Annotated in this window: 90 protein-coding genes, 1 tRNA gene and 1 riboswitch (1 of these 92 only partly in view); of the genes, 49 read left to right on the top strand and 42 right to left on the bottom strand. The window is 45.0% G+C overall.

Annotated elements, in window-relative coordinates:
- Positions 1–40: 40 nt before the first annotated feature.
- From ptsI to cysZ, 4 genes are all read right to left on the bottom strand, one after another.
- Complete coding sequence (gene ptsI, locus AACV12_RS08425) at positions 41–1,765, bottom strand: phosphoenolpyruvate-protein phosphotransferase PtsI (RefSeq protein WP_013857325.1); 1,725 nt, start codon at positions 1,763–1,765, stop codon at positions 41–43.
- A gap of 138 nt (positions 1,766–1,903) precedes the next feature.
- Positions 1,904–2,161, bottom strand: a complete 258-nt coding sequence (locus AACV12_RS08420; RefSeq protein ID WP_026027491.1) for an HPr family phosphocarrier protein — start codon at positions 2,159–2,161, stop codon at positions 1,904–1,906.
- A gap of 298 nt (positions 2,162–2,459) precedes the next feature.
- Positions 2,460–3,428, bottom strand: a complete 969-nt coding sequence (gene cysK, locus AACV12_RS08415; RefSeq protein WP_013857323.1) for a cysteine synthase A — start codon at positions 3,426–3,428, stop codon at positions 2,460–2,462.
- A gap of 157 nt (positions 3,429–3,585) precedes the next feature.
- Complete coding sequence (cysZ, locus tag AACV12_RS08410; protein ID WP_013857322.1) at positions 3,586–4,338, bottom strand: sulfate transporter CysZ; 753 nt, start codon at positions 4,336–4,338, stop codon at positions 3,586–3,588.
- 230 nt (positions 4,339–4,568) lie between these two features.
- Between cysZ and zipA the strand changes: the two genes are divergently transcribed.
- The 5 genes from zipA to cueR all read left to right on the top strand — a co-directional run bounded on the left by zipA (position 4,569) and on the right by cueR (position 10,465).
- Positions 4,569–5,393 (top strand): cell division protein ZipA, encoded by an 825-nt coding sequence (zipA, locus tag AACV12_RS08405; RefSeq protein WP_013857321.1) that lies wholly within the window; start codon positions 4,569–4,571, stop codon positions 5,391–5,393.
- A gap of 60 nt (positions 5,394–5,453) precedes the next feature.
- On the top strand, positions 5,454–7,469 hold the full coding sequence (ligA, locus tag AACV12_RS08400; protein ID WP_013857320.1) for an NAD-dependent DNA ligase LigA: 2,016 nt from the start codon (positions 5,454–5,456) through the stop codon (positions 7,467–7,469).
- Between the two features lie 503 nt (positions 7,470–7,972).
- The gene (locus AACV12_RS08395) at positions 7,973–9,085 is read left to right on the top strand and encodes a porin (protein ID WP_013857319.1); all 1,113 of its coding nucleotides are present in this window, start codon (positions 7,973–7,975) and stop codon (positions 9,083–9,085) included.
- 62 nt (positions 9,086–9,147) lie between these two features.
- Positions 9,148–9,933 carry a YccT family protein gene (locus AACV12_RS08390; protein ID WP_170900167.1) on the top strand — a complete coding sequence of 262 codons (786 nt, stop codon included), beginning with the start codon at positions 9,148–9,150 and terminating at the stop codon, positions 9,931–9,933.
- 112 nt (positions 9,934–10,045) lie between these two features.
- On the top strand, positions 10,046–10,465 hold the full coding sequence (gene cueR, locus AACV12_RS08385; RefSeq protein ID WP_019280864.1) for a Cu(I)-responsive transcriptional regulator: 420 nt from the start codon (positions 10,046–10,048) through the stop codon (positions 10,463–10,465).
- 130 nt (positions 10,466–10,595) lie between these two features.
- On the opposite strand, the gene AACV12_RS08380 is transcribed toward cueR, so the two are convergent.
- From AACV12_RS08380 to AACV12_RS08365, 4 genes are all read right to left on the bottom strand, one after another.
- Positions 10,596–11,054 carry an NfeD family protein gene (locus AACV12_RS08380; protein ID WP_017049492.1) on the bottom strand — a complete coding sequence of 153 codons (459 nt, stop codon included), beginning with the start codon at positions 11,052–11,054 and terminating at the stop codon, positions 10,596–10,598.
- A 7-nt stretch (positions 11,055–11,061) separates the two neighbouring features.
- Positions 11,062–11,985: an SPFH domain-containing protein gene (locus AACV12_RS08375; protein WP_013857314.1), complete on the bottom strand. Its 924-nt coding sequence runs from the start codon at positions 11,983–11,985 to the stop codon at positions 11,062–11,064.
- A gap of 308 nt (positions 11,986–12,293) precedes the next feature.
- A complete protein-coding gene (locus AACV12_RS08370) occupies positions 12,294–13,148 on the bottom strand; it encodes a thioredoxin family protein (RefSeq protein ID WP_170900166.1) in 855 nt (284 codons plus the stop codon).
- A 399-nt stretch (positions 13,149–13,547) separates the two neighbouring features.
- Positions 13,548–14,462, bottom strand: a complete 915-nt coding sequence (locus AACV12_RS08365) for a TIGR01777 family oxidoreductase (protein WP_013857312.1) — start codon at positions 14,460–14,462, stop codon at positions 13,548–13,550.
- 228 nt (positions 14,463–14,690) lie between these two features.
- Here AACV12_RS08365 and yfcE point away from each other — a divergent pair, with 228 nt between their 5' ends.
- A complete protein-coding gene (gene yfcE / locus AACV12_RS08360; RefSeq protein WP_026027494.1) occupies positions 14,691–15,248 on the top strand; it encodes a phosphodiesterase in 558 nt (185 codons plus the stop codon).
- A 17-nt stretch (positions 15,249–15,265) separates the two neighbouring features.
- On the opposite strand, the gene AACV12_RS08355 is transcribed toward yfcE, so the two are convergent.
- From AACV12_RS08355 to AACV12_RS08345, 3 genes are all read right to left on the bottom strand, one after another.
- Positions 15,266–15,544: a SelT/SelW/SelH family protein gene (locus AACV12_RS08355; protein ID WP_017045494.1), complete on the bottom strand. Its 279-nt coding sequence runs from the start codon at positions 15,542–15,544 to the stop codon at positions 15,266–15,268.
- A gap of 84 nt (positions 15,545–15,628) precedes the next feature.
- On the bottom strand, positions 15,629–16,144 hold the full coding sequence (locus AACV12_RS08350) for a regulatory protein ToxS (RefSeq protein WP_170900165.1): 516 nt from the start codon (positions 16,142–16,144) through the stop codon (positions 15,629–15,631).
- A gap of 10 nt (positions 16,145–16,154) precedes the next feature.
- Entirely contained in the window at positions 16,155–17,021 is an 867-nt protein-coding gene (locus AACV12_RS08345) for a winged helix-turn-helix domain-containing protein (RefSeq protein WP_017045495.1), read from the bottom strand.
- Between the two features lie 258 nt (positions 17,022–17,279).
- Here AACV12_RS08345 and htpG point away from each other — a divergent pair, with 258 nt between their 5' ends.
- The 3 genes from htpG to hemH all read left to right on the top strand — a co-directional run bounded on the left by htpG (position 17,280) and on the right by hemH (position 21,231).
- Positions 17,280–19,187, top strand: coding sequence for a molecular chaperone HtpG (gene htpG / locus AACV12_RS08340; RefSeq protein ID WP_013857307.1), 1,908 nt, complete (start codon positions 17,280–17,282; stop codon positions 19,185–19,187).
- A gap of 318 nt (positions 19,188–19,505) precedes the next feature.
- Entirely contained in the window at positions 19,506–20,150 is a 645-nt protein-coding gene (gene adk / locus AACV12_RS08335; RefSeq protein WP_013857306.1) for an adenylate kinase, read from the top strand.
- 115 nt (positions 20,151–20,265) lie between these two features.
- A complete protein-coding gene (gene hemH, locus AACV12_RS08330) occupies positions 20,266–21,231 on the top strand; it encodes a ferrochelatase (RefSeq protein ID WP_170894818.1) in 966 nt (321 codons plus the stop codon).
- Positions 21,232–21,322: 91 nt separating this feature from the next.
- Here hemH and AACV12_RS08325 read toward each other — a convergent pair whose 3' ends face one another.
- The gene (locus AACV12_RS08325) at positions 21,323–22,711 is read right to left on the bottom strand and encodes a peptide MFS transporter (RefSeq protein ID WP_026028125.1); all 1,389 of its coding nucleotides are present in this window, start codon (positions 22,709–22,711) and stop codon (positions 21,323–21,325) included.
- Between the two features lie 307 nt (positions 22,712–23,018).
- Between AACV12_RS08325 and rfaH the strand changes: the two genes are divergently transcribed.
- Positions 23,019–23,519: a transcription/translation regulatory transformer protein RfaH gene (rfaH, locus tag AACV12_RS08320; RefSeq protein ID WP_013857303.1), complete on the top strand. Its 501-nt coding sequence runs from the start codon at positions 23,019–23,021 to the stop codon at positions 23,517–23,519.
- Positions 23,520–23,600: 81 nt separating this feature from the next.
- Here rfaH and asnB read toward each other — a convergent pair whose 3' ends face one another.
- The 4 genes from asnB to nagA form a co-directional block, all read right to left on the bottom strand.
- The gene (asnB, locus tag AACV12_RS08315) at positions 23,601–25,265 is read right to left on the bottom strand and encodes an asparagine synthase B (RefSeq protein ID WP_017045499.1); all 1,665 of its coding nucleotides are present in this window, start codon (positions 25,263–25,265) and stop codon (positions 23,601–23,603) included.
- A gap of 272 nt (positions 25,266–25,537) precedes the next feature.
- A complete protein-coding gene (locus tag AACV12_RS08310) occupies positions 25,538–27,124 on the bottom strand; it encodes a cation:proton antiporter family protein (protein WP_017045500.1) in 1,587 nt (528 codons plus the stop codon).
- Between the two features lie 99 nt (positions 27,125–27,223).
- A complete protein-coding gene (gene nagC, locus AACV12_RS08305) occupies positions 27,224–28,438 on the bottom strand; it encodes a DNA-binding transcriptional regulator NagC (protein ID WP_026028126.1) in 1,215 nt (404 codons plus the stop codon).
- A gap of 2 nt (positions 28,439–28,440) precedes the next feature.
- Positions 28,441–29,577: an N-acetylglucosamine-6-phosphate deacetylase gene (gene nagA, locus AACV12_RS08300; RefSeq protein WP_170900164.1), complete on the bottom strand. Its 1,137-nt coding sequence runs from the start codon at positions 29,575–29,577 to the stop codon at positions 28,441–28,443.
- A gap of 489 nt (positions 29,578–30,066) precedes the next feature.
- On the opposite strand from nagA, the gene nagE reads away from it, so the two are divergent.
- From nagE to purF, 9 genes are all read left to right on the top strand, one after another.
- Positions 30,067–31,554 carry an N-acetylglucosamine-specific PTS transporter subunit IIBC gene (gene nagE, locus AACV12_RS08295; protein ID WP_013857296.1) on the top strand — a complete coding sequence of 496 codons (1,488 nt, stop codon included), beginning with the start codon at positions 30,067–30,069 and terminating at the stop codon, positions 31,552–31,554.
- Positions 31,555–31,882: 328 nt separating this feature from the next.
- Positions 31,883–33,553, top strand: a complete 1,671-nt coding sequence (gene glnS, locus AACV12_RS08290) for a glutamine--tRNA ligase (RefSeq protein ID WP_170900163.1) — start codon at positions 31,883–31,885, stop codon at positions 33,551–33,553.
- Positions 33,554–33,779: 226 nt separating this feature from the next.
- The gene (locus AACV12_RS08285; protein WP_170900162.1) at positions 33,780–38,549 is read left to right on the top strand and encodes a FimV/HubP family polar landmark protein; all 4,770 of its coding nucleotides are present in this window, start codon (positions 33,780–33,782) and stop codon (positions 38,547–38,549) included.
- A 171-nt stretch (positions 38,550–38,720) separates the two neighbouring features.
- Complete coding sequence (gene truA / locus AACV12_RS08280; protein WP_026027499.1) at positions 38,721–39,515, top strand: tRNA pseudouridine(38-40) synthase TruA; 795 nt, start codon at positions 38,721–38,723, stop codon at positions 39,513–39,515.
- 175 nt (positions 39,516–39,690) lie between these two features.
- On the top strand, positions 39,691–40,617 hold the full coding sequence (gene accD, locus AACV12_RS08275) for an acetyl-CoA carboxylase, carboxyltransferase subunit beta (protein ID WP_170900161.1): 927 nt from the start codon (positions 39,691–39,693) through the stop codon (positions 40,615–40,617).
- A 44-nt stretch (positions 40,618–40,661) separates the two neighbouring features.
- Positions 40,662–41,927, top strand: a complete 1,266-nt coding sequence (folC, locus tag AACV12_RS08270) for a bifunctional tetrahydrofolate synthase/dihydrofolate synthase (protein ID WP_017048029.1) — start codon at positions 40,662–40,664, stop codon at positions 41,925–41,927.
- Complete coding sequence (locus AACV12_RS08265) at positions 41,928–42,473, top strand: SPOR domain-containing protein (RefSeq protein WP_013857291.1); 546 nt, start codon at positions 41,928–41,930, stop codon at positions 42,471–42,473.
- A gap of 61 nt (positions 42,474–42,534) precedes the next feature.
- Positions 42,535–43,026, top strand: a complete 492-nt coding sequence (locus AACV12_RS08260; RefSeq protein ID WP_013857290.1) for a CvpA family protein — start codon at positions 42,535–42,537, stop codon at positions 43,024–43,026.
- 33 nt (positions 43,027–43,059) lie between these two features.
- On the top strand, positions 43,060–44,574 hold the full coding sequence (gene purF / locus AACV12_RS08255; RefSeq protein ID WP_013857289.1) for an amidophosphoribosyltransferase: 1,515 nt from the start codon (positions 43,060–43,062) through the stop codon (positions 44,572–44,574).
- 82 nt (positions 44,575–44,656) lie between these two features.
- Here purF and AACV12_RS08250 read toward each other — a convergent pair whose 3' ends face one another.
- Positions 44,657–45,982 (bottom strand): Na+/H+ antiporter family protein, encoded by a 1,326-nt coding sequence (locus AACV12_RS08250; RefSeq protein ID WP_010318473.1) that lies wholly within the window; start codon positions 45,980–45,982, stop codon positions 44,657–44,659.
- A gap of 21 nt (positions 45,983–46,003) precedes the next feature.
- Positions 46,004–46,663, bottom strand: coding sequence for a ribonuclease T (gene rnt, locus AACV12_RS08245; protein ID WP_010318472.1), 660 nt, complete (start codon positions 46,661–46,663; stop codon positions 46,004–46,006).
- A gap of 202 nt (positions 46,664–46,865) precedes the next feature.
- On the opposite strand from rnt, the gene motY reads away from it, so the two are divergent.
- The gene (gene motY / locus AACV12_RS08240; RefSeq protein WP_013857286.1) at positions 46,866–47,747 is read left to right on the top strand and encodes a flagellar protein MotY; all 882 of its coding nucleotides are present in this window, start codon (positions 46,866–46,868) and stop codon (positions 47,745–47,747) included.
- A gap of 107 nt (positions 47,748–47,854) precedes the next feature.
- Here motY and gloA read toward each other — a convergent pair whose 3' ends face one another.
- The 10 genes from gloA to fvtA all read right to left on the bottom strand — a co-directional run bounded on the left by gloA (position 47,855) and on the right by fvtA (position 58,070).
- On the bottom strand, positions 47,855–48,271 hold the full coding sequence (gene gloA, locus AACV12_RS08235) for a lactoylglutathione lyase (protein ID WP_013857285.1): 417 nt from the start codon (positions 48,269–48,271) through the stop codon (positions 47,855–47,857).
- Positions 48,272–48,439: 168 nt separating this feature from the next.
- On the bottom strand, positions 48,440–49,075 hold the full coding sequence (nth, locus tag AACV12_RS08230) for an endonuclease III (protein ID WP_170900160.1): 636 nt from the start codon (positions 49,073–49,075) through the stop codon (positions 48,440–48,442).
- A gap of 27 nt (positions 49,076–49,102) precedes the next feature.
- Positions 49,103–49,795 (bottom strand): electron transport complex subunit E, encoded by a 693-nt coding sequence (locus tag AACV12_RS08225; protein ID WP_010318468.1) that lies wholly within the window; start codon positions 49,793–49,795, stop codon positions 49,103–49,105.
- The gene (gene rsxG, locus AACV12_RS08220) at positions 49,788–50,426 is read right to left on the bottom strand and encodes an electron transport complex subunit RsxG (RefSeq protein ID WP_013857283.1); all 639 of its coding nucleotides are present in this window, start codon (positions 50,424–50,426) and stop codon (positions 49,788–49,790) included. The genes AACV12_RS08225 and rsxG overlap by 8 nt, the downstream gene beginning before the upstream one ends.
- An 8-nt stretch (positions 50,427–50,434) precedes the next feature.
- Positions 50,435–51,481 (bottom strand): electron transport complex subunit RsxD, encoded by a 1,047-nt coding sequence (gene rsxD, locus AACV12_RS08215; protein WP_013857282.1) that lies wholly within the window; start codon positions 51,479–51,481, stop codon positions 50,435–50,437.
- On the bottom strand, positions 51,481–53,811 hold the full coding sequence (gene rsxC / locus AACV12_RS08210) for an electron transport complex subunit RsxC (RefSeq protein ID WP_170900159.1): 2,331 nt from the start codon (positions 53,809–53,811) through the stop codon (positions 51,481–51,483). The genes rsxD and rsxC overlap by 1 nt, the downstream gene beginning before the upstream one ends.
- A gap of 8 nt (positions 53,812–53,819) precedes the next feature.
- Positions 53,820–54,407: an electron transport complex subunit RsxB gene (rsxB, locus tag AACV12_RS08205; protein WP_013857280.1), complete on the bottom strand. Its 588-nt coding sequence runs from the start codon at positions 54,405–54,407 to the stop codon at positions 53,820–53,822.
- Between the two features lies 1 nt (position 54,408).
- A complete protein-coding gene (gene rsxA / locus AACV12_RS08200; RefSeq protein ID WP_010318463.1) occupies positions 54,409–54,990 on the bottom strand; it encodes an electron transport complex subunit RsxA in 582 nt (193 codons plus the stop codon).
- Between the two features lie 157 nt (positions 54,991–55,147).
- Positions 55,148–55,855, bottom strand: a complete 708-nt coding sequence (locus AACV12_RS08195; RefSeq protein WP_094147108.1) for a 4'-phosphopantetheinyl transferase family protein — start codon at positions 55,853–55,855, stop codon at positions 55,148–55,150.
- Positions 55,856–55,994: 139 nt separating this feature from the next.
- Positions 55,995–58,070: a TonB-dependent siderophore vanchrobactin receptor FvtA gene (gene fvtA, locus AACV12_RS08190; protein ID WP_094124255.1), complete on the bottom strand. Its 2,076-nt coding sequence runs from the start codon at positions 58,068–58,070 to the stop codon at positions 55,995–55,997.
- Positions 58,071–58,234: 164 nt separating this feature from the next.
- On the opposite strand from fvtA, the gene vabH reads away from it, so the two are divergent.
- The 5 genes from vabH (at position 58,235) to AACV12_RS08165 (ending at position 70,967) form a co-directional block, all read left to right on the top strand.
- Positions 58,235–59,575 carry a vanchrobactin esterase VabH gene (gene vabH, locus AACV12_RS08185; RefSeq protein ID WP_170900158.1) on the top strand — a complete coding sequence of 447 codons (1,341 nt, stop codon included), beginning with the start codon at positions 58,235–58,237 and terminating at the stop codon, positions 59,573–59,575.
- Positions 59,576–59,596: 21 nt separating this feature from the next.
- Entirely contained in the window at positions 59,597–59,791 is a 195-nt protein-coding gene (locus tag AACV12_RS08180) for an MbtH family protein (RefSeq protein WP_013857274.1), read from the top strand.
- Between the two features lie 105 nt (positions 59,792–59,896).
- A complete protein-coding gene (gene vabF, locus AACV12_RS08175) occupies positions 59,897–68,380 on the top strand; it encodes a vanchrobactin non-ribosomal peptide synthetase VabF (RefSeq protein ID WP_170900210.1) in 8,484 nt (2,827 codons plus the stop codon).
- Positions 68,381–68,482: 102 nt separating this feature from the next.
- The gene (vabS, locus tag AACV12_RS08170) at positions 68,483–69,796 is read left to right on the top strand and encodes a vanchrobactin export MFS transporter VabS (protein ID WP_064624830.1); all 1,314 of its coding nucleotides are present in this window, start codon (positions 68,483–68,485) and stop codon (positions 69,794–69,796) included.
- A gap of 247 nt (positions 69,797–70,043) precedes the next feature.
- Complete coding sequence (locus tag AACV12_RS08165; RefSeq protein WP_094124597.1) at positions 70,044–70,967, top strand: isochorismatase family protein; 924 nt, start codon at positions 70,044–70,046, stop codon at positions 70,965–70,967.
- A 111-nt stretch (positions 70,968–71,078) separates the two neighbouring features.
- On the opposite strand, the gene vabE is transcribed toward AACV12_RS08165, so the two are convergent.
- Together vabE and AACV12_RS08155 are read right to left on the bottom strand one after the other, a co-directional pair.
- Positions 71,079–72,710 (bottom strand): 2,3-dihydroxybenzoate-AMP ligase VabE, encoded by a 1,632-nt coding sequence (gene vabE / locus AACV12_RS08160; protein ID WP_170900157.1) that lies wholly within the window; start codon positions 72,708–72,710, stop codon positions 71,079–71,081.
- A 3-nt stretch (positions 72,711–72,713) separates the two neighbouring features.
- Entirely contained in the window at positions 72,714–73,901 is a 1,188-nt protein-coding gene (locus AACV12_RS08155; protein ID WP_094129639.1) for an isochorismate synthase, read from the bottom strand.
- A gap of 176 nt (positions 73,902–74,077) precedes the next feature.
- Between AACV12_RS08155 and AACV12_RS08150 the strand changes: the two genes are divergently transcribed.
- Complete coding sequence (locus tag AACV12_RS08150) at positions 74,078–74,854, top strand: 2,3-dihydro-2,3-dihydroxybenzoate dehydrogenase (RefSeq protein ID WP_170900156.1); 777 nt, start codon at positions 74,078–74,080, stop codon at positions 74,852–74,854.
- A gap of 59 nt (positions 74,855–74,913) precedes the next feature.
- On the opposite strand, the gene AACV12_RS08145 is transcribed toward AACV12_RS08150, so the two are convergent.
- Positions 74,914–75,987: a 3-deoxy-7-phosphoheptulonate synthase gene (locus tag AACV12_RS08145; protein WP_170900155.1), complete on the bottom strand. Its 1,074-nt coding sequence runs from the start codon at positions 75,985–75,987 to the stop codon at positions 74,914–74,916.
- 585 nt (positions 75,988–76,572) lie between these two features.
- Between AACV12_RS08145 and AACV12_RS08140 the strand changes: the two genes are divergently transcribed.
- Positions 76,573–78,858 carry a glycoside hydrolase family 9 protein gene (locus AACV12_RS08140; protein WP_170900154.1) on the top strand — a complete coding sequence of 762 codons (2,286 nt, stop codon included), beginning with the start codon at positions 76,573–76,575 and terminating at the stop codon, positions 78,856–78,858.
- Between the two features lie 151 nt (positions 78,859–79,009).
- Here AACV12_RS08140 and AACV12_RS08135 read toward each other — a convergent pair.
- Positions 79,010–79,085 (bottom strand) — tRNA-Asn (locus AACV12_RS08135).
- Positions 79,086–79,631: 546 nt separating this feature from the next.
- Between AACV12_RS08135 and uvrB the strand changes: the two genes are divergently transcribed.
- The 3 genes from uvrB to luxU all read left to right on the top strand — a co-directional run bounded on the left by uvrB (position 79,632) and on the right by luxU (position 83,653).
- Complete coding sequence (uvrB, locus tag AACV12_RS08130; protein ID WP_170900153.1) at positions 79,632–81,662, top strand: excinuclease ABC subunit UvrB; 2,031 nt, start codon at positions 79,632–79,634, stop codon at positions 81,660–81,662.
- Between the two features lie 241 nt (positions 81,663–81,903).
- Positions 81,904–83,310 carry a quorum-sensing sigma-54 dependent transcriptional regulator LuxO gene (luxO, locus tag AACV12_RS08125; protein WP_026028983.1) on the top strand — a complete coding sequence of 469 codons (1,407 nt, stop codon included), beginning with the start codon at positions 81,904–81,906 and terminating at the stop codon, positions 83,308–83,310.
- A gap of 4 nt (positions 83,311–83,314) precedes the next feature.
- Entirely contained in the window at positions 83,315–83,653 is a 339-nt protein-coding gene (gene luxU, locus AACV12_RS08120; protein ID WP_013857261.1) for a quorum-sensing phosphorelay protein LuxU, read from the top strand.
- Here the strand turns inward: luxU and AACV12_RS08115 are convergent.
- Positions 83,650–84,540, bottom strand: coding sequence for a YvcK family protein (locus AACV12_RS08115; protein ID WP_013857260.1), 891 nt, complete (start codon positions 84,538–84,540; stop codon positions 83,650–83,652). The genes luxU and AACV12_RS08115 overlap by 4 nt on opposite strands.
- A 179-nt stretch (positions 84,541–84,719) precedes the next feature.
- Positions 84,720–84,863, top strand: a riboswitch (molybdenum cofactor riboswitch).
- On the opposite strand from AACV12_RS08115, the gene moaA reads away from it, so the two are divergent.
- From moaA to moaE, 5 genes are all read left to right on the top strand, one after another.
- Complete coding sequence (moaA, locus tag AACV12_RS08110) at positions 84,852–85,841, top strand: GTP 3',8-cyclase MoaA (protein ID WP_026028246.1); 990 nt, start codon at positions 84,852–84,854, stop codon at positions 85,839–85,841. (Overlaps the previous riboswitch by 12 nt.)
- A 67-nt stretch (positions 85,842–85,908) precedes the next feature.
- Positions 85,909–86,421, top strand: coding sequence for a molybdenum cofactor biosynthesis protein B (gene moaB, locus AACV12_RS08105; protein WP_010320682.1), 513 nt, complete (start codon positions 85,909–85,911; stop codon positions 86,419–86,421).
- 10 nt (positions 86,422–86,431) lie between these two features.
- A complete protein-coding gene (gene moaC / locus AACV12_RS08100) occupies positions 86,432–86,932 on the top strand; it encodes a cyclic pyranopterin monophosphate synthase MoaC (protein WP_170900152.1) in 501 nt (166 codons plus the stop codon).
- Positions 86,925–87,170, top strand: a complete 246-nt coding sequence (gene moaD, locus AACV12_RS08095) for a molybdopterin synthase sulfur carrier subunit (RefSeq protein WP_010320680.1) — start codon at positions 86,925–86,927, stop codon at positions 87,168–87,170. The genes moaC and moaD overlap by 8 nt, the downstream gene beginning before the upstream one ends.
- Before the next feature lie 2 nt (positions 87,171–87,172).
- Positions 87,173–87,643: a molybdopterin synthase catalytic subunit MoaE gene (gene moaE, locus AACV12_RS08090; protein WP_170900151.1), complete on the top strand. Its 471-nt coding sequence runs from the start codon at positions 87,173–87,175 to the stop codon at positions 87,641–87,643.
- On the opposite strand, the gene AACV12_RS08085 is transcribed toward moaE, so the two are convergent.
- Positions 87,640–88,605 (bottom strand): sensor domain-containing diguanylate cyclase, encoded by a 966-nt coding sequence (locus AACV12_RS08085; protein WP_013857257.1) that lies wholly within the window; start codon positions 88,603–88,605, stop codon positions 87,640–87,642. The two genes, moaE and AACV12_RS08085, sit on opposite strands and share 4 nt — an antisense overlap.
- Positions 88,606–88,879: 274 nt before the next feature.
- Between AACV12_RS08085 and AACV12_RS08080 the strand changes: the two genes are divergently transcribed.
- From AACV12_RS08080 to udp, 3 genes are all read left to right on the top strand, one after another.
- Positions 88,880–89,296 (top strand): CBS domain-containing protein, encoded by a 417-nt coding sequence (locus AACV12_RS08080; protein ID WP_013857256.1) that lies wholly within the window; start codon positions 88,880–88,882, stop codon positions 89,294–89,296.
- A gap of 286 nt (positions 89,297–89,582) precedes the next feature.
- Positions 89,583–91,877, top strand: coding sequence for a zinc/cadmium/mercury/lead-transporting ATPase (locus AACV12_RS08075; protein WP_170900150.1), 2,295 nt, complete (start codon positions 89,583–89,585; stop codon positions 91,875–91,877).
- A gap of 334 nt (positions 91,878–92,211) precedes the next feature.
- Positions 92,212–92,970, top strand: coding sequence for a uridine phosphorylase (gene udp / locus AACV12_RS08070; protein WP_010320675.1), 759 nt, complete (start codon positions 92,212–92,214; stop codon positions 92,968–92,970).
- Positions 92,971–93,097: 127 nt separating this feature from the next.
- On the opposite strand, the gene AACV12_RS08065 is transcribed toward udp, so the two are convergent.
- On the bottom strand, positions 93,098–93,910 hold the full coding sequence (locus AACV12_RS08065) for a hypothetical protein (RefSeq protein WP_013857254.1): 813 nt from the start codon (positions 93,908–93,910) through the stop codon (positions 93,098–93,100).
- A gap of 216 nt (positions 93,911–94,126) precedes the next feature.
- Positions 94,127–96,193, bottom strand: coding sequence for a methionine--tRNA ligase (gene metG / locus AACV12_RS08060; protein WP_170900149.1), 2,067 nt, complete (start codon positions 96,191–96,193; stop codon positions 94,127–94,129).
- A gap of 155 nt (positions 96,194–96,348) precedes the next feature.
- On the opposite strand from metG, the gene apbC reads away from it, so the two are divergent.
- The 3 genes from apbC to AACV12_RS08045 all read left to right on the top strand — a co-directional run bounded on the left by apbC (position 96,349) and on the right by AACV12_RS08045 (position 100,467).
- Positions 96,349–97,425 (top strand): iron-sulfur cluster carrier protein ApbC, encoded by a 1,077-nt coding sequence (apbC, locus tag AACV12_RS08055; protein ID WP_170900148.1) that lies wholly within the window; start codon positions 96,349–96,351, stop codon positions 97,423–97,425.
- A 192-nt stretch (positions 97,426–97,617) separates the two neighbouring features.
- Positions 97,618–98,259 (top strand): uridine kinase, encoded by a 642-nt coding sequence (udk, locus tag AACV12_RS08050; protein ID WP_010320672.1) that lies wholly within the window; start codon positions 97,618–97,620, stop codon positions 98,257–98,259.
- An 81-nt stretch (positions 98,260–98,340) separates the two neighbouring features.
- On the top strand, positions 98,341–100,467 hold the full coding sequence (locus AACV12_RS08045; protein ID WP_170900147.1) for an AsmA family protein: 2,127 nt from the start codon (positions 98,341–98,343) through the stop codon (positions 100,465–100,467).
- 61 nt (positions 100,468–100,528) lie between these two features.
- Here AACV12_RS08045 and cobO read toward each other — a convergent pair whose 3' ends face one another.
- From cobO to AACV12_RS08020, 5 genes are all read right to left on the bottom strand, one after another.
- Entirely contained in the window at positions 100,529–101,134 is a 606-nt protein-coding gene (cobO, locus tag AACV12_RS08040; protein ID WP_010320670.1) for a cob(I)yrinic acid a,c-diamide adenosyltransferase, read from the bottom strand.
- 129 nt (positions 101,135–101,263) lie between these two features.
- On the bottom strand, positions 101,264–102,538 hold the full coding sequence (locus AACV12_RS08035) for an outer membrane protein transport protein (protein WP_170900146.1): 1,275 nt from the start codon (positions 102,536–102,538) through the stop codon (positions 101,264–101,266).
- Between the two features lie 301 nt (positions 102,539–102,839).
- On the bottom strand, positions 102,840–104,111 hold the full coding sequence (locus tag AACV12_RS08030; protein WP_164996762.1) for an outer membrane protein transport protein: 1,272 nt from the start codon (positions 104,109–104,111) through the stop codon (positions 102,840–102,842).
- A gap of 245 nt (positions 104,112–104,356) precedes the next feature.
- The gene (locus AACV12_RS08025) at positions 104,357–105,082 is read right to left on the bottom strand and encodes a DUF3379 domain-containing protein (protein ID WP_017044335.1); all 726 of its coding nucleotides are present in this window, start codon (positions 105,080–105,082) and stop codon (positions 104,357–104,359) included.
- On the bottom strand, positions 105,075–105,623 hold the full coding sequence (locus tag AACV12_RS08020; protein ID WP_088717986.1) for a sigma-70 family RNA polymerase sigma factor: 549 nt from the start codon (positions 105,621–105,623) through the stop codon (positions 105,075–105,077). The genes AACV12_RS08025 and AACV12_RS08020 overlap by 8 nt, the downstream gene beginning before the upstream one ends.
- 674 nt (positions 105,624–106,297) lie before the next feature.
- Between AACV12_RS08020 and fadI the strand changes: the two genes are divergently transcribed.
- The 3 genes from fadI (at position 106,298) to AACV12_RS08005 (ending at position 110,428) form a co-directional block, all read left to right on the top strand.
- Complete coding sequence (fadI, locus tag AACV12_RS08015; protein WP_013857245.1) at positions 106,298–107,605, top strand: acetyl-CoA C-acyltransferase FadI; 1,308 nt, start codon at positions 106,298–106,300, stop codon at positions 107,603–107,605.
- Complete coding sequence (gene fadJ / locus AACV12_RS08010) at positions 107,605–109,728, top strand: fatty acid oxidation complex subunit alpha FadJ (RefSeq protein WP_170900145.1); 2,124 nt, start codon at positions 107,605–107,607, stop codon at positions 109,726–109,728. The genes fadI and fadJ overlap by 1 nt, the downstream gene beginning before the upstream one ends.
- 151 nt (positions 109,729–109,879) lie before the next feature.
- Entirely contained in the window at positions 109,880–110,428 is a 549-nt protein-coding gene (locus tag AACV12_RS08005) for an NAD(P)H nitroreductase (RefSeq protein ID WP_013857243.1), read from the top strand.
- 61 nt (positions 110,429–110,489) lie between these two features.
- Here AACV12_RS08005 and AACV12_RS08000 read toward each other — a convergent pair whose 3' ends face one another.
- Positions 110,490–111,365 carry a LysR family transcriptional regulator gene (locus tag AACV12_RS08000; RefSeq protein WP_026027659.1) on the bottom strand — a complete coding sequence of 292 codons (876 nt, stop codon included), beginning with the start codon at positions 111,363–111,365 and terminating at the stop codon, positions 110,490–110,492.
- A 256-nt stretch (positions 111,366–111,621) separates the two neighbouring features.
- Here AACV12_RS08000 and AACV12_RS07995 point away from each other — a divergent pair, with 256 nt between their 5' ends.
- From AACV12_RS07995 to dnaX, 5 genes are all read left to right on the top strand, one after another.
- Complete coding sequence (locus AACV12_RS07995) at positions 111,622–112,740, top strand: response regulator (protein ID WP_013857241.1); 1,119 nt, start codon at positions 111,622–111,624, stop codon at positions 112,738–112,740.
- A 147-nt stretch (positions 112,741–112,887) separates the two neighbouring features.
- Positions 112,888–113,019 carry a hypothetical protein gene (locus tag AACV12_RS07990; protein WP_010318659.1) on the top strand — a complete coding sequence of 44 codons (132 nt, stop codon included), beginning with the start codon at positions 112,888–112,890 and terminating at the stop codon, positions 113,017–113,019.
- 53 nt (positions 113,020–113,072) lie between these two features.
- Positions 113,073–113,438: a YbaN family protein gene (locus tag AACV12_RS07985; protein WP_017044101.1), complete on the top strand. Its 366-nt coding sequence runs from the start codon at positions 113,073–113,075 to the stop codon at positions 113,436–113,438.
- 157 nt (positions 113,439–113,595) lie between these two features.
- Complete coding sequence (gene apt / locus AACV12_RS07980; protein WP_013857239.1) at positions 113,596–114,141, top strand: adenine phosphoribosyltransferase; 546 nt, start codon at positions 113,596–113,598, stop codon at positions 114,139–114,141.
- A 21-nt stretch (positions 114,142–114,162) separates the two neighbouring features.
- A protein-coding gene (dnaX, locus tag AACV12_RS07975) for a DNA polymerase III subunit gamma/tau (protein WP_170900144.1) crosses the window boundary here: on the top strand, positions 114,163–115,343 show its 5' portion. It continues 964 nt past the right edge of the window; the window shows 1,181 of its 2,145 coding nt (coding positions 1–1,181); it begins with the start codon at positions 114,163–114,165; the stop codon falls past the right edge of the window.

The following is a 115,343-nucleotide window of genomic DNA, read 5'->3' as shown; positions in this document are numbered from 1 at the left end:
CGACCTATTTTTAGTCGTCTATCTCATTGGTATTAGCGAATTATTGCGTTTTCTCTGCGATGAATTTTTCCACACAAGCTTCGATTTCAGCTGCGGTTGGGAAAGAGAGTGCTTCTTCTGCCATCGCTTTAACTTCGGCGAAGTTTGAGTTACGGATCACTTTCTTCACTTTAGGGATAGAGATACCACTCATAGAGAATTCATCGAGTCCCATACCAAGTAGAAGTAGCGTTGCACGTTCATCACCCGCTAACTCGCCACACATACCCGTCCATTTACCTTCAGCGTGTGAAGCATCAATCACTTGCTTAATCACGGTTAAAACCGCTGGAGAAAGTGGGTTATACAGGTGTGAAATCATTTCGTTACCACGGTCAACCGCAAGAGTGTATTGGGTTAAATCATTGGTACCGATAGAGAAGAATGACACTTCTTTTGCCAAGTGGTGCGCAATTGCCGCTGCCGCAGGTGTTTCAACCATAACGCCGATTTCGATATTTTCATCGAACGCTAAGCCTTCCGTGCGAAGTTCTTCTTTGTATTCTTCAATGGCGTTTTTAAGCTCACGAATTTCTTCTACAGAGATGATCATCGGGAACATGATACGCAGTTTACCATGCGCAGATGCACGCAGAATGCCACGAAGCTGATCTCGTAAGATGTCACGACGGTCTAAGCTGATGCGAATCGCGCGCCAGCCCAAAAATGGGTTCATCTCTTTTGGTAGATCCATGTACGGGAGATCTTTATCACCACCGATATCCATGGTACGGATAATCACCGCTTCACCACTCATCGCTTCTGCAACTTCTTTATAAGCTTGGTATTGCTCATCTTCAGTTGGTAGCGCGCTGCGGTCCATGAATAAAAACTCAGTACGATATAAGCCAACGCCTTCACCACCGTTGCGTAAAATACCATCGCAGTCTTTTACTGTGCCGATGTTACCGCATACTTCAACTTGGTGGCCATCGAGTGTGATAGCAGGTAGGTCTTTTAGTTTTGCGAGCTCTTCTTTTTCCGCAGCAAAATCATCACGAATTTTTTTCGCTTCTTCAAGCTGTGCTTCTGAAGGATTAATGATGATTTTGTTGTTCATAGCGTCAAGAATAAGCATGTCGCCATTCTTTACTTTCTTCGTGATGTCGTTAGTACCAACAATCGCTGGAAGCTCAAGTGAACGTGCCATGATTGAAGTATGAGATGTACGACCACCGATATCACAAGCAAAACCCAGCACGTAATCAAGATTGATTTGTGCAGTTTCAGAAGGCGTTAAATCGTAAGCAACAAGAATCACCCGTTCGTTAATATCACTCAGTGAAACGATATTGATGCCGAGTGCATTTTTAACAAAGCGCGTACCGATATCGCGGATGTCTGTCGCGCGTTCTTTTAGATATTCATCATCAAGAGATTCTAGGGCAGCAGCCTGCTCTTCGATCACGGTATAGATCGCGTTGTCTGCATGCATTTTGTCATTTTTGATGAGTGCTAAAATTTCCTCTTCTAGCTCTTCATCTTCAAGCAACATGATGTGGCCTTCAAAGATGGCTTCTTTTTCTTCACCAAATGTTTCAAGTGCTTTTTGTTTGATCACTTCTAGCTGAGCAGAAGATTTGTTACGAGCGTCATAAAAACACTGAACTTCTGCTTCTACTTGGTCATCTGAAATAGAGTGAGTATTTAGGACAATTTCATCTTCTTGAAGTAGCAGTGCTTTACCAAAAGCAATGCCTGGAGATGCTAGGATGCCTGAAATCATAGCGTTACCTTAAATTGGTCAACTGTAAACGGGAGAATGTGGACTATTGCGCTAACGGTAATTAGTAGCTCAAAATGTAGACTATTTCCAACAAAGCCATTTTGTTTTCACAAAATGGCTTTGAAATAGTGGACCGGATTAATGTAGTTGGTCCATGAGAGCAACTAGGTGATCTACCGCTTGCTTAGCTTGAGGGCCTTCAGCAGAAATAGTCACAACGGTACCTTTTACTAGGCCAAGAGTTTGAAGTTTGAATAGGCTCTTAGCACTTGCGCTTTTGCCGTTAGAAGTCACTGTGATGTCTGCATCGAATACTTTTGCTTCTTTAACGAACTGCGCAGCAGGACGAGTGTGAAGGCCGTTTTCTGCAGTGATTTCTACTTGCTTCTCGTACATGTTATATACCCCAATTGATTTATTTTTTGTTAGTTTCTTCACCAGAACAGCTTAACTGCTAATCAACGGTTCTGCTAGCAGAGTAACGCTGTTTTAGTGTCATAGCTGATACTGATTTAAATTTCATAATCACGATTTCAATCTATGTTGTCATTCGTCATTATAGTTAATACGTTTCTGACTTCTTTATTTCGAAGCTTAAAATAAAACGAGGTGATATTACCAAAGGTGAGGCAAGGATCAACAAAAAAGCCCCTGTATGGGGCTTTTTTAAACGAAAATTTGATTTAACCACCTATTACTGTTGGTTCTCTTTCTCGGTAAATAGGCCAGAAAATAGTGCGGTGCTCAGATAACGCTCACCTGAGCTTGGTAGTACCGCTACAATTGTTTTTCCTTCAAATTCAGGTAGTTCTGCTAATCTATTCGCTGCTACAATCGCTGCGCCTGATGAAATTCCAGCCAAAATTCCTTCCTCTTCCATGAGGCGCCTTGCCATTTCAATCGCTTCTTCTGAAGTGACGGCTTCAACACGGTCAATGAGGGATAAATCGAGGTTGCCAGGAATAAATCCCGCTCCTATACCTTGGATTTTGTGTGGTGCAGGTTTGATTTCATCTCCAGCAAGTGCTTGAGCAATGACTGGCGACTCCGCAGGTTCAACCGCAACTGAGATGATAGCCTTGCCTTTTTGGCCCTTAATGTAGCGGCTTGTGCCCGTTAAAGTACCACCGGTTCCGACACCTGCAACGAACACGTCAATCTCACCATCAGTTGCATCCCAGATTTCCGGCCCTGTTGTTTTTTCGTGGATTTGTGGGTTGGCTGGGTTATTGAATTGCTGCAGCAACAAGTATTTTTCAGGGTTGCTGGCAACAATTTCTTCTGCTTTAGCAATTGCGCCTTTCATGCCTTTCGCCGCTTCGGTGAGTTCAAGGTTGGCTCCTAAAGCTTTAAGCAGTTTACGGCGCTCTAAACTCATTGATTCAGGCATAGTAAGTGTCAACTTATAACCACGAGCAGCTGCAACAAATGCAAGAGCAACACCGGTGTTACCGCTGGTTGGCTCTACAAGTTCAACGCCAGGTTTCAGTGTGCCAGCTTTTTCTGCTTCCCAAATCATGTTGGCACCGATACGGCACTTCACGCTAAAGCTTGGGTTGCGCGCTTCAATTTTCGCCAGTACCTTACCTTTGCTGACTTTGTTTAAGCGAACAAGAGGAGTGTTACCAATAGTCAGAGAGTTGTCTTCGTAAATTTTGCTCATTGCGATATTCCTTTATTACACACGTTATATGTGCCTGGCGGTCTGATAAGACACGTGAGTGGATACAGATGCAGAATAGGTGTTAACCTTAAAACGTAAAAGGATTAAAAAGTTATAACTTATAGAGGGATATGCAGGTTGAATCTCCCTCGCACCATCACTGCAGTTTGTTTTTAAATTCACCAACCCACATGGCTGTTGCCCCGCATACAGCAACCGGCATGACGATTAAGTTAACAATGGGTATGGTGGTAAAAATCGACACTAAAACACCAAAGCTATACGCCTTGGTCTGTTTTTGTTTCAAATTGTGTCTCATCTGGTTAAAGCTCACTTTGTGGTTGTCAAATGGGTAGTCACAGTATTGGATGGCTAACATCCATGCAGTGAAAATGAACCACAGCAAAGGGCCTAAGGTTTGTCCTAAGGCAGGAATTAGGAGCAATAAGAACAAACCGATTGCTTTGGGTAAGGTATAGATTAATTTTCGCCACTCTCTTGCGAGGATACGTGGGATATCTTTGACCATAGACCAGATGCCATCGCTGTTGATTGGAGCGCCAATTAATCTTTCTTCCACTTTTTCTGCGAGTAGCCCATTAAATGGTGCAGCGACGAAGTTAGCCAGCGTACTGAAGAAATAGGAGAACGTGGCTAAGATAGTGATCGCGAGCAATGGCCATAAAACGTAACTTAGCCAAGATAAAAAATCAGGGATTTGACCAATAAACTGTTCTATCCACGTATTGAGATGATTGAATAAGTAAAAAAGAGCGCTGCCGACGAGAATGATGTTGATGAGTAATGGCAGAATCACAAAGCGTCGAATGCCGGGGGTCAGTGCTAGCTCTAGACCAAAAAAGAAGTATCCAAAACCTGAACGTTGCTTAAGTGTCATACCGTTATCCATGTGAATATCTGTTAATCAATGCTAAAAAGCTATTCTACTCAACCTGCCGAAGAAGAAAAGCGTGGTGAAAATCACATCATGTATTGAACTTCTCACATTAAGTTGTTCTAAATCGGTACAAACTTTTGGTAAAGTACCCCGATAGACCGATATAACCCACGTTGGTGACACGTTCAATTCAAGCTGGTAAAGCTGAGAATAACCATGCATCGAGAAACTGAGAGTGAAACATGCAGGAATTGCGATTCGTACTCATAATTGTTGGCGCGCTAGCGATAGCCGCGTTGCTATTTCATGGTCTTTGGACCAGTAAGAAAGAAGGGAAGTCCAAGTTTGAGGATAAGCCTCTTGGTAAAATTGATGTTGATCACGATGATACACAATCTGCGACCCAGCGTTCATTTGCTCCGGAAGATGATTTCGAAATTATTCGCAAAGTACGTAAAGAGCCAGATTTTAGTGAAGCGGTTGACCCTCTCATTGACGGTTATTCACCAAGCTTTGAACCTGAAAATGTGCTTGATGAACTCGATGATGTGCCCTCAATATCGATGAAAACCGAATCCCCAAGTCTCAGTGAACAAGATGATGTCATTGCTGACGATAATCAAAAATCCGACGTTCAAGAAGCCGAAATGGAAGTTATTGTGCTGAATGTGCATTGTGCGGGAAATGATCCCTTTGTCGGCACTAAGCTTTTTGACAGTATGCAGCAAAACGGCCTTCTTTATGGTGAGATGGATATTTTCCACCGGCATGCCGATCTGTCAGGTACAGGGAAAGTGCTGTTTAGTGTTGCCAACATGATGCAACCCGGTACATTGGCACATCATGATCCTGCGGAGTTTACTACTCGCGGTATCTCATTCTTCATGACACTGCCTTGCTACGGCGAGCCTGATCAAAATTTCAAATTAATGCTTAAAACCGCTCAGCAAATCGCCGATGATTTAGGTGGTAATGTATTGGATGATGCGCGTAATTTAATGACGCCAGATCGATTGGCTGCCTACCGACGCCAAATCCAAGAGTTTAAAAGCGCACGCAACGCGTAGAATAAACATCGACCATTAAGGGCTCCTAGTCGGAGCCTTTTTTCATGATCCGAGAGAATTATGATGCAAACAATAGAACACAAATTAAGCCAACTTCGTGAGACGCTGCATTATCATGCTGTACGTTATTATGTAGAAGATAACCCTGAAATTCCTGACGCTGAGTATGATCGTTTGATGCGTGAGCTGCTTGAGTTGGAATCGCAGTATCCGGAGTTAGTCACAGCGGATTCACCCAGCTTGCGTGTTGGAGGTAAGCCTTTAGAGGGTTTTGCCCAGGTGACTCATGAAATTCCAATGCTCTCTTTAGATAATGTGTTTGATGAGAATGAGCTTGATGCCTTTCACAAGCGGATGCAAGACCGGATACCGAGTGCCCACTTTAACGCTTTTTGCTGCGAACCTAAGCTTGATGGTTTAGCCGTGAGTTTGCTTTACGAAAATGGTGTGTTAGTACAAGCCGCCACGCGTGGGGATGGCGCGGTCGGTGAAAACATTACGGAAAACGTGCGAACGATCAGTGCTATTCCACTGAAGTTACAGGGAAAAGGGTGGCCCGTTCGTTTAGAAGTTCGTGGTGAAGTGTTCATGCCTAAAGCCGGTTTTGAGCGATTGAACCAACAAGCACTCAAAAAAGGTGAAAAAACCTTTGTTAACCCAAGAAATGCAGCCGCAGGGAGCTTGAGACAGCTCGACTCAAAAATCACAGCTCAAAGGCCGTTGAATTTTTATGCTTACAGTGTTGGTGTGATTGAAGGCGCTGAGTTAGCAAGCAGTCATTATCAGCGCTTTTTGCAGTTAAAAGGGTGGGGGCTGCCGATGTGCCCTGAAACACGTCTAGTCTCTTCAATGGATGAAGTGAAAGAGTACTACCAAAGTATCTTAACTCGTCGCGCCCAACTAGCGTATGAGATTGATGGTGTGGTAATTAAAGTTGATGATATTGAACTGCAACAAAAGCTCGGTTTTGTCGCGCGGGCGCCTCGCTGGGCGATTGCTTATAAATTTCCTGCCCAAGAAGAAATAACGCTCCTGAACGATGTTGAATTTCAAGTGGGCCGTACCGGGGCCATTACACCTGTTGCGAAGTTAGAACCTGTATTTGTGGGGGGAGTCACCGTCAGCAATGCGACATTACACAACGCTGATGAAATTGAGCGCCTAGGCGTGAAAATTGGTGATAGCGTTATTATTCGTCGAGCAGGCGATGTTATCCCACAGATTGTTTCTGTGTTGTTAGACAGACGCTCTGATACAGTGGTCGATATTGTTTTCCCGCAGTACTGCCCTGTGTGCAACTCTGACATTGAGCGTGTTGAAGGTGAAGCTGTCGCCCGTTGTACCGGGGGGTTAGTGTGTCAAGCTCAGCGCAAAGAAGCATTAAAGCACTTTGTCTCTCGCAAAGCGTTAGACGTGGATGGTTTAGGCGAAAAAGTGATTGAGCAGCTTGTTGATAAAGAGATGGTGAGCACGCCCGCGGACCTCTTCCGTCTAAAAGCAGGGCAGCTAACGGTGTTAGAGCGTATGGGACCAAAATCAGCACAAAATATCGTTAATGCACTGAATGCCGCCAAAATGACCACATTACCCCGTTTTTTGTATTCATTGGGCATACGTGAAGTCGGGGAAGCGACGGCGGCGAATCTTGCGCTCCATTTCGGGTCATTAGACAAAATTCGCCAAGCGACCCATGAAGAACTACTTGAAGTTCAAGATGTTGGAGTTATCGTTGCGAGTCATATCACATCTTTTTTTGAGCAAGATAAAAACCAACGGGTGATTAATGAATTGATCGAACTCGGTATCCAGTGGCCTAATATCGAAAAGCCGAGCCAAGATGCGATTCTCCCTTTACTTGGTAAAGTGGTGGTTTTGACGGGGAGCTTGTCGAAACTCTCTAGAAGTGATGCGAAAGCGGCGCTACAAGAGCTTGGCGCAAAAGTAACGGGAAGCGTCTCTAAAAACACCGATATACTATTTGCCGGAGAAGCGGCCGGTTCAAAATTAGTAAAAGCGCAAGAACTAGGGATCGAAATTCGCAGCGAACAAGATTTGCTTGAGTTAATGAAAAGCTAATTTTTTAAGCATCCCTTCCTTAATAAAGCCTCAAAATTAATTTTGAGGCTTTATTTTTATCTCAAACCTCCACATTAAAATGTCCAGTAATTAGAAAAAAAGCCCTCATTTGCTTCGATGCCAATCAAGAAGAACTTTACTCTCTTTCAATTTATTATTGCGATGCACTTCAAGCTATTAGTGTAATTGTTTTCGTATCATTTTGAAAATTAATGAGTTTTTTGTTTTTATATTTTGTTTTATGACTTATTAGATCTCGATCACTTACTTGGTCAAAGTTTGCCGTAGCTCATATTTTTTTAGATAAAAATTAAGTTCTCATTGATGTTTTCTGTTGCGAAGTTAGTCTAGTGAACATGGATACACGATGTGTATGCAGGAAAAGAGAAAATCAGAAAATTAATGACTAATTTAGGTTTTCAACATAGGAAATGATTTCTCCCTTCGGCGGCCAACTTAAGGGGGAAATAAAAACAGCTATATCTATTTTTAGGAGTTTTTCCATGGACAAAATGTTTAAACGTACTCTTTTAGGCGCTGCAGTTGCTATGGCTGCAGTTGGTGTTCAAGCTGCTCAACTAACGGACAATGTCCAGTTGTACGGTCAAGCTGCTGGTAACCTTTACTTTGAAAGTAAAGGTGATAGCGCGAAAGATGATACTGTTGGTGTGGAAATTGAATCACGTGTCGGGCTTCGTGGCACTCAATCATTCAATAATTTTGGCCCTGATTTTGTGTGGCAAATTGAAACATCTAACGCATTTAATGGTGATACTGGTGGTCAATTTGGTGGTCGTGATACCTATCTTGGTTTAGCATTTGATGATGTAGGTACAGTCAAAGTCGGGCGTCAACTTGTTTCTATCTACGATTATGTAGACTGGCCACACTCAAACCCAGGTTTAGGTAATGTATTTGACTGGCACAATGCAATTGGTGCAGGTTACCAAGACCGTGCAGACCACGTGATCCGTTTTGACTCTGTAGACTACAGTGGTTTCAAATACTCTCTATCTGCCAGCAAAATGGAAAGCTCTACTGATAACGCAGTAGTGAGCTTTGCGTTAGCTTATAACGCAGAACGTTTTGGTATCCACGGTGGTGCTTATCTTGGTTCGAAAGAGAAAACTGTAACTGCAGCTAAAGATGGCTACTATGAATTTGACAGTTCTAACGGTGAGAAAAAATGGGTTGATGCAACGGCTGCTAAGACAGATGAAGCCCAAGCTGCTTATTACTTAGTTGGTGGTAACGTATCTATTACTGACAAGTTGAGCTTGACAGCTGCTTGGAAACATATGACTAACGAAGTAAATAATGTTGAGAAAAAACAGGATGCTTACTCTGCAACACTAGCTTACTGGGCAACATCTGAGTGGTTATTTAAAGCAGGTTATTCTGCTACGACTAAAGCGAAATTTGGTGGTGAAACACAAGCAGAAAGTAGCAGTCGTGCAATTACAGCACGCGCATTGTATGTACTTGACCCATCTGCAGTACTCTACTTTGACGTGCGTAATTACGATATGATGACCCCTGCTGACGGTGATGGCAAAGGCAATGCTGATGCCAATGACCAAACTCGTTTCTTGATGGGTGTAGAATACTACTTCTAATCATATAGATTAAAAGTGTAAATCGAGGCGAGCGATAGCTCGCCTTTTAACTGGAGGTAATAATGAACAAACTTATGATTAGCGCGTTATTAGGAATGGTTATTTCTGCTAGCTCCTACGCTGATGTGGTGGTGAATATAGATCGAAACCTCCAGATTCTAGCCGTGAATGGCGTTGAACCTGAAATATCGTTTGGCCATACCAATGAAATTACTCTACCTGATGGCGCAAACCAGCTTTTGGTACGTTTTGACAAAGTAATTCACTTTGGTGGTAATCAAAATAAATATAAATCACCGGCGATCGTGGTGAGTTTTAATCAAAGCAATAGTAAGGTGCTGCTTAAACCGGCATCGATGGTCAAAGATGAAACCACTGCCAAAGCATTTGATAAGAACCCTGCGGTTGTCTTGACTAATGCAGCTAAGCAGTCAGTGGAGTTTCAACAAGACGTTTTAGTTACACAAGGTTTTTCACTGATCCGAGATTATGAAAAAGAGCTCTATCAATATAATTCGCAAGCGAAAGTCGCCTCAATCAGTGCACTGAATCAGGTCGGATTTAATCAAAAACGTGGTCAAGCAGCTCCAATGCCTGCTCAAGCTAGTGAGACAGAGCCGGTAACGACTGCCGTGCCAACTAGTTTCACAATGGTGCAGTATCTCTATGGCGAAGCAACTAGCGCGGAGCAACAAGAATTTGCCAATTGGGCCTTTGCTAACCGTGCCGCTGTTAATCAGCCGCTAGTGAGCGAAAATAAGCTAGTGACCATGATGGCCGATTGGTACCAGAAAACTGACAAAGCCGATAAAGCAGCGATTCTAGCGTGGCTGATTAGCCAAGAGTAAAGGCTATTTTTCTTGCATAAATGGCATTTCATTGTATTTTTAGCACTAACAAGGCATGGTTAACTCCCATGCCTTTTGTGTTTTTGTCTTTGTATTTCTCAATGGTTAGCCTATGAATATTAGCCAAGTTTCTCAGTTAACAGCACTTACCGCTAAGTCCATTCGTCTTTATGAAGAGAAGGGGCTGATATCGGCGCCCCTTCGTTCAGAGAATGGTTACCGTCATTATCAACAAGCACATATTGATGATCTTTTACTTATTGCGCGATGCAAGCGCGTTGGTTTTAGTTTAGAGGAATGTAAATCTTTACTCGCCCTTGCCAACGATCCGTCCCGGACCAGTTTTGCAGTCAAAGAGAAAGCGCAAGAGAAGTTGAAACAAGTATCACAGAAGCTGGCAGAGCTTTCATTGATTAAGTTGCAACTAGAAGAGTGGATTACCGAATGTCCAGGCGACGGTGGTAGTGAATGCCCAATCATAGATAATTTGAAGGGGCAGTGTTGCCATAACGACTTGAACAAGTCAGTGTGAAAATGAGCTCATTAGCTAATGAGCTGTGGAGGCACACACTACAATTGGGCTGCCCATAAATGAAAAAACCAAAAGCAATTCATCACTTTTGGTTTTTATGTACTTTCTTACTGATGTTTACTCAATGAAGCTAGCTCTCTTTAGGCTCAACAATCAACACTATTCCTTCGACATCTACGACTTTAACCACAACATCGGCTTCTAGGTTTTGCTGGCATTTTGCTGTCCACGTCGTATCGCCGAGCTGCAATCGAAAAGTTGCCCCTTCTTGAACGCTCTCTTTAAGACGAGCTGTTTGTCCGATCAGCTGTTTCTGTTTCTGGTTCAGATCACGAGTCTCGTCACCATCGTGGTCTGATTTAAATTGTTTACGCCACCATAACCAAGTCGTGACGAGTGATAAACTTGCAAAAGCCATCCACTGCAGTTGCCAACTGATGGGGAGCATCGCAAAGATAAGGCCAACGATGAGTGCGGAAATACCTAACCAAAGAAAATACCCAGCAGTTCCAAGCAGTTCCAATGCAACAAGCACTAAGCCTAATGCGAGCCAGTGCCAATAATTCATTTGTTGTATTAGCTCTATCACGTTAGGCCTACTTATCTTGTGAGGATTTTAGGTTGAACATTTCAGCAATGCCAGCAACCGAACCCATCAACCCAGTTGCTTCTAATGGCAGCATGATGATTTTGCTGTTTTCTGCTTGACCAATGGCTTTAAGTGCTTCGGTATATCCTTGAGCGATAAAGTAGTTAACCGCTTGCATGTCACCTTGCGCAATCGCATTCGAAACCATCTCCGTCGCTTTAGCTTCCGCTTCGGCAGCGCGTTCACGTGCTTCTGCTTGAAGAATAGCCGCCTGCTTTTCACCTTCAGCTTTAAGTATTTCAGACTGCTTTTGGCCTTCGGCGCGTAAAATTTGTGCTTGACGTACGCCTTCGGCTTCTAACACTTCAGCACGTTTATTTCTCTCCGCTTTCATTTGCGCGTTCATCGCCGCGGTTAAATCCGCTGGTGGTTGTACATCTTTAATTTCGATGCGAGTGACTTTTACACCCCAAGGGTTAGTCGCCTGATCGACTATCGATAACAATTTAGTGTTGATCATGTCACGCTGGCTGAGCATTTCATCCAGTTCCATCGAGCCCAGTACGGTACGCATATTGGTTAGAGTTAAGTTGCGAATGGCGTGTTGTAGTTCGCTAACTTCATAGGCGGCTTTCGCAGCATCAATCACTTGCACGAAGCAAACTGCGTCGATAACAACATTGGCGTTATCTTTGGATATCACTTCTTGTGCTGGGATATCAAGCACCTGTTCCATCATATTAATTTTTTGTCCGACGCGATCAATGAATGGAATAATGATATTTAAACCGGGGCGTAGGGTGTGTGTGTAACGTCCAAAACGCTCTACTGTCCAATTGCTCCCTTGTGAAACGGTTTTCACTGCAGAAAAGATAAATGAAATAACGACGAATACAAATATGCCAACGGCGACGAGTGAATCAATAGCCATAACGGTTCCTTTTAAGTATTAAATAATCCTAATGTTGATGTTCCTTTCTCTATTGAAACGGCCGCTGTGTTAGCTAAGTTCGTTCACCCCAATCATAGAGCTTATTGTGCTCATGGGGATGAACTCACTTGCCGACTGCCGGTATCTCCAAGTCATTTGGATATAGGAGCGATTCTCATCAACGTTTGAGCTTTGCTACTGATCATTCTCTATCAGTTATCGATATGGAACAAATGAAATAATGAGATTTGATACTGGTTTTTTAAACAATCAAAGCAGAACGTTTCCAGTTTAATTGCTTGATATTATTAATATAATAGTGAATACAGCTTTCTGCGATAGAGATTTGCCACACTATTTCCTTGTCCAAGAGCACTTAAGATGTCCATAAACACTTTTTTGAGCCCGCCATCGAGGCAATTGAGGTCGCTTTGTAAAAATGACCATAACAGCTCGAGAGCTTCTTCATTACGGTTAACTTGATGATATTGAAGCGCTAACTCACTTGCTATGTGAGCGTTGTTTGGCTCAGCGGAAAAAATCTCTTCTAATGATTGAATCTCTGGGCTGTCAGCGGCTTGCTTGTGCAGCTCCAGTTTGGCGATTAAGCCTTTGTAGTAACCATCTTGATACTCTAGTGGGATGCGTTCCAGTTCTGTTTCTGCCGCTTCATACTGCTGAGTTTCCAGAAACACATCAGCGAGGGCCAGTTTGACCTCTGCTTTTGCTTTCATATCGTCAGGTAGACTTAGTAGCAAGGGTAGTGCTTGCGAATGTTGTGTTTGCTCTATCAGCGTTAAGGCTTGCTGTAGCGAAACTTCATCGTGGCTTGGCAAATGTTTATTTAACATTGTATTCACTGTTTCTATGGTCTGAGCACCTGCTAAACCGTCGACCGCTTGACCATTAATAAACAGAGCGATTGTTGGCAGGGCTTGAACACCAAATTGTGCTGCCACTTGCTGTTCTTGTTGGCAGTTGAGAATAGCCAAGGTGAATGCGCCACTGTGTTGTTGCGCTACGCTTTGTAATTCAGGAATGAGTTGTACGCTCTCTTGATTCATGGGTGCCCAAAAATAAAAGAGAATAGGAGTCTCAACTGAGCGTTCGAACACCTCTCGAAAGTTGTGCTGATTGACCTCAACGATGTAAGGTGATTGCATGATATTTTCCTTGCGATAATCAAGTTTATAGTCTTAGAAATAGGGGTGAAAATTGGAATATCAAGGGCAAATGAAAAACGCTACCGTTAAAGTAGCGTTTTTTATCTCTCAAAGAGAGGGCAAGCAAAGGTGTCTATAATATTAAAAATAGTGTCAGCGCAACACCGACACTGAGCCAATTTAATTGGTGTAATGTCATATTCGTCGTACCACATGTAACGCTTTATATTGGATTAACTGGGATATCCAGAGTTGTATCATGTCACATGAATGTTACGAATTAATGACAATTAAGTTGGTTGTGCTACTTTATGCAACCGTCGGTTTATCCACTGATAAGTATCGCTTTTGTCATTATCGTATACCTTGCTATTCACAAAAAATATAGGCCAGTTTTGGTTAAGCACGATGTTGTAATATATTTTTCAACGCAGGTTCTAGGTGTGAAAACTGGAAGTGAAATCCTAGCTCGGTTAGCTTTTTAGGTTTTGCTCTAATACTGTCAAACAGTAAAACAGCCGCTTCACCCATTGCAAGGTTTAGAACCCATTTGGGAGTGAATAGTATGTGTGGTCGACGTAATGTTTTCGCCAATAGCTGGCTAAAATGCTTATTAGGTACGGGATGTGGAGCACAGAGGTTAAAAGCACCTTGTGCATGTGGCGTGTCTAATAAATAGGCTATCGCTCGTGCCATATCTAATAAGTGGATCCATGGCATATACTGCTCACCCTTACCAAGAGGGCCGCCCAAGCCTAAACGGTAAGGTGGCAGCATTTTCTTTAAAGCACCACCATCGCTAGCGAGCACGATCCCCGTACGCAATAGGCACACTCTAGTTTTTTCTGATTGCGCTTGGAGGGCGATGCGCTCCCATTTTTCGCAAACGTGATGAGGAAAACTTTGTTGGTGCACATGTAATGTTTCATCAAACGGATGAGACTGTTGGTCACCATAATAGCCGACGGCCGAGCCACTGATGAAAACGGAGGGTGGTTCAGTACTGGCATGGATGAGTTCAACTAACCGCTCTGTTATTTCCCATCGACTAGCGCAAATGATCGCTTTTTGCTGTTTGCTCCAACGTTTGTCGGCGATCGGTTCTCCTGCAAGATTGATAATGGCGTCAAATTGATTCGCGTCTTTTAAACTCGCTAGGGAGGTCAGGTAGGTGATACTACCTTTGTCTACATGGGCGAGCTGCTGCTTAGCTCGCTCTATATCGCGCGTGAGGAGGTAGATATTGTGCGTGAAAATCTGTTTCATCAGCTCTTTACCGATAAAGCCAGTCCCTCCCGTTAATAGTATTTTCATGTTTCTACCTCATTGGTCTGTGCGATATCACCTAAATGGTGGTGATGAGAACGATAGCCATGTTGGTTAAGTGGCGATGCTTGTTTGCCATCTAACCTAATATAGGAAACTTATTTAGCATACGTGAATTGTTCGTGGTGATAAATGACAATGTTTATCCATAACTAAAGATGACGAAGTGTGCTGAAATTCGTACAATCTGTAGCTCCAAAATACGGAGATAAAAGTATGAAGTTGTTTTTTGCTTCGGATTTACACGGTTCACTGCCTGCTACTGAAAAAGTACTCAGTCTATTTGAACAGTCAGGTGCAGACACTTTAGTACTGCTAGGAGACCTTTTAAATCATGGTCCGCGTAATCCTATACCTGATGGGTATAATCCGACCGCAGTGGCGGAGTGCTTGAATCGATGGGCGCCGCATATTGTGGCGGTCAGAGGCAATTGTGATAGCGAAGTCGACCAAATGCTGCTCGACTTTCCGATGATGATGGATTTTTGTTGGGTAGTTTTGGAGTCAGGAACTCGTTTTTTCTTAACGCATGGCCATCAATATAATGCTCAAAATAGGCCACCATTAAAAAAAGGTGATGTTTTGATCCATGGCCACTCGCACATCCCTATGGCGCAAGGTCAAGATGATGTCATTATTGTCAACCCGGGATCCGCGACCTTTCCACGTAATGAATTTCCCCCAAGCTACGCTATTTATACGGATGGATTATTTCAAGTAATGGGGCTAGAGGGGCAAGGACTAGCGCAATATCGTTTAGCGACTAGCTCTTAAACCCGTCGCTATCTGATTTACCTGTTGTCTGAATGACCCAGATCTCGCTCCGGGTCAATGATATCTCGGACTCGTTGCTTAAGAACTTTTGCTTCAGGGAAACCACCATCATGTTTACGTTCCCAAATACGTTGTCCATTGCACATGATTTCAAATCGTCCCCCTGTATCAGGGTAGAGACGCACAGATTCAATTTCTTCACTAAAAGTATGCAGTAACTCTTGGCTTAGCCAAGTGGCTCGAAGCATCCAATTACACTGGCGGCAATAGTAGATCTCAATATTGGCTTTTTCCATGGTATACCTTTTGTGAAGAAGTAAGGGCCATACGCAACAAAGGATCTTTTCGACCCTTCATTGAAGTTACAGATTACTCGATGGCTAATTGATAAACAGCACTGTCGAACCATGGCTTAGGCTGGTGAGCAATAATGTTTTTTCATTGACGACATCAATACGTCGACTTTGTTGAGCATCCATCTTGAAAAATTGAGTAATCAGTTCTAGTTGCTCAGGGGTAAAGTCCTTACTTTGACTAGAACTAATGTTTTTAAATTCGCTAGGCGATATCAATAAGTAGCTATCACTGATATCCCAGGCGCCGGTTTCTGAGATATTAATGAAACTTTCACTTTCACCACCCACGGCGAATAACTTCACATTTGACATTCTAATATAAGTACCGTTAGGTAAATATTTCACATTTGAATTGACATCAACCCGACGGATTGGCCCAACAGAATCATTCTGTTGACTGCGTTTTACCACAGTGACCATTTTAGATTGCCATTCTTGCGCCGTTAGGATTTGTTCTATTTTTAAATCACTGCCCCAGTATAACCAACTACTGAATAGTGCAGAGATAGCTAAGATGAGGGTTGCCACTTTTGGATTCATATTTATGCCCTTATTTACACACGTTGGCCAAATCATCTTGGTTAGCTAAAATTCGTAAAGTGACATTTTCACCCGAGAACTCAGAACTATGGATGTAATTCAATACGAGCTGATTATTTTGACCACCAGTCGCAATCACCTGCTTAGGTGCCAGTTCTCCAGTATGTGATTCATTGTATTTTTTTACGCATTTTTCAATAGAAGGTAACCATTTGTTTAGGTCTGGATGATTGATGGGCGTATTCACAACTATGTTGTTATAAACCGCAATCTGTTTAAATTTTGATTGTGCAGGGCTAGTTAATAGGAGAGCCAGAATAGGTAAGAAAAGAGCCACAACCAACATCAATTTGCTTTGCAGTGTTAACTTTTCTTTCCCTATTTTTACTTTCGCGAGTGGATCTGTCGTCACGGTTTGGGATGTTGTCTCTTCGGGTTGCGAAGTGGTGTCCGCGTCAATGTCTTGGATAGACTCACTGGCCAGTAACGGTTCCTCTTCAGGCTCGTTGGTGGTGTTTTTTTGTGAGTAGGGGGTTGCTCGAGTCACCGAGGCGATCATTTGATAACCTCGTTTCGGCACGGTTTTGACGAATTCTGGTGATTTGGTTTGATCTTTCAACATCTTACGAAGTGTTGAAATCGCTTGAGTTAAGCTTGAGTCATCAACTTCAAAACCTTGTTCACGCCACACAAACTCATGCAGTTCATGGCGTGTAATGACTTCATTTGGGCGTTCACAAAGTAGAAGTAAAATTCGACTTTCGTTACTACCAAGGCGAACAGCCTCTTGTTCGTTTTCTTGTTCAAGCAAAGAGTTACTATTGGGATCAAACGTGAATCGGTTAGCAAGGATGAATTTTGTGCCTATGTTACTCATGATAATCTTCTTATTGTTGGCATGTTTAACCGTCCATCAACCTAGCCTGCTTGGGGAAGCAATTGATGAAACATTATGCTAGTTTTTATTTTCTTTGATAAAAATTACGGCAAGCATAATCAAAATAAATGAAAAAAACAGTGTTTTTATGATTATTGACCTTGAATTTACAATTGCCAGCCTCATCTTACTAGCAAATCATCCTTGGTTGCACACTCTGTGTGTGAATGAAAATAACTCAGATGTTATGGAGCTAGTATGAGCGAAACGGCTACTACCAATAAAGAAACTCGTGGTTTTCAATCTGAAGTCAAACAGTTACTTCATCTTATGATTCACTCTCTTTATTCCAATAAAGAGATCTTCCTTCGCGAATTAATTTCAAATGCCTCTGATGCTGCGGATAAACTTCGTTTTCAAGCGTTGTCTAATGCCGATTTATATCAAGGTGATGCCAACTTAGGCGTTAAATTATCGTTTGATACCCAAGCGAATACGCTGACCATTTCAGATAACGGTATTGGTATGAGCCGCGAAGATGTCATTGAACATCTCGGTACGATTGCAAAATCCGGCACAGCGGAGTTTTTCTCTAAACTATCCCAAGATCAATCTAAAGACTCTCAGCTTATCGGTCAGTTTGGGGTGGGTTTTTACTCGGCCTTCATCGTCGCTGATGCGGTCACTGTAAGAACTCGCGCTGCGGGTTTACCTGCTAACGAAGCGGTTCAATGGTATTCACAAGGTGAAGGTGAATATACAGTAGAAAGCATTAATAAAGAGTCTCGTGGAACCGATATCATTTTGCACATGCGAGAGGAAGGCAAAGAGTTCCTTTCTGAATGGCGTCTGCGTGATGTGATTTCTAAATATTCAGACCACATTGGAATTCCAGTTTCTATCCAAACCAAGGTTCGTGATGACGAAGGTAACGAGACTGAAGAGACCCAATGGGAACAAATCAACAAAGCACAGGCGTTGTGGACGCGTTCTAAGTCAGAAATCAGTGATGAAGAGTATCAAGAGTTCTATAAGCACGTTTCCCATGATTATGCTGACCCACTGGTGTGGAGCCATAACCGTGTAGAAGGTAAAAACGATTATACCAGCCTACTTTATATTCCAGCGAAAGCACCTTGGGATATGATGAATCGCGATCATAAATCAGGCTTGAAACTTTATGTTCAGCGTGTATTTATCATGGATGATGCTGCGCAATTTATGCCGTCCTACTTGCGCTTTGTGCGTGGTTTAATCGACTCAAACGATTTACCGCTTAATGTGTCACGCGAGATTTTACAAGATAACAAGGTGACTCAATCATTGCGTAATGCTTGTACCAAGCGTGTATTGACCATGCTTGAACGTATGGCGAGCAATGATGCTGATAAATATCAAACCTTCTGGAAAGAGTTTGGTTTGGTACTCAAAGAGGGGCCTGCGGAAGATTTTGCTAATAAAGAGAAGATCGCCAGCCTATTGCGCTTCGCCTCGACCGAGGTTGACTCAGCAGAGCAAACGGTTAGTTTAGCGGCTTATGTTGAACGGATGAAAGAGGGGCAGGATAAAATCTACTACCTCACCGCCGATAGCTATGCAGCGGCCAAAAATAGCCCACACCTAGAGCAGTTTAAAGCCAAAGGTATCGAAGTTATTTTAATGTTTGATCGCATTGATGAGTGGTTGATGAACTACCTCACTGAGTTTGATGGAAAAATGTTCCAATCCATCACCAAAGCAGGGCTAGATCTGAGCCAGTTCGAAGATGAAGCGGAAAAAGAGAAGCATAAAGAGACTGAAGAAGAGTTTAAATCGGTGGTTGAACGTACGAAGCAGTACCTTGGCGATCGTGTCAAAGAGGTTCGAACTACCTTTAAACTGGCAAGTACTCCAGCGGTTGTTGTGACCGACGATTATGAGATGGGTACGCAGATGGCAAAATTGCTTGCTGCGGCTGGTCAACCGGTACCAGAGGTGAAGTATATTTTGGAACTTAACCCTGAACATGCGTTAGTGAAACGGATGGCCGATGAAGCGGATGAGCAAGTATTTGGTCGCTGGGTTGAAGTTTTACTAGGTCAAGCGACGCTCGCTGAGCGTGGTTCGATGGAAGATCCGTCACAATTCTTAACCGCAATTAATCAGCTTTTGACTAAGGTTGAATAGCTAACTGACTAACAAAAAGCTCGCAACTGCGAGCTTTTTGCTTTGAATAGCGATTCTCTGCTGAGAACGAGCGATATTTTAGGCAAACTTGCAGCGAACATCCGGCCAAGATTATATTCTTTAGTCTTAATCTGGTTAGTCGCTTAAATTTGTATGTTAGAATGCATCGCTTGAATGCGATCGGTAAGCTGTGTATGTTGCTTGCCGAATTATTATTCACTCATCTCATTACCGTTATACCGAAACTTACCGTTGGTTTTAAGTCTCATCTGGTTGTGAGCTTCGGTATAAATCATAATTTTCTAAAGAGGATTAAACATGCGCATCATTCTTCTAGGTGCTCCCGGTGCAGGTAAAGGCACTCAAGCTCAATTCATCATGGAGAAGTACGGTATTCCACAAATCTCTACTGGTGATATGTTACGTGCTGCGATTAAAGCAGGTACTGAACTTGGCAAAAAAGCGAAATCAGTGATTGATGCTGGTCAACTTGTTTCTGATGAAATCATCCTTGGCTTAATCAAAGAACGCATCACCCAAGCTGATTGTGAAAAGGGCTTTTTACTCGATGGTTTTCCTCGCACGATTCCTCAAGCTGATGGCTTAAAAGCAATGGGTATTAATGTTGACTATGTTATTGAGTTTGATGTTGCCGATGACGTTATTGTTGAGCGTATGGCGGGACGTCGTGCTCACTTGGCTTCTGGTCGTACCTACCACGCCATTTACAACCCGCCAAAAGTGGAAGGTAAAGATGACGTAACAGGTGAAGATCTTGTCGTTCGTGATGATGACAAAGAAGAAACCGTTCGTGCTCGTTTAGGTGTTTACCACGAGCAAACAGCGCCACTGATCACTTACTACGGTAAAGAAGCACAAATGGGTAATACGAAATACCTAAAATTTGATGGCACTAAGCCAGTTGCTCAAGTTAGCGCTGATATTGAGAAAGCATTAGCATAATTGGCTCAGTATAGGCTTGTTAACTTTGTTATAGTGAAAGCGACCTAAAGGTCGCTTTTTTTATGAACTTTCCTGCCGCGAATTCGTACTCAATAATTAACAATGAAATGGATGAATGGAAGTAATGCAAAATAATCAAAAACAGGGTGTGCTATTAGTTAACTTGGGAACGCCGAGTGAACCGACGGCATCGGCAGTAAAACGATTTTTAAGCCAATTTTTACATGACCAGCGTGTGGTTGATATGAGTCGTTGGATCTGGTGTCCATTATTACATGGTGTGATTCTTCCGCTGCGAGCTCCCAAGGTTGCTAAGTTATATCAATCTGTCTGGATGGAAGAAGGCTCTCCTTTGATGGTGTACTCTAAACGCCAAGTGCAAGCGTTAGAACAGTATCTCGGTACACCAGTGGAACTTGGTATGACCTATGGTTCACCAAGCCTTTTAGAGGGTATCAACGCATTATTGGAGCGTGGTGTTGAAGAGATTGTAGTGCTGCCTCTGTACCCTCAATATTCTGGTACTACTACGGCTGCCGTGTTTGATGGCCTTGCCAAAGCGATGAAACGTATCCCTGTGACGCCCAATTTACGTTTTATTCGTGATTATCATAATCACCCTGCTTATATACGATCTTTGGCGAGTAAAGTCCGTGACTCTTGGCAACGTAACGGGCAAGGTGACTATTTGCTTTGTTCCTACCACGGTATCCCTAAGCGATACGCCGATAACGGTGATATCTACCCACAGCACTGCCAAAAAACCACAGAACTTTTGGCACAAGAACTTGGTTTGAATGCTGACCAAATCGGCATGACTTATCAGTCTATTTTTGGACGTGAAGAGTGGCTACAGCCTTATACGGATAAAACATTAGAGGCTCTGCCAAGCCGCGGTATTAAAAAGTTGGATATCATCACACCCGCCTTCTCGGTGGATTGTTTAGAAACCCTAGAAGAGATAGCTGAGCAAGGTAAAGAAACTTTTATTCACGCTGGTGGAGAATTGTTTACCTACATTGAGTGCCTAAATGATTCGGCAATGCATATAGAAATGATGGCTTCCTTAGTTAAACGCTGATGAGTTGAGTTCTTTTCTGGTACAAAAACGGTCACTATAGCGTGACCGTTTGTCATTATTATTCTTGAATTACCACTAGGTGTATTTGAAGCTAAACTAACTGAGCTTGTTGCTCCTCAATTTCTTCAGCGTAGCTTGTGGTTCTTTCTGCACCGTGCATCCAACGAACGAGCGTGTTAGAGCACAACAGTAAAATGACGCCGCCAATGGTTGCTGTTACTGCAATACCGCTGAAGATAGCCATCGCACCAAGCTCTCCCACATGAGAACCTACATGGCCTGCTACATAATTCGCGATTGCGTTACAACCGAACCATGCTCCCATCATTAATGAAGCAAGGCGTAGTGGGGCTAGTTTAGTGACAAGCGATAGACCAATTGGTGATAGACACAGTTCACCCAAGGTATGGAAGAAGAAAGCACCGACAAGCCATAGCATTGATGTTTTTACGGTAGTGTCACCACCTTGCTCCATAACCGCACCAACCATACATAGGAAGCCTAGGGCTAAGAAGAACATCGCTAATGCAAACTTCATTGGAGAGTTTGGTTCACGCTTACCTAATTTTACCCATAATACGGCTAATACAGGGGCAAGAGTAATAATGAAAAATGGATTTAACGATTGGAACCAAGCCGCAGGTATCTCAAAACCGCCCATCATACGATCAGTGTATTGCTGCGTGTAAATGTTCATTAAACCACCAGCCTGTTCGAAACCCGCCCAGAAAACAATAGTAAACAAACTCATCACAAGGATAACTTTGATACGATCTACTTCTGCTTTCGTTAGTGGTTCTTTATTTGCTGATTTTTTCAGTTTTAGATCGCGCTTAGCTGCTGGTTCGCGGCCAATATTACCAAGCCATGATTGAGCCATTGCCATTTGCATCACAAGGCTGATCAGCATACCAATACCAGCGGCCACAAAACCGGCTTTCCAACCAAATGAGTTAGTAACTGAACCAGAGATCACACCAGCAAGTAGCGCACCTAAATTGATCCCCATGTAGAAGATGGTGAACGCGCCATCACGACGGTTATCACCCTCATTATATAGGTCACCAACCATTGTTGAGATATTGGGCTTAAATAGACCGTTACCACAGATAAGCAGTGCAAGGCCTAAATAGAAAGTGTGTAGAGAGCCAATGCCTAGCACATCTGCAGGCAGTGCTAGCGTAAATTGGCCAATGGCCATTAACGCTCCACCCAATAAAATGGAACGTCGTTGCCCAAGATAGTTGTCTGCAAGGTAACCACCAATAAGCGGTGTGATGTAGACTAGGCCTGTATAGGTGCCGTAAAGATCGAGTGCATCTTTAGTCGACCAACCTAGACCGCCATTCATCGTTGCGTCTGTAAGATAAAGTACCAAAATGGCGCGCATCGCATAATACGAAAAACGCTCCCATAGCTCTGTGCCAAAAAGTAAAAATAGGCCCCTTGGGTGCCCAAAGTATTGATGTTGGTTTGTCATAAGAATTATTAGTATTTGAGATGAGAAAAATTGTGCTTTAGATATACATGGGCTTTTAGCGTATCGCAATGAGTAAAATCAGTATTTTATTCTGGCATTATTAACTAACTCATTGTTTTTGAAATGCATGTCTATCAATACTCAAAGTTTTGTTGCGTTATGAAAACTTATCTTTCATTACTGATTATTTGAATTTGCCTTGTTCGGACATTAAGGGTTTATTTTTGTGTTCAGTTTATTAGCCGTTTATTGAGGAGGAGGATGGTGTTAGGATTCAAGAAAAAGAAAAGCAGTAGCTAGGAATAAAATGAAACGTTGGTATTTGTTGTATTGTAAACGTGGCGATCAGAGGCGTGCTAAAGCACACCTTGAAAACCAAGGTGTCGAATGTTTCTACCCAGAAATTGAACTAGAGAGAATTCTTCGGGGTAAGCGGCAAGTTGTCAAAGAGCCACTTTTTCCCTCCTATATGTTCATTTACTTTGATTTTGAAATTGGCCCAACCTTTACTAGTGTGCGCTCTACTCGCGGTGTGGTTGATTTCATCCGATTTGGTTCACATCCGAAGGAGTTGGACAGTGATTTGATCGAGGAATTGAAGTTACTCGACCAGTTAAAATTACCGGTAGCATCGTTCAATATTCCAGAAAAAGGGCAGGTAGTTCGACTTAAGGGTGGGCAGTTCTCAGGAATTGATGCCATTTACCAAGAGCCCGATGGTGAGACGCGATCGATTATGCTGGTTAAAATGATCAGCCAAGTGATACCGATGAGCATTGATAATAAGCATTTAGAATTAGATTCGTGATTGACTCTCTACGGTAAGCTCTTTAGACAAATAAAAGGCGCATTTTGCGCCTTTTATCTGTTTTATTAGCCAGCGTTTTGGTTAGTACGCTTCATTATGCACCGCTTTGACAGCTCGGCCTGACGGGTCAATACAATTTTTAAAGGATTCATCCCACTCAATTGCTTTGGCGGAAGAACAAGCTACAGAAGGACCTCCAGGAACGCATTGTGCAGCAGACTCTAACGGGAACAGCTCTTCGAAGATCTCGCGGTAAACATACCCTTCTTTTGTCGCTGGAGTATTATATGGGAAGCGGTATTTTGCTGTTTCCATCTGTTGATCGGTAACTTTTTCTTCAGCAACACTCTTTAGTGTGTCAATCCAGCTATAGCCCACACCATCGGAAAATTGCTCTTTTTGACGCCAAGCAATCGAGGCTGGCAGATAATCTTCAAAGCACTCACGTAGAATGTGTTTTTCCATCTTGCCATTACCACACATTTTGTCAGCAGGGTTAAGCCTCATTGCAACATCAATAAACTCTTTGTCTAGGAAAGGAACGCGTCCTTCCACTCCCCAAGCCGCTAAAGATTTATTAGCGCGAGCACAGTCAAACAAGTTCAACGCCAGCAGTTTACGCACAGTTTCTTCGTGGAATTCTTGCGCGTTCGGTGCTTTGTGGAAGTATAAGTAACCACCGAAGATCTCATCCGCTCCTTCGCCGGAAAGTACCATTTTGATACCCATAGCTTTGATTTTCCGCCCCATCAAATACATCGGAGTAGAGGCTCGAATTGTCGTCACGTCATACGTTTCAATATGGTAAATAACATCACGAATAGCATCTAAACCCTCTTGGATGGTATAAGTCATTTCGTGGTGTACAGTGCCAATTTTTTCAGCCACTTCACGAGCCGCTTTAAGGTCTGGAGCACCGTCTAAACCCACCGCAAAAGAGTGAAGCTGTGGCCACCATGCTTCTGATTGTTCATCATCTTCAATTCGCATTGCGGCGTAACGTTTTGCAATGGCTGACGTAATTGAAGAGTCCAATCCTCCAGAAAGCAAAACACCGTAAGGTACATCTGTCATCAGTTGGCGCTTAACTGCCGCTTCTAATGCTTGTTTTAGCTCTTCTTTACTGCTGCTATTGCCTTGGACTGCCGCATATTCATTCCAATCTCGAATATAGTAGCGCTGTGCGCCTGCCTCTTTCGAGCTGTAGTAACTACCAGGAGGAAATTCACTGATAGTTTTGCAAATGCTTACCAAAGCTTTCATTTCGGATGCAATGTAGTAATTACCGTGTTCGTCGTGGCCTTGGTAAAGAGGAATGATACCAATATGGTCACGCCCGATGAGGTACTCATCTTTTTCTTCATCATAGAGCACAAAGGCAAAGATACCGTTGAGTTCTTCAAGCAGCGCGGCACCCATGTCTGCATAAAGCGCTAATATCACTTCACAGTCAGAGTCGGTTTGAAAATCGTATTTGCCTTGGTAACGAGCACGAATTTCTTTGTGGTTATAAATCTCACCATTGACCGCTAATATGTGCTTTTTATTTGGGCTGTAAAGTGGTTGTGCGCCGCTGTTTAAACCGACAATAGAAAGGCGCTCATGAGCCAAGATTGCTTTTTCTGAAGCATAGATGCCAGACCAATCAGGGCCGCGGTGACGCATTTTTTTAGACATCTCTAGCGCTATTGGGCGTAACGCTGTTGCATCACTTTTAATATCAAGAATGCCAAATATAGAACACATACAACTTCCTTTTGATGATTTTTAATCTGTTGGACCTAATTTGCCATTCTGGTTAAAAAAAGCAACCATATGGTGTCGTTAATATCACATAAGATGCATCTTGGTGAATTTTATTTAAGTAATGGGTGCTTTGTATGGATTTTTTCTATTTGTTTTCTATTTTTGAGCGATGGTGGGTAAATTATGCCCAACTAAGCTCTGGGGCCGTATTGAGTTGGGCATAGAAATGACAATGTTTTACCTAAAAATTGCGATGGCTTACCTAGACATTATTACGGTTTAGTAAAATTAGGTTGGAGTTGTTTACATACGTGACGGGCAAAACCGCTACCCGCTTCGCTATAGATGTTGAATGCTGCATCAACACCACTTTCCAATAGTGATTCCAATTGGTCTGGGTATTCGGCGATGGCTGCGATTTGTCCTTTAAAATTACGGTGTTGTAACTGCGATAGTGCGATTTGGTTACCCTGATGATGCGGCATAGCAAGCAGTACGAGTTTTACATTACCAGTGTCTAGAATACGCTCCCAAAAATCAGGGTCGGTTGCATCACCAGCAATAACATTGCGCCCTTGTGAGCGGTGATCATGAGCAACCTCTTCTCGGACTTCTATGCCTAAACTTATTTTGCCATAACGAGAGCGCAACTCATCATATGCACCGGTACCGATGCGGCCCATCCCTAATATGAGTACCTGGGCATGGCCTGGATTAATTAATTGATCTTTGGTGTTGAGTTTTTCAGCGGCATGTTCTTTGAGCCATTGCCGTGAATGTTGATAGAGTTCATGGCCTTTACGGCTTATTGGGGCTGCGATTACAAATGAAATGGATACCGCAATGGCCAGTGCGACCAATATGTCACCCGACATCCATCCCATTTTGAAAGCAAGCCCCCCCACAATCAGTCCGAATTCACTGAAATTGAATAAAGACAAGGTGGCTAACAATGAGGTTCTCACTCGGAATTTAAAGCGGTTGAGTACCCAAAAATAGAGGATACCTTTGATGGGAAGCAGCAGTAAGAGCAACAATGCGAGCGCAAACCCAGTCATTGTGGGCTGTTCTGATAGTCCAATGTTGAGGAAAAAGCAGACGAGAAACAGCTCTTTTAGATTAAAGAGTGATTTTGACAACTCAGATGCTTTGCGATGGCCTGCTAGCAGCATGCCTAAAATCAGAGCACCAAGATCGGGTTTCATCCCAACCAATTCAAATGATCCTGCTCCGACCACTAAGGCAAAAAATATACCAAACAGAACAAGCATTTCACCGTGACCAACCCAGTCGAGCAGTTTGTAAAATAGTGGTCGCATAAAGGGTAGGATCAATAAAGTGGCAGCGTACCAATGAGGAAGTTTTCCTGTCGAGACGGTTAAAAATATGACAGCAAAGATATCTTGCATCACAAGAATACCGATGGCGATAGTGGCGTATGTCGCGTTCATTTCTCCTTTCTCTTGCAGTGATTTCACCGCAAAAACAGTACTGGAGAATGACAAAGCAAAACCAAGCAGAACTAATTGTTCAATTGACATCGAGGCCAGAGAGCTAACCCCTAAATATTTGAATATCAATAAAGCAATGCTGAAAATCCCTGTCGAAAGGAGGTTATGAACCGTGGCACCAGCCCAAATCTCTCTCGCAAGTAAGGTTTTAATCTCTAGCTTAAGTCCAATTGTGAACAGCAATAAGGTAACCCCTAGATCGGCTAGGGTCAGAATGGTATCGCTGCTGTGGTAGCCAGCGGCATTCAGGCCAAACCCAGCAACTAAAAAGCCAACCAACGGAGGTAAATTGCATTTCAAGGCAATAAACCCTGCGAAAAAAGCCGTTGAAATTAGGATAAGTTCCATAAATTCCTTTAGTAATGCTTTGGTTTAAAAATAATGTTTTGGTTATAAAAAAGGCTGTGTCATGACGACACAGCCTTTTATTATAATTCAATCGGTTGCTTAATCGCCAAGTAATTTTTGAAGTAAAACACCATTTAACATTGCCCGTTTAATCATAGCAAATGCACCTATGGTTGGTTGTTTATCAATCTGCGACGCAACTATGGGTAAATTGGTGTGGAAAGTTTTGAGTGATTGATTCTCTACATTTCGTTGAATCGCGGGGAATACGATCTCTTGAGCGGCTGTAATTTGACCTGCAATTACCACTTTTTGTGGGTTGAACAAGTTGATGGTCATCGCAATGGCTTTACCGAGTTGATTACCCACTCGAATTAAGCTCTGTTTTGCTAGCTCATCACCGAGATTGGCGTGCTCACATACATCATTGATGGTAATGCTCTCTATATTCGCTAGGCTAGATTCATAGCCCTGAGCAATCAGTTTTTTAACACGAGATATAATAGCCGGGTTTGCGGCTACCGTTTCTAAACAGCCGAAATTTCCGCATTGACACTGTTCGCCGAGTGGGTCGATTTGGATATGACCAATTTCACCCACGTTACGGTTATAGCCTAGGAATACTTGACCATTGACGATAATGCCAGCCCCAGTTCCTCGGTGAACGCTGACTAGGATAGAGTCTTGACAGTCTTTGCTGGCACCAAAATAATGTTCGGCAAGCGCCATACCGCGCACGTCGTTGCCAACAAAACATTCAACATGAAAATTATCACGAATGATGTCACCTAAAGCGAGTGCATCAATAGCAATGTTGGGCATGTATTCTACGACACCCGTTTCTGGGTTGACTAAGCCGGGTAGGGCAATACCAATGGCAATGAACTGTTCGATTCGCTCTTGCTGTTGTTTGATAAAGGTATTGAGGTGGAAAAGGAGCCCCTCAATTAATTGTGTTTGGTGAGAATAGTGAAACTCGTGATAGTCCGACGCGAGTTCTTTGCCCCCTAAATTATACAGGCTGAGCTGAATGTAATCTCGGCCTAAACGTACGGCGACAGAGTGAAAAGGGGCGACTTCGGTTGTTAAGGAGATGGCTCTACGTCCGCCAGTAGAGGCTTGTTGTGCGACCTCTTTAATGAGGCCGCGTTCTAGAAGTTGGCGGGTTATTTTTGTAACACTTGCTGGAGCAAGTTGGCTCACATCGGCAACTTGAATACGAGATATCGGACCTTGTAGGTCGATCAATCGGTACACTGCTGCGCTGTTGAGTTGTTTGACTAAATCTACGTTACCTATTTGTCCGCCATTCATTATCAATTGTGCTCGTATTGTCCGTTAACAACCGTCGCCTGAACATTGAAGTCTCTATCAAATGCAGTGAGGTTCGCCACCATGCCTTTTTTAACTCGGCCTAGTTTGTGATCCACACCAATTGCTTTTGCCGGATACAGAGTTGCCATCCGCAGAGCTTCGTCCAATGCGATACCAACGTGCTCAACAGTGTTTTGCACTGCCTCAATCATAGTGAGTGCTGAGCCGCCCAGTGTGCCGTTTTCATCAACACACTTACCATCACGGTAATATACTTTCTTACCGACAAAAATAAAGTAATCCATGTTAGCGCCTGCAGGAGCTGTGGCATCGGTCACTAATACAAGCTTTTCGCCTTTGATTTTGTGAGCAATTCTGATGTTAGCATAATCAACATGAAAGCCATCAGCAATAATGCCAGCATAAACTTCTGGGGTGTCATAAATTGCACCAACGACACCGGGTTCACGTCCAACCATCGGCGTCATGGCATTAAATAAGTGTGTGGCAAAGGTGATGCCTGATTCAAAGCTTTTACGTGCTTCAGTATAAGTTGCGTTAGTGTGACCAATCGATACCACAATGCCAGCTTTCACCAAACGTTCAATGTGTTCTGGATTGTTGTGCTCTGGCGCCAATGTCACTTTAGCAATCACATCGCTATTTTCACACATAGTGGTGATCATGTTGTCATCTGAAGGGCGGATGAAATCCACACTGTGAATGCCCTTTTTCATCACATTAAGATATGGCCCTTCAAGGTGTAAACCCAGTGATTGGTTTTTATATTGAGAGTGATATTCACGTGCGGCAGAAATCGCTTTGTACATGTCTTCGTCTGAAGAGGTGATTAACGTTGGCAAAAAGCTTGTGCATCCTGATTTTAGGTTAGCTTTATGCATAATCTGCATCGTAGTCGCGGTTACTTCATCATTCAGCATCACACCGCCACAACCATTCAATTGCAGGTCGATAAAGCCTGGGCTTAGGTTTGCACCATTTAAATCTTGTGTCGCTATATCTTGTGGTAAATCCGCAATAGGACAGACCGCTTCAATCAACTCGTTGTTGATAATCACAGCATGGTCAACTAGCACATCACTGCCAGTGTAGATTTTACAGTTAGTTAGTGCGTACATAATCATCAAATCCTTATCTATCAATATTTTATAAATTTGGCGAGGCGACGAAATGAAAGGTGGAATGTGCCAGTACGGTGCTTTCTTTTCTTACTTCAATTAGGTCGCGAATTATCTTGCTAGCAAACAGCCAATGCTGGATGACATTAAAATTAAGTGCTCGTTTTGACTGGGTTATTTGATGGTTATAGTTTGCATTTTGTACGAAAAAAGCCAGTCGGGGTTGTTTAGCTTACATGCTATTCGACGATGAAACAGGCAAATATTATCGCCTAATTTCCATTTTTTTTAATTGTAAAATAAGTTTTATGATCTCGCTAGCAAAAACCTTGGTATTTGGCAGATTGTGGTGATTATGATCACAAATGATAAGGTTTTAATTTGCGGAGCAAAATTAATATCATAAACTGAGTTTGACTAAATTGAGCGACTAAAATAAGTGGCTCAACCAAATACAAAAAATCCTAAATCCTATAGGGGGAACTTAAGGTGAATATTCTTGGATACTTTCAAAAAGTAGGCAAGGCGTTGATGGTACCAGTTGCCACATTGCCAGCTGCCGCGATACTAATGGGTATTGGTTATTGGATCGACCCAAATGGGTGGGGTTCAAACAGTGCCTTGGCTGCATTCCTGATTAAAGCAGGTGCTGCAATCATTGATAACATGTCTGTACTGTTTGCTGTTGGTGTGGCTTACGGTATGTCTAAAGATAAAGACGGTGCTGCTGCATTGTCGGGTTTTGTTGGTTTCTTAGTCGTGACGACTTTACTTTCTCCAGGAGCCGTTGCACAGATCCAAGGTATTGATCCAAGCGCAGTTCCTGCTGCTTTTGGTAAAATCAACAACCAGTTTGTTGGTATTTTAGTAGGTATTGTTTCTGCTGAAATCTACAATCGCTTCTCTACTGTAGAACTGCATAAAGCATTAGCCTTCTTCTCTGGCAAACGCCTAGTACCTATTTTGACGTCGTTTGCTGGTATTTTTATCGCCTTCGTTCTGATGTATGTATGGCCGCATGTTTATGGTGGTCTAGTATCGTTTGGTGAATCGATTCAAGGTCTAGGTTCTGCGGGTGCAGGTATCTATGCGTTCTTTAACCGCTTGCTAATCCCTGTTGGTCTTCATCACGCACTGAACTCAGTATTCTGGTTTGACGTTGCGGGTATTAACGACATTCCTAACTTCTTAGGTGGTGCAAAATCTATCGCTGAGGGTACTGGTATCCCAGGTGTAACGGGTATGTACCAAGCAGGCTTCTTCCCTATTATGATGTTCGGTCTACCTGGTGCGGCATTGGCTATTTACCACACATCTACAGCGAAGAATAAAGAGAAAGTTGCTTCTATTATGATTGCAGCTGGTTTTGCTTCATTCTTTACCGGTGTAACTGAACCTCTAGAATTCTCGTTCATGTTCCTTGCTCCTGCACTATATGTACTGCATGCAGCATTGACGGGGCTATCAGTATTCATTGCTGCTTCAATGCAGTGGATTGCGGGTTTCGGTTTCTCTGCAGGCCTTGTGGATATGGTATTGTCATCACGTAACCCACTGGCGGTTAATTGGTACATGCTAATAGTTCAAGGTATTGTGTTCTTTGCTCTCTACTATGTGATTTTCCGTACCGTTATTTTGAAATTTGGCCTTAAAACACCAGGTCGCGAAGATGACGACAGCGATAGCAAAGTATCAGGCGCGAAAGAGTCTTCTGAGCTCGCTAAACAATACCTTAAAGCTCTAGGCGGTCACAGCAACCTATCTAACATCGATGCTTGTATCACTCGCTTACGTTTATCTGTCAATGACATGAGTATTATCGACGAGAAAACATTAAAAGCATTGGGTGCCATGGGTGTGGTGAAACTGGGTACTAATAACCTACAAGTTATCTTAGGCCCTCTTGCTGAAATCGTTGCTGGTGAGATGAAGTCTATCAATGCAAACGAAGATCTTTCTAGCGTGAAACTTCCTTAGTCTTAATCGCAACGGATGATTAGGTTATTTTAAAGCCTCTGCTTCATGCAGAGGTTTTTCTTATTCATCAAATGAGCGCTATTCAAATTTAAGGCTGCCCACAAAGGTAGCTTTTGCCTATTTCTTACGCCCTTTGCCTGAAATTTTGCTTAGCCTAGCCAGACAAAAGGCAATGTCTTGAAATAATCGCAGGAAATGCCCACTTTTTATTGTGCAAGAGCGGATAATTGTGGATCATTAGCGACAAACTTTCTGTTTCTGCAAGCATTACTGCTCTTACATACAGAAAAATCTTCTGACGATACTAAATAATTTTGAGGTGCTATAGATGAGTGAAGCTGAGGCTCGTCCATCGAATTTTATTCGCCAAATCATTGATAAAGATTTAGCGGATGGCAAACACACAAGTGTGCATACTCGTTTTCCGCCCGAGCCAAATGGTTACCTGCACATCGGTCATGCTAAATCTATCTGCTTAAACTTTGGTATTGCTCAGGACTATCAGGGACAGTGTAATTTACGTTTTGACGATACAAACCCTGAAAAAGAAGATATGGAGTACGTTGAGTCAATCAAAGCCGACGTGAAATGGCTCGGCTTCCAATGGTCTGGTGATGTTTGTTATTCGTCAGATTATTTTGACAAACTATACCAATACGCGGTTGAGTTGATCCAAAAAGGTCTGGCTTATGTTGAAGAGCTCAGTCCAGAAGAGATCCGTGAATATCGAGGTACATTGACCCAAGCAGGTAAGCCAAGTCCGTACCGCGATCGCAGCATTGAAGAAAACCTAGCCCTATTTGAGAAAATGCGCGCTGGTGGTTTCGAAGAAGGCAAAGCGTGCCTACGTGCCAAGATTGACATGGCATCATCCTTTATGGTGATGCGCGATCCTGTGCTTTACCGTGTTCGTTTCGCAGAGCATCACCAAACGGGTAACAAATGGTGCATTTATCCAATGTACGATTTTACCCACTGTATCTCGGATGCCTTGGAAGGGATCACGCACTCAATTTGTACCCTAGAGTTTCAAGATAACCGCCGTCTGTACGATTGGGTGTTGGAAAATATCACGATTGATTGTCGACCACATCAGTATGAGTTTAGCCGTTTAAACCTTGAATACACGGTAATGTCTAAGCGTAAACTAAACCAGCTGGTTACGGAAAAATTAGTGGATGGTTGGGATGACCCACGTATGCCGACGATTTCAGGTTTACGCCGCCGTGGATTCACACCAGCATCGATTCGTGAGTTTTGCAAACGCATAGGTGTGACAAAACAGGAAAATATGATCGAATTCAGTTCGTTAGAGTCTTGTATCCGTGAAGACTTAAACGAACATGCGCCTCGCGCCATGGCGGTTCTTGACCCTGTAAAAGTGGTGATAGAAAACTTTGAGGCGGGTAAAGTCGAGACGTTAACGCTGGCAAATCATCCAAACAAGCCTGAAATGGGCGAACGTGAAGTTCCATTTACTCGCGAATTGTGGATTGAACGTGAAGATTTCCGTGAAGAAGGCAACAAGAAATACAAACGTTTAGTCTTAGGCAAAGAAGTTCGCTTACGCGGCGCTTACGTAATAAAAGCAGAGCGCATTGAAAAAGATGCACAAGGCAATATTACGACAATATTCTGCACTTACGATATGGATACTCTGGGTAAAAACCCGGCTGATGGACGCAAAGTGAAAGGTGTTATTCATTGGGTATCCGCCGATAAAGCCTTGCCAGCTGAAATTCGTTTGTATGATCGCCTATTTACCGTTCCCAACCCGGCGGCGGCTGACAACTTTGCCGAAACCATTAACCCAGATTCATTGGTTAAAATTAATGGTTTTGTTGAGCCTAGTTTGTTGTCGGCACACGCGGAGCAAGGTTATCAGTTTGAGCGCATGGGTTATTTCTGTGCTGACTCGAAAGATTCTAAACCAGAAGCGTTGGTTTTTAACCGCACAGTGGGTCTACGTGACACTTGGGCAAAAATAGACGCAGAGTAAGCTTAAGTACTATTTAAAAAGGTCAGCCAATGCTGGCCTTTCTTTTTATTATGGTACTGTTTTTGTCTGAGCAAGCTCACTTAGCGGGGAAAAATGTGTGAGATTCCTGCGATTATCGTAGTCGTGACACATTTTTTACCTTGCGTCCTATAGTTTTGCTAGCGTTATCCGATATATTAAACAGATCATCGTATTTATTTATTCCAAGCACATAGCTGAGCCTTATATGCGTCAAATTTTTCAGCGTCTACTGTTGCCGATAGCAATGGTTGCCGTGACTCAGACTTCTATCGTTAGTGCCGAGAGCATTCGCCTGGTTGGGCCGAATGGTGAGATCCAGTCTTCTCCTCAATTTTCAGAAAATCTCACTCAAACTCGTAATCTTCAGCAGGCTAATAGCCAACCATCGACGTTTTTTGGGCCAACCTTAGACAGCGACACTTTGTGGTCTATTGCCACTCGACTACGCCCATCGAATAACGTCACTGTACAACAAACCCTGCTGGCCATTTATCGGCTAAACCCTCAGGCGTTCGAAAATCAAAATATTCACAGTTTGATTCCGGGTAGCAACTTACGTGTTCCATCATTGGCACAGGTAAATAGTGCGCCCACACAAGAAGCGGTCAATATCATGGCCGCGCATCAAGCCAAATTGAATGCTAATACGGCGCAGCCAACAGCGCCTGTTACTGCTGCTTCTACAGCTTTGCCTGAAAAAACAATTGCCTCTATTGCCGCTCAACCAGTTGTTGAAAAGACGAAGAGTGAACCTGTGCTAAAAGATATTGGCACACAAGTTGCGAAATCTGATACTGAATTACTGGCGCTTGAAGAGAAAAATCATAAGTTACGCTTGATGCTGGCAGATGTTCAATCTGAAGTCGATGCACTCAAAGGAGAACTCGGTGACGAAAACCGCATTCGCTCTGAAGTTGAAAAGCTACTTGATGAAGAACGTCGAAAAGCACTAGAGGCGCAAAAGCTTGCACCAAGTGCACTTGATCAACTGCTTTCCAACTCTTGGTTGGTCGCCGCTCTCGCCCTTATTCCTGGTCTGTTAATTGGTTTACTGGTTGTGATGTTGCTTGGCCGCCGATCCAAGCCAACGGAGCAGCCTGTTGTCACTCAAGGTAATCAAGAGCCTATAACGCCAATGGCTGCTGGCAGCCTTGAAGATATTGACGATGATTTAATGCTGGATGATGACTTGTTTGGTGAGTCTGATGATAGTGAGAAGTTATTTGGTGACGACATCACACTGGATGATGAAATCGATGACAACGCTGAGCAAGAATCGGACATTTTTGCCGATTTAGACGATACAGATTTAGACTTCAACCTCGAAGGTGAAGATGGCGAAGACCCATTTGCGAGTATCGGCGATGATGGTGATCTTGCTGCGGATTTAGAAGATTTGACCGCTAGCAGTAACGGCATCAGTGTTGGTGCTGACGAAAAAGCTGTCGGTCTCGATGAGATGGCGCGAGCTTTAGACGAAGCGTTATTAGATGAAGATGACGGCGAAACAGAATTTGATTTATCCGATGATGATGATTCCATCTCTGAAGACGACATTGACGCGTTATTGGCTGGAGATGATAAAGCTGAAGATCTCGGAAGCGATACTTTAGATCAATCGCTACTTGACGATTTGTTTGCCGCCAATAGTGATGACGATCATCATGATAGTTTTGACTTTGATTCATTATTGGATGAGTCCGAAGATGATTTCAACTTGGATTCAGAAGAGCCTGAGCTAGCAAAAACCGGCGGTAACTTCGATTTAAAAGAAGCAGAGCTAGCGTCGGATAGTGAACTTGATGATCTATTCGCAACGATTGAAGCGCAATCTGACCTCACCTCAATAGAAACTGATTCCTCCACTGAAACAGCGCTGCTGGATGAATTATTAGAAGAGCAAGATGAAGACGTCCTAGCAATTGATAGTGACAGTGTCGAACTGCTCGATGAGCTACTCGGTGATGATGAAGAGAACGAGACAGACTTATCGGAAAGCACCGACTTACTTGAAGAACTTGTGCAGCCCGATAAAGACATCGCTTCGAGCGAAGAAGATATTGATGATGTTGACTTCACTGGTGATCAAACTCTGTATGAGTTATTGGGTGAAGAAACTACGGAATCCGACATTGAAACCGAGCTGGATGAGAATAGTACAGAGCTATTGGACGAACTATTTACTGACAATGGTTCTGAATCACTTGAGTTTGAAAAGGCAGACCAAGAGCAAGAAGGTGCTGAAGATAAGGATAGTCTCGCTGAAGAAGATGGTACGGCATTATTTGAAGAGTTGCTGGAAATCGAGCAGCATGCTCAGAATATCGAAGAGACCGAACAGAAAAATAGCGAGTTGTTGGATAATGAAAACGATAGCGTTGAAGATTCCGAGTTTAACAGCGACATCTTCATTGACGATCTGCTAAGTGCCGCTCCTGAAAAAGATCCTCTACTGGATGATGAACAGATGGGAGTGGTTGATGGCGACATCGATGAAGAATTTATCGACGACTCATTTGATTTTAACCCAGAAATTGAAGGGGCAAGTTATCCGGATCTGAAGCCGAATGAGGAGCAACCTCTAGGCAGCTCGACATCCCCGGAAAAAATAGAACCCGCACAGGTTAGCAAACCAGAAGTCAGCCCTAACGAATTTGGAGTTCCACAAGATGAAGACTGGGACATTGGTGAGCTAGAAGACGAAGAACCAAGCCAAGCTGATGTTGAGCCGCTTCAAACCAATTCAGCAGAATCATCGGCAAAGGACCATGTTGATGATCTCCACGATGACAAGTTAGTGGAGTTCGAAGAAGAAGATCTCCTTGCTTCCTTTAATGAGCCATCGCTAGAAGAACAGTCACAGAGCGAGCTTTCCGAAGTCCAACTGCCAGAGCCGTCAGAAGAAGACGCGCTGGCGGATGCGATAGCCGAGCCTCAAGAAGCGGCGTCAGAGCCTGTTGCTCAAGAAAGTGTTGAAGCGATTGACGAGCAAGCCTTACCTGAATTTAGTGAAGAAGATGCACTTGCTTCAATTAACGAGCCTCCTCTAGAAGAAGAAAAGGAAGACGAGAGCAACCTTACGGATCTTGAGCTGCCAGAGTACACAGAAGAAGACGCGCTGGCGGATGCGATAGCCGAGCCTCAAGAGGCGGCGTCAGAGCCTGTTGCTCAAGAAAGTTTTGAAGCGATTGACGAGCAAGCCTTGCCTGAATTCAGTGAAGAAGATGCACTTGCTTCAATTAACGAGCCTCCTCTAGAAGAAGAAAAGGAAGACGAGAGCGACCTTACGGATCTTGAGCTGCCAGAGTACACAGAAGAAGACGCGCTAGCGGATGCGATAGCTGAGCCTCAAGAAGCGGCGTCAGAGCCTGTTGCTCAAGAAAGTTTTGAAGCGATTGACGAGCAAGCCTTACCTGAATTTAGTGAAGAAGATGCACTTGCTTCAATCAACGAGCCTCCTCTAGAAGAAGAAAAGGAAGACGAGAGCGACCTTACGGATCTTGAGCTGCCAGAGTACACAGAAGAAGACGCGCTGGCGGATGCGATAGCTGAGCCTCAAGAGGCGGCGTCAGAGCCTGTTGCTCAAGAAAGTGTTGAAGCGATTGACGAGCAAGCCTTGCCTGAATTTAGTGAAGAAGATGCACTTGCTTCAATTAACGAGCCTCCTCTAGAAGAAGAAAAGGAAGACGAGAGCGACCTTACGGATCTTGAGCTTCCAGAGTACACAGAAGAAGACGCGCTGGCGGATGCGATAGCCGAGCCTCAAGAAGCGGCGTCAGAGCCTGTTGCTCAAGAAAGTTTTGAAGCGATTGACGAGCAAGCCTTGCCTGAATTTAGTGAAGAAGATGCACTTGCTTCAATCAACGAGCCTTCTCTAGAAGAAAAGGAAGACGAGAGCGACCTTACGGATCTTGAGCTGCCAGAGTATACAGAAGAAGACGCGCTGGCGGATGCGATAGCCGAGCCTCAAGAAGCGGCGTCAGAGCCTGTTGCTCAAGAAAGTTTTAAAGCGATTGACGAGCAAGCCTTACCTGAATTTAGTGAAGAAGATGCACTTGCTTCAATCAACGAGCCTCCTCTAGAAGAAGAAAAGGAAGACGAGAGCGACCTTACGGATCTTGAGCTGCCAGAATATACAGAAGAAGACGCGCTGGCGGATGCGATAGCTGAGCCTCAAGAGGCGGCGTCAGAGCCTGTTGCTCAAGAAAGTTTTGAAGCGATTGACGAGCAAGCCTTACCTGAATTTAGTGAAGAAGATGCACTTGCTTCAATTAACAAACCAGCACTAGAAACAGATCAACAGCCGCTTTTAGAAGATGATGACGCAGACCAATTGCAGAGTGTTTCAAAACAGGAGTTCGATGAGAAAGCCTTAAAAGATTGGCTAGATGAGGAAAGTGTATCTTCTGCGCCATTCTCTTTTGATCGACCATTAGATGCTCGTACCATTGATAGTGCTGGTATGAATATTGATGCAATGTTAGAGGTAGGCGGTGAAGATTGGAACGGTTTTAATTTAACGCCAGATCAACAAGCTTCCATCCCAGATGACGTGCCTGAAGAAGAGCTTGCCGTTTGGAACGATGAGATTCAAACCGACGAGCCTCAAATTCTTGATGAAAACTGGGGAATTCAAGATGAACTCGATGATTTTGAAGCCCAAAAGAGCCAGTACATGACCATTGATGAGCTAATGGCTCAAGTTGAGGGTGAAGAGGGGATCAGCCCTGAAGATGAAGAACTCAAGTTAGATGTTGGTTTAAGTGAATTTCCGGATGTGATTGGTGACATTGGTGATATCGATGTAGACAATAACTCTGAGGCGGCGGGTAAGCTTGACCTCGCCAAAATTTACATCGAGATGAACGATGATAAAGGGGCGATAAAACTGTTAGAGGAAGCGATTGTTGATGGTAGTGATGATATTCGACGAGAAGCGAAATCCTTGATTGACAGCATTAATCGCCGAGCTTAAAAACAAACGAGGCCGTGAATATACGGCCTCGTTGTTATTGAATAGCCTTTTCTGACTTGCAGATGACCTGAACTTCACATTGAAAGTTGTCGGGGGTAGATGGCTTGTCGATTAGAATTTTTTTTTGATTGCGATTATACTGCCCGACCCATTTTCAAAGAGAATCAGATGATGAGAATCGCTTTAGGTATTGAGTACAATGGTTCTCAATACTATGGTTGGCAGCGACAACGTGACGTTAAAAGTGTCCAAGAAGAATTAGAAAAAGCACTCACAGTTGTGGCGAACCATCCGGTTGAAGTATTGTGTGCGGGGCGCACCGATGCAGGGGTTCACGGCACAGGGCAGGTGATACATTTTGATACTACGGCTTGCCGAAAAATGGTCGCTTGGACAATGGGTGTCAATGCTCATTTACCAAAAGATATCGCTGTTCGTTGGGCAACTGAGGTTTCAAGCGATTTTCACGCTCGCTTTTCGGCTACAGCACGCCGTTATCGCTACATCATTTATAATCATGCTTATCGCCCTGGCATATTATCTTCAGGTGTCAGTCATTATCATGGCGATTTAGACGTTGAGAAAATGCAGCAAGCAGGGCAGCTTTTATTGGGCGAAAATGATTTCACCTCTTTTCGCGCTGTGCATTGTCAATCGAATAGTCCTTGGCGAAACGTCATGCATTTGAATGTGACTCGGCATGGCAACTATGTCGTTATCGACATTAAAGCAAATGCTTTTGTCCATCATATGGTGCGAAATATTACCGGTAGCCTCATCGTTGTCGGCCGTGGTGAGCAGCCTCCCGAATGGATAAAATGGTTGCTTGAAGCCAAAGATAGAAAACTGGCGGGTGCAACAGCCAAAGCGGAAGGATTATATTTGGTTGCTGTTGATTATCCAGAAGAATTTTCTTTACCAAAAGAGTCGCTTGGGCCGCTATTTTTAGCTGATAATTTGAACTAATAACGCGTAAAGTGTCCAAAACAGAGTCGTGACGTGTGTGGAAATGATAGCCAGAAAATAGGTACAACCAGTTTTTTGTCTACACTAAGCATTTTATATGTTTTAATCCTCACGCATAAATCCCAAATTTGTATCTTTCGCAATCACGCGAGAGAGTTAAGAGTAAAGGTCTTCCATGAGTTGGCTTGAAAAGATTTTAGAAAAAAGCAATATCGTAACTTCGCGTAAAGCATCCATCCCTGAAGGGGTTTGGACTAAATGTACTTCTTGTGAGCAAGTGTTATATCACGCTGAGCTTGAGCGTAACTTGGAAGTGTGTCCTAAATGTGATCATCACATGCGCATGAAAGCACGTCGCCGCTTAGAGACTTTTCTTGATGAACAGAATCGTGTCGAGATTGGTGACGAGTTAGAGCCGCAAGATAAACTCAAGTTTAAAGACTCAAAACGTTATAAAGAACGCCTTTCAGCCGCTCAAAAAAGCAGTGGTGAGAAAGACGCTCTTGTGGTGATGCAAGGCGAACTATTGGGTATGCCTTTGGTTGCTTGTGCTTTTGAGTTTTCTTTCATGGGTGGTTCAATGGGGTCTGTAGTTGGTGCGCGTTTCGTACGAGCTGTTGATGCCGCTATAGAAAACAACTGTGGTTTGGTCTGCTTTTCTGCCAGTGGCGGCGCGCGTATGCAAGAAGCGTTAATGTCATTGATGCAGATGGCAAAAACCAGTGCGGCGCTTGAACGTTTATCAAGCCAAGGCTTACCTTATATCTCAGTGATGACGGACCCGACCATGGGTGGCGTATCGGCAAGTTTAGCGATGCTTGGTGACATCAATATTGGTGAACCTAAAGCACTGATTGGTTTTGCAGGTCGTCGAGTTATCGAACAAACGGTACGTGAAGATCTACCTGAAGGTTTCCAACGTAGCGAATTCCTAATTGAGCATGGTGCGATTGATATGATTGTCGATCGCCGTGAAATGCGTCAACGCGTGGGGGGATTGATCGCTAAATTGACCAATCACAGCTCACCGTTGGTCGTTTCTGTTGACGATTCACCGATTGAACCTGATTACGCTGTACCAGAAGCGCACGAAAAAGGGTAAAGTAGGCACTAACACACTAACTGCTTAATGGTTATAAACGTTAGATGACTCAAAACCTTATCCCACAAGCCACATCCTCTCTTGCGATGTGGCTTGATTATTTAGCGAATATTCATACCTCCGCTATCGACCTTGGCTTGGATCGTGTTCAAGCTGTGGCTCAAAAAGCGAATCTTATTAAACCTGCACCTACCGTAATTACCGTGGCTGGAACGAATGGCAAAGGCTCGACCTGTGCATTAATGGAAGCCATTTTATTGGATGCAGGTTATCGCGTGGGCGTTTATAGCTCACCTCATCTTATCCGTTATAACGAACGCGTGCGTATTAATGCGCTTGAGCTCAGCGATGAACAGCATACGCAAGCCTTCGCTTTTGTTGAAGCGCAACGGGGTGAGATCAGTTTAAGCCTATTTGAGTTCGGTACATTGGCGGCGCTGCGTTTATTTCAAACGCAAGCGGTGGATGTCATTTTATTGGAAGTTGGGCTAGGTGGCCGACTTGATGCGACCAATATCGTGGATCACGATGTTTCTGTGATCACCAGCTTGGCGATTGATCACGTGGATTGGCTCGGCGATGACATCAATGTTATTGGCTATGAGAAAGCGGGGATTTATCGCGCAGGTAAACCCGCCATTTGCGGCCAGCCTAAGCCACCACCAACGGTTGCAGCGCATGCCGATGATATTGGTGCGGAGATGTACCAAGTTGGTATTCAGTTTTCCTATGAACTTGCCTCTGAAACAACGTGGAATTGGCGAAGTGGTCCATTTGAGTTATCTGATTTACCGCTCCCTCGCTTGCCCTTGCCTAATGCGGCTACGGCATTAATGGCACTCGGCTGCTCCGGTTTAGCTGTGAGTGATGTCAATATCGTCAATGGGCTTAGCAACGCAACACTTGCTGGGCGGATGCAAAAAATCAGTGATAGCCCAGAAATCATTCTTGATGTTGCACATAATCCCCATTCGGCCGAATATTTGGTGGCGCAGCTCAAACAGCGTTACGCACACAAAAAGGTCCATGTGGTGATTGGCATGCTGCATGATAAAGATGTGAAGGCCACGCTTCATCAACTGAAATCAATCGCTAACGTTTGGTATCCTGCTTCATTAAGTGGCCCTAGAGCCGCGCAAGCGAATGAACTGTGTCAGTACCTTGAGCCTGGCGTTAAACCGTTTGCTAGCCCAGTCAGCGCTTTTGAAGCCGCGATGACACAAGCCGATAGCAATGATGTCATTATCGTGGTTGGGTCGTTTCATACTGTGGGTGAAGTATTAGAGCACTGGCAGAACAAAGGAGTATAAATGGCAAGTAAGTTTCAGAGCCGCTTGGTAGGAACAATTATATTGGTGGCGATAGGGGTGATAGTGTTACCTGATGTATTGGATGGCAAAAAGACCCACTACAAAGAAGATATCGCCAGCATCCCAATTAAGCCCGAATTAGACAGCGACGTAGAGAAGTTTGAAATTCTCGACCCCGTTGAAGATCAAGTCGCGTTGCCCGATTCGCCTGTGGAAGTGATCGCACAAACTAACCAGAGCGACGCAGCAACGCAGAGCAAGCCACTCACTGTGAAAGTGAAAGAAACGGCGGAAAGAAATGATTACCAAGATAGTGCTTGGCTCATTCAGTTGATGGCATTAAAGAATGCCGAAAACGCAAAAACCGTGGTTAAAGATCTGCAAAAACGGGGTTATCAAGCTCATACTAAGCAAGAAAATGGCTTCACTCGGATCATTATTGGTCCAGATGTTTCCAAAACCAAGCTTGAGCGTCAACTCTTAGAACTGGAAAAAATTACCGGTGCAAAAGGTCAATTGCTCAAATTTAAACCACTAAACCCATAAGAAAACGTTTGCGTCGCGTTTTTTTCTGTTAAAATGCGCGCCAACTTAAGATGTAGAACTCATGAATTGGTTAGATATTGTCATTTTAAGTGTGATCGGCCTATCGGCATTGATCAGTTTAGTCCGTGGCTTTGCTAAAGAAGCGTTGTCATTAGTGATATGGTTCGGTGCATTTTTTATTGCCAGCCAATACTACGCAAAACTTGCGGTGTATTTTTCAAATATCAAAGATGACATGTTTCGTAATGGCGCGGCCATCGCAGCACTGTTTGTTGCAACACTCATTGTCGGAGCGATCATTAATTATGTGATTGCTCAATTGGTACAAAAAACGGGCCTATCTGGAACTGATCGGGTACTGGGCATTGTTTTTGGAGCATTGCGTGGTGTGTTGATTGTTTCAGCTGCCTTGTTTTTTATGGATGCGTTTACCGCATTTCCAAATTCAGAGTGGTGGAAGAGCTCGCAATTGGTACCGGAATTTAGCCGTATCATTGCGCCGTTCTTTGAACACTTACAAGCAACATCAAGTTTTCTCTCTGGCGCGATTTAGCGCCAGTTACTGTCGCAAATCGAGGATCAGGACATGTGTGGTATTGTTGGAATCGTGGGTACAACGCTGGTAAACCAGTCAATTTATGACGCGTTAACGGTATTGCAGCATCGTGGCCAAGATGCCGCTGGTATTTGTACCATAGAAAGCAATCGTTTCCGTCTGCGTAAGGCGAACGGTTTAGTGAAAGATGTCTTTGAAGCAAAACACATGCAGCGTCTTCAAGGAACGGTGGGTATTGGACATGTGCGTTATCCTACTGCGGGTAGTTCGAGTGCCTCAGAAGCTCAACCTTTCTACGTTAACTCCCCGTTCGGTATCACGCTTGCTCATAACGGCAACCTCACCAATGCCAACGAAGTACGCCAGAAGTTGTTTGAAAAAGATCGTCGCCATATCAATACCACTTCAGATTCCGAAGTGCTGCTTAACGTCTTGGCGCATGAAATTGATACAGTCAGAGGCAATGTAACCGCAGAAGATGTGTTTCGTGCTGTCGCTAATGTACATCGCACCATTCGCGGTGCTTATGCTGTTGTCGCGATGATCATTGGGCATGGGATGATCGCGTTTCGTGACCCGCATGGTATTCGTCCTATCTGCTTAGGTAAACGTGAAGTCGATGGCCGTACCGAATACATGGCCGCTTCGGAGTCGGTGGCGCTAGATGCTGTCGGCTTTGATTTTGTGCGTGACCTTGCCCCCGGGGAAGCGGTGTATGCGACCTTTGATGGCCAGCTATTTACTAAACAATGTGCCGATAATCCAACACTTAACCCATGCATTTTTGAATTTGTCTACTTCGCCCGCCCAGATTCGTTTATCGACAAAATTTCAGTTTACAGCGCGCGCGTAGAAATGGGTAAAAAGCTGGGTGAGCGCATCAAGAACGAATTTGCTGACTTAGATATTGATGTCGTGATCCCCATTCCTGAGACTTCGTGTGATATCGCATTGCAAATTGCACAAGCGATTGATATTCCATATCGCCAAGGTTTTGTTAAAAACCGCTACGTTGGCCGCACATTTATTATGCCGGGCCAGCAACAGCGTAAAAAGTCAGTGCGACGTAAACTCAATGCGATTCGTTCTGAATTTAAGGGCAAAAACGTGTTGCTAGTGGATGACTCGATAGTGCGTGGAACTACGTCAGAGCAAATTATTGAGATGGCTCGTGATTCTGGTGCAAATAAGGTGTACATGGTGTCAGCCGCGCCTGAGATCCGTTTCCCTAACGTCTATGGCATTGATATGCCAAGTGCTAACGAGTTGATTGCTCATGGTCGAGATGCCGATGAAATTGCGCAGCGAATTGGTGCCGATGCTCTGATTTTCCAAAATCTGGAAGATTTAGTGGATGCCGTCGGTATGGGTAACCGCGATATTGCAAAATTTGAAGCGTCGGTATTTAACGGCGAATATGTCACGGGCGATATTGATCAGCAGTATCTTGATTTTCTTGAATCGATGCGCAGCGACGATGCAAAAACGGTTCGAGAAATCCAGCAAGATCTCGCCAACCTAGAGATTCATAACGAAGGCGCGTAATCGAGCGCATCTCCCGAAATAGGCTGCAAAGAAAAAGGCTTCCATCTAGGAAGCCTTTTTTGTGCTCGTTAACAGGGTTTGACTAAAGGATCATTGCCGCAATCCAGCCAAACACAATCAGTGGAATATTATAATGGATGAAGGTTGGAACCACCGTTTCCCAAATATGTTCGTGCTGGCCATCCGCATTTAGGCCTGACGTTGGCCCCAAGGTGGAATCTGACGCTGGAGAGCCAGCATCGCCCAACGCAGCAGCGGTACCCACTAGCGCAATGGTCGCCATAGGCGAAAAGCCAAAGGCGAGGGCAAGGGGCACGTAAATGGTTGCGATGATTGGAATCGTTGAGAAGGATGAACCAATGCCCATGGTGACCAACAAACCGACGATCAGCATTAATAAAGCGGATAAAGCTTTATTGTCGCCGATGCTTACTGATAAGGCTTCTACCAGAGACTCAACGCCACCGGTGGCTTTCATCACGGCGGCAAATCCGGCCGCTGAAATCATAATAAAGCCAATCATGGCCATCATATGTACACCTTTGGTGAATACATCGTGCGTCTCTTTCCACGCAATCACACCACCAAAAGTGAAGACCATAAAACCAGCCAGTGCGCCGATGATCATTGAACCTGTGGACAGTTGTACGGCAAGTGCCGTGATAATACCGAGCGCGGCAATCAAAATATGCTTTTTGTTGATCGCTTTTGGTTCGGTATTAATGACAGTATGTTCCGTCTCTTGATACTGGCGAGGTTTACGATAGGTAAAGAAAATGGCGACCAGTAAGCCAAAAATCATCCCAGCGGCTGGTAGCAGCATGGCTATCGGCACTTGGCTTGCCGTCACGTTTTCAAGGCCATTATCGCGTAAATTCTTGAGCAAGATGTTATTGAGGAAAATCCCACCAAAGCCGACAGGCAAGACCATATAGGGCGTGATAAGGCCAAAAGTGAGTACGCAAGCAATTAGGCGACGGTCCAGCTTCAGCTTGGCAAAGACGCCCAATAGCGGTGGAATTAAAATCGGAATAAAGGCGATATGGACAGGAATGATATTTTGCGATGACATGGTAACTAGAACCAGCGCGACCAGAACTGCATACTTCAAACCTGTGGTGGCCGCGCCATGCTCTTTGCCATGGATACGCTTAATCACGTTTTGCGCCAGTAAGTCAGTAATACCAGATTTAGAAATCGCGACGGCAAAGGTGCCTAGCATCGCATAACTTAGTGCGATGGTTGCACCACCGCCTAAGCCACTTTCAAATGCAGAAACAGCGTCATTTAAACTCATCCCTGCAACTAAACCACCGACGATCGCACTAAATGTCAGTGCGACGACGACATTGACCCGCATCAGCGCAAGAAGCAGCATGATGCATACAGAAATTACTACAGGATTCATATATTTCTCGGTTAGTTGTGTTTACTTGTTATTGTTTTCTGAAGGTTCAACAAGTGGCCATCCGCCAAGGGCCTTCCATTTGTTGACGATACCGCAAAAAAGTTCGGCCGTTTTTTGCGTATCGTATAGCGCTGAATGCGCTTCTCTATTGTCAAATTCCATCCCAGCGGATTTGCACGCTTTGGCCAAAACGGTTTGCCCATAGGCTAAACCACTTAGCGCAGCGGTATCAAAAGTCGCAAAAGGGTGGAAAGGGACTCGTTTTAGCTTGCAGCGTTCACTGGCTGCCATCACGAAATTCAAGTCAAAGGTAGCATTGTGCGCCACCATGATCGCGCGGCTACAGTCATTGTCGCGTTGCTCTTTTCGGACTAGCTTATAAATTTCTCTGAGTGCTTCGGCTTCGCTGACAGCACCGCGTAATGGGCTAAATGGGTCACGAATGCCATTAAACTCAAGCGCCTCTTTTTCAAGGTTGGCACCTTCAAAAGGCTCAACATGAAAGTGAATCGTCGATGCTGGGTGCAGATCACCTTGTTCATCCATACGCAACGTAATCGCGCAGATTTCTAATAGTGCATCGGTCTTTGCATTGAAACCGGCTGTTTCGACGTCGATGACGACAGGAAAATAACCGCGGAAACGCTTTTTCAGTGTCAATGCTTCATTTACTTCAGTCATGCTAGCTCTTGGTTGTGTGACAGGGCTGGCATTATTACAGATTCTTTCTACGATAAAAACCAAACACGTTAATAAATGCAGGTTTCACTATGCGTTGGATAGTGCGGTGATGTGGCTAGATTTTTGCATTAACTTAGTCAATAGAAAGCGAAGCGGCAATTTTCCGCCATCGTTGTAGTATCGCTCGGAGAATAAAATCGTTATGAATAAATGGGTTACTGCCACTATTGTGATGACCAGCATACTGACATCCTTTGCCCCTATGGCGATGGATAAGCGTTATGTGGCAACACCACAGCAGTCTACGTGGCAGATGGTGACGAATACCCCTTTAGAGTGCCGTTTGGTCCATCCGATCCCCAATTACGGTGACGCTGAATTCTCTTCACGTGCGAATAAGAAGATTAACCTCGATTTCGAACTCAAAATGCGTCGTCCAATGGGCGAAACTCGCAATGTAAGTTTAGTGTCATTACCACCGAGTTGGCGTCCGGGTGAGAGTGCAGACCGTATTACCAATTTGCAATTCTTCAAACAGTTCGATGGTTACATCGGTGGTCAAACCGCTTGGAGCCTACTCAGTGAATTGGAAAAAGGACGCTATCCAACCTTTAGCTACCAAGATTGGCAAAGCCGAGATCAGCGCATTGAAGTTGCTCTCTCGTCGGTTCTTTTTCAAGAGAAGTACAACGTGTTTAGCGATTGTGTGAGCAATTTGCTGACGTACAGTTTTGAAGATATCTCATTTACGATTCTGCATTACGACCGCGATAATGTACAACTCAATAAAGCTTCGCAAAAACGGCTTGCGCAAATTGCTGACTATATTCGCTATAACCAAGATATTGATTTGGTGTTGGTTTCTACCTATACCGACTCTGTTGATAGTCGAGGAGTGAGTCAGGATCTTTCTGAGCGTAGGGCTGAGGTATTAAGAGACTACTTTAAATCACTGGGGTTACCTGAGGATCGCATTCAAGTGCAAGGCTATGGTAAACGTAGGCCGATTGCCGACAACGCATCACCCATTGGCAAAGATAAAAACCGTCGCGTGGTTATTTCACTGGGTCGAACAATTATCTAATAACGTTAGAGTAAAAAAGCAGCCCATTTCAAAGGCTGCTTTTTGTGATGTTATCCGGGAAACCTTACGCATCTAGTTTATATAACTAGCCGATGCCGCAAAGAGACTTATCCTTCTAAACCTGCTGATGCTTGTTTGTTTTGGATAAGTTCAATCATGTAACCATCAGGATCTTTCACAAAAGCGATATGCGTGGTGCCACCTTTTACTGGGCCAGCTTCACGGGTCACATTACCTCCAGCCGCTTTAATCGCGTCACAGGTGGTATACACATCTTCAACACCAATGGCGATGTGGCCAAAAGCATTGCCTAGGTCATAGCTTGTGGTGCCCCAGTTATAGGTCAGTTCGATCACCGCACCCTGAGATTCATCGCCATAACCCAGAAATGCCAATGTGTATTTGTATTCTGTATTTTCATTAGTACGAAGCAGTTGCATACCCATGACCTTGGTGTAAAACGCGATCGATTTTTCTAAATCGCCTACGCGTAGCATGGTGTGCAAAATACGACTATTTGACATGTTGAGCTCCTAACTTTCTGATGAAATATCTATCTCCACCCGACCACTGTGGCGATGATGTTGGCTTACGTTCACCCACTCCAATCACAGAGTTTATCTATGTTCAAAGGAATTTGTTTACTTACTGCCTACTTGCAGAGTTGAGTCTTTTGGGGATCTGGTTAAATTTTATAGGTCAGTTTTATCAGAGAATTCGCAAAGATCTTCAATGATACAACTGCCACAACGCGGCTTTCTTGCGACACAGGTGTAGCGACCATGTAAGATCAACCAGTGATGAACATCAACTTTGAATTCTTTAGGGACGACTTTGAGCAGCTTTTGTTCCACTTCATCAACGTTTTTACCCACCGCAAACTTGGTTCTATTTGAAACACGGAAAATATGCGTGTCAACGGCGATGGTTGGCCACCCGAAAGCGGTGTTCAATACCACATTGGCCGTTTTTCTGCCAACGCCGGGCAGCGATTCTAATGCTTCACGGCTCTCAGGCACTTCTCCTGCGTATTGATCCAATAAGATACGGCAAGTTTTGATGACGTTTTCTGCTTTGGTATTGAATAAACCAATGGTTTTGATGTATTGCTTTAGCCCATCAACGCCAAGCTCAAAGATGGCTTGTGGCGTATTAGCAATAGGGTAAAGTTTGTCAGTGGCCTTATTAACGCTGACGTCAGTCGCTTGAGCGGAAAGCAGTACTGAGATCAGTAACTCAAACGGTGTGCTCCATTTAAGCTCGGTTTCTGGCTTCGGGTTATTGGCCCGTAAACGTTCGAGGATCTCGACTCGTTTGACATTATTCATCGTTTGGAAAACTTCCTTATGATTTCGCTAAGCGTTAGTGACGCGTGCTCGTTCTATGACGGGCTTTTGTTCTTTAGGTTGGCGAGCAGCCAGATTTTTATCGATGATATTTTTAGCTGCAATCAAAAAGCCAACCCCAATAAACGCTCCAGGCGGCAAGAGCGCAAGCAAGAAGCTGTTGTCAAAATGGAAGACCTCAATGCGTAAAATGGTTGCCCAATGACCCAGTAATAAATCAGCACCATCAAACAGTGTACCATTGCCAATTACTTCACGCAGTGCGCCCAAAATGACCAGAATAGTGGTCATTCCCATGCCCATCCAAAATCCATCTTGTGCTGAAGGCAACACTGCATTTTTTGAGGCAAATGCTTCGGCGCGACCGATGATGATACAGTTGGTCACAATCAGAGGAATGAAGATCCCTAGCGATAGATACAGGCCGTAAGCATAGGCATTCATTAACAGTTGTACGCAAGTTACTAGTGCGGCGATGATCATCACAAACACAGGAATACGGACTTCTTTGGGGACATAATCTCGTACTAATGAGATGGTGACATTTGAACAGACGAGAACCAGCAATGTCGCAACGCCTAAACCTAGCGCATTCGTGACAGTGGAAGAAACCGCTAGTAAAGGGCACAGTCCAAGTTGTTGAACGAGCGCAGGGTTGTTGCTCCACATCCCGTTTTTAATCAGTGTCTTATGATCACTCATTGCTGGCTCCTTTACAGTCAAAAGGTTGTGCTAATAGTGCTTCTCGATGTTGATTCACAAACTGAGCGGTATTTTTCACCGCTTTGACGACGGCTCGCGGCGTAATCGTCGCTCCAGTAAACTGATCAAATTGTCCCCCATCTTTGCGCACTTTCCAAGTCTCGATATTTTGCTCAGTGACTTGCTTGCCAGTAAAGCTCAATATCCAATCAGTGACGCGTAAATCTATTTTGTCACCTAACCCCGGTGTTTCTTGATGAGACAGAACGCGAGTCCCTGTGATGGTGCCATCGTGCTTGATGCCAATAATTACCTTGATCGCGCCGTTATAGCCATCAGGTGCGATGGCTTCAATAGCCAGTCCACTCGGTTCACCGTTTTGTGTGGCAATATAAGCGTGCATAGGTTGGTCTGTACCAAGTGCAGGATCAGTCACCAGTGTACAGGATTTGTACAGTTCGTTGTCGTGCAAACTGTGCGGGATCACTTGGTTTAAAATCGATTGCAGTTGAATCTGCTCTTGCTTGGTTATTTGATCTTTTGTTAGGTATTGGGTCAACGCTACAACACCTGTTGAAGCACAGGCAAAGATAGCGAGAATCAAACCGTTATTGCGAATGGCGGTTAACATAGCGCTCCTTAATGCCCGTAGGTTCGAGGTTTAGTGTAGTAATCAATCAGTGGGACACACATGTTGGCAAGTAATACAGCGAAGGCTACCCCGTCAGGGAAGCCTCCCCAACTGCGGATAATGAAAATCATCATGCCAATAAATGCGCCGTAAATTAAGCGACCTTTGACGGTTGTGGAAGCGGTGACTGGATCGGTTGCGATGAAAAAAGCGCCGAGCATAGTCGCGCCCGAGAGCAAATGAAACAAGGGTGAGGCGGTTGCTCCCGGTTCAATAAGCGCAGTGAAAGCACTTGCCATTACTAAACCACACAGCACCGCAATCGGGATATGCCAGTTGATCACACGTAGTTTGATCAATAATAAGCCGCCAGCTAAATAGGCAAGGTTAACCCATTCCCAGCCAAGCCCAGCTAACCCACTAAATTGAGGCTGGCTCATCGCTTCATGCAGAGTCTCACCGTTATGTAATCCGGTTTTTACGGCGTCCAATGGGGTGGCCATAGTGACACCATCGATACCCGTTCGGATTTGTTGTAGTGATAAACCTTCTACGTTGAAGCCACTGAAAATAAGTGAAAATGCATCACTAAACGAGATTGGATCCGGGGCTAATTCCGTTGGAGCAATCCAACTGGTCATCTGCACAGGGAAAGAGATAAGCAAAACCACATAAGCAATCATGGCGGGGTTGAATGGGTTTTGTCCTAGTCCGCCGTATAAGTGTTTTGCAATAATGATGGCAAAAATAAGGCCAATAAAGATAACCCACCAAGGGGACATCGGAGGAATGGCAATGGCCAGAAGCCAAGCGGTGACCACGGCGCTGTAATCTTTGATTGCCAACAGTGGTGAGCGCTTACGCAGTAGCATAACGGCAGATTCAAAAGCCAAAGCGATGATGATAGCGAGCATTAGTTGAATGAGAGTACCCCAACCAAAGAAGTAGCTCTGCGCGATAAGCCCCGGTAAGGCGCACAAGGCGACCCACTTCATCAGCTCTGATGTGCTGCGTTTGCTGTGTGCATGGGGGGAGCTGGCAATAAAAAAGGCCACTAATTATTCTCCTCAGAATTATGATTGTTTTTCGCTTGTGCTGTTTGCTGCTCGGCTTTGCGTGCTTTCGCGCGGGCAATGGCGGCAGCGACTGCCGCTTTTTTGGCATCCTCAGATTGAGTAGGCGCAGGTTCAAGCGTTGGCTGAGGTTCACTTGGCGCCGTTTGCTGCTCTGCCTTGCGCGCTTTTGCGCGAGCAATGGCGGCAGCGACTGCCGCTTTTTTGGCATCCTCAGGTTGAGTAGGTGCAGGTTCAAGCGTTGGCTGAGGCTCACTCGGCGCCGTTTGCTGCTCTGCCTTGCGTGCTTTCGCGCGGGCAATGGCGGCAGCGACTGCCGCTTTTTTGGCATCCTCAGGTTGAGTAGGCGCAGGTTCAAGCGTTGGCTGAGGTTCACTCGGCGCCGTTTGCTGCTCTGCCTTGCGTGCTTTTGCGCGGGCAATGGCGGCAGCGACTGCCGCTTTTTTGGCATCCTCAGGTTGAGTAGGTGCAGGTTCAAGCGTTGGCTGAGGTTCACTCGGCGCCGTTTGCTGCTCTGCCTTGCGTGCTTTTGCGCGAGCAATGGCAGCCGCGACTGCCGCTTTTTTATCATCACCACTTTCTGCTGGTGGCGCATCAGCACTGGTTTGCTGCGCTTTTTTCTCGCGAGCTTGACGTTTGCGCTCTTCGCGCAATTTAACCATTTCAGCGTTATCTGGCTCGACTTGACCTGCTTGCAGTGCTTCGGCTTGCTTGGCTTTAGCGCGAGCAATAGCCGCAGCAACGGCGGGTTTTACGGTGCTTGGGTTGTTTTCTGTTTGTGCTTTTTGCGCTTGAACGCGAGCAATGGCCGCTGCAATCGCATCGTCGCCGCCTGTGTGTTTCATCTCTTGACGACGTTCATCGGCTGCTTTTTTGAAACGATTCTCGCGATCGGCTTTATCGCGTTCTAAACGTGCTTTTTTCTCTTCGAAACGCACTCTGGCGCGTTCCGCGGCTTCTGATTCTTGCTGGCGAGTTTTTATCTCGGCCTTGGCTTGACGATAGTATTGCACCAATGGAATTTCACTGGGGCAAACATAAGCACAAGCCCCGCACTCAATGCAATCTTTGAGGTTCAGTTCTTCACACTTATCATATTCTTCCGCTTTCGCGTGCCAGAACAGTTGCTGAGGCAATAAGGAGGCCGGGCAGGCTTCCGCGCACTGACCACAGCGAATGCAGGCCATTTCATGTTGTGAAGAGGCAATCTCTTTACGAGTGGGTGCCAGAATGCAGTTGGTGGTTTTGGTGATCGGAACTTGCGAATGAGGCAGGGTGAACCCCATCATCGGGCCGCCCATGATAAGACGCGGTAATTTTTTATCTGCCTTATAGCCAAATTGTTCGAGTAAATATTGTACGGGTGTGCCTAATAAAACCCAGACATTCCGGGGCTGTTTAAACGTATTGCCCGTTAAGGTGACTACGCGGTTAATCAGGGGTTCGCCATCCATGACGGCGCGTTTAATCGCGTAGATAGAGCCAACATTTTGTACCATCAAGCCAATATCGGCTGGAATTTTACCCGCAGGCACTTCTTGGTTGGTCAGCAATTTAATTAACTGCTTTTCACCACCTGAAGGGTATTTGGTTGGGATCACGCGGATCACGATGTCTTTATGTGTTGCGGCGGCTTCTAACGCTTGAATTGCTTCAGGTTTGTTATCTTCAATACCGATGATGGTTAATTTGGGCTTAAGAATGTGCTCTACAATACTGATCCCATCGATGATCTCTGCGGCATGGTGCTGCATGAGTACATCATCGGCCGTGATGTAAGGTTCACATTCGGCGGCGTTGATGATCAAAATATCAGTGCGAGCGAGGCCTGATTGCATTTTTTTTGCAGTAGGAAAACCGGCGCCGCCCAACCCAGAGATGCCAGCTTGACGAATGATTTCAATCAATTGCTCTGGGGAGTGTTGTCGATAATCAGCCAGTGGTGCGCGCACTGCCCACTCATCTTGTTGATCAGGCGTGATGACAATACACATTTCACTTAACCCAGAAGGGTGCGCCGTGGTGCGCGGTTCAATGGCGGTAATGGTGCCAGAGGTTGAAGCGTGTACAGGCAACATGAAGGTTGAGGTGTATTGTGTTAGTGGTTGGCCTTTGAGTACTTTATCGCCAACGCTGACCAGTAAATCACCGGCTCGGCCAATATGCTGTTTGAGTGGCAATACAATTTCTTGCGGTATACTGGCATGAGTCAGTGTCGTTTGATTTGACTGCTGTTTATTTTCTGGCGGGTGAATGCCTCCCGGGAAGTTCCAGAGAGTGCCAGCTTTGATTTGTTCTATTAATGACAACATACCAATCCTTAATTCACGCTTTTCTGCGCACGTGAGGCAGAGTCGGTAACATCAACAACAGGAATCGCGTTCATTTGCCACTTCCAAGTATCGGTCGTAGTTTCTACCGGGATCATTTCAATACAGTCCGTTGGGCAGGGGGCAACACATAGATCACAGCCAGTACATTCTGACTTGATCACGGTATGCAGAGCCTTAGTTCCACCAACAATGGCATCTACGGGACAAGCTTGAATGCATTTTGTACAACCGATGCACATATCTTCATGAATGAAGGCAACGGTTTTGACCTTATTATCAAGATCATGCGCAGACTCTTCGGCTTCAACGCCCATTAAGTCAGCCAATTTTTCAATGGTTGCTTGGCCGCCGGGCGGGCATTTATTGATTTTATCGCCATTGGCAATGGCTTGTGCATAAGGGCGACAGCCCGGATAGCCACATTGACCGCATTGTGTCTGCGGTAAAATCGCATCAATCTGATCGACGATAGGATCGGCTTCTACTTTAAAACGGATAGAGGCAAAACCTAAGATAGCGCCAAACACAGCGGCCAATGCGACAAGTGCAAGAATAGCGATGAGTATTGTGCTCATATTACAACTTCACCAATCCTGTAAAACCCATGAAGGCGAGTGACATAAGACCTGCGGTTATCATAGCAATTGATGCCCCTTTGAAGGGCGTTGGTACGTCGGCTACGCCGATGCGTTCGCGCATGGAAGCAAACAGAATCAATACCAATGAGAACCCAACCGCGGCCCCAAAACCATAAATAATGGATTGAATGAAGTTATGATTTTCGTTGATGTTGAGAAGCGCAACCCCAAGTACCGCACAGTTGGTGGTGATAAGAGGAAGGAAAATCCCGAGCAGGCGATATAACGTTGGGCTAGTTTTGTGTACCACCATTTCGGTGAACTGCACCACCACGGCGATCACTAAAATAAAGCTCATGGTGCGTAAGTACTCAATACCTAATGGTTTAAGAACATAGCTTTCTACTAAATACGCACACACTGACGCTAGAGTTAGCACGAAAGTCGTCGCTAACCCCATCCCTATTGCGGTTTCTAGTTTTTTTGATACGCCCATGAAAGGACATAGCCCTAGAAACTTTACCAGTACAAAGTTATTGACCAGTACAGTGCCGATTAATAACAAAAAATATTCGGTCATAGTTATATAAGTCTTAAGTTCCGATCTGGTGATTATCGTGCTTTGCCAAGCGAATAACAACCAAGGAAAGATAAGGTTTTATACCTTTGACGGAATTTTGTACGCTGCTACGCCAGTATTAGGTTGATATGGAGCGTTATAAAGCAGTGTCAGCCGGCTATTTTTTATGTGTCGAAAAATGGGCTTGACTTAAATAACACCAAGTCAGTACATACTCACTGTCAGGCCAGTGGTAACCAACGCTGATTGTGTATGATGGATTTAAAAAAGGATGAAGATCAGTGTGAATCTGAAAAATGAGTCGTTTGGCGTGTTTATCAACATGGATCAGTTCTACCACGTGAAAATCAAGAACCTGTTCAACCCATGGATAAATGGCTTTATAAATCGATTCTTTCGCGGAAAAAATCAACGTAATAAAGCTTGCTAATTGGGCAAAGTGATGAGCAAAAATGTGCTCTGCGGGTGTCATGACTTGCTGGCGAATATCACTGAGCCATTCATCTCGTATGAGTTGTTCAATATCAATACCAAGAGCGGCACACGCTTTAGTCTGGTGAGTGGCGGCTGCGATAGCGTAGCCATGGCAATGGGATATTGAGCCTACGATATTTTGCGGCCAAACCGCTTGGTTCCCCTTGCCAATCTCTAACGTTAGCGACTGTGATTGATCCAGTTTGGTTAGGCAGTGTTTTGCACACATCCTGCCAGCTAAAAATTCACAATGGCGTTTTAGCACGGCTTGGTTTAAAGAAGAGGGCAGGGAGATCCCTTGCTCTTCAAGTTTATTTTTGTATTCAGGCAGATACTTCACTTCAAGCTGGTGGTATTGGATGAAAGATGGCCAGTTTGGAATGATGAGCATGCCTATTTTACCTATCGAGTGAGTGAACTTGTTCGATGCGTCGCCTGCGTGGTGACGTTTATCTCAGATTGAGTGAAAAATCACTCCCCCAGTCAAAAACAAAGTGTTGATGTCTAGGAGAGTGAGTCAGAGTGACTAACTAGAACTGGTAATCAGCGACTATGCCAAAGGTGCGTGGACCGCCGACTTCGTAGAGATCACTTTTCTGGCGAATCACGTACTCTTCATCAGTGACGTTTTTCACGTAAGCGCGAATAGTCAAATCGTTGAGAGTGTAACCTGCATTCAGATTCAACACAGTGTAATCGCCAGCCGTTTTACTCTCTGTGTTGGCTAAATCGGTATAGTAATCGGAAACGTGGTTAACACGAGCACCAAAAAATAGACCAGAATCTAAGTGTTGAGTAAAGCCCGCACCTGCAGACAGTTTAGGAGCGTAACTGAACTCATTGCCTGAGAGATTGGTAGAGGTACCGGTTGGTCCTTCGCTGATGTCCGTTTTAAGAAGACCGACAAACGCAAACAGGTCGAGCCCAGAATCAAACCAGTAAGAGGCTTCAACTTCCGTACCGTAAGTTTTCCCTTTCGGTATATTGGTGATATAGGTGTCGAAGCGTTTTCCGCTGTCACCTGAGACCGAAGTTTGATAATTTTTGTAGTCGTTGTAGAACAGGTTAGCGGTCAGATCCAGCTTGTCATCCAGGAAGCTTGAACGAGAACTTAGCTCGTAGCTCCAGACTTTTTCTTGTTCAAAAACAAAAACTTCTTCTTTGTACTCGTTATAGCCTAATCCACCGGCATTGTAGCCTTTACGGGCCGTAAGACCGAGGGTGGAGTGATCTGAGACATCAAGTAATAGACCAATCTTAGGCAATAGGATGCCGTCATCTTCATCGGCTTTAAAATCGAGTGGTAGGGTAGCGTGATCGAAATCTCGCTTCAGTTCATCTCTTTCATAACGTGCACCTAATAATAGCTGCCAACGATTATCCAAACGAATTCTTGAGTCAAAGTAGATTGAGTTGGTTAAAACTTCATCTTTACGTTTTAATGAATCTGTTTCGGTGTATTGATCTTTGAAGAAGCTGGCTAGGCCTAGAATCGCATTGTACTTTTCATCAAGTGATTGATATGTAAGCTTTGCTTCTGCAGTGTAGTTATCTTCATCCACATCACCATACCAATTAGTATCAGGATAAGCTTTGAACTTGGTGGTGTAGTTACGATGGGCGACTAAAATATCCGTTGTCAGTTCATCATTAATCACATAATTGACGTCTAGGTTGATATTCCAGCTTTTGGTTTCTTGGCGACGCGTGCCACTTTTGCTATGCAGTTCAAGTGTGCCCGGCTTGGTAACGAAGTTGGTGTATTGCCCCTCTTCATTACGGCTACCAACCGTTAGCTTGGCTGTTAGCTTGTCATTTCCTTGAGGTTTCCACAATAATTTACCACGGACATTATAGGATTCGAGCTCGGAAGGATCCCAAGGGTACTGATCGCCGTTAGGCAGAGAGTAATCGATAGGGGTATTGCCTTTGGTACCTTCGGCGGCAAGACGAAACGCTAAAGTATCTTCAACCAGAGGTGCCGACACGACCCCTGCGAGATGATATTTACTGTCTTCATTTTCATAACCAGCGCGAACTTTACCCTCACGGTGGAACGTTGGATCCTTAGTTTTGATCACAACCGCACCGGCAATACTATTGCGGCCTTGGTTGGTGGATTGTGGCCCTTTATAGACTTCCACTTGTTCTGTATCCCACAGTCCAGCTTTGCCAAACGCTTCTCCAGACCAAGATTCAGAGACGCCGTCTACCGTTGTATTGACGCGAGGTGTTGCGCCTGTCATGAAGGTAAGAAAACCTTCGCCAGGGCCACGTCCATCGACCCCACGAATGTGTGGAATGCCCGAAGGTGCATTGAGTACGTTTGGTACGCGGTCGAGCAGATCGTAGTAATCTCGGCTTTCACCATCATCCACTTCATCGGTGAATAGGGTGAGCGAACTGGTGTTTTCGGCCAGTGTTCCTCCCAATTTCTCACCCACCACAACCACAGTATCTTGCTTTTTCTGTGGCTCTTTTTTTTCGAGCTGTTCCGCGACAACATTTGCGCTAGTACTCACGCAGAGGATGCCAATCAGTGTGGCGAGTTGAGTCTTATTGATATTTCTGACTGCCTTACCGTTATTCATATCCATGGGCTTCATGACCTAAAAGTTCCTTAATAGAAAAAATGATGTTGCTGCAACCATTATTGAATCAACTGTTGCTGGTTGTAATGTTAATGATAATTGTTATTATTTGCAATATCATCAATGCAGTTTTATGCTACTTAGTTTCTATGTTTCAAAAATACTAGGCTTGATATGGGGTGGTTTTAGTAATGGTTGTTAATAAGGAGAGCTCACAAGAGAGGGCTGAGCTCAATGGGGTGTTGGCCCGTTTTATTCAAGAGGGCGGCTCTATTGGTGACGAGCCTTGGTGGGTACATGTGCAATCGATCGGCATGCCTTATGTGATTGAAATAAATGGCGAATATGCAAAAGTGCTTTTTTTATGGCGTGGGTCGAAGCCGAGTGTGGCCGCAAATCAAGCGATCTACGTTGATATTAATGGTGTCACCGATCATCACAGTTTTTCGATGGCGAAGTTTACTCATATCGACAATACCGATGTGTGGTTTTATATCGATAGCGTCAAACAGAGTTGGCGAGGAGGGTATTCTTTTATTCCTGTCCCAGAAGCGTTAGTGCAGCCGAGTTACCAAGGTTCATACGATGCAATGCGCCACCAACATCGGCAATGGCTACGCTCCATTTTTTCACTGAGTTGCGCTGATCCACTGGCTCAAAATGATTTGTCAAAATGCGAGTGGGGGCGCGCGAAAACACCTTGTCATATGCCTAAAGCGCTTACGCAAACAGAGTGGCTCGGTTTCGATTCAGCGCAAGGCCAGTGCTTCAAAAGTGCTGATTCGACCTTTACTTGGAGCAGCACTTTGCTCGGTACATCGCGCGAGATTTGGCTTTATTCGACTGCGCAAAGACCCACCACTGAGCCGTTACCCTTGGTGTTGATGCTGGATGGCCGTTTTTGGTCTCAATCGATGCCGGTTTATGAGGCTCTTTCACAGGCGACCCTCAGTGGAAAGCTTCCAGCGGCGCTCTATGTGTTGATTGATGAAATTAGCGCTCAACAACGCAGTGATGATCTCAGCTGTAATCCGCTGTTTTGGCAAGCCGTGATGGAGGAGTTACTCCCCTCGATTAACGAGCGCGTCAGAGTAACCCGCGATGCAGACCAAACGGTGATCGTAGGCCAGAGTTTAGGAGGCTTAGCGGCAATGTACGCGGCATTACACTGGCCGCAGCGATTCGGTTCTGTGGTTTGTCAATCGGGTTCATTTTGGTGGCCCGATTTCTCGATCGTTAAACCCCCCAGTGAATATTGTCCACCGAAAAGCGACTCGCGATTAAGCAAAATGAGCCAAGAGGTACATCAAGGTTTAGGTGCCAATTCACGTCTTGCGCTTTTCCTCGAAGTGGGTAGCGGCGAAGACATCATGATCGATTTAAGTCGAGATCTATACCAACAATTGGCTTCACAACAGCATCGAATTCAATTTCGTCTGTTTGACGGCGGTCACGATCGACTCTGTTGGCGCGGCGGGATCATCGATGGCTTGTCATATGTTTTAGAACCTTATCTTTAATTTTCAGCGGTAGAGAGAAATATGTCAGAAAAATACACCAACCCTTTTGATGAATCTAAGCATCAATTTTTAGTGCTGATCAATTCGCATAATCAATACAGTTTATGGCCAGAATTCAAAGCCATTCCCGCTGGTTGGCAAGCCATCCTTGGACCGAGGTCAAAACAAGAGTGTTGCAACTACATCGAAGCTCAGTGGTTAGATATTCGAGCTTAAACCAAACGAGTTTTGACTCCTGCAATAGCGGCGCTGTTCATTCATGCTTGTTAAGCGGGGTAACAAAAAGGGACATAGGCAATGACTTTTGTTAGGAATAAAGAGATGTACAACTCATCAGTGCAAGAGGATCAGTGGCCTCTTATCGGTACACAGCAAGGTATTTGGTTTGCCGAGCAGATGATGCCCAATCCAGATCAATTTAATGTTGCCCACTACGTGGTGATTCAAGGTCAAATCGATATTGAGTTATTTTCAAACGCGGTAGCCATCGGCTTGCAAGGCGTTGATTCCCTTCACTGCCATTATTTAGAGAGCGATGGCAGCGTGAGGCAGCAGTTTTATCCAGCGGATGAAGAAGGGCAGTGGCTTGAAATCCTCGACTTTTCACAAGCCGCCTTGCCAGAAGAGTCGGCTCGGGAGTGGATGAAGCACGATCTTGCGCAGCGGTTGGACATTTCATCAAGAAAGAGACGTTTCCGACACTGTTTAATTGATGTTGGTTCAAGCAATGCACCGCAATGGTTTTGGTATCAACGTTACCATCATATTGATGTGGATGGGTTCAGTGTGAATGCCATCAGTCAATACATCTGCCAACTTTATAACCATTGGCGGATTGGCGCTGCGAAACCTCAAGAGTTCAGCGCTTTTAGTAATGTAATTCAGGAATATCAGCAATTTTTAGACTCAGCAGCGCGCCAGAAGGCGTACGACTTTTGGCAAACGCAAGCGGCTCATTTACCCAATGTTATTTCGCTCACCACAGGTAGCGCAGCCAATACATCATCGAGCACCATCACTCACACCGTGCCATTAATCGGTGGAGAGTGGTTAACTCGCTATAGTCCACAGTTGTTACCCGCCGAGCTTGCGATGGCGATGGTATTTGCTTATCTCCATTTACATTCTGGGCAAGAGCAAGTGTGTGTCGGTGTCCCCTTTATGCGCCGAATGGGCAATGCCGCCACTTGTGCCGCTGGTGCGGTAGTGAATGTACTGCCGGTGGCGCTGTCACTTCATCCACAAATGAGCATTATTGATGTGGCGCGAGAGATGAATAAAACCATCCGCCAAGTTCGTCGCCACCAGATGTATGACGCTGAGCAGATCCAACGTGATTTGGGATTAGTAGGCCAGCCGCTCTATGGCCCGATACTCAACTTTAAACCCTTTGAAGCTGCACTGAATTTATTTGGCGTAGAGACTGAGACACATATCCTCTCGGCAGGTCCGATTGATGAGATTGAATTTTCGCCAGTGCTCGATGGTCAGACATTGAGTGTTAATATCACGGCCAACAGCACCAAATATAGCCAAGAGTCATTAGAACTTCATGCCGCTCGTTTCGTTGCGATGGTAGAGCAGATTGCCAACCATCCAACACAGCCACTTGATTTGGTAGAGTTAATCCCGCCGAGCGAGAAGCAGCAGATTGCTTTGTGGTCGGTGGGGCCACAACATGAATATGAAACAGAGCAAACTGTGCTGGATGTATGGCAGCAGACAATTGAGAGTAAGCCAAACGAAGATGCCTTGGTGTTTAAACAGCAGCGTTGGACATTTGATGCCTTCAATCACCTCATTGAAACTCGAGCGGATCAACTGATTACCGCAGGCTTGTGCCAAGGCGATATTGCAGGTGTCGCGTTACGACGTGGGCCTGAAAGCGTCGTGACTATGCTAGCTATTTTGCGAGCGGGTGCGATTTACCTGCCTATCGATCTTGATTATCCCATAGAACGTATTGAATCGATTGTTGAACAAGCACGTCCTTGGTGCTTAGTTGTGGAGGATGAGCAAAACATGGCTTATTCATCGATAAGCTACGTCCCTAGGTTTATTGCTCTTCCTGAATTGGCTCGCATTCACACTGCGCCACAACCCAAACCGACGATCAGTCACAGCGACGTGGCTTATATCATCTTTACTTCAGGTTCGACTGGTCACCCGAAAGGGGTCATGAACACACATGGAGCGCTGTTGAATTTACTGCGCTCTCATCAAGGTTCGATTTTTTCTGCGGCCATCAGAAAACTGGCGACACGTCGTCAGTTACCAGAACAAGCTATTACTGTTCGTGCAGCGCATACGACGTCATTCTCCTTCGATGCTTCTTGGGAGCAAGTACTCTGGATGTTGTCTGGCCATACTATGTATTTGTATGACGATGAACAACGGAAAGACGCCTACGAACTGGTTCAGTGTGTTGCTGAAGATAATATCGATGCTCTTGATTTACCACCTTTACTGTTTGATCAAATGCTCGATAGTGGATTAATGACGAGCGATCACGTGCCGACGTTAGTTTTGATTGGTAGTGAAGCCATACCACAAAAGCTTTGGTTCCGTGTGAGTGAGTTTCCCGAACTGCTGGTGGAAAACTTTTATGGACCAACAGAATTTACGGTTGATGCGATCAGCGCTTCGCTTGATGCAGATGCATCGCCTGTCATTGGTCGACCGATTGCCGGTGCTTGTGTTTACGTGCTTGATGAAAATTTAGAGCCTGTCGCTATTGGTGAGGTGGGTGAGCTTTATTTATCGGGTGCGGGGTTAGCAAAGGGCTACCTCAACCAGCCAAGTATGACAGCAGAACGTTTTGTGGCGAACCCCTTTGCGTATGGCAAGATAATGTACCGCACTGGTGATTTGGTGAAGTGGCGAGACAATGGGTTACTGGATTTTGTTGGCCGGTGTGATCACCAAATCAAAATTCGCGGTTTTCGTATTGAATTGGGCGATGTAGAAAGTGCTATTAATGCGATTGATGGTGTTAATACGACGGTAGTCGTAGCAGAGCCTGTTGGCGATACTCATCGTTTATTGGCTTACTGTACTTTAGAGAAAGGGACTCAGGGTGAGTCAGTTCAACCCGCGTTCACAGAGCAAAGACTGCAAAGTCTTATCGCACAGGCGCTGCCTGACTATATGCAGCCAACCAATGTGATGATCTTGGATGCTTTCTCTTTGAATGTGAATGGGAAAATCGATAGAAAAGCGCTCCCTAAGTACTCGGCAGGCACGCGTAGCGAACGCGTGGCCCCAATAACCCAACCAGAGCAGCTGTTATGTGATGCGATCACCGAGCTACTCGGTGTCAGTGACGTAGGAATGTCAGATGACTTCTTTAACCTAGGCGGGGACAGTATTTCGGCAATGAGCCTTGGGACGCGATTGCGAACGGCGGGCTATGATCTACGACCCAAAGCTATTTTTGCAGCCCGTCAACTGGGTATGATGGCGAGCCAAATGGTGCCACTACAGCAGCAACAGCGCGAGAAACAAGAAGGCATTATTCGGCCTCTGCCTATGTGGCAATGGTTTGAGGAGACATTTTCTAATACAACCAGTTATGTGCAAAGTGTGCTTGTTGAGGTGGAAAGCGAAACCCAATTAGTGCACTTGCAAGCCAGTTTAGTGCAACTGGTCGCCAACCATTCCGTATGTCGCTTGGTCCAAAAAGAACAGCAATACCATATTGAGGCGCTGCAAAATCTTGATGTAAAAAACTGGGTTGAATCGGTTTCGGTTGAGAGGCTAGATGGCCCCGTGTTGGACAGTCTGTTTAGCCAGCGCAGTCAGTCGATGTCAATATCATCGGGTCAGCTATTACGCTTGGTGATGATAACGGAGCGCAGTGGGCGTAAAAGTCTCATGATCCTTGCTCACCATTTCCTTATCGATGGTGTCTCTTGGCGAATATTGCTTCCGCAGTTGCAGGCATTAACTCAAGCACAAGTCACAGGTGAAGTGGCGGTGATTTCTGAGGAGGTTACCGGTATCCATTGTTGGTCAAAAGCGCTGTATCAACATTTAGCGGTCGCTGCTGCGCAAATGCCATTTTGGCGAGCGCAGGCACAGCGTGCTGTTGCTCCCATCAAGGATCCTGTCGATAAAATACGCATGACGCATTGGCGTACGCCACTCTCTCATGCCGTTACGCAGCCGTTATTGGAATTACCCATACACCAGACGAATCTCGATATTGAAGAGATGCTATTAGCCGCGGTCACGGGGGCGATCGCAGGACTTTATGGGTGTGAAGAGATTAAAGTGAACGTCGAATCTCATGGCCGTGAAGAGTGTAAAGAGGGGATCGATCTCAATCAAACCCTAGGGTGGTTTACCACCGAATATCCGTTGATCATTAGCGTGCCAAAGCAGGGTGATTACCGCGAGCGGTTACGTGAAGTGAAGCAAAGTAAGCGCAGTGTGAAAGATAAAGGGCTAGGTTATATGGTGCTGCGCTATCTTGATAATCCGTATCGAGATGAGTTACGCACGTTGGCGAATACACGCCAACCGTCATTGCTGTTTAATTACCTTGGCCGTTTCCAAAGCAGCGATGGTCAGTGGTCACCACAGCAATATAGTGGGCAGTTTGCCGATACATTTGCCGTCACCTTAAACAGTGAACGGGCTTTGCAGCATCCCTTAGAGCTAAATATTTTCGTCGAAGAATCGGCAACGCCGCGATTGGTGCTCAACTGGTCTTGGAATGCTCATCTGTTCAGCCAACAGGAAATGGTGTCGCTGAGCCAACAGATTGAAAGTGAGCTGCTGAAAATACAGCAAGCGCTACAAGTTGGCGATAGTGCTGAGTTGGACCTCTCTGTACCTGCTGACTATACCGAGCCGGGAATCACACTGCGACAAGCGAGCCTATTGCAACACCACTATGGCAAGTTAGCGGATGTACTGCCAGCATTGCCTTTACAAGAAGGATTACTGTTCCAATCTCAATTAGGGGATAAAAATAGCAGTTATAACTCCACCACGCGTCTTACTTTCCAAGGTCAACTGTCTGAGCATCGCGTGAGCGAAGCGCTTAATGCGGTGACTAGGCGTCATCCGCAGTTGCTCGCTCGATTTGATAGTTCGATATTGGGGCGTACCGTACAGGTGATGACGCAGGTTAATCCAAGTTGGCCACTGACACGTTATGACATAACAAACATGAGTGGTGATGAGCAAAGCGCGTTGATTGATCAGTTAGAGAAGCAAGAGCTAAGCCGCCAGTTTGACCTTAACGATCCTACGCACAGCCTGTTGCAGGCCCAGTTGATTTTTCATGGTGATCAGCAAAGCACACTGCTCCTTTCGGCACATCATCTGGTGGTCGATGGCTGGTCAACGCCGATTTTATTGAATGACTTTCTCAGTGCATACGCCCAAGGGGTCTCGAATTTACCTCCGGTAACCGTCGGCTATGCTCATGTTGTGAGCCAGCTAACGCAGCGTGATAAAACCGTTGCGACCGAGCTTTGGCGCAAAGTATTAGCTGATGTTCAGCCGTGTATGGCTTTTGATGATATTCCACTTAGCGAGGAAGTTAACGAGCATCAGTTATGGCTATCAAAGCATAAAACGGATCAGTTAAATCAGTGTTTACGACATCATGGCTTAACCATGAGCACCTTAATGCAAGGCCTTTGGGCGAGTATTCTCGCCAGCATGACGGGCCGCGAAGAGGTGGTTTTTGGTACGCCAATCTCTGGTCGGTTCAGTCGTATTGCCGGTATTGATGAACAGATAGGGTTATTCAGTAATACCGTGCCTGTACGTGTGACACTGCAACCTCACCTTAGTTTGAGTGAGCAATTAAAAGCGCACCAAGCGATCCAAATCCAATTACTGGAGCACGATGAACTTGGCTTGGGTGAGATCCAGCAACTGGTGGGTGGAAAAACACTCTTTGATACTTTGCTGGTGGTCGAAAACTATCCAGATCATAGCCGTTGGTACCAGCAAGATTTTAGCGGCGCGAAATTAATGGCTATCCACAATCGTGGCTATACCCATTATCCATTAACCATTCTCGTCTTACCGGGAGAGCAACTGCATATCCTGTTTGAATATCGAGACCGAGTCGGCGTAGCAAAACAGATCGTACAACGATTTGAGCAAATGCTGGATGAGTTTATGGTGTCGAGTGATAAGCCTTTCGCTGAATGGGATCTGCGGTTAAGTGGCGAAATTGAATTGCAGCAACGCGTCAACCAGACCAAAACCGCCGTTGAACGCACGACACTGCGTGATTTGATGATCACGCAGCAACAACGTTCTCCACATCAGTTGGCTTTAATTGATAGTGAGCACCGTTTTACCTATCAAGCACTGGCTGAGCAGGTGGCCGCCATTGCCGATTTGCTGCTTCAGCAAGGTGTTAAGGCTGGGGATATTGTCGCTGTTGCCTTGCCACGCAGCGCAACCTTGAGCTTGGCGATCTACAGTATTATTGAATGCGGTGCGGCTTATTTACCGTTGGATGTTGGTTATCCAGATGAGCGCTTGGCCTACATGATCAATGATGCTAAGCCTGCGCTGATCATCACTTGCTCTTCATTCACCTCACGTTTTGAAGGTTTAGCGACACTATTGTTGTTGGATAAGTTACCAGCCCCCGTGCGCGCAGAGCGGCAGAACCGCGCAGATGGGCTTACCCCCTCAAATGCGGCCTACTTGCTTTACACTTCAGGTTCAACGGGTAACCCAAAAGGGGTGTTGGTTTCTCATCAAGCGATTGTCAACCGATTGAAGTGGATGCAGCACCAATATCCTTTGAGCTCTGATGATGTGGTATTGCAAAAAACGCCGTGCAGTTTTGATGTCTCCGTGTGGGAGTTTTTCTGGCCCTTACTGGAAGGGGCGAGCTTAGTGATGGCTCCGGCTGAAGCGCATAAAGACCCTGAATGGTTATTGCAAATAATTGACGATTATCACGTGACCACGATGCATTTTGTACCTTCAATGCTGGCAGCTTTCATGGCCTCAATTGAAGCGAATCAGCCAACGGGTTTCACCGTAGCACCAAGCCTCAAGCAAGTATTTTGCTCAGGTGAAGCGCTTGCGAAAGAGCTCTGCCATCAGTACGCACGTAGAATTAATGCACCGCTGCATAACTTGTACGGCCCGACGGAAGCGGCGGTTGACGTGACTTATTATCCAGCTTACGGCGAGGCATTAAACGCAAGCGTTGGCCGTAGTGCACCGATTGGTTTACCGGTATGGAACACCCAAGTTTATGTGCTCGATAGCTTTTTAAGAGCTGTACCAATCGGTGTGCCGGGCGAGCTCTATCTTGCTGGCGAGCAATTAGCCATCGGTTACTTTAATCGCAGTGCGTTAACGGCAGATCGGTTTATCGCCAATCCGTTTACTTGTGGCGAGCGAATGTACCGCACTGGTGATGTCGTACGTTGGTTAGCGTGTGGCTCGATTGAGTATTTAGGACGCAGTGATGATCAGATAAAAATTCGCGGGCAGCGTGTGGAACTGGGTGAAATTGAAAGCGCATTACAGGCACTTCCTGCGGTAAAACAAGCGGTGGTCTGTGCTCAGACGCTCTCTACTCATTCAGGTATGTTAGGCGCTGATGAACGGCAAATTATCGGTTACGTTATCGCGCATGATATGAGCGTAACGAATGGCGAGAAGCTACGCGCTGAACTTTCCAAACATTTACCAGCCCATATGGTTCCGGCGGCTATCGTGTTACTGGATCACTATCCGCTTAGCGCCAACGGTAAGCTAGATAAAAAAGCATTACCGCGGCCAAATGACCTCGCAGTACGGGTAGGGCGCAAGGCTCATCCAGGCCTTGAAACACAATTAGTGACGCTATTTGCTCAAGTATTGGCTGTCGAAACACTGTTTGCTGATGATGACTTCTTTACGCTCGGCGGGCATTCACTGCTGGCGATGAAATTAGCGGCAGATATTCGAAGAGCGCTAAACCTACCTGTCACAGTTGGTCAAATCATGGTCAATCCTACGGTGGAGAAACTGGCGAGTTTGTTGCTGGATGAAGATGCTTTTAACGACCCCACCTTAGCTGGTTTTGGTGAAGTGCTGCCTATCCGTGCCGGAAGTGGCCCAGCACTTTTTTGCGTCAACTCTGCTTCTGGCTTTGCTTGGCAATACACAGGGCTACCTAAATATCTGACAGGACATTATCCCATTTATGGTTTGCAATCACCTCGGCCCGGCGGAGCGATGGCGACCAGTGAAACGATGGAAGAAGTGTGTGATCGTTTATTACCCGTCTTAAGAGAGGTACAGCCATTTGGACCTTACCATCTATTAGGCTATTCATTTGGCGGAATTGTGGCACAAAAATTGGCCGCGAAGCTTCAACAGCAGGGTGAAGAGGTGCACTTTTTAGGGTTACTGGATACCTATCCACCGGAAGGTCAGAACTGGGATGGCCCGATGGATGAAGAAGAGCAGTACGAAATTGAACGTGAAAAAGAGCAGTTTCTGGCCATCAATGAGCTAACCGACATTGAATTAGATGAGCAACGTTTGGCGATGTTCAATGAGATTACCGCTAACTATGAAGATGCGGTACGTCTACTTGCACAGGCACAAACGTCTGATTATCAAGGTCCGGCCCACCTTTTCGTGGCGCAACGTACGGTGCCAGATGGTTATGATATTGATGCTCATTGGCAATCTTTTGTCGGCCAGTTGATTAAACATCAGTTTGATTGTTCACATGAAGATATCTTGGCCCCAGAAAATGTACGCCAGATTGGCGAATGTTTAAATACGCTGCTGGAGTCGAAGGCTGCACTGAAAAAATAACAAAAACCACCATCGACGAAACCAGTGCGTATCAAGGCTGGTTTCGTCTTAATTTCCGCGATGTTTTGAAAGCATTACATTCTGGTTTGAATAGATAATAGTATGAATATAAAGAATATATTTTTAGATTTTAGCCTACTGAAAAACAACCCACATTTCCGAATGGTCTTTATGGCCCGCATGATGTCAGTGCTTGCTCTTGGCATGATGACAGTCGCGGTGCCGATTCAGATACATCAAATGACCGGTTCGACCTTGCAGGTAGGTCTTATCATGGCATTGGATGGTATCGGGATGTTTGTTGGCCTGCTGCTAGGAGGCGTACTGGCCGATAAGTACGATCGCCGTCGATTGATTTTGTTTGCGCGCGCGACCTGTGGCATTGGGTTTGCTGCATTAGCATTGAATAGCATAGTCGCGCAATCCTCCTTAGCGGCTCTCTATATACTCTCGGTGTGGGATGGTTTTTTTGGCGCTATGGGTATGACGGCCTTGATGGCTGCTTTACCGACCATCGTTGGCCGACAAAAATTACCTGAAGCTGCCGCATTGAGCATGTTAACGGTTCGATTAGGTATGGTTCTCTCACCAGCGATTGGCGGCTTACTGATCACTGTCGGTGATGTCAGTTGGAACTATATTGCGGCTTCTGTTGGAACGCTTTGTACGCTGATCCCACTGTTTAGATTACCTTCGATGAAACCGCAACATCATTCGCCAGAGAATCCATTTCAATCACTGTATGAAGGTGTTCAATTTCTATTTTCAAACAAAGTGGTTGGCTGTGTGGTGCTGTTTGGCACACTCGAAACATTAGCAACTGCGATTAGAGTGATGTTCCCTGCGTTAGCTTTAGTCTCATTTCAGGGCACCGCCGCTAACGCAGGTGTGATGTATTCGGCCATTCCGTTGGGGGCGATGTGTGGCGCACTGACTTCAGGTTGGGTAAAACAGTCGCAAAAGCCAGGAATGGTCTTAATCTACGCGACGTTAGGTTCATTTTTAGCGATTGTGGCTATGGGGCTTGTGAATAATTTTTGGTGGTTTGCTCTCATCTTAGTTGGCTATGGTTATTTGGGTTCGGTCGCTTCTTTGATTCAATATTCGATCGTACAAGGACACACTCCAGATCACCTGTTAGGCCGCGTAAGTAGCTTATGGACGGCGCAAGATGTATCGGGAGACTCGATAGGAGCACTCGGTTTAGGGGCGTTGGGTAAAGTGCTAGCACCAACGATGTCGATCCTCACTTTTGGTTTGGGTGCAACGGGAATTGGTGCGTTGATGGTGATGGCATTTCGCTCATTACGCCAAGCGACTCTGTTTGATCCAGCGCTTATCGTTAACACAAGCTCAGAACCTAACGTCTCCTCAGATGAGGTCACTTCCCAACCTGCGGCGCAAACGATGAATTAGCTATTCGTTTTGCGGTGGGCTCTTGTTGCGTTGCCGTGAGTCGAGAGCGACATGTTACGCACATAATTGAGAATTAATCTCATTAACAATTGATTTTTATGCGTAGACTGCTTTAGTATTAATGAAATGATAATTGTTACCATTTATGTGGCGGTTGTCGACGAATACGAGCCTCTTATTTCTGAAGTCGTTATTGGCTTTAAGGCATCACGAACGAGAAAAGCCTCTTTTAACAAGGATTACATTTATGGCGATTCCCAAAATAGCCAGCTACTCCATTCCGTTGGCTGAAACATTTCCGAAAAACAAAGTTCATTGGCATGTCCAAGCGGATAGAGCGGTACTGCTCATTCACGATATGCAAAAGTACTTTATCAACTTTTTTGATCATTCTCAGGCACCCGTTCCTGAGTTATTAGCGAATATTTCAGAGCTGAAATCACTGGCTCGTCAGGCAAATATCCCCGTGGTGTACACAGCACAACCTCCTAACCAAGACCCAGTAGAGAGAGCGCTGCTGACTGATTTTTGGGGAACAGGGCTGACAAAAGATACTGAGATTGTGTCTGAGCTTTCACCTGAAGACGGGGATATCCAATACACCAAATGGCGTTATAGCGCGTTTAAGAAAACGCCGCTGTTGGAGTGGATGAAAGAGACACAGCGTGACCAGTTGATCATTGTGGGTGTCTATGCACATATAGGTATCTTATCAACGGCGTTAGATGCCTTTATGTTGGATATACAGCCTTTTGTGGTCGGTGATGCTGTGGCTGACTTCTCTTTGGAAGATCATCATCATACGTTGAAATACATCACAGAGCGTGTTGGCTGCGTGACTTCGCTTGAGGCATTAAAACCACAAATGATCCACAGTCAAGAAACCAGATTATTGAGCCTTGAACAGATGCGTCAGCAAGTGGCTGAGCTATTGGATCTCGATTTAGATGAAGTGGATGTAGATGAGAAGCTCACTTTTCTTGGCTTAGATTCTATCCGCGCGGTTACCTTATTTGAATCATGGCGCAAGATGGGCATAGAGTGCGCCTTTTCAGAGATGATTAAATATTCAACTTTAAGAGAGTGGTGGCATGTGATGGAGCCTAGTGTTGTTGCTCAGTCGTCACATCAAGTAACGGACACGCGTTCTACTGAAGAGCAACCAGTTTGAGTATACCGGACCACTAGAATAGGGAAAGAGAACGCATCGCCCAGCAAAAGCCGATATCGACGATATCGGCTTTTTTATCTTTAAGTTATTTGAGCGCCTGTATTGCCATGATTAGTGAGAGTATTGCGTTCTTAACCATTTTTTGTCGACTTTGCCCACAGGGGTTTTGGGTAATTCATCGACGAAATGGATGTGATCAGGGATCTTAAATTCTGCTAATCCTTGAGCGTGTAAAAATCGTTTGAGAGTAATGGGTTTGAGCATTTTACCGTTATCTGGCACGACAATGGCGCAACTGCGTTCACCAAGAAACTCATCAGCAATAGCAACCAAAGCCACATCATGAACATCCTGATGTTGAAGTAGCAGGTTTTCAACCTCTTCGGCTGCGATTTTTTCACCACCACGATTGATCTGATCTTTATCTCGTCCCGTGACGATAATATTGCCTTCAGCCGTCTTACGCACTCTGTCACCTGTGATATAGAAGCCTTGGTCGGTGAATGAGCGCTGGTTATGTTCTGGAGCTCGGTAATAACCTCGAATCGTATAAGGGCCTCTGGTCATGAGCAAGCCTTCCTCACCCACCGCAGCGGGCTCACCCTCATCGTTGATTATCATCACTTCATCATCAGCTGAAATTGGGCGTCCTTGAGTAGTAACAATCACGCTGAGTGGGTCATCAAGTCGTGTGTAATTAACCAACCCTTCAGCCATTCCAAACACTTGCTGTAATTGACAGTGGAGAGCCGTCGGTAAGCGCATTGCTGCGGCCTCACTAAACTTCGCTCCGCCGACTTGTACCAGAGTGAGGCTCGCGATGTTTTCTGTAGCGGACTCGGCGTATTTCATCCACAGTAGCGCTAACGGTGGCACTAGCGCTGCGACAGTAATGTGGTGCTTCTCAATTAAACGGAAAGCGGTGTGCGGTGTGGTATCGGAAGCGAGCACGACACAACCGCCAGCGTAAAAGACGCCCAATGCGCCGGGCGAGCTGAGTGGAAAGTTATGCGCAACGGGAAGAACACACAAATACCTCGTGTGTGGATCAAACTGACAAATTTGAATACTACCAAGTACGCTATAAGCGTAGTCATTGTGCGTACGAGGGATCAATTTGGGAGTGCCAGTTGTTCCGCCGGAAAGCTGGAAAAAAGCCACTTGATCAGCAAAGACCGAATGAGTAACAGGATCGTCTCCCACGCAGTGGTAAAGCGTATCTAATTCCTGAATTTGCTCGTGTGAGGATTGACCGCAAACAATGGTATGCAAGAGAGAAGGGCAACTACTTCGTAGTTTCTGCGCGGTTTGCTGCGCGTCAAAGCCCACGATATCGTCTGAAAAAATATAGGCTTTGGCGTGAGTATGTTGGCAAAAATAGCTCAGCTCTAGATAGCGGTGTGCTGGCAGAGCTAGAACCGGTTTAATGCCTCGCATGGTCAAGGCAAAAAAGCAGAGATAGAATTCAGCACGATTGGCCATTTGTAGTACGACATTATCACCCCGCTGCAAACCTAGGGAGCTCAAGCCAGCCGCAAGGCTGATCATTTTCTGATATAAATTTTGATAGCTGTACTGGCCGAAATCATCAATCAGTGCGATGGCGTCAGGGCTTTTTTTTACGGAATCACTGAAATAATCAAATAAGGTTCTTTGTTGCCAGTAGCCTTGTTCACGATAGCGCTGGCTGAATTGCTCTGGCCAAGGGGTAAAATCGGTCGGGTTAAGATTATTCATGACCACTCCTTAGGCGGTAAGTAATTCATCAATTTCAATACCAGCGGCTTTCAAAATGGTACTCATTTTTGCCCCTGTTTCATCGAGTTCACTCTGCGGTGAGGATTCATTCACAATGCCAGCTCCAGCGAACACACTCATCTCATTTTGGCTCACTTCCGCGCAGCGTATCGTGACAACCCACTCGCCATTCCCCCGAGCGTCGCACCAACCGATCATGCCAGTGAAGTAGCCGCGGTCGAAGGTTTCGATCTGCTTAATCGCTTGGTAAGCCGATAATCTTGGATAACCACACACTGCGGGTGTGGGGTGTAACTCTGCTGCAATGCGCAGCGAGTTAATCATCGGATCATCGGCTTGTCCTTCAAGCACTGTTGATAAATGCAGCATCGTTTCGGTTTCAATCACTGATGGGACCATAGGGGTAAATAAGTTATGGCAGTAGCGGCTGAGTACTTTCTCGACTTCCTCGACGACGAAGGCATGTTCATTCAGATCTTTTTGCGTATCAAGTAATGAAGCGGAGCGTTGTTGGTTTTGCACCGCATTGTTTGATTTAGGACGCGAGCCTGCTAGGGGGTTAGAAACGATAAACCCGCCTTTCTTCGCCAACAACAACTCGGGACTGGCTCCCATTAACTTGGCGTTAGGGCCAATTTCAGTAGAAAAAGTGTAGCCATTGCGATTGATGGACAACAGATTACGCAATAAACGAGTTTGATCGATGTGTTGTGGAGTCGAGAGTTTCACTAAACGTGATAGCACCACTTTTGATAGTTCGGTGGTATTAAACAGCTCAAGTAAGGTTGTGACTCCTTGTTTGTAGTCGTTGCCCGTTGGCGGTGAAACAATGGTCGCTTTGTGGCTCTGCTGCCCTTCTTTTTCACTGGCCCGTGGGCTACCAGAAACATAGAGCTTTTCTGGAATGAAGAAACGCGTCGCCGTCTCTTCATTAAAAGGAATTGTCGCAAATAAAATAGGATTGTCGTACTCATCTGTTTTTGCTGCTTCTAGCATCTTGGTTGCTTGATCCGCCAGCTCACAGAATGGGAGCGCTTGATTGAACTGATGAGCAATTCCCACGCCAAGCATGGTGTTGTGAGGCGAAGCAAAAAAGAAGGGAGATTCTTTTAAGTGCTCATCCAATAGCTGATTAGCCATTTTTGAAAACCCAATAACTTCACGTTTCATCACCAAAACTCCATTAATAACGTGTTACGCCTAATTGCTTATTATTTTACAAACCACTAAAGTACGCAGATTATATATGATAATAATTATCAATAACAAATGATAATTAATGTTATTAACTGAGGCTGAGATTCAGTTATGGCTATGGTCTAGTGTGGATTTAACGGAGTAAAGTTAGGAAAATGATGAAATTAGACGAAACGGTTTTATTGACTGGAGCCGGGCAGGGGATTGGTTATGCCGTATTGGAATCTTTACTGGCGGGCGGTTATCGAGTTGTAGCGACGGATAAAAATCACCATCAATTAACTCAGCAATTAGCGAGTTTGAACGCGCGCTATACCGAGCAGCTTCATTGCTATGAGCTTGATTTACAGCATCATGACGACGTCAAAAAAAGGGTACAAGAACTGAATGAGCGCTATCAGTTTGCTCATTTCATCAGCTGTGCGGGCACATTGCACCTTGGTTCAATAACCGAATTATCGATGTCAGAGATCAAAGCGATGTTTGATGTCAATACGTTTGGCACCTTAGCCGCTTTGCAAGGTGTAGCGATAGGAATGAAAGTGCGCCAGCGTGGCAATGTTATTGTGATTGGCTCTAATTCAGCGAATACGCCTCGGCTCAATATTGGAGCATATGCGGCATCTAAATCGGCTTTGCATATGTTGGTCAAGTGCGCAGCTCTTGAGCTTGCAAACGATGGAATTCGATGCAATATCGTTAGCCCAGGCTCAACACGCACCGAAATGCAAACGCAGTTATGGAACAGCGAATATGGTGAAAGAGAAGTGATAAAAGGTAATCTTGAACAGTACCGTTTGGGGATACCCCTTGGCAAAATGGCGGAGCCCGAAGACATTGCTGGGGTTGTTATGTTTTTGATGTCGAATGCAGCAAGTCAAATCACCATGCATGATTTGAGAGTGGATGGCGGCGCTACGCTCGATAATTAAGTGAAGGCCACTGACGATAGGCAAGGTGAAGCAAACGGGAGCTTCACCTTAGTGGTCGTTTACACTGGAGCGTGACAATATTGCTGCTGTTGAAGTGTTGCAACCGCATCATCGAGCGTATTTAAAAAGCACATCGTATCCTCCCAACTTAAGCACTCATCAGTGATCGATTGACCGTAGCAGAGCGGGCCTTTATCCAAAGCTTGGCTACCGCCTTGCAAAAAGCTTTCGCACATTACCCCCGCAATGTGGCGCTCTCCAGACAGCAGTTGCTGGGCAATGTTATTTATTACATCCAATTGATTCTTAGCGATTTTTCCGCTATTGCCGTGGCTGCAGTCAATTACTAGCCTACTGCTGAGCTGGCTATGGTGTAATTGATAAGCCGCACTTTTAACACTGTGACTTGCATAGTTTGGCGTGACACCACCACGTAAAATGATATGGCAATATGGATTACCTTGAGTTTGCACCGCAACCGGTTGTCCATTCTCACCCGCCATAATCAACAGATGTGAATCGTTAGCGGCATGAATTGCATCGATTGCAATTGTCGTATTGCCGTCAGTACCATTTTTAAAACCAATAGGGCAGTGCAATGCTGACGCGAGTTGGCGATGCGGTTGTGATTCAGTGGTTCTTGCGCCAACCGCACCCCAACAAATAAGGTCCGCGATATACGGTGCGATATGCGTATCTAAAAACTCAGTTGCTGTTGGTACACCCAGCGCTAGGACTGACTTGAGTAATTCACGGCTAGAGCTGAGCCCTTTGAGTAAGTTAAATTGACCGTTGAGATCAGGGTCAACCATGTATCCTTTCCAGCCTGTCCGCGTTCTCGGTTTTTCAAAATAAGTTCTCATCACCAACTTGAGAGTGCTGCTGAACTGTTTTTGTGCCTTTGCGAGTCGTTGTGCATAGTCAATTGCAGCCTCAGGGTCGTGGATTGAACATGGCCCAATAATCACCAACATCCTTGAGTCACGACCCGACAAGATATTTTGAATGTCTTGGCGGTGTTGGTGAACGGCCATTGATCGTTGATTATCGGTTTCTGATGATTGGTCTAGAAGGTAGAGATTGGGTAAAGGAGTGATTGATGAAGCGTTCATCACATTATGTAGAGATTTCATGGGCACTATCCGCATAAATATTACGACGTAATGATAATTATTATCATTAATTATTTTCGATAGTGTGAAACATTTGTACAATTGTCAATATGTAAACAGATTTAAATCAAAATGGGGGAACGCGTTTAAAATGAGCTGTTAGCAATGATCAATCACTATTACGTTTGTGATGATTGTGCTTTTTGGTCTCCTGCCGCAGATCAATACATTAATGCCCACGGTGATTGGTGAGCGTTTAGGGTTACCAATAGAAGATTTTTACCATGGTCGTTTAGTTCAAGAGTACAAGCTGGTCTTATGCTCATATCAAAGGTCTAGATAGTTAGCCGGGCTCAAGAGCATGTTGTAAAGGCTATAAAGTTAGTTTACCCCCCGATTGATATAATTGTTCGCTAGAGCACAAGTCAATTTATCGATGAGATTTCCTTGAAACAGATTCATCACCTTAGAGGTAAGTGCTAGCAGTATCACGAAGAGAGAAATAGGCGTTTTTAGAACGGTTCTTTTGTGCTCAGACATCTACTTATTAGCCATGAAAATCGCTTAATTTCAATGGTGTTGTAATTTATATGTCTAGGAGTAAATATGCATAAATTCAAACTATCATTGGCAACAATACTCATTCTTTCATCGTGTTCTGCTTATGCAAATGAGCAAATTAAGAACGGCAAATTTAACGGGAACATGGATGGTTGGTGGAATGCTGGTGCAGATGTAAAAATCAAAAATGGCGAAGCATGTCTTGAGATTAGAAGTCCAGGAGAGAACCCTTGGAATGTGATTTTAGGACAGGGCGGGATTGGGTTGGCAAACAAAGCAGATTATGAAGTTTCATTTGATGCTTATGCAACCGTTGATACTCAAATGAGAACGCTTATTCAGCATGAAGGTCCTCCTTATACCAACTATTTTGTGGATGATACAAAAGTCTCACTGAAGAAGAAGAGCTATAAGTTTAAGTTCAGCCATGATGTTGAAAGCGATGCTAAAACTGAGTTCCAGTTTCAAATGGGCGCCCAGAAAAAGGGAACCGTATGCGTTAGCAATGTTTCAGTCGTCGGTGAGAAATACATTGAAGAGTTGAAGATAAATTCTGTTCGTGCTAACCAAGTCGGTTACCTTCCTCAAGCAGATAAGTTTGTGTTTGTCGCGAATGAATCTAAAGAGCCATTAAAGTGGGTGCTAATAAACAACAGCAATATCAATGTCGATTTAGGTAAAACGGAAGTTTTTGGTCTTAATAAGGCATCAGGCGAGTTTATTCACCGTATTGACCTATCGAACTACAGATCAGATATGAGTGGCTTGAAAGTAAAAGTCGGTGAAGACGAGAGCTTGCCATTTAGCATTAGCAAAGATATCTACAGTCAGTTGAAGTACGATGCATTGTCTTACTTCTACCAAAACCGTAGTGGTATTGAGATTGATAAGGCTCTGGTACAGCGTGACGATCTAGCGCGTCCCGGCGGTCATATGAGCGATGTGGTTACCTGTTTTAATAAGACGGACAGCTGGGGTAATAAATGGCCAGGCTGTGATTTTTCTGTCGATGTAACTGGCGGTTGGTATGACGCTGGCGACCATGGTAAGTATACGGTTAACAGCGGTATCTCGACTTGGACTCTTTTGAACCTGTTTGAAAGAGGTAAATGGCTAGATAACGCACCAATTCCTTTTGCAGAAGGGAAAGTGAAAATTCCAGAAGCTGGAAATGGCGTTAATCCTTTGTTGTCTGAGGCTCGTTGGAATATCGAATTTATATTGGCAATGCAGATCCATAGTGACCAACCTGTAGCGGTTCCTGTTGGTGACCAGTCTGAAGACAAAACACTTAAACTGACTAAGATTGACGCAAAAGGTATGGCTTTCCATAAAGTTGCTGATGAAGCTTGGACAGGTATGCCACTGCCACCTCATATGGACACCCAGAAGCGATATGTGGGTTATCCAACCACTGCGGCTACGTTGAACTTGTCAGCAATTGGTGCTCAATGTGCGCGAATTTGGAAAGAGATTGATCCTGCGTTCTCAAAAAACTGTTTGAATGCGGCGCAAGAGGCTTGGGAAGCCGCGAGCAAAAATCCTAATATTCTTGCCTATGATAACTTCACAGGGTCGGGCCCATATGATGATAAAGAGCTTTCAGACGAGTTCTACTGGGCTGCAAGTGAACTTTATATCACCACAGGTGACAGCAAGTACCTTAAAGCAGTGAAAGCTTCTCCTCATTATCTAGAGACACCAAAAGGTAACATTGAAGCAGATGGCGAAATGTTCTGGGGGTACACAGCGCCTTTAGCAACAATAAGCTTGGCTGTTGTGCCTAATGGATTGGGTGAGGATCAAATTAAAGTTGCAAGGAAAAACTTAATCGCAACCTCTGATAACTTTGTGGGCCAGATTAATAACGAGGGTTATCATATTCCTTACACGGTAGAAGAGTATCCGTGGGGATCGAACTCGAGTTTTGTAAATAGAGCTATCTTCTTAATCTATGCGAATGATTTCACCGGCGATATTAAGTATGTAAAAGCGGCTGCAAATGCGATGGATTACTTACTAGGCGCGAACCCAATGAACCTGTCTTATATTACAGGTTACGGCACCAATGCGGCTAAAAGTCCACATCACCGTTTTTGGGCACATGCTGCGGATGAAAAGTCACCAGCTCCAGCACCTGGCGCACTAGTGGGTGGACCCAACTCAGTGAGTTACAGTGATCCAGTCGCTGCGACATTGAAGGGGCAGTGTGTTGGCCAAACCTGTTATAGAGATAACATTAATGCATGGTCGTTTAATGAGATCACGATTAATTGGAATGCTCCTCTCGTTTGGGTTTCTTCTGCTTTGGATGAAGGGCAATTATATTGATTAACGGGTCACTTTTTTGGGAAAAATATTTATGTACCTAAACTTCTAAGCCAGTACGAGTCAGGAAAAGACGTTAAGAGAATACAATTCCTTGAAATAGCTAGATTTAGATACAAAAAAAGACGTCCTAGGACGTCTTTCTTCTTGAATTTGGCTCCCCCTGCAAGACTTGAACTTGCGACATACGGATTAACAGTCCGCCGTTCTACCGACTGAACTAAGGGGGAATTGCTTTGAGCGGTGCGAATGGTAGCGAGTGGGGTGTTCAGTGTCAACCTTTCCAGCCGAAGAAAAAGTAAAAATATTTCCCTGAAAATACTTTACTTTTCTGTACCCCTTATCGGCATTAGGCTAGGTTTAGTTATCCACCAAAATTGTGGATAAGTGTGTTGACGAATCCTGAGCAATTCGTTTCATCAATGAATGTTGAGTTATTACTCTACTCATTTGTTGAGTTTATTTTTTATATAACACTATGTTTTTTATTTTATTTTTTGATTTATCAACTGAAATTATCAATAAGAAATGAAAATGAATGGCGATGAGAAAAAGGGAGTCATTTTGAAATTTTGGGGAAAACAAGTGGATTATTTTTGAAAGTTAGGAGTGGTTTTTTACGAATCAGGCCGAAGATGATAGCAAACGTATGGAGAAGAAACTAGCATTTTTTCAAAACAGGGGTGATTTACGACGCAACTATTTTGAACAATTACTTGCAACAAAACATGGCTAACAGCGAGAATGCCTATTCAGTTATAGAGGACAACGGCATTATGAGCAAAACGTTTGAATTGGTATCGGGTTATCAACCCTCAGGCGATCAACCTACGGCGATCAAGCAATTGTTTGATGGGCTAGATACAGGTCTTGCTCATCAAACCTTATTGGGTGTGACGGGTTCAGGGAAAACATTCACCTTGGCTAATGTGATCGCCAAGGCGCAGCGTCCGGTTATCTTGTTGGCACCGAATAAAACGCTCGCAGCCCAGCTGTATGGTGAGATGAAGTCATTTTTCCCCAATAATGCGGTTGAGTATTTCGTCTCTTATTACGACTACTATCAGCCAGAGGCGTATGTGCCGACCACGGACACATTTATAGAAAAAGATTCCTCGATTAACTCACACATAGAACAAATGCGACTCTCCGCGACTAAAGCGCTGCTTGAGCGTAAAGATGCGATTATTGTAGCTTCTGTATCGGCGATTTACGGTTTGGGTGATCCTGATTCTTATCTGAAAATGATGCTGCATGTTCGCCGTGGTGATGTGATGGATCAGCGCGACATTATCCGCCGTTTAGCCGAGCTCCAATACACACGTAACGATATGGCGTTTGAACGTGGTCAATTTAGAGTTCGTGGAGAGGTCATCGATATCTTTCCCGCGGAATCGGATTATGCGGCCGTGCGTGTTGAAATGTTTGATGATGAGGTAGATTGCATCAGTTTGTTTGACCCATTGACGGGCGCAATGATTCAGCGAGATCTTCCTCGCTATACCATCTATCCTAAAACGCACTACGTTACGCCAAGAGAGCGCATTGTCGATGCGATAGAGCACATCAAAGAGGAGCTGCGAACTCGCCAAGCCTACCTGTTGGAAAACAATAAACTACTCGAAGAGCAGCGCATATCGCAGCGTACTCAATTTGATATTGAAATGATGAATGAGCTCGGTTTTTGTTCAGGTATTGAAAACTATTCTCGTTATCTCAGTGGGCGAAAAGAGGGAGAGCCGCCTCCGACCCTGTTTGACTATCTACCGCATGACGGTTTATTGATTATCGACGAATCACACGTAACCGTGCCGCAAATTGGCGCGATGTTCAAAGGCGATCGTTCACGCAAAGAAACGTTAGTGGAGTTTGGTTTCCGGTTGCCTTCCGCTTTAGATAACCGTCCATTAAAGTTTGAAGAGTTCGAATCACTTGCGCCGCAGACGATTTTTGTTTCTGCTACCCCGGGCAACTATGAGCTAGAAAAATCAGCCGGACAAATTGTGGATCAAGTGGTGCGCCCAACCGGATTACTGGACCCCGTGCTGGAAGTACGACCAGTCGCAACACAAGTGGATGATGTGTTGTCAGAGATCCGCATTCGCTCAGCGAAAGATGAACGTGTGCTGATCACGACATTGACTAAACGCATGGCTGAAGACTTAACTGAGTATCTTCATGAACATGGGGTTAAGGTCAGATATCTGCACTCAGATATTGATACTGTTGAGCGGGTTGAGATTATTCGCGACCTTCGCCTAGGCGAATTTGATGTGTTAGTGGGTATTAACTTACTGCGTGAAGGTTTGGATATGCCTGAAGTCTCTCTCGTCGCAATTCTTGATGCGGATAAAGAAGGCTTTCTACGTTCAGAACGTTCATTAATTCAGACTATTGGCCGTGCGGCACGTAACATTGAAGGCAAAGCGATTCTCTATGCTGACCGCATTACTAACTCAATGAAGAAAGCGATGGATGAGACCGATCGTCGCCGTGAAAAGCAGCAAGCACATAATGAAGAACAAGGGATAACACCTCAGGCGCTGAAACGTAATGTCAAAGATATTATGGAGTTAGGTGATATTACTAAGTCCAAGCAGCAGAGGATGAACAAACAAGTACCTTTGTCTAAAGTGGCAGAAAGCTCGCAAACTTATGAAATATTCACGCCGCTACAACTGGAAAAAGAGATCGCCAAACTAGAAGGGTTAATGTACAAACACGCACAAAACCTAGAATTTGAATTGGCTGCCGAAAAGCGTGACCAAATTGAAAAACTGCGTCAGCAGTTCATTACCAACAGTTAAAAAAATAGCCAATAGAAAAAGGTCTATTGGCTGTTATTTGTGAACACTTTATTCACTAACAACGTCAGTTGGCTAGGTGACCCCTAAGGGTCATATTGAATAGAGCACATATCGTGCCAATTAATTTTATGCAAAAAGGGCTATTAACTAACGAATTAATGCCTTTTTGTTATTTTATTTTGCAAAATGCGAACCTTAATGCAATAGTTAAGGCAAAGTGCAAAATAATAATGGCTAGAATATGCAACCTGACTTTTCTCTACAAAAGGCTAAATATCTTTTGATGGTGGAAGATACGGCTTCCGTTGCGGCGCTGTATCGTTCATACCTCACCCCCCTTGAAATCGATATCAATATTGTTGGTACAGGTCGTGATGCGATAGAGAGTTTAGCTCACCGAGAGCCGGACCTCATATTGCTGGATCTTCGATTACCCGATATGACGGGCATGGACGTTTTACATGCTGTGAAAAGTCACTACCCCAATGTGCCAGTGATATTCATGACCGCTCATGGTTCGATTGATACCGCAGTGGAAGCGATGCGTCACGGTGCCCAAGATTTCTTGATCAAACCTTGTGAAGCAGACCGCTTGCGCGTCACGGTTAACAACGCCATACGTAAAGCTAGCAAACTAAAAAATGAGGCTGGTAACCCGGGTAATCAGAACTACCAAGGTTTTATCGGTAGCAGTCAAACCATGCAATCAGTCTATCGAACCATTGACTCAGCGGCCTCCAGTAAAGCCAGTATTTTTATTACTGGCGAAAGTGGCACGGGTAAAGAGGTGTGCGCAGAAGCGATTCATGCGGCCAGTAAACGTGGCGATAAACCCTTCATTGCGATTAACTGCGCCGCCATTCCTAAAGACTTGATAGAGAGTGAACTCTTTGGTCACGTGAAAGGCGCATTTACTGGCGCAGCGACCGATCGCCAAGGCGCAGCCGAGTTGGCTGATGGCGGCACACTGTTTTTGGATGAACTGTGTGAAATGGATTTGGATTTGCAGACCAAGCTGTTGCGCTTTATCCAAACGGGCACATTCCAGAAAGTGGGCTCATCGAAGATGAAAAGTGTCGATGTTCGTTTTGTCTGCGCTACCAACCGCGATCCATGGAAAGAGGTACAAGAGGGCCGTTTTCGTGAAGATTTGTACTATCGTCTTTATGTGATCCCATTGCATTTACCACCGCTACGCGAGCGAGGCGATGACGTTATTGAAATTGCTTACTCTTTGCTCGGCTTTATGTCTAAAGAAGAAGGCAAAGGTTTTGTCCGCTTAGCGCCAGAGGTTGTGGAGCGTTTTACGCGCTATGAATGGCCGGGTAATGTGCGTCAACTGCAAAACGTGTTGCGGAATGTGGTGGTATTGAACCACGGCAACGAGATCGAACTGAGCATGTTACCGCCACCGCTAAATCAAGTCGTGGATAACAAGATCCGATTAGCAAACCTAACGACGGAAACGCGCAAGGAAAATATAACCGTGCACGATATTTTTCCTTTATGGATGACGGAAAAGCAAGCCATCGAACAAGCGATAGAAGCGTGTGATGGTAATATTCCTAAAGCAGCCAGTTATTTAGACGTTAGCCCTTCAACGATCTACCGCAAGCTTCAAGCGTGGAACAGTAGAGAGAACTCATAGAGATATGGAACTGATCAATAAAAACAAAATTGCGCATTTGGCCCAAGAAATTGGAGAAGAGAATGTGCCAATATTGCTCGATATTTTTCTCAGCGAGCTGAGCGCCTATACACAGAAGCTAGCTGATCAAAATCTGCCGGATAAAATCGAATATTTAAAAGACATCAGCCATGCTCTAAAAAGCAGTGCCGCCAGCTTTGGTGCGGATAAACTGTGCGCTAAAGCGGTGGATATCGATAGCAAAGGAAAGGCAAACTGCATTTTTGATGAGGCTGAAGAAGTGGCGGCGATGCGCGCTCTTATCGAAGAGACGCATCGTTGCTACTGCCACTTGATGGATTAGCTTGTGAGTTGATTCTCAATGGCTTTTTGAAGTTTAACTCGGTCGTGCCGCCAGTCACGATTGGATGATGCTAGCTCTGTAGTGACACAATGCCAGTGTTCAGCCAGCTCCGGATGTGGTGTATCGCCGATCACCACATCGATTTTTCGCGCGTGGCAGGCGCGCTCACACCATTCCAATTTCTGCCGTAGCGACATGCGACCAGCAGGTCCTTGCTCGGGAGACAAGTTCTCAACAAAAATCAGCTTTGCTTTTACGTTTTGCTCAATGGCATTGCCAATTTCGGGCAGCAGTAGTGGTGGCATCACACTGGTGAGAAAGCTTCCCGGGCCAAGGATGATGCAGTCTGCTGCACTGATGGCGAGTATGGCTTCTTTGGTTGCTGGCACTTCAGGTGATAAATCTAAGCGCCTTAAATCTTCCGTCATCTCGTCCACGTTCGTTTCACCCGTGACCCAGTGACCATCCATAGAAAGTGCACTAAGATCAGAAGGATGCTCTGACATAGGTAAAATATTAACATCGACTTTGAGCATGTTGCGGATCAAGTTGATCGCGTCTAAAGGGCGCACAGATAGGTTATCTAATGCAGTCAGCATCAAATTACCGAGATTATGGCCATTGAGTTCTCCCGCACCTTTAAAGCGATATTCAAACATCATCGAACTGATGGAAGGCTCAGTGATCAACTGGTTGATACAGTTACGTGTATCGCCCCATGCAATGCCACCTTGGCAGTGGCGAATGCGCCCAGTGGAACCGCCGTTATCTGTGGTGGTTACAATCCCTGTCGCATTGGAGCCAAAATCTTTTAACGCCGCTAGCATGCGTCCAAGCCCATGTCCTCCGCCAATGGCGACGACTTTCTTTGAAGTGTATAGAGTCATCTGTTCTTCTTATTTTTTAATAATTAACTACAATTTAAATCAGCTTGTTCACAACCCATACTCATTAGGAGGTAAATTGGGTAATGGACTCTTTTTTTTTACGATAAGGGTAGAATCACTTACTAATATTAAGTATTTTACTTATCAGCTGCTGTAGAGATAGTTAATTATACTACCTCAACGGCTGCCATAGCTCCGAGCTTAACTGGCTAAGTCTCATTTTTGTGAGATAGGGTGGTTAAGCCAGTGGTCTAATACCACAAGGGCATAATTGGAAATGATTATGCCTCCCGTATTTGGAAAGGTGTTCCGTGGCGCAACAGTTCGAAGATAGATTCCAACGTAAATTTTATTATTTACGTTTATCTGTTACAGATGTCTGTAACTTTAAATGCACATATTGCCTGCCTGATGGTTATCAACCTTCGGGGCAGAAAAACTCGTCTTTTTTAACCCTTCCTGAAATACAACGCGTCGTGCGAGCCTTTGCCGACTGTGGTACGTCGAAAGTACGCATCACAGGGGGGGAGCCGACTTTGCGCAAAGACTTTAACGACATTATTGCTTGTGTGGCGAATACCGCTGGTATAGAGAAAGTGGCGACCACCACCAACGGTTACCGTATGGCCAAACAAGTAGAAGGTTGGCAATCGGCCGGGTTAACGCATATCAATGTCAGTGTCGATAGTCTTGATCCAAGAATGTTCCACCAAATCACGGGTGAAAACAAATTTACGCAAGTGATGGCGGGGATTGATCGCGCTTTTGAAGTCGGTTACCAGCAAGTTAAAGTCAACGTTGTGCTGCTAAAAGACCTTAATCATCAGCAGTTACCTGCTTTTTTAGATTGGATTAAACACCGCCCTATTCAACTTCGTTTTATTGAACTAATGCAAACGGGTGAAATGGACTCGCTGTTTGAGCGTCACCATATTTCAGGTGTTGCCATTCGTAATCAACTGATTGCCAATGGTTGGGTGCTGAAAACCCGAGCTCACAATGATGGGCCAGCGCAAGTATTTGTTCATGCCGATTACCAAGGTGAAATCGGTCTTATCATGCCGTATGAGAAAAACTTTTGCCATAGCTGCAACCGCTTACGCGTTTCGGCAAAGGGGAAGTTACACCTGTGCCTTTTCGGTGAGCAAGGCGTTGAATTACGCGATCTGCTCGCCCAAGATAATCAACAGCAAGCCTTAATTGAGCGAATTCAAGCGCAATTACAGACCAAGTCGGTCAGCCATTTTTTACAAGATGGCAATACGGGTATGACGCCTAATCTCGCCTCCATTGGCGGCTAAATTCTTTTTGTCACTGGCTATTGTTTAGCGGGTGATGTTGGTACACATTTGAACAGTAGGTGAACACATGGGTCACGCAGAAAGCGCATTTCAACCAGCACATATTGCCGTACTGACGGTTTCCGATACTCGTACTGAAGAAAACGATACTTCAGGCGGTTACTTAGCTGAGCAACTTCAACAAGCGGGACACATTCTGGCCGATAAGCAGATTGTTATTGATGATCAGTATAAAATTCGCGCGATTGTTTCTCAGTGGATCGCGGATGAAAACGTGCAAGCCGTGCTGATCACGGGTGGAACGGGTTTTACCTCACGCGACAGCACACCAGAGGCATTAAAGCCCTTGTTTGATAAAGAAGTTGAAGGTTTTGGCGAGCTGTTCCGATTGGTCTCTTACGATGAAATTGGCACTTCAACCATTCAGTCTCGCGCCATTGCAGGTTTTGCCAACCATACGGTTATTTTTGCCATGCCAGGTTCAACAGGAGCGTGCAAAACCGGTTGGACGAAAATCATCAAACAGCAGTTAGATGCTAGCCATCGCCCATGCAACTTTATGCCACATCTTTCGGTTTAACGGGGTTTCAATGAGCAAATTTACTCATATTAATGCCTCAGGCGAAGCCAATATGGTCGATGTTTCTGCCAAGGCTGAAACCGTACGTGAAGCACGTGCGGAAGCCTTTGTGAAGATGTCACCACAAACGCTGCAACTGATCCTTTCTGGGCAACACCACAAAGGTGATGTGTTTGCCACCGCAAGAATTGCGGGCATCCAAGCGGCGAAGAAAACGTGGGATTTAATCCCACTGTGCCACCCATTGCTGCTTACTAAAGTAGAAGTGCAGCTTGAAGCCATCGAAGCACAAAGCAAAGTTCGAATTGAATCATTGTGTAAATTAACCGGTAAAACAGGGGTTGAAATGGAAGCCTTAACCGCGGCATCGGTGGCGGCGTTAACCATTTACGACATGTGTAAAGCAGTACAAAAAGATATTGTGATTGAACAAGTGCGCTTACTTGAAAAAAGCGGCGGGAAATCTGGTTACTTTAGCGCTCAGCCACAACAAAAGGTCACGCATGATTAATGTCCTCTTTTTTGCTCAAACTCGTGAGTTGATCGGCCAAGACAGCATTCAACTCAAGGCACAGTTTGCTACGGTTGAAGCGCTGCGTAGCCACTTAGCCTCGCAGCCTGGGAAATGGGATTTAGCCTTGCAACCGGGAAAACTGCTGGTGGCAGTCAATCAAACCATCGTTGCCTTTGATTACCCGTTAAGTGATGGTGATGAAGTGGCTTTTTTTCCTCCAGTAACCGGAGGCTAGTGATGGATAGTCGTATTTCCGTTCAAATATCAGATTTCTCGGTAGACACAGAATACCGTGATTTGTCGCAAGGTACTTCCGCTGGCGCTGTGGTTACCTTTATTGGCAAAGTTCGTGATATGAATTTAGGTGATAATGTTATTGGCTTAACGCTTGAGCACTATCCGGGAATGACAGAAAAAGCTTTGAGTGATATTTGTGATCAGGCGCAGGCACGTTGGCCGGTGCAAAAAATCCGTGTGATCCACCGAATCGGTGATTTAGATATTGGCGATCAAATCGTGTTTGTAGGCGTGTCGAGCTCACATCGTGGTGCGGCTTTTGAGGCGTGCGAATTTGTTATGGATTACCTTAAAGCCAAAGCACCGTTTTGGAAGAAAGAGCGCACCACCGAACAAACACGCTGGGTGGAGTCTCGAGATTCAGATGCCCAAGCCGCGCAGCGTTGGGCTAATCATCACACCATCGACTAAGCCTTGTGTAGTATATGAATAGTTCCGCGCTGTTGATTCTTCGCGTGAAACAGCGCTTTATCGGCCGTTGATACAAACTGTTCTGGCGTCATGCCAGTCGGTATGTGTTCGCAATATTGGATGCCGATAGTAATCGATACATACAATGAGACACGAGAATAGCGGTGAGGGATTTGCAGCTCTCTCACTTCACTAAGTAGTTGTAATGCTTTTTGCTCGCACTGTTTAATATCAATATCCGCAATAAATAGTAGAAATTCATCTCCTCCATAGCGAAAGCAGAGGTCATCTTTACGTTTCCAATGCTGCAGAGTGCTCGCTATCTTGCGCAGCACAGTATCGCCATTCACATGGCCATAGTGGTCGTTATATTCTTTGAAGCAATCTAAGTCGATCATGAAAATTGCAGCACTACTTTGCTCACGTTTGATCTTATCTAACGCTTTGGGCAGCAATGAGTCCATCGCATAACGGTTATAGACCTGAGTTAAATGATCCACATTGGTCAGTTTTTCTAACTCAAGTTGGTGTATAGAAAGCCGCTCTAACGTGCGCTTATAAGCGGTAATATTTCTCACAATCCATAGCACGTACTCAGTATTTTTCAGCGGGATGACCAATGCGTTAAAAAACTGAATATCGATAGGGCCAGAGCTGCCTTTAAATTGAGCAATTACCCTTAGGTCGAGATCGTATTCAAACTCTCGCATTTGTCCGTTATCAATGACTTCTTGGATAATTTGATGAAACCAAGCGGCTTTTTTTTCGGGTAATACCTGGTATAGATTGAGACCAATGAGAACCCTTGGGTCGTGGTGTCGGCTGCGATCCGTTCCTCCTAAGGCCTCCACATATACGCCATCGCGGTTAATCAGAAAAGTGGGTTCGGGTAATGACTCCAACAAGCTGCGCATCAGTGCTGGGTTTTCTATAATCTCGGAAAACAGCGGCGAATTCACCATGCCCAGTCCTTATTAATACAACGGTCAATGTTTAAGATATAAATGATATTAACTGTAAAATCTTGCGAGACATCGTGTTCTTAACGTGTTGTTTGATTCAAAAATGAGACGTTTTGATAAAAGATTTTGCCATTTACCCTTGATAAAAATTAACTATTTGTAATATCGATAGTTTGTGCCGATGAGCAAAATCGATTTTTTCCATTTAGCAAAACGGTGAAATTAGTCAACACTTAACTTAAGGCAGCATACCGTTGCAACCAAGGAGACAGATATGCAATCGCTAATAGTTAAAGACTATATGACATTACAAGCCATCACCTTCAAACCGGACATGCCAATGACTGCGGCTTTAGAAAAAGTGATGCGTTCGGAGCATCTTGGTGGTCCTGTTATTAACGACCAAGAACAAGTGATTGGCTTTCTATCAGAGCAGGATTTGCTCGATAAATTGGTGAAGGTGAGTTATTTCTGTGAAGACACCCATTTAGTCCGTGACTGCATGCACCCTGAAGTGCTGTCCGTTTCATCAGACACCTCTATTATTGAGCTTGCTGACATGATGAAAGTAGGAAAACCGAAAGTTTATCCCGTGATCGATCAAGGTAAATTGGTTGGCATTATTACGCGCAGAGATGTACTGAGAGCATTAGGGAAAAACTTAACGCATTGTTTTAAAAAACCAACATAGCAAACTATACCCTTCCTACTTGAAGCTGCAGCGGTGTTGGCTATGTTCGTTCACCCCAATCACATAGTTTGCCTATGCTCATGGGGACTCACTCACTTGCCGCCTACCTGCAACTCCAAGTTGTTTGGGTATATCAGCAGTAATAAATAAAATTCTAGAGGTGCAGTGCACCTCTTTTCCATCTAATCAAGGTGAATGTACGTTAAGTGCAGGTTTGATAAAAATGCGCTTGACCTTGGAGTTAACTCTAGGGTTTAAGCTTTGTGCATCAGAGAAGGAGAATCCTATGTGCACAAAACATGAAGCTTGCAGTACTACAAAAAATAGCATGGCAAACCCGCAGGCGGTGTCATGCTCTAGTCTTAAAATTACCGCGATTAGGGCTGCGGGTGTTGCTTCAAATGAAGAGGGGTGCTGCGGGTCACAAGAGTGCGCAAGCAATGATCCTGATGATGAACCCGCGCAGCTCACATCCGTTAAAACACAGTTTAACCAAAGCTGGAAAATTGAAGGGATGGATTGCCCATCTTGCGCACGTAAGGTTGAAACGGCGCTTAAAAAAGTGGGTAATGTGATCGACGCCAAAGTGCTGTTTGCCACTGAAAAATTGGTGGTCAAGTTTAATACCGAAGAGGCAGCGCTTGAAATAGAACAAGCGGTTCGTAATGCAGGTTTTACGGCTCACCGCATTGATGCGGCTAATCCAGTTTCTGCCCCCATCCGTAGCGATTGGAAGTCAGTCATAAAACAGAACGCGCAGATCCTCTCCATTGCTGGCGCGATGGTACTCGCCGCTATTGTGCAGCCTTATTTCCCTCAAATCAGCGATGGGATGTTCATTTTGACCTGCCTTGCCGGTTTGTATCCTATCGGTAAAAAAGCGATTCAACTGGCACGCTCAGGCACACCTTTTGCGATTGAAACCTTAATGAGCGTTGCGGCGCTCGGAGCGCTCTATCTTGGTGAAACGGTTGAAGCAGCGATGGTGCTATTACTCTTCCTCATCGGAGAGCGGCTAGAAGCTTTTGCCGCTTCTAAAGCGCGTAGCGGTGTACAAGCTTTAATGGCACTGGTGCCTGAAACGGCAACAAAAATTGTGGCAGGAGAACGCATCACGGTGGCGGCACATGAGCTAAAACCGGGGGATGTAGTGGAAGTTTCTCCCGGCTCTCGGCTACCTGCGGATGGTCAATTGCACGAAGCGTCGGCCAGTTTTGATGAGAGCGCGTTAACGGGCGAATCACTGCCTGTCGAACGCTATCAAGGTGACAGTGTCATGGCGGGTGCTGTGGTCGCGGATCAGGTGGTGCGTTTCACCATCACCTCCAAACAGGGTGAAAACGCGATTGACCGCATTTTACATCTGATTGAAGAAGCGGAATCTCGCAAAGCGCCGTTAGAACGTTTTCTTGATAAATTTAGTCGTTGGTATACCCCATTAATGATGTTGGTTTCATTAGCCGTGGTTGTGATACCGCCGACACTGTTTGCGCAGCCATGGGAAACATGGGTTTACCGTGGCTTAGCCTTACTGCTGATTGCTTGTCCATGTGCGTTGGTTATCTCAACTCCGGCGGCCATTACTTCTGGCCTTGCCGCAGCGGCGCGTCGTGGTGCACTGATCAAAGGGGGCGCGGCGCTCGAACAGCTTGGAAAAATAGAGAGTATTGCTTTTGATAAAACGGGTACTTTGACCAAAGGTAAACCGGAAGTTACGGATGTGGTTGCGCTCAATGGCTGGGATGAAGAGCAATTGTTGCGCTATGTCGCAGCGGTTGAAATGGGCTCGAGCCATCCTCTGGCAACCTCTTTAGTGAAAAAAGTGCAAGCGATGGCTTTGCCCATTCCAGAAGCGATAGAGAAGCGAGCGTTAGTTGGCAGTGGGGTTTCGGGGGTTGTGGAGGGGAAATCACTGCGCGTATTAGCGCCAAGCAAAGCGAATGTTCCGTTTTCTGATGCATTTAGCGCGCAAGTGGAAGCGCTAGAGATGCAAGGCAAAACAGTGGTGGTGGTTTTTGAGCAAGAGAACATTGTCGGTCTAATCGCATGGCAAGATACCTTGCGTGAAGATGCCAAAGCCGCCATTGAAGCACTGCGCCGTTTGGGGATCGACACTATTATGCTCACTGGCGATAACCCTAGAAGCGCTGCGACGATGAGCGCTCAATTAGGGATAGATTTCAAAGCCAGTTTATTACCGCAAGATAAAGTGGAATACATTCAACAGTTGGCGCAGAGAAAACAGGTGGCGATGGTCGGGGATGGCATTAATGATGCGCCTGCAATGAAAGCGGCCAGCATTGGTATTGCGATGGGGGGGGGTACCGATGTTGCATTGGAAACGGCCGATGCGGCAATTACTCATAATCGATTGGTCGAGCTCGCCACCATGATCGAGCTATCACAAGCTACCCTCGCCAATATTCGCCAGAATGTCACGCTAGCGCTAGGCTTAAAAAGTATCTTTTTAGTCACGAGTTTACTCGGTATTACGGGCTTATGGGTAGCGGTGCTGGCTGATAGTGGAGCTACCGCGTTAGTGACGCTCAATGCGTTGCGTCTATTGAAATTTAAAAAATAGTCCGAGACTAAAAACCAAAAAGCTCAGCAAGGCATGGCGGGTCGTTATCTCTCATGCCTGTTGGGTTTGCACCCTATTGTGGTAATAGTGTGAAATGCGTCGATATTGCGCTTGTATTTTGTTATGCAGTGTTGGAAATCATCTTTTAGGGTTGGGTGTTATTTCATCAATCTTGCTGTTTTTTGTGATGCAAACCGTTTTTATGAGAATGTGTTCGTTACATTGCGTCATTCATTGTGAATTTGATCACTCTTTGTTGGTGCGTGGTCCGCTAGAGTAGCTGCATACCCGATGTATATCTATGAGCTGAACAAGCCGCAATAAGGAGTCACTTATGTCTCAAGCCGTTTTCCATCTAGGTGTTACCGAAGCCGATCTGAATGGTGCTACTTTGGCCATTATCCCTGGGGATCCAGCCCGCGTACAAAAAATCGCTGAAGAGATGGAAAATCCAGTCTTTCTTGCTAGCCACCGTGAATACACTGTGTACCGCGCAGAGTTAGACGGTAAGCCAGTCGTTGTTTGTTCTACTGGTATCGGTGGCCCTTCTACGTCTATTGCGGTTGAAGAGCTTGCTCAACTTGGCGTTCGTACTTTCCTACGCGTAGGTACTACTGGTGCAATCCAACCTCATGTCAATGTGGGTGATATGATTGTCAGCACAGGTTCGGTTCGCCTTGACGGTGCAAGTTTGCACTTTGCGCCAATGGAATTCCCTGCTGTGGCTGATTTCGATGTCGCCACTGCAATGAAAGCGGCTGTAGTTGAAAGTGGTGCAACCGTGCACATGGGCGTTACCGCATCAAGTGATACCTTCTACCCAGGCCAAGAGCGTTATGACACCTTCACAGGTCGTGTTGTACGTCGTTTCCAAGGCTCAATGAAAGAGTGGCAAGATATGGGCGTATTGAACTTTGAGATGGAATCCGCCACTTTACTAACCATGTGTGCGAGCTCAGGTTTGAAAGCAGGTTGTGTGGCTGGTGTGATCATCAACCGTACTCAAAAAGAGATCCCAGATCACGCGACACTCAAAGAGACCGAGGCTCGTTCAATCAAAGTGGTTGTCGAAGCGGCGCGTAAAATGCTGTAATTGAGTTCTGAATTTACACTGATGTATCTATGTACACGGTGAGTGATTAGGCCACTTTTGAATAAAGTGGCCTTTTTACTTTCTAAATAATCACCAGTCAAACAGTCACCAGCTAAATAATTACTCACTAAGCAATCGCCAATTTAGGCAATGGAATGTACAAGCTCTCGGTTAAGTCGCTGAGCATCTGGTCGTAAACGTGAGAGATGCTGAGTGAAATATCCGAAGTGATTTGGTACATCGCGCCAGCTTCTATTTGAAAGGCAGGATGATCATGCAGTTCGCTCAGGCTATGTAGCGCGGCTGAGCAGCTTGGCGAAGCTACCGTTAAAGGGCTGATTAAGGCGAGTTGATTCATCCTACGCCTGACAACCTCACTATAATGCTGCAAGCGTATGCGGCCATCTTGAGTATCCATTTCATCAATGCTGATGCGTAACTGAGTTAGCGCGTCCATCGCATCAATGACCTGTTGCCAATTAATATGGTATTCATCGCTGAGATCTTCGCGGTTGGATTCCACCAACCAAGCCAGTATCACCTCATCCATTAAGAACATACAGTGACGAATTATTTTACCATGCATCATTTGGTTACGAGCCACAGAGCGCTCTGGCCACTCCTTCATGAGTGCTTTAAGCTTAATTTGTAGCACACGGTACATTGGTTTGTTATCAAAGTGTGCGATAGCAATTAAGTGATTACTTTTTTCGTATAGCGTATCTTGCAATTCATTCAACTCAGTGTCGCGTCTTTGACCAGAGGCTAGTGTTTGATGGGTAATGTTACGGTGCTGACGGCATAAAAACAGTAGCTGGCGAAGGTCGATCAGCAGTTGATATTTACGTTGTAATGTGGATTCACGCTGTTTTGCCAGATAAAACATCAGCCACAATATACCGATAGAGATAAGCATTGAGATAAAAACAAACATAACCAACTCCTTGTTAATGTTATACCAATCTAGAGTTAGCAGGGTTAATGCCAGTTTTTTATTTGTTTAAATTCAATTGTTTATGTATTTTTGCGTTGAAGTGATGCATCTTATTGGTGCATTTTGAACTAAAAGTGTGAGCTGGATCGATTTTGAGCAGTATGGTGATAAAAAATCCCCAACACAGAGTGTGTTGGGGATGCTATCGTGAAGATTGATGTATTACAGGATGCGCATGCCAGCTTGAGCACCTTCATGTGGCTCAAGAATCCATAGCTCGCTGCCACCAGGGCCTGCGGCTAAGATCATGCCTTCTGACATACCAAACTTCATTTTACGCGGTTTGAGGTTCGCTACCATGACAGTGTACTTGCCTACTAACTCTTCGGGTGAATAAGCAGCTTTAATACCTGAAAACACTTGGCGAGTTTCGCCACCAATATCTAATTGGAATTTGAGCAATTTGTCCGCTTTTGGCACCGCTTCGCAAGCGATGATCTTAGCGACGCGTAAGTCCACTTTAGCAAAATCATCAAATTCAATTTCAGCTGCAATAGGGTCTTTACTTAGCTCAGTTTCAACTGTGGTTGGTTGCGCGCTCTCAATCGCAGCTTTTTCTGCTGCCGCTTCTTCTTTAGACGCTTCAATCATCGCTTCAACGTGTTTCGGATCAATGCGATTAAACAGCGCTTTGAATGGCGTGAGCGTATGGCTTGTTAATGGTGTTTGTACGCCTTCCCAAGTGAGTCCTTGGTTTAAGAATGCTTCGGTGCGCGCCGCTAGTGCTGGCATTACAGGTTTTAAGTAAGTCATTAACACGCGGAATAGGTTGATACCCACTGAGCAAATGTCTTGTAGCTCTTGCTCTTGACCTTCTTGTTTAGCCACAACCCAAGGCGCTTTTTCATCCACGTATTGGTTCGCTTTGTCCGCCAATGCAGTGATTTCACGAATGGCACGGTTAAATTCTCGGCTTTCGTAAAGATCAGCAATGCGATCCGCTGCTGCGGCAAATTCTGCGTACAGCTCTGGCTCGGCAAAGGTTGCAGACAACTGATTTTCAAAACGTTTGGTGATGAAGCCCGCATTACGCGATGCCAGGTTGACGATTTTATTGACCACATCGGCGTTCACTCGTTGGGTGAAATCCTCAAGGTTTAAATCAAGATCGTCGATGCGGCTATTGAGTTTTGCGGCGTAGTAGTAGCGTAAGCATTCTGGGTCTAGGTGGTTTAAGTAAGTGCTTGCTTTGACAAACGTACCTTTAGACTTCGACATCTTCGCGCCATTGACTGTGACATAACCGTGCACGAAGACGTTATTAGGCTTACGGAAACCACTGCCATCAAGCATCGCTGGCCAGAATAAGCTGTGGAAGTAAACAATATCTTTACCGATGAAATGGTACAGTTCGGTTTTACTGTCTTTATTCCAGTATTCGTCAAAGTCTAAGTCATCGCGTTTGTTACATAGGTTTTTAAATGAACCCATGTAGCCGATAGGCGCGTCTAACCACACGTAGAAGAATTTGTTCTTTTCGCCGGGGATTTCAAAGCCAAAGTATGGCGCATCACGTGAAATATCCCACTGTTGCAGGCCGCCTTCGAACCACTCTTGCATTTTATTGGCGGTTTCTGTTTGTAGCGAGCCAGAGCGAGTCCACTCTTTGAGCATGCTTTCAAATTGAGGAAGGTCAAAGAAGAAATGCTCAGAATCTTTCATTACTGGCGTCGCGCCAGAAACGGCCGATTTCGGGTTGATAAGCTCTGTTGGGCTATAGGTTTCGCCACACGCATCGCAGTTATCACCGTATTGATCTTCTGACTTACATTTTGGGCAAGTGCCTTTCACGAAGCGATCAGGCAAGAACATCTCTTTTTCTGGGTCAAACAGCTGAGAAATGGTGCGGCTTGAAATGAAGCCATTTTTTTTCAGCTCAAGATAAATGTGAGAAGCCAGTTCGCGGTTCTCTTCGCTGTGAGTGCTGTGATAATTGTCAAAGCTGATATCAAAACCTGCAAAATCTTTTTGGTGCTCTTCACTTACTGCGGCGATCATCTCTTCAGGTGTAATACCCATCTGTTGTGCTTTAAGCATAATTGGCGTGCCGTGAGCATCGTCTGCACAGATGAAGTTTACAGTGTTGCCGCGTAGGCGTTGGTAACGAACCCAAATGTCAGCTTGGATATGCTCAAGCATATGACCAAGGTGGATCGAACCGTTAGCGTACGGAAGGGCACAAGTTACCAGCAGTTTCCTTGAAGAAACGTTTCTTGGGTCAGTCGCCATACTTAATATTCGCTTTTTTGATAGGTATGAAAAATAGAGACCAATACTACCTTATGCAGCGAGCGACTCCAAGGCGTGAGCCTAAGGAATCCCGCAACTTTTTTGGGGTTCAGTCTGACAATAGAGAGTGATAGCATGAGCAAAAAGGAGAAGCTATGCAGCCGTTCACATCTAAACAAGATTTTTGCGATTGGTTAAACCAATTTGAACACCCTCATCTTATTGCGGGGTGGGCAAACCAACCGCATTGGGTTTCGGTTACAACAGCGGGACGTTTGACGGTTCATATTCCATTTGCCGCTAAAAATCTGCTGGATGAGCTTTCCGAATGGGTCATCTCCAAGCAGCAAACCGATGCGCTTGCTCCATTCAGTGTTGAGATAATCATTGCGCCGAAAGCGCTAGCGACGACGGTCGCTCATAGTGTTAATGGTGTTAAAAATATTATTGCGGTGACTTCAGCCAAAGGGGGCGTCGGCAAATCAACCACCGCCGTCAATCTTGCTCTAGCCATTGCTCAATCTGGGGCGAAAGTTGGCTTGTTGGATGCGGATATTTATGGCCCTTCAGTGCCAATGATGCTTGGCAAGCAAGAAGCAAAGCCAGATGTGCGTGATAATAAGTGGATGCAGCCAGTTGAGGCATTTGGCATTTTCAGTCATTCGATTGGCTATCTGGTTGATAAATCTGAAGCGGCGATTTGGCGCGGGCCGATGGCATCGAAAGCACTGGCGCAACTGCTCAATGAAACCGAGTGGCCAGATGTGGATTATCTGGTCATCGACATGCCACCGGGGACAGGTGATATTCAACTCACCTTGTCACAACAAGTTCCGGTAACGGGCGCGGTGATCGTCACCACTCCGCAAGATCTGGCACTAGCGGATGCGCGCAAAGGGGCGGCCATGTTCGAAAAAGTCGACGTTCCGGTTATCGGGCTTATTGAAAATATGAGCTATCACATCTGCAGTCATTGTGGAGAGAAAGAGCATATCTTTGGTGTCGGTGGCGCGCAGAAACTGGCCAGTGAATATGGGTTGGCGCTGCTTGCACAAATTCCTCTGCACATTGCCCTGCGTGAAGACATCGACCAAGGTCGTCCTACCGTGGTTGCTCAACCAGAAAGTGAGCATACACAGCGTTACCTTCAACTAGCGGAACGAGTCTGTTCAAGCCTATATTGGCAAGGAAAGCCTAAGCCAGATGCAATCAGTTTTACATTGGTAGACTAGTGTTGGTCCACAGTGCTGTGAAAGTAGCACTGTGGTGATCTCTTCTGAAATACGACGAAAACGTTTGCTTGGTAGTTTGTTATTCAAACCTCTTCCAAAGTCTAAATCGAGACTGGTATCAGGTGGTTGAAGTCCCTATAATCGGGCAGTTTATCTATTTTCATCACCAAACCATCACCGGGTGCAAAAATAATGTCTGAGAATAATCAATGCGTCATCGTAGGTATTGCTGGCGCTTCAGCTTCTGGAAAAAGCCTGATTGCGAGCACGATTTATAACGAACTTCGTGCCAAAGTAGGCGACCACCAAATTGGTGTGATTACGGAAGATTGCTATTACAACGACCAAAGCCATCTCAGTATGGAAGAGCGCGTTAAGACAAACTACGACCACCCGAATGCACTTGACCATGATCTACTTTGCCAACATTTAGAACAATTAACCCGTGGCGAAGCGGTTGAAGTGCCAGAGTACAGCTACACTGAGCATACTCGCACCGCGAATACAACGCTATTAACACCCAAGAAAGTGATTATTTTAGAAGGTATTTTACTGCTAACAGACCCACGTTTACGTGACTTAATGCATGCGACCGTATTTATGGACACTCCGCTTGATATCTGTTTATTACGCCGAGTGAAGCGTGATGTAGAAGAGCGTGGCCGCACCATGGATTCGGTATTGAAGCAATACCAAAAAACGGTTCGCCCTATGTTTATGCAGTTTATCGAACCGTCAAAACAGTACGCGGACATTATCGTTCCTCGTGGCGGTAAAAACCGTATCGCCATTGATGTATTAAAAGCCCACATCGCGAAATTGTTGAAATCTTAACTTTTGTGGTCTTTATTTTTAAGCAGACAAGTGGCACTTTAGGTGCCACTTTCTTTTTCTAATTAAGCAAGGAAAAAGCTGATGAAAAAACTGTTTCTTTTCATTGCCATTATTATCGGTGCGTTAATCGCTGCCGCGCTCGCACTTGTCCTGTTGGTCAATCCTAACCAATTTAAGCCCTTGATTGTAGAACAAGCCAAACAGAAAACGGGGTTGGACTTAGTCATTGAAGGAGATATCAGTTGGAGTTTCTTCCCTTCGCTTGGCTTTGAGCTGGGCAAAACTGAACTCAGAAATCCACAAGGTTTCAGCGCTCCAAACCTGTTTAAAGTCGATCAAGTTGGTATTGAAATTTCGGTGATGCCATTGCTGGATAAGCAACTGGAAATTGGCAACATCCGCCTAAATGGTGCTGAGTTCCATCTTGAAACCCTTAAAGATGGCCGTTCAAACTTAGATAGCTTAACTCAAGCCGCGACTCAACCAGCCGCCTCTTCCGCCGTAAACGAAACAAAACCAGCACAAGAAGAGACAAGCAGCGTCAATGCGAGCAACCCTGTTCAAGAGTGGACGATTAACTTAGCGGGCGTTAGCGTCGAAAACGCATTACTGGAAATACAAGACCGTAAAGCCGGTACACATACCAAGCTGTATGACGTGGCGGTCAATCTTTCAGAGTTTGCGGTGGACAAATGGACGTCAGCGACTTTTGCCGCCAAAGGTAAAAATAACCAACAAAGCTTTGCCGCAGAAGGGCGAGCTGAATTCAAATTAGCCGCCGGTTTCAAGGATTATGCGGTGAAGAACGTTGTGCTTGATGCGAGCTTTAGTGACCCATCAAACCAGATTGATTCTGCGAAGATTGAATTAGCCACGTTCGAGTTTGGTAAGAAGAATGCGCTGTCATTCAGCGTGAAAGGAAAGGTAGCGGATTTAAAACTTGATGCGAAGGGGAGTGCGCAACTGACTCTCGATAAAGCCATGAGCTTGGTGAAGATTGATACGCTGGTGCTGGATACCAATCTAGAAGGAACCAGTTTGCCACAAAGCCCAATGCAGATCGGTTTAACTTCGAACATTCGTTTTGATCTCTCTAAAAACCAACTGGATGTCTTACTCAGTAAATTAACCGCAAATGCATTAGAATTTGATGGTGATGTCAAAGTGACGTTGGCTGAGATCCCTAAAATCCGCTTCAATATGCATAGCCCAAATATCGATTTGGATGAATTTTTAGGGCTTGCGAATCCAGCAACGGCAAGCAGTGCCGTGAGTGAAAGTAAGGCATCGTCAGGCTCAACGTCAGCTGCACCTGCTACGGTGAGTGCTGAAGTTGAACCGGATCTCAGTGCATTAAAAACGTTGGATGTGCAAGGCAAGGTCACCATAGACAAGTTCAAAGCTAATAATGCTCGATTACAGAATGTGCAAACCAGCTTTAGCGTCGATCGTGGAATCGTGAATTTAACCTCATTCAGTGCCAACCTTTACCAAGGTACTATTCAGGCGACCGCTCAACTGGATGCAACCAAAGTACCTGCCACTTATAGCGCTAAAAAAAGCGTTAAGGGAGTACAGGTGCTGCCGCTATTAAAAGATGTACTCAATAATGAGATGTTACAAGGTACGGGTAACATTGATGTGGATGTAAAGGGCCGCAGTTTGACGCCAACGGGCATTCAACAAAACCTTGTCGGAACCGTGAACATCAACTTTGCCGATGGTGCAGTCAATGGTATTAACGTTGCTCACCTTATCCGTAGCAATTACGCCAAAATTAAAGGTAAGAAAGTTGATGACGACCCAGTGAAGAAAACCGATTTTAGCGCCATGACCGCTACGCTGAAATTGAACAAAGGGGAAGTCACCACCAATAACCTCGCCATGCAATCACCACTGTTGCGTATTCGTGGTGAGGGTAAAGCGAATTATCTGCAACAAACGGTTGATTTTTTGGTGAGCACTTCTGTGGTGGGAACGCTAGAGGGGCAAGGTGGCAAAGACATTGATGAGTTGCGAGACGTTACGATTCCTATCAACATCTCAGGGCAATGGAGCGATCCTAAATTCAAATTGGTTTTTGATGATGTGTTAAGACAAAAAGCGGAAAAAGAAATTGACCGTGGCTTGGAAAAGCTCGGCGTTGAGATAAAAGACGAGAAAACTAAGAAAGCGGTTGATGGCTTATTAAAAAGTCTTTTTAAGTAATTTACTGGGTTGATTTCATTATGATTGATCAAGCCTCCTCGATTTAGAGGAGGCTTTTTTATCACCAGTCGATGCCTTTTCGTGCTTTGATGCCCGACTCAAAGGCGTGTTTCACATTTTTGACTTCCGACACCGTATCGGCGATTTCAATCAAGCTGCGGTGTGCTCCTCGGCCCGTGATCACCACCGACTGCATTGCTGGCCGTGTTGTTAAGGCTTCAATCACTTCGTCTAATTCGATATAGCCATAGCTCACCATGTAGGTCAGCTCATCAAACAACACCACATCAATCGACTCATCTTTAAGCATGCGTTTGCATTCTTGCCAAACCCCTTGCGCCGCTGCGGTATCGGCTTCTTTGTTTTGCGTTTCCCAAGTAAAGCCCGTCGCCATGACTTGAAATTCGACGCCCAGTTTTTCAAGCAGATTACGTTCACCGTTTTCCCAGGTTCCTTTAATGAACTGAGCTACCGAACATTTCAAACCGTGGCCGACAGCGCGCGCAATGGTGCCAAAACCTGAGGTGGATTTCCCTTTACCATTGCCGGTAATGATCAATAACAACCCTTTCTCTTGCTGAGCCGCGGCAATTCGTGCATCGACTTGCTCTTTTACTTTCTGTTGTCTCGCTTTATGGCGTTCATTTTTAATTTCTTCAGTCGACATGCTCAATCCTGTTCATTAATAGCGTTGCCGCTATCATAGCTCAACTACTCGGCAGCAAAAACCATCGAAATTACAAGGAATAAAAAAGCCAGAGCAGTGCTCTGGCCTCTGGGAGTATCTCTAATGAGTTTAGAAGCGGTAATTGGCTTGTGCGCCGATAAGCCAAACATTACCTGCCGTGGTGCCAGAAAATTGGCCTCCAACGGCTTGCGCTGCATCATCTGAAGCATAACCACGAGATTCCACAATGTTGGCATCTTTGGCAAAAATGTAAGTAAAGCCAGTGTCTACGGTGAATTGCTCCGTGAAGGCATACTCCGCACCAACGCTTAACCAAGTTCGATCAGTTTCAGGGATGGTAATGGTACGGTTTTTATCGTTAACTGCCGCCATATCGTAAGCAATGCCTGTACGCAGTGCTAATTTTGCATCGACTTGGTAAGTCGCACCCAGAGCAAAACGGTAATTGTCTTCCCAGTTTTCTTCTTTAACCATCACCGAGCCAAGAGTGTTTAAATCCGCTTCAAGCTTTTCGAAACTGCTCCAATCGGTCCAGTTAATACTGGCATGTAGTGCCAGCTGTTCATTTAGTTGGTGGTAGCTAGCCAGTTCAGCGGTGGCAGGCATAGTGAGCATCATTGAACCTGTATCATTCACCACCTTGCCCGATTCTTTCGAAAATATATTCGCTGTGCCAGTAAGCTTTAGGTCAACTTCGGATTTATAAGTAAAGCCAATGCGATTGCTATCATTGATCTGCCATGCCGTACCCACTTGCCAACCCCAAGCTTTATCTTCACCTTCCATGTACTTTAGTGTTGTACCTTGTGGAAGAGGCTTAGTTTGAGCCGGAGAGGTCGCACCGAAATGGCCTTCTCCAATCACATAACGAATGCCACCGCCAACGGTAACCGCATCAGTGAGTTGGTAGCCGATGTTGGCATTGACTTCCATTGTTTTAACCATCGCTTGATTACCAAAGTGGCTCGCGCTGAAATTACGGTCAAGTTCGGTCTCCATGCCATAGTTAGTACCGAGTGCTAAACCTAGTACCATTTTATCGTTCACTTGATGTGAGAGGTAAAAATTGGGGATGACGGCATCATTTGCGAAGTCATTTGAGCTTGCTTCTAATGCGCCGTTGATTTTTCCATTCACATCAACATTCGGATTAACGTAAATTGCACCAACAGAAATTTGCGTACCTTTCAAATAAGTCAGCATGGCAGGGTTACGCCATTGTGCACTGGCGTTATCAGCCATAGCCGCTTCACCGGCGTAAGCACGCCCAAGGCCCGTTGCAGAGTATTCTGCCAATTGGAAACCGGCGGCTTGAGATGCGTTTGATACGCTGAATAGTCCACATACCACTGCAAGTGAAAGAAGAGTTTTATTTGATTTCATTATAATGTTCGCTGAAATATTTGAATTCGGTGTGGGGATTTTAAGGTTAGAGCTAATGCTTTAAAAATATAAAGCAGTGAATTTGTTGTTTTTGAAATTAAAATCCATTAAAGGTTTAATTATAAGCGTAATACTCTGCTTGTTATGAAAGTGTTTCTGATTTTTGGCGAACACTTGTAGTGTGGTTTAAGACCCAAAAGGTACAGTTGTTAGCTGAATTAGGCGAGGAGATGATATTACAAGCATTAAAAAGGGCTGGAAAACCAGCCCTTTATTGACGCTATGCTAATAAACGTTGCGCTTAGAAGCTGCGGCTATATTGTAAGCCGACTAGGATTGCATCTGCGTGAGTCGTTGCCGTCAAAACAGTACCAGCCGAATTCTCAGTCACTTGCACATCCTTACCAAGTAGGTAAGTGAAACCAAAGTCTACATTAGATCGCTCATCAACTTCGTAAGTAAAACCAGCAGAGAGCCATTGGCGATCTGAGTCTGGCACTGAGACTGAAGTTAAAGAATCTTGTGCGCTGGTGTCATACATATAACCAGCACGTAAAGTCCAATCGCTGTTTAGGTAGTAAGTTCCACCTATCGCATAGTGCCAACCGTCTTGCCATTTATACTCTTTACCATAAACGCCGCCGCCAGCTAAAATAGAGGCGATAGGTGATTGTGAAGAGTCTAGGTTCTTAAAGTCGATTTGGTCAAATGCACTCCAGCCAATCCATTGCACACTATAATGGACTGCAAACTGTGTATCCTTGATTTTATGAAAACCAGAGAATTCTGCTATATCAGGTAGTGGAAGAACGATTTTTTGTCCGTAATCATCTTTGGCTTCAAATTCAGGGCTGTAGTGATATGCGAAGCCAAATCGATTATTTTCATCTAATTCATATACCGTACCTAAATTAAACCCGACCGCCCAGCCATCGGCCTTATCAACATTTAGCAAAGCTGTTCCTGCCGGAATGGTAGTTTGGAATTTCTGTGATAACCCAGCTGCTAAGGTTGCACTAGCATAACGCTGCATCGTACCTTGACCATAAATCAAGTCTAAGCCTGCCCCAAAGCTAAGTTGCTCATTTACTCGGTATGAGCCTGCGAGTCCAAAGTTAAAGCTTTTAACGTCCGTTAAACCACCATATTCTGATGCTGGATAAGAATCTGAAAACTCTGTTTTTGTGCCAAAATTTGTATAAGCGTTAACGCCCCAAGCAAATTGGTCATTGACTGGAACTATTAGGTGAATGTTAGGGGCAATAGATGTTCCGCCTACATCATCAACGTCAGAAATTGATACACCGTTGTATTTAGCATCTTTGACATCAATCATCGTTGTGATGGATTCAAAGCCCAAAGAGAGTGAGGTCTCGTCAAACAGTGCCATTGCGGCAGGGTTACGAGCCATCACCGATGCGTTATCGGCAATAACAGCATCACCAGCAAATGCACGACCTAGGCCAGTCGCAGATTGTGCATTGAGCTGAAAGCCCGCTGCCAGTGCTTGTTGTGAAGCGAGAGCTACCGTTACGGCAAGTAACGATTTTTTAAACAGACGCGTCTTGTTCATGGTGCTTTTCCTTTTTGATTTCATCGCCTCTAATGGACGTTGTTTTTGAGCAAATGCTCAATTGGTGGCTGATACTAGAGGCAAGTATAGAAGATAGAAATCCGACCATTGTCTAATTGAATGATAAAATTGCAGAAATGATGTCTATTTGGCAGGAAAAAGGCGGAAAATGCTTGTTTATAGAGTTTAAGCTCTATTTTTGTCTAGGGAACCTGGCCCGCATTATATACAGGCCAGGAATGGTTTTAATGGGAAGGTTTTAGCATAGGCATTAGTTTTTTAGCGATGTTCGTGACATCTTCGCCATTTTCACCGACAAGGATCAGGCTAGCATCACCGACGGGTTCGATGATTCCTGCCATGCCTTGCTCATTAAAGTTCACGGCTTGTTCACTGGCAATGCCTGTGAAAAAGAGCGTCACTTTCCCGCTTTCACCTTGAAAAACCATGTGCAGAGCGTTTGCCTTGCCAAAACCACAGTGGTTTAGGTAATAAACGTGGTAAGGGAAGTTACTGCTTAACTGATAAGCGAATGGCAGCATTTTGGCGTTGATCTGCGTTGAATTCACTTGTTCATCCAGTTGGTTGACAAAGCCTTCTTCATCAATGACGTGTTTGATGGCGGTGTCCATTAGGCTTGCCTGCGCCGGTGGAATGAGCACATTTCGCCAATTGATTTGGCCAACCAATAAACCAAACACAAAAGCAATCGATGCAGCCAATGTCATCGCTTGCTTGGCAAAAGTAGGTCGGATGACATTGCTTGCCATTGTGGTTTGACTAAATAGAATACGGTCTGCGAGATCGTCAGGCACGTCTACATTCATTGCAGTAGCAATCGTTGCATCTAAGCTCAATATGTCCTCTAGGAACTGACGATTAGTATCACTAGTGGATGCCGCTTGGATAATCTCTTGGTCATGCTGTTTTGGATCGGACATAACTCGGCGGCGAAATTCTAATTCATCCATTTTGCTGCCCCTTATACGCTTCTGATGAATCCAATTGTTCTTTTAATTGATTACGAGCTCGAAACAGACGAGTCATGACCGTGTTCTTATTGAGTTCGAGGATCTCGCCAATTTCATCACCACTAAAACCACCAATGACTTGTAGGAAAAGAGGTTCGCGGTATTCAATATCCAGCTTCATTATCTGTGCCTGCAACCACTCTTGTTGATGATGAGGATCATCGTTGACTTTTACGTCACCGCTGTAGTCATCAATATCGACCAACTCAAACTGCTTGCGCTCAAAGCGGCGCGCGTTCTCGCGACGAAGAATAGTTATAAGCCACGATTTGGCCGCTTTCTCGTCGAGCAAACTATCGAGAGATTTCCAAGCCCTCAAGCAGGTTTCTTGGACTAAATCTTCAGCAATGCTTTTATCTTTACATAGCCAATAGGCATAACGAAAAAGATCTCGGTGATAAGCACGCACAAGCGTTTCATATTTTCTCTGTCTGTCAATATTACTATTGACCGGGCTGCTGGACTTTTTCTTTCCAAACATGGTTATTATCGACACATGAGTCTCCGTTTGCTCTGTGATTTCTTCTTTGTTTAGGCCATTTTATGGTCGTCTTGCGATGAACGCTTCGCGTATTCGTTCGCTTTCGATCCGTTCAAGTTGTTCGGTAACATCAATTCAAGCGTCGACGGCTTTTTAATTTCATAGTATGGAATAAATCAATATAAAATTGATCTACTTCAAAATCTCATAGCACGAAGTGGCTATAGTACACCTTGTCATCTCGTTAGTCATTGCGACTAACATGTTGAGCAAGATGACACTTCCTTTTGAAGGCTGACTTTACTTTCTCCTAATCAGGAAACTGATTATTTCAATTGGCGTAAGTTAATTGCTTTATATATTCCGACCACACATTATTGTGTGGTTTTTTTTTGCTTATATACCCTTCCTACTTGAAGCCGCAGCGGTGTTGGCTACGTTCGTTCGTTTGCCTATGCTTATTGGGACTCACTCACTTGCCGCCTACCTGCAACTCCAAGTTGTTTGGGTATAACTCCATTATTCATTTAAAGATTAAGTGATTATCCATCTCCTTTACCTACATTACTTTCTTCGATTCGATGCGAATATCACGTTTATTTAAACACTTGTTTGATTGTTTTAACAACCTCGTTACAATGTGCCAGGTCAGACCTCTATTCTAAGGAGAAACAATGGGCAAACAGGAAGTCAAAACGCGCTCTGGTGAGCGTGTGGCTATCGTCGCGGGGTTGCGTACCCCTTTTGCGCGTCAAAGTACCGAATTTAGTCAAGTTCCTGCAGTCGATTTAGGCAAGATGGTGGTGAGTGAACTGCTTGCGCGAACGGAACTCGATCCTAAATTGATCGAACAACTCGTCTTTGGACAAGTCGTGCAAATGCCTGAGGCACCAAACATCGCGCGTGAGATCGTTTTAGGGACAGGAATGAACATCCATACCGATGCGTACAGCGTCACACGAGCGTGCGCTACCAGTTTTCAGGCGGCGGTGAATGTGGCTGAAAGCATAATGGCTGGCACGATTGATATTGGTATGGCTGGTGGTGCCGATTCGTCTTCCGTTTTGCCGATTGGAGTGTCTAAAAAATTAGCCGCTAGCTTACTCGCTTTAAGTAAAACCAAAACCGTTGCTCAGAAACTCAGCATCTTAAAATCATTATCTTTTAAAGATTTAATGCCAGTCCCCCCCGCGGTCGCTGAATATTCAACGGGCCTTTCGATGGGGCAAACGGCTGAGCAGATGGCAAAATCTCATCACATAAGCCGACTGGATCAAGATGCTTTGGCACATCGTTCTCACTCTTTAGCTTCACAAGCTTGGAAAGAGGGCAAAATCCAAGGCGAAGTCATGACGGCATTCCCAGAGCCCTATAAAAAGTGGATCGCTGAAGATAACAATATTCGTCATGACTCGACTCTGGAAGGTTATGCCAAGTTACGTCCAGCGTTTGATAGGCAATATGGTAGCGTGACGGCCGCCAACAGCACACCACTCACCGATGGCGCTGCCGCTATTCTATTAATGCGTGAAGGCCGTGCTAAAGAGCTTGGTTTGGAGATTATGGGTTATATCCGTTCTTACGCTTTTTCAGCGATTGGTGTTGAACACGATATGTTAATGGGGCCGTCTTATGCGACACCGTTAGCCTTACAACGTGCAGGTATTGAGCTTTCCGATCTCACATTGATTGACATGCATGAAGCGTTTGCCGCGCAAACTCTCTCTAATATGAAAATGTTCGCCAGTGATAAGTTTGCACAGGAACATCTTGGTCGAGCAAAAGCGATTGGCGAAATTGATATGGATAAATTTAATGTGCTAGGTGGTTCTATTGCGTATGGTCACCCTTTTGCGGCGACGGGTGCACGCATGATTACACAAACACTGCGTGAACTAAAACGACGTGGTGGTGGTTTAGGGCTGAATACCGCTTGTGCAGCGGGTGGTTTGGGCGCGGCAATGATTTTGGAGGTTGAATAATGAGCACAGAGAAAGCTTTTCATTTAACGATTGATGAACAAAATATTGCGTGGCTGGCGATTGATGTTCCCGGCGAAAAAATGAATACGCTACAAGCGGCGTTTGCCCAAGAGATGCAAGAGGTTTTTGCGACCTTGGAGGCTCAAAAAACCAGCCTAAAGGGGATGGTGATTCACTCGCTTAAGCCAGATAATTTCATTGCTGGAGCGGATGTCCGTATGCTGAACGCTTGCCAATCGGCCAGCGAAGCACAAGCATTGGCCAAGCAAGGTCAGGAGATGTTTCAAACCTTATCGGATTTGCCATTCCCAGTGGTTGCCGCGATTCATGGCCCATGCTTAGGTGGTGGTTTAGAGCTGGCGCTGGCTTGTCACTACCGGGTGTGCAGCGACGCGGACATCACGCGTTTGGGTTTGCCCGAAGTGCAATTAGGCTTGCTGCCAGGCTCCGGTGGAACGCAGCGGTTGCCGCGTTTGATTGGTTTGTTACCTTCTCTCGACTTGATTTTGACGGGTAAACAGCTGCGCGCAAAAAAAGCAAAACAGCTGGGTGTTATTGATGCTTGCGTAGCAGAGACTATCTTGCTGGATGTGGCCAAGAATTATGTGCTCGATAATTCTGGGAAAAAACGTCATCAGGCCAATACGTCGGCCAAAGAGAAATTAATTTCTCATACGCAGCTTGGTCGCAAATTAATTTTTGATCAGGCCGCTAAAAAGACTAAGCAAAAAACACGAGGTAATTACCCAGCCGCAGACGCGATTTTAGAGGTGATCCGTCACGGTTTAGATCGTGGTTTTAAAGCCGGGTTAGAGCTTGAAGCGAAGCGATTTGGTGATTTGGTGATGAGCTCGGAATCCAAAGCACTGCGCTCGATTTTCTTTGCCACCACCGAAATGAAAAAAGAGACGGGCAGCGACGCAAAACCTCAAACCGTGAAACGTATCGGCGTATTGGGCGGTGGTTTAATGGGGGCAGGGATCAGCCATGTTAGCGTTGCAAAAGCCAAGGTTCCCGTACGAATCAAAGATGTTTCGAATGATGGGGTATTAAACGCGCTCAATTACAACTACAAATTATTCGATAAACAGCGCAAGCGTCGCATTTTATCCAAAGCGCAGATGCAGACAAAAATGGCGCAATTGTCTGGCGGGATTGATTTTACCAGTTATCAGCATATCGATGTTGTCATTGAAGCGGTATTTGAAGATCTCACGCTTAAGCAGCAAATGGTGGCTGATGTTGAAGCGAATGCCAAAACCAGCACCATTTTTGCGACGAATACTTCTTCGCTTCCAATCCAGAAAATTGCAGCGAAGGCGGCGCGTCCAGAGAATGTGATTGGGTTGCACTATTTCAGTCCTGTTGAAAAAATGCCTCTGGTGGAAGTGATCCCTCATCAAACCACATCGCAAGAGACGATAGCCACAGTGGTGGCTTTGGCGAAAAAACAAGGCAAAACGCCGATTGTGGTCAAAGATTGCGCTGGTTTTTATGTTAACCGTATCCTTGCACCTTACATGAATGAAGCGGCGCAGATCCTGATGGCGGGTGAGTCGATTGAAAAGATAGATACGGCTTTACTCGATTTCGGTTTCCCAGTCGGCCCTATCACGTTATTGGACGAAGTGGGCATTGATGTTGGTTCGAAAATCATGCCAATTCTAGTGCAAGAACTCGGCCCACGTTTTCAAGGACCAGACGTATTTGATTTGCTGCTCAATGACAATCGCAAAGGGCGTAAAAGTAGTAAGGGATTCTATACCTATAAAGGTAAGAAAAAAGAAATCGACAAATCTATCTATAAATTGCTGAAAATAACGCCAGATGCCAAACAGAGTGATAAGGAGATCGCGCTGCGTTGCGTGCTACTTATGCTGAATGAAGCCGTACGTTGTTTGGATGAGGGCGTAATTCGTTGTGCGCGAGATGGCGATATTGGTGCGATTTTCGGTATCGGTTTCCCGCCGTTTTTGGGCGGCCCATTCCGTTACATAGACCAAATTGGTATCAAGAAATTAGTGGAAATGATGAATCAACATGCTGAGAAGTATGGCGATAAATTCGCTCCTTGTGATGGGCTACTGACTCGAGCTGGGGTTGAAGCACGTTTTTATCCGTAGTCATCTCGGCTGTTTTCATCCATATGTTTGCTTAAATTAGGCGAGGGAATATCCTCGCTTTTTTTCATTTATAGACAATGAGGTCATCTCTTTATGCGAGTTATTCTCAATTTGGTATAAGATTATGGAAAATCATCAATAAGGAATCGAAATGGATGCACTAGAGTTGCTGCTTAACCGTCGTTCAATCGCCAATCTCACATCGCCTGCACCTGAAGGCCTGGTCTTGGAAAATATTATTAGAGCAGGCTTGCGAGCGCCCGATCATGGCGGTTTAACCCCTTGGCGTTTCGTGATTGCTCAGGGAGCGGGTTTGCAAAAGTTGTCGGGCATTTTGGCGTCTGCTGTGCGAGCGGATAACGGCAGTGATGCAGAGATAGAAAAAGCGAAAAATGCACCGTTTCGAGCACCCATGGTAATCACAGTGATCGCGAAAGTTACGGAGCATGAAAAGGTGCCAGCGATTGAACAACATCTCTCTGCGGGATGCGCAGTACAAGCGATGCAAATGGCTGCGGTAGCACAAGGTTTTCAAGGTTTCTGGCGTTCGGGAAGCTGGATGTTCCACTCTCACGTTCGGCAAGCATTAGGTGCTAAGGGCGATGATCAAATCGTTGGTTTCTTATACCTAGGAACTGCAGGGTGCACGCCAATGAAAGTGCCTGAACGTGATTTGAGTAAATTTATTGAGTTTCTATAGCGAGTTTATTGACTATCTGCCGCTGCGATAACTCATGGCCCAGCAATGCTGGGCCTAAAATCTAGTGGATGTGATAGGCAATCACAAAATCAATAAATAGCCTGACTTTTTCAGGTAGATGATCCTTGTGGTTGTACAGCATATAAATATCACGAGGGTTGGAAACCCAGTCTTCCAGTACTCTGACTAAGCTGCCTTCTTCGATAAATTCTTTAATCATCACGTCTGGCATTAAGGTGATACCCAGCCCCTCAGAGCAAGCGCTGCGCACTACGTTTAAAGCGTTGGCCTGAAAACGACCAGTATCACAATTGACCACGCATTCCCCTTTATTGTTGGTCAACTGCCATTTTACTAGAGGATATCCCTTCAATAATGAATGATTACTGAGCTCTTCGGCATGGGTTGGTGCTGGGTGTTTTGCTAAATACCCTGGGCTTGCGACTAACACATCTTTCACTTCATTAATTTTTCGCGCAATCAAACTGGAGTCTCGTTGAGGGCCAACTCTAAAAATGACATCCCATTCGGTTGGGTCGAGTTGATCGGCCTGATTGCTGGTGGTCAGTTCTATGTTGATATCTGGGTACTGCATCATGAAGGCATTGAAGATAGGCATCATCATGCGTTTCGTGACATTAGATGGTGACGATATTCTTAGTTTGCCTGAAGCGCCACGACATTCATCGGTGAGCTCTTCTGCTGTTGCAGCTAAGCGATGCAGCAACGGTGAGCACTCTTGAAAAAAACGTTCACCCGCTTCAGTCAGCGAAAGTTTTCGAGCATGGCGATTCAACAACCTAAGATTCAGAGAATCTTCCAATGCTTGAATGCGTCGGGTAATGGTCGCAACGGGGATCATTGTTTTACGAGAAGTTGCGGTATAGCTTCCATTTTCGACAACCAGTCGAAAGAGGTTTAGGTCATCTAATTTCATTGTTCCTGACACATTATTTTTCGAATTTGAGTAATTTATACGTATATCATTTGTCAAATCTTGAGTCATATCAACTTGTTTGACGAAAGTAACATTCCGTACAATCCATACATAGCCCATATATATAGTATGCAACCGAGTTACAAAGTGGAACATTTGTATAAATCTTATTTTGCGACTACTTTATAAAGTAACCTATCAATTTATCCTATAACAATAAAATGACTGCTTTTTAAAAGCATTGTGAGGCAGGATTATGTATAAATCTCACATTCAGGCTAGTGAGTTCTTGGCGAAAAAACCTTCAGATAATCAGCATGTCGAGCAAAAACTGATCATGCTCGTTGATGATGACCCAATTTTTAGGCGAATAACCAGTGGTTATTTGTCGGCTCAAGGCTATAAAGTGCTTGAAGCTGAAAATGGCTTAGAGGGGTTGCGCAAGTTAAAAGATGCGGAGCCTGACCTTGTTGTGTGTGACTTAGCAATGCCAGTACTGAACGGTATTGAGTTTGTTGAAGAGGTGAGCCTTGAGTATCCCTCGCTGCCACTGATTGTGGTCTCTGCAACTGATGAAATGGCTGATGTTGCAAAAGTGCTGCGATTTGGTGTTAAGGATTTTCTTCCTAAACCGATTGGTAACCACCAGTATTTAAGCAGTGCAATAGAAAGTACGCTCGAAGATACGTTCAGTCGTTTATCTGATCAGCGCGATTTTTCGACGCAGTGGTTCCGGGTTGACGATGGTGGTGATATTCCAGAAGAGCAAGAGTTGCATTGGCATCTGGAGTATTTACGAGAAAACCCCAGTACTGCGAAAGATTTGCTGCACGCGTTATTACCAGAAAAGGATACTTCACAAGGCAGTTGGAAGTGTAGTTACCGTCTTTTACAATCGGCGGATGTGATGCCGCTGGTATTTGACTATGCGTGGTTGATGAACGGGCAGTTTGCCTTTTACTTGGTCGATTCAGATGCCCATTATGAAAATAGTGTGGCTTCAACATTGCTCGTTCGTGCTCTGTTTCACGATTATCTTCGCAACTTAAAAAGCTTCAGTGCCGATTTGAAAGACCTTGCTGACATACTGGAAAAAGGTATTGAATGCTCAGAGTGTGCTAATCCAATCAACGCGGTATTCGGTATTGCGGATTTAAGCGAAGGTACACTCTCTATCCTGCCAGCTGGGCTCGACAGTCAATGGTCAAATGGCTACTTAACTCAACATATTGCCGCGGGTGTTAGCCTTGGGCAGAACTGTTTAAAAAACTTTATCACTAAAGATTTACCGATCAACTCAACTTGTCAGCTATCAACTAATCGCTTAGGTGCGAGTAGTTTCAAACTCAATATTTACCAAGGTGGCAGCAGCTAATAACCTTATCTTTAGTCGGTGTTTGCGGTGATTTGTTTGAGGTATAGTTCGCGTCTAGAACAACAATCACCCAATTCGTTTACGTTACATTAACTTTGTTTATGGTGCCAAAAACGAACGGAGTCATCCAACACTAGAGAAGTTATTATGGAAGAGCAGAATTTTAAAGAACCTTACAACATTTTTTATTTTTTAGGCTTTATTGCCGTACTTTCGATCCCTACATTGCCAGCAATACTGACTTGGATCCGTGTGTTTAATGGTTATTCAACTTTCTGAGTTGGATAGTACGTTGGGAGTTCACCATCAATATTCGTCATTTTCTTCTTACGGTGGCTGGTGGGCTCTGCCTTCTGTTAGGCGTGATAGGCATATTCTTACCGCTACTCCCCACAACACCTTTCATACTCCTTGCTAGCGCTTGCTTCTTACGAAGTAGCCCTCGTTTTCATGCTTGGTTGCATCAACATCAGACGCTAGGCCCAATACTGGATAATTGGCAGCAACATGGCGCTGTTTCGCGGCAAGTGAAACAACGGGGATGTTTGTGGATTATTCTAAGCTTTATTTTTTCCATCTGGGTTGTCCCGCACTTTTGGCTCAAAATTATGTTGTTTACTATGCTTGTGGTCCTGATCACTTGGTTTATTCGACTTCCCACTCATGAGCAGGTTGCTAACCAACAAGAAAATCACTAGCATTATGGGGAAGTGTGCCCATTCTTCGAATGGGCGTTTGTTTTTTCAGCGGCTAAGATATTGTGGCTTATCTATGTTGCTGAGAGCTCACGCTCTATCATTCTGATACGTAAATGTATCGTGAGAAATGAAGAGCCAATCTAAGTAAATGTAAGTTATGACAACCGAAACTATCTCTTTGATCAAATCGAGCATTCAAAGCATCCCTAACTACCCAAAACCTGGCATTTTGTTTCGTGATGTAACTAGCCTGCTAGAGGATGCAAAAGCCTATCAAGCAACCATTGCTTTATTAGTCGAAAAATATAAAGACATGGGCTTTACCAAAGTTGTGGGTACAGAAGCGCGTGGTTTCCTATTTGGTGCGCCATTGGCTTTAGAGCTTGGTTTGGGGTTTGTACCTGTACGTAAGCCGGGTAAGTTACCACGCGAAACGTTAGCTCAATCTTACGAATTGGAATACGGTACTGACACATTAGAAATTCACGTTGATGCGATCAAACAAGGTGATAAAGTGCTGGTGGTGGATGATCTACTGGCAACGGGTGGTACGATTGAAGCGACGACTAAATTGATCCGCCAGCTTGGTGGTGAAGTTGAGCACGCGGCTTTTGTCATCAACCTGCCTGAAATTGGCGGAGACAAACGTTTACAAGGTTTGGGCCTGAACGTTTATAGTATTTGTGAATTTGAAGGTCACTAAGCTAATCAACTGGACGTACTCATGAGTTATCTTGCCTTAGCGCGAAAATGGCGACCAACAAAATTTAATGAGGTGGTGGGACAAGCACATGTCTTAACTGCACTAGAAAATGCGTTGGCCCAAAATAGATTGCACCATGCGTATTTATTCAGCGGTACACGTGGTGTCGGCAAGACGACGATTGGTCGCTTGTTTGCCAAGGGGTTAAACTGTGAAACAGGTATTACGGCCACACCTTGTGGCCAATGTGACACTTGCCGAGAGATTGACCAAGGCCGTTTTGTTGATCTTTTAGAAATAGATGCGGCATCACGAACCAAAGTCGAAGATACGCGCGAATTACTTGATAACGTGCAATACAAGCCTGCTCGCGGTCGCTTCAAGGTGTACTTAATCGATGAAGTACACATGCTGTCGCGCCACAGTTTTAACGCTTTGCTTAAAACGTTGGAAGAGCCGCCTGAGTATGTGAAATTCTTGCTCGCTACGACAGATCCGCAAAAGCTGCCGGTTACGATTTTATCGCGCTGCTTACAGTTTCATCTTAAGCCGATCAGTGTTGAAAATATCCACGATCAGCTTGAGCATGTTTTAGCGGCAGAGCAGATCCCTTGTGAAACGAGAGCATTAAGAATGATCGCTCATGCTGCCGATGGCAGTATGCGTGATGCACTTAGCTTAACTGATCAAGCGATAGCACTAGGTAATAACCAGGTGATGGCCGATGTAGTCGCCCCAATGCTTGGCACGCTAGACACAGATCAAGCACTCCATTTACTGCAAGCCATTAGCAGTAAACAGCCTCAAACGGCGATGGATAGCGTTGCACATTTAGCACAAAATGGTGTGGATTGGGATGGATTACTACAACAACTCTCGGCGCAGTTACACCGTATTGCGATGTATCAAGCGTTGCCAGCAACACTGGACAAAACCCAACCCGATGCAGAGAAGGTACAACTGCTTAGCAAAGCGCTGAGCCCACAAGATGTGCAGCTCTATTATCAAATTGCTTTAAAAGGACGTGAAGATTTAGCACTCTCGCCAACCGCTCGAACGGGGCTGGAAATGATTGTGCTGCGTATGATGGCGTTTCGTCCTGCTTCTGTATCGTTGGTGAATACGTTCAGTACTGAAGTGAGTTCAGATGTCGCAGTGCCAAGCCACGGCACTCCTTCACTACAACCCGCATCAGCGGCAAC

Source organism: Vibrio sp. 2-2(8) (assembly GCF_963888495.1).
In the GTDB taxonomy this organism is placed as follows: Bacteria; Pseudomonadota; Gammaproteobacteria; order Enterobacterales; family Vibrionaceae; genus Vibrio; species Vibrio anguillarum.
This window is presented reverse-complemented; position numbering and strand designations above follow the sequence as displayed.

Bases quoted from the DNA above. Each gene is read 5' to 3' on its own strand.
- ptsI (WP_013857325.1), bottom strand. From the start codon at position 1,765: ATGATTTCAGGCATCCTAGCATCTCCAGGCATTGCTTTTGGTAAAGCA.
- AACV12_RS08420 (WP_026027491.1), bottom strand. From the start codon at position 2,161: ATGTACGAGAAGCAAGTAGAAATCACTGCAGAAAACGGCCTTCACACT.
- cysK (WP_013857323.1), bottom strand. From the start codon at position 3,428: ATGAGCAAAATTTACGAAGACAACTCTCTGACTATTGGTAACACTCCT.
- cysZ (WP_013857322.1), bottom strand. From the start codon at position 4,338: ATGGATAACGGTATGACACTTAAGCAACGTTCAGGTTTTGGATACTTC.
- zipA (WP_013857321.1), top strand. From the start codon at position 4,569: ATGCAGGAATTGCGATTCGTACTCATAATTGTTGGCGCGCTAGCGATA.
- ligA (WP_013857320.1), top strand. From the start codon at position 5,454: ATGATGCAAACAATAGAACACAAATTAAGCCAACTTCGTGAGACGCTG.
- AACV12_RS08395 (WP_013857319.1), top strand. From the start codon at position 7,973: ATGGACAAAATGTTTAAACGTACTCTTTTAGGCGCTGCAGTTGCTATG.
- AACV12_RS08390 (WP_170900167.1), top strand. From the start codon at position 9,148: ATGAACAAACTTATGATTAGCGCGTTATTAGGAATGGTTATTTCTGCT.
- cueR (WP_019280864.1), top strand. From the start codon at position 10,046: ATGAATATTAGCCAAGTTTCTCAGTTAACAGCACTTACCGCTAAGTCC.
- AACV12_RS08375 (WP_013857314.1), bottom strand. From the start codon at position 11,985: ATGGCTATTGATTCACTCGTCGCCGTTGGCATATTTGTATTCGTCGTT.
- AACV12_RS08370 (WP_170900166.1), bottom strand. From the start codon at position 13,148: ATGCAATCACCTTACATCGTTGAGGTCAATCAGCACAACTTTCGAGAG.
- AACV12_RS08365 (WP_013857312.1), bottom strand. From the start codon at position 14,462: ATGAAAATACTATTAACGGGAGGGACTGGCTTTATCGGTAAAGAGCTG.
- yfcE (WP_026027494.1), top strand. From the start codon at position 14,691: ATGAAGTTGTTTTTTGCTTCGGATTTACACGGTTCACTGCCTGCTACT.
- AACV12_RS08355 (WP_017045494.1), bottom strand. From the start codon at position 15,544: ATGGAAAAAGCCAATATTGAGATCTACTATTGCCGCCAGTGTAATTGG.
- AACV12_RS08350 (WP_170900165.1), bottom strand. From the start codon at position 16,144: ATGAATCCAAAAGTGGCAACCCTCATCTTAGCTATCTCTGCACTATTC.
- AACV12_RS08345 (WP_017045495.1), bottom strand. From the start codon at position 17,021: ATGAGTAACATAGGCACAAAATTCATCCTTGCTAACCGATTCACGTTT.
- htpG (WP_013857307.1), top strand. From the start codon at position 17,280: ATGAGCGAAACGGCTACTACCAATAAAGAAACTCGTGGTTTTCAATCT.
- adk (WP_013857306.1), top strand. From the start codon at position 19,506: ATGCGCATCATTCTTCTAGGTGCTCCCGGTGCAGGTAAAGGCACTCAA.
- hemH (WP_170894818.1), top strand. From the start codon at position 20,266: ATGGAAGTAATGCAAAATAATCAAAAACAGGGTGTGCTATTAGTTAAC.
- AACV12_RS08325 (WP_026028125.1), bottom strand. From the start codon at position 22,711: ATGACAAACCAACATCAATACTTTGGGCACCCAAGGGGCCTATTTTTA.
- rfaH (WP_013857303.1), top strand. From the start codon at position 23,019: ATGAAACGTTGGTATTTGTTGTATTGTAAACGTGGCGATCAGAGGCGT.
- asnB (WP_017045499.1), bottom strand. From the start codon at position 25,265: ATGTGTTCTATATTTGGCATTCTTGATATTAAAAGTGATGCAACAGCG.
- AACV12_RS08310 (WP_017045500.1), bottom strand. From the start codon at position 27,124: ATGGAACTTATCCTAATTTCAACGGCTTTTTTCGCAGGGTTTATTGCC.
- nagC (WP_026028126.1), bottom strand. From the start codon at position 28,438: ATGAATGGCGGACAAATAGGTAACGTAGATTTAGTCAAACAACTCAAC.
- nagA (WP_170900164.1), bottom strand. From the start codon at position 29,577: ATGTACGCACTAACTAACTGTAAAATCTACACTGGCAGTGATGTGCTA.
- glnS (WP_170900163.1), top strand. From the start codon at position 31,883: ATGAGTGAAGCTGAGGCTCGTCCATCGAATTTTATTCGCCAAATCATT.
- AACV12_RS08285 (WP_170900162.1), top strand. From the start codon at position 33,780: ATGCGTCAAATTTTTCAGCGTCTACTGTTGCCGATAGCAATGGTTGCC.
- truA (WP_026027499.1), top strand. From the start codon at position 38,721: ATGAGAATCGCTTTAGGTATTGAGTACAATGGTTCTCAATACTATGGT.
- accD (WP_170900161.1), top strand. From the start codon at position 39,691: ATGAGTTGGCTTGAAAAGATTTTAGAAAAAAGCAATATCGTAACTTCG.
- folC (WP_017048029.1), top strand. From the start codon at position 40,662: ATGACTCAAAACCTTATCCCACAAGCCACATCCTCTCTTGCGATGTGG.
- AACV12_RS08265 (WP_013857291.1), top strand. From the start codon at position 41,928: ATGGCAAGTAAGTTTCAGAGCCGCTTGGTAGGAACAATTATATTGGTG.
- AACV12_RS08260 (WP_013857290.1), top strand. From the start codon at position 42,535: ATGAATTGGTTAGATATTGTCATTTTAAGTGTGATCGGCCTATCGGCA.
- purF (WP_013857289.1), top strand. From the start codon at position 43,060: ATGTGTGGTATTGTTGGAATCGTGGGTACAACGCTGGTAAACCAGTCA.
- AACV12_RS08250 (WP_010318473.1), bottom strand. From the start codon at position 45,982: ATGAATCCTGTAGTAATTTCTGTATGCATCATGCTGCTTCTTGCGCTG.
- rnt (WP_010318472.1), bottom strand. From the start codon at position 46,663: ATGACTGAAGTAAATGAAGCATTGACACTGAAAAAGCGTTTCCGCGGT.
- motY (WP_013857286.1), top strand. From the start codon at position 46,866: ATGAATAAATGGGTTACTGCCACTATTGTGATGACCAGCATACTGACA.
- gloA (WP_013857285.1), bottom strand. From the start codon at position 48,271: ATGTCAAATAGTCGTATTTTGCACACCATGCTACGCGTAGGCGATTTA.
- nth (WP_170900160.1), bottom strand. From the start codon at position 49,075: ATGAATAATGTCAAACGAGTCGAGATCCTCGAACGTTTACGGGCCAAT.
- AACV12_RS08225 (WP_010318468.1), bottom strand. From the start codon at position 49,795: ATGAGTGATCATAAGACACTGATTAAAAACGGGATGTGGAGCAACAAC.
- rsxG (WP_013857283.1), bottom strand. From the start codon at position 50,426: ATGTTAACCGCCATTCGCAATAACGGTTTGATTCTCGCTATCTTTGCC.
- rsxC (WP_170900159.1), bottom strand. From the start codon at position 53,811: ATGTTGTCATTAATAGAACAAATCAAAGCTGGCACTCTCTGGAACTTC.
- rsxB (WP_013857280.1), bottom strand. From the start codon at position 54,407: ATGAGCACAATACTCATCGCTATTCTTGCACTTGTCGCATTGGCCGCT.
- rsxA (WP_010318463.1), bottom strand. From the start codon at position 54,990: ATGACCGAATATTTTTTGTTATTAATCGGCACTGTACTGGTCAATAAC.
- AACV12_RS08195 (WP_094147108.1), bottom strand. From the start codon at position 55,855: ATGCTCATCATTCCAAACTGGCCATCTTTCATCCAATACCACCAGCTT.
- fvtA (WP_094124255.1), bottom strand. From the start codon at position 58,070: ATGAAGCCCATGGATATGAATAACGGTAAGGCAGTCAGAAATATCAAT.
- AACV12_RS08180 (WP_013857274.1), top strand. From the start codon at position 59,597: ATGTCAGAAAAATACACCAACCCTTTTGATGAATCTAAGCATCAATTT.
- vabF (WP_170900210.1), top strand. From the start codon at position 59,897: ATGTACAACTCATCAGTGCAAGAGGATCAGTGGCCTCTTATCGGTACA.
- vabS (WP_064624830.1), top strand. From the start codon at position 68,483: ATGAATATAAAGAATATATTTTTAGATTTTAGCCTACTGAAAAACAAC.
- AACV12_RS08165 (WP_094124597.1), top strand. From the start codon at position 70,044: ATGGCGATTCCCAAAATAGCCAGCTACTCCATTCCGTTGGCTGAAACA.
- AACV12_RS08150 (WP_170900156.1), top strand. From the start codon at position 74,078: ATGATGAAATTAGACGAAACGGTTTTATTGACTGGAGCCGGGCAGGGG.
- AACV12_RS08145 (WP_170900155.1), bottom strand. From the start codon at position 75,987: ATGAAATCTCTACATAATGTGATGAACGCTTCATCAATCACTCCTTTA.
- AACV12_RS08140 (WP_170900154.1), top strand. From the start codon at position 76,573: ATGCATAAATTCAAACTATCATTGGCAACAATACTCATTCTTTCATCG.
- uvrB (WP_170900153.1), top strand. From the start codon at position 79,632: ATGAGCAAAACGTTTGAATTGGTATCGGGTTATCAACCCTCAGGCGAT.
- luxO (WP_026028983.1), top strand. From the start codon at position 81,904: ATGCAACCTGACTTTTCTCTACAAAAGGCTAAATATCTTTTGATGGTG.
- luxU (WP_013857261.1), top strand. From the start codon at position 83,315: ATGGAACTGATCAATAAAAACAAAATTGCGCATTTGGCCCAAGAAATT.
- AACV12_RS08115 (WP_013857260.1), bottom strand. From the start codon at position 84,540: ATGACTCTATACACTTCAAAGAAAGTCGTCGCCATTGGCGGAGGACAT.
- moaB (WP_010320682.1), top strand. From the start codon at position 85,909: ATGGGTCACGCAGAAAGCGCATTTCAACCAGCACATATTGCCGTACTG.
- moaC (WP_170900152.1), top strand. From the start codon at position 86,432: ATGAGCAAATTTACTCATATTAATGCCTCAGGCGAAGCCAATATGGTC.
- moaD (WP_010320680.1), top strand. From the start codon at position 86,925: ATGATTAATGTCCTCTTTTTTGCTCAAACTCGTGAGTTGATCGGCCAA.
- moaE (WP_170900151.1), top strand. From the start codon at position 87,173: ATGGATAGTCGTATTTCCGTTCAAATATCAGATTTCTCGGTAGACACA.
- AACV12_RS08085 (WP_013857257.1), bottom strand. From the start codon at position 88,605: ATGGTGAATTCGCCGCTGTTTTCCGAGATTATAGAAAACCCAGCACTG.
- AACV12_RS08080 (WP_013857256.1), top strand. From the start codon at position 88,880: ATGCAATCGCTAATAGTTAAAGACTATATGACATTACAAGCCATCACC.
- AACV12_RS08075 (WP_170900150.1), top strand. From the start codon at position 89,583: ATGTGCACAAAACATGAAGCTTGCAGTACTACAAAAAATAGCATGGCA.
- udp (WP_010320675.1), top strand. From the start codon at position 92,212: ATGTCTCAAGCCGTTTTCCATCTAGGTGTTACCGAAGCCGATCTGAAT.
- metG (WP_170900149.1), bottom strand. From the start codon at position 96,193: ATGGCGACTGACCCAAGAAACGTTTCTTCAAGGAAACTGCTGGTAACT.
- apbC (WP_170900148.1), top strand. From the start codon at position 96,349: ATGCAGCCGTTCACATCTAAACAAGATTTTTGCGATTGGTTAAACCAA.
- udk (WP_010320672.1), top strand. From the start codon at position 97,618: ATGTCTGAGAATAATCAATGCGTCATCGTAGGTATTGCTGGCGCTTCA.
- AACV12_RS08045 (WP_170900147.1), top strand. From the start codon at position 98,341: ATGAAAAAACTGTTTCTTTTCATTGCCATTATTATCGGTGCGTTAATC.
- cobO (WP_010320670.1), bottom strand. From the start codon at position 101,134: ATGTCGACTGAAGAAATTAAAAATGAACGCCATAAAGCGAGACAACAG.
- AACV12_RS08035 (WP_170900146.1), bottom strand. From the start codon at position 102,538: ATGAAATCAAATAAAACTCTTCTTTCACTTGCAGTGGTATGTGGACTA.
- AACV12_RS08030 (WP_164996762.1), bottom strand. From the start codon at position 104,111: ATGAACAAGACGCGTCTGTTTAAAAAATCGTTACTTGCCGTAACGGTA.
- AACV12_RS08025 (WP_017044335.1), bottom strand. From the start codon at position 105,082: ATGGATGAATTAGAATTTCGCCGCCGAGTTATGTCCGATCCAAAACAG.
- AACV12_RS08020 (WP_088717986.1), bottom strand. From the start codon at position 105,623: ATGTTTGGAAAGAAAAAGTCCAGCAGCCCGGTCAATAGTAATATTGAC.
- fadI (WP_013857245.1), top strand. From the start codon at position 106,298: ATGGGCAAACAGGAAGTCAAAACGCGCTCTGGTGAGCGTGTGGCTATC.
- fadJ (WP_170900145.1), top strand. From the start codon at position 107,605: ATGAGCACAGAGAAAGCTTTTCATTTAACGATTGATGAACAAAATATT.
- AACV12_RS08005 (WP_013857243.1), top strand. From the start codon at position 109,880: ATGGATGCACTAGAGTTGCTGCTTAACCGTCGTTCAATCGCCAATCTC.
- AACV12_RS08000 (WP_026027659.1), bottom strand. From the start codon at position 111,365: ATGAAATTAGATGACCTAAACCTCTTTCGACTGGTTGTCGAAAATGGA.
- AACV12_RS07995 (WP_013857241.1), top strand. From the start codon at position 111,622: ATGTATAAATCTCACATTCAGGCTAGTGAGTTCTTGGCGAAAAAACCT.
- AACV12_RS07990 (WP_010318659.1), top strand. From the start codon at position 112,888: ATGGAAGAGCAGAATTTTAAAGAACCTTACAACATTTTTTATTTTTTA.
- apt (WP_013857239.1), top strand. From the start codon at position 113,596: ATGACAACCGAAACTATCTCTTTGATCAAATCGAGCATTCAAAGCATC.